At 52.0% G+C, this 115,343-nt stretch carries 92 protein-coding genes and 1 pseudogene (1 of these 93 running past the window's edge); 43 read left to right on the plus strand and 50 right to left on the minus strand.

The genetic code is table 11. The features are described 5' to 3' along the window. From PZBJ_RS24110 to PZBJ_RS02545, 4 genes are all read left to right on the plus strand, one after another. Positions 1–1,064 (plus strand): Ig-like domain-containing protein (locus tag PZBJ_RS24110; RefSeq protein ID WP_240632863.1); only part of this gene is annotated, 1,064 nt, incomplete at its 5' end. 187 nt (positions 1,065–1,251) lie between these two features. Continuing rightward, entirely contained in the window at positions 1,252–5,034 is a 3,783-nt protein-coding gene (locus PZBJ_RS02540) for an Ig-like domain-containing protein (RefSeq protein ID WP_101761042.1), read from the plus strand. A 178-nt stretch (positions 5,035–5,212) separates the two neighbouring features. Beyond that, positions 5,213–5,437, plus strand: coding sequence for a hypothetical protein (locus PZBJ_RS23975; RefSeq protein WP_146001280.1), 225 nt, complete (start codon positions 5,213–5,215; stop codon positions 5,435–5,437). 142 nt (positions 5,438–5,579) lie between these two features. After that, complete coding sequence (locus PZBJ_RS02545) at positions 5,580–6,842, plus strand: hypothetical protein (protein WP_101761043.1); 1,263 nt, start codon at positions 5,580–5,582, stop codon at positions 6,840–6,842. Positions 6,843–6,881: 39 nt separating this feature from the next. Here PZBJ_RS02545 and PZBJ_RS02550 read toward each other — a convergent pair whose 3' ends face one another. Next, on the minus strand, positions 6,882–7,583 hold the full coding sequence (locus PZBJ_RS02550) for a response regulator transcription factor (RefSeq protein ID WP_101761044.1): 702 nt from the start codon (positions 7,581–7,583) through the stop codon (positions 6,882–6,884). 325 nt (positions 7,584–7,908) lie between these two features. Here PZBJ_RS02550 and PZBJ_RS02555 point away from each other — a divergent pair, with 325 nt between their 5' ends. Both PZBJ_RS02555 and PZBJ_RS02560 read left to right on the plus strand, forming a co-directional pair. Further along, positions 7,909–11,457, plus strand: a complete 3,549-nt coding sequence (locus tag PZBJ_RS02555; RefSeq protein ID WP_101761045.1) for a response regulator — start codon at positions 7,909–7,911, stop codon at positions 11,455–11,457. Positions 11,458–11,577: 120 nt separating this feature from the next. Then, on the plus strand, positions 11,578–12,201 hold the full coding sequence (locus PZBJ_RS02560; protein WP_101761046.1) for a response regulator transcription factor: 624 nt from the start codon (positions 11,578–11,580) through the stop codon (positions 12,199–12,201). 69 nt (positions 12,202–12,270) lie between these two features. On the opposite strand, the gene PZBJ_RS02565 is transcribed toward PZBJ_RS02560, so the two are convergent. Next, positions 12,271–15,852 (minus strand): transporter substrate-binding domain-containing protein, encoded by a 3,582-nt coding sequence (locus PZBJ_RS02565; protein WP_240632864.1) that lies wholly within the window; start codon positions 15,850–15,852, stop codon positions 12,271–12,273. Further along, positions 15,845–16,480, minus strand: a complete 636-nt coding sequence (locus PZBJ_RS02570) for a response regulator transcription factor (protein ID WP_101761047.1) — start codon at positions 16,478–16,480, stop codon at positions 15,845–15,847. Before PZBJ_RS02570 ends, PZBJ_RS02565 begins: the two co-directional genes overlap by 8 nt. Before the next feature lie 137 nt (positions 16,481–16,617). Between PZBJ_RS02570 and PZBJ_RS02575 the strand changes: the two genes are divergently transcribed. Then, positions 16,618–20,856 (plus strand): Ig-like domain-containing protein, encoded by a 4,239-nt coding sequence (locus PZBJ_RS02575; RefSeq protein WP_101761048.1) that lies wholly within the window; start codon positions 16,618–16,620, stop codon positions 20,854–20,856. Between the two features lie 225 nt (positions 20,857–21,081). Here PZBJ_RS02575 and PZBJ_RS02580 read toward each other — a convergent pair whose 3' ends face one another. After that, a complete protein-coding gene (locus tag PZBJ_RS02580) occupies positions 21,082–21,807 on the minus strand; it encodes a pirin family protein (protein WP_101761049.1) in 726 nt (241 codons plus the stop codon). 123 nt (positions 21,808–21,930) lie between these two features. On the opposite strand from PZBJ_RS02580, the gene PZBJ_RS02585 reads away from it, so the two are divergent. Next, positions 21,931–22,806: a LysR family transcriptional regulator gene (locus PZBJ_RS02585; protein WP_101761050.1), complete on the plus strand. Its 876-nt coding sequence runs from the start codon at positions 21,931–21,933 to the stop codon at positions 22,804–22,806. Positions 22,807–22,909: 103 nt separating this feature from the next. Here PZBJ_RS02585 and PZBJ_RS02590 read toward each other — a convergent pair whose 3' ends face one another. The 5 genes from PZBJ_RS02590 to PZBJ_RS02610 all read right to left on the minus strand — a co-directional run bounded on the left by PZBJ_RS02590 (position 22,910) and on the right by PZBJ_RS02610 (position 28,572). Beyond that, positions 22,910–24,142, minus strand: a complete 1,233-nt coding sequence (locus tag PZBJ_RS02590) for an MFS transporter (protein WP_101761051.1) — start codon at positions 24,140–24,142, stop codon at positions 22,910–22,912. A 148-nt stretch (positions 24,143–24,290) separates the two neighbouring features. Beyond that, on the minus strand, positions 24,291–25,235 hold the full coding sequence (locus PZBJ_RS02595; RefSeq protein WP_101761052.1) for an ROK family protein: 945 nt from the start codon (positions 25,233–25,235) through the stop codon (positions 24,291–24,293). Next, positions 25,232–26,098 (minus strand): ABC transporter permease, encoded by an 867-nt coding sequence (locus PZBJ_RS02600; protein WP_101761053.1) that lies wholly within the window; start codon positions 26,096–26,098, stop codon positions 25,232–25,234. The genes PZBJ_RS02595 and PZBJ_RS02600 overlap by 4 nt, the downstream gene beginning before the upstream one ends. Continuing rightward, a complete protein-coding gene (locus PZBJ_RS02605; RefSeq protein WP_101761054.1) occupies positions 26,098–27,018 on the minus strand; it encodes an ABC transporter permease in 921 nt (306 codons plus the stop codon). The genes PZBJ_RS02600 and PZBJ_RS02605 overlap by 1 nt, the downstream gene beginning before the upstream one ends. Positions 27,019–27,036: 18 nt before the next feature. Further along, positions 27,037–28,572 (minus strand): ABC transporter substrate-binding protein, encoded by a 1,536-nt coding sequence (locus tag PZBJ_RS02610; protein ID WP_101761055.1) that lies wholly within the window; start codon positions 28,570–28,572, stop codon positions 27,037–27,039. Positions 28,573–28,773: 201 nt separating this feature from the next. Here PZBJ_RS02610 and PZBJ_RS02615 point away from each other — a divergent pair, with 201 nt between their 5' ends. The 3 genes from PZBJ_RS02615 to PZBJ_RS02625 are packed head-to-tail and all read left to right on the plus strand — an operon-like array spanning position 28,774 to position 33,160. Further along, a complete protein-coding gene (locus PZBJ_RS02615; protein WP_101761056.1) occupies positions 28,774–29,907 on the plus strand; it encodes an ROK family transcriptional regulator in 1,134 nt (377 codons plus the stop codon). An 11-nt stretch (positions 29,908–29,918) separates the two neighbouring features. Further along, a complete protein-coding gene (locus PZBJ_RS02620) occupies positions 29,919–31,361 on the plus strand; it encodes a M81 family metallopeptidase (RefSeq protein ID WP_101761057.1) in 1,443 nt (480 codons plus the stop codon). Further along, on the plus strand, positions 31,358–33,160 hold the full coding sequence (locus PZBJ_RS02625; protein ID WP_101761058.1) for an ABC transporter ATP-binding protein: 1,803 nt from the start codon (positions 31,358–31,360) through the stop codon (positions 33,158–33,160). The genes PZBJ_RS02620 and PZBJ_RS02625 overlap by 4 nt, the downstream gene beginning before the upstream one ends. A 101-nt stretch (positions 33,161–33,261) precedes the next feature. Here PZBJ_RS02625 and PZBJ_RS24285 read toward each other — a convergent pair whose 3' ends face one another. Both PZBJ_RS24285 and PZBJ_RS02635 read right to left on the minus strand, forming a co-directional pair. Beyond that, positions 33,262–33,708, minus strand: coding sequence for a tautomerase family protein (locus PZBJ_RS24285; RefSeq protein WP_240632865.1), 447 nt, complete (start codon positions 33,706–33,708; stop codon positions 33,262–33,264). 81 nt (positions 33,709–33,789) lie between these two features. Further along, the gene (locus PZBJ_RS02635) at positions 33,790–34,002 is read right to left on the minus strand and encodes a hypothetical protein (RefSeq protein ID WP_101761059.1); all 213 of its coding nucleotides are present in this window, start codon (positions 34,000–34,002) and stop codon (positions 33,790–33,792) included. Between the two features lie 362 nt (positions 34,003–34,364). Between PZBJ_RS02635 and PZBJ_RS02640 the strand changes: the two genes are divergently transcribed. Further along, the gene (locus PZBJ_RS02640; protein WP_101761060.1) at positions 34,365–34,655 is read left to right on the plus strand and encodes a hypothetical protein; all 291 of its coding nucleotides are present in this window, start codon (positions 34,365–34,367) and stop codon (positions 34,653–34,655) included. 75 nt (positions 34,656–34,730) lie between these two features. On the opposite strand, the gene PZBJ_RS02645 is transcribed toward PZBJ_RS02640, so the two are convergent. Continuing rightward, entirely contained in the window at positions 34,731–36,005 is a 1,275-nt protein-coding gene (locus tag PZBJ_RS02645; protein WP_101761061.1) for a Glu/Leu/Phe/Val family dehydrogenase, read from the minus strand. A gap of 492 nt (positions 36,006–36,497) precedes the next feature. Between PZBJ_RS02645 and PZBJ_RS02650 the strand changes: the two genes are divergently transcribed. Continuing rightward, entirely contained in the window at positions 36,498–37,925 is a 1,428-nt protein-coding gene (locus PZBJ_RS02650) for an amino acid permease (RefSeq protein ID WP_101761062.1), read from the plus strand. An 8-nt stretch (positions 37,926–37,933) separates the two neighbouring features. On the opposite strand, the gene PZBJ_RS02655 is transcribed toward PZBJ_RS02650, so the two are convergent. Both PZBJ_RS02655 and PZBJ_RS02660 read right to left on the minus strand, forming a co-directional pair. Next, on the minus strand, positions 37,934–39,103 hold the full coding sequence (locus tag PZBJ_RS02655; RefSeq protein ID WP_101761063.1) for an ROK family transcriptional regulator: 1,170 nt from the start codon (positions 39,101–39,103) through the stop codon (positions 37,934–37,936). Positions 39,104–39,566: 463 nt separating this feature from the next. Next, on the minus strand, positions 39,567–40,148 hold the full coding sequence (locus PZBJ_RS02660; protein WP_101761064.1) for a TetR/AcrR family transcriptional regulator: 582 nt from the start codon (positions 40,146–40,148) through the stop codon (positions 39,567–39,569). Between the two features lie 86 nt (positions 40,149–40,234). On the opposite strand from PZBJ_RS02660, the gene PZBJ_RS02665 reads away from it, so the two are divergent. After that, complete coding sequence (locus PZBJ_RS02665) at positions 40,235–41,125, plus strand: ABC transporter six-transmembrane domain-containing protein (RefSeq protein WP_101761065.1); 891 nt, start codon at positions 40,235–40,237, stop codon at positions 41,123–41,125. Between the two features lie 46 nt (positions 41,126–41,171). Then, positions 41,172–44,288, plus strand: coding sequence for a multidrug efflux RND transporter permease subunit (locus tag PZBJ_RS02670; protein ID WP_101761066.1), 3,117 nt, complete (start codon positions 41,172–41,174; stop codon positions 44,286–44,288). 361 nt (positions 44,289–44,649) lie between these two features. On the opposite strand, the gene PZBJ_RS02675 is transcribed toward PZBJ_RS02670, so the two are convergent. The 6 genes from PZBJ_RS02675 to PZBJ_RS02700 all read right to left on the minus strand — a co-directional run bounded on the left by PZBJ_RS02675 (position 44,650) and on the right by PZBJ_RS02700 (position 52,836). Then, complete coding sequence (locus PZBJ_RS02675) at positions 44,650–46,194, minus strand: methyl-accepting chemotaxis protein (protein WP_101761067.1); 1,545 nt, start codon at positions 46,192–46,194, stop codon at positions 44,650–44,652. Positions 46,195–46,743: 549 nt separating this feature from the next. Beyond that, the gene (locus PZBJ_RS02680; protein ID WP_101761068.1) at positions 46,744–47,997 is read right to left on the minus strand and encodes a sensor domain-containing diguanylate cyclase; all 1,254 of its coding nucleotides are present in this window, start codon (positions 47,995–47,997) and stop codon (positions 46,744–46,746) included. A gap of 477 nt (positions 47,998–48,474) precedes the next feature. Continuing rightward, the gene (locus PZBJ_RS02685) at positions 48,475–49,635 is read right to left on the minus strand and encodes an IS30 family transposase (RefSeq protein WP_101761069.1); all 1,161 of its coding nucleotides are present in this window, start codon (positions 49,633–49,635) and stop codon (positions 48,475–48,477) included. Positions 49,636–49,768: 133 nt separating this feature from the next. After that, a complete protein-coding gene (locus PZBJ_RS02690; protein ID WP_101761070.1) occupies positions 49,769–50,152 on the minus strand; it encodes a Rid family hydrolase in 384 nt (127 codons plus the stop codon). 362 nt (positions 50,153–50,514) lie between these two features. Continuing rightward, positions 50,515–51,972, minus strand: coding sequence for an MFS transporter (locus PZBJ_RS02695; RefSeq protein WP_101761071.1), 1,458 nt, complete (start codon positions 51,970–51,972; stop codon positions 50,515–50,517). A 117-nt stretch (positions 51,973–52,089) separates the two neighbouring features. Next, complete coding sequence (locus tag PZBJ_RS02700; protein ID WP_101761072.1) at positions 52,090–52,836, minus strand: SDR family NAD(P)-dependent oxidoreductase; 747 nt, start codon at positions 52,834–52,836, stop codon at positions 52,090–52,092. 129 nt (positions 52,837–52,965) lie between these two features. Between PZBJ_RS02700 and PZBJ_RS02705 the strand changes: the two genes are divergently transcribed. Next, positions 52,966–53,826 (plus strand): LysR family transcriptional regulator, encoded by an 861-nt coding sequence (locus tag PZBJ_RS02705; protein ID WP_101761073.1) that lies wholly within the window; start codon positions 52,966–52,968, stop codon positions 53,824–53,826. 89 nt (positions 53,827–53,915) lie between these two features. On the opposite strand, the gene PZBJ_RS02710 is transcribed toward PZBJ_RS02705, so the two are convergent. From PZBJ_RS02710 to PZBJ_RS02735, 6 genes are all read right to left on the minus strand, one after another. After that, positions 53,916–54,482: a DUF308 domain-containing protein gene (locus tag PZBJ_RS02710; protein WP_101761761.1), complete on the minus strand. Its 567-nt coding sequence runs from the start codon at positions 54,480–54,482 to the stop codon at positions 53,916–53,918. Between the two features lie 1,200 nt (positions 54,483–55,682). Next, positions 55,683–56,273: a TetR/AcrR family transcriptional regulator gene (locus PZBJ_RS02715; RefSeq protein ID WP_101761074.1), complete on the minus strand. Its 591-nt coding sequence runs from the start codon at positions 56,271–56,273 to the stop codon at positions 55,683–55,685. Positions 56,274–56,327: 54 nt separating this feature from the next. After that, a complete protein-coding gene (locus tag PZBJ_RS02720) occupies positions 56,328–56,909 on the minus strand; it encodes a cytochrome b (RefSeq protein WP_101761075.1) in 582 nt (193 codons plus the stop codon). Beyond that, positions 56,909–57,952 carry a catalase family peroxidase gene (locus PZBJ_RS02725; protein WP_101761076.1) on the minus strand — a complete coding sequence of 348 codons (1,044 nt, stop codon included), beginning with the start codon at positions 57,950–57,952 and terminating at the stop codon, positions 56,909–56,911. Before PZBJ_RS02725 ends, PZBJ_RS02720 begins: the two co-directional genes overlap by 1 nt. A gap of 312 nt (positions 57,953–58,264) precedes the next feature. Continuing rightward, positions 58,265–60,574, minus strand: coding sequence for an FdhF/YdeP family oxidoreductase (locus PZBJ_RS02730; protein WP_101761077.1), 2,310 nt, complete (start codon positions 60,572–60,574; stop codon positions 58,265–58,267). A 643-nt stretch (positions 60,575–61,217) separates the two neighbouring features. Then, on the minus strand, positions 61,218–61,424 hold the full coding sequence (locus tag PZBJ_RS02735; protein ID WP_101761078.1) for a DUF3606 domain-containing protein: 207 nt from the start codon (positions 61,422–61,424) through the stop codon (positions 61,218–61,220). Between the two features lie 347 nt (positions 61,425–61,771). Here PZBJ_RS02735 and PZBJ_RS02740 point away from each other — a divergent pair, with 347 nt between their 5' ends. Next, positions 61,772–62,011 (plus strand): transcriptional regulator, encoded by a 240-nt coding sequence (locus tag PZBJ_RS02740; protein ID WP_101761079.1) that lies wholly within the window; start codon positions 61,772–61,774, stop codon positions 62,009–62,011. Positions 62,012–62,137: 126 nt separating this feature from the next. Here the strand turns inward: PZBJ_RS02740 and PZBJ_RS02745 are convergent, their stop codons facing one another. After that, a complete protein-coding gene (locus PZBJ_RS02745; protein WP_101761080.1) occupies positions 62,138–63,016 on the minus strand; it encodes a LysR family transcriptional regulator in 879 nt (292 codons plus the stop codon). A 104-nt stretch (positions 63,017–63,120) separates the two neighbouring features. On the opposite strand from PZBJ_RS02745, the gene budA reads away from it, so the two are divergent. Genes budA through PZBJ_RS02760 form a run of 3 tightly spaced genes read left to right on the plus strand, consistent with a single transcriptional unit; the run spans position 63,121 to position 66,387 of the window. Next, positions 63,121–63,903 (plus strand): acetolactate decarboxylase, encoded by a 783-nt coding sequence (budA, locus tag PZBJ_RS02750; protein ID WP_101761081.1) that lies wholly within the window; start codon positions 63,121–63,123, stop codon positions 63,901–63,903. A 14-nt stretch (positions 63,904–63,917) separates the two neighbouring features. After that, positions 63,918–65,597 (plus strand): acetolactate synthase AlsS, encoded by a 1,680-nt coding sequence (gene alsS / locus PZBJ_RS02755; RefSeq protein WP_101761082.1) that lies wholly within the window; start codon positions 63,918–63,920, stop codon positions 65,595–65,597. Between the two features lie 16 nt (positions 65,598–65,613). After that, positions 65,614–66,387, plus strand: coding sequence for a (S)-acetoin forming diacetyl reductase (locus tag PZBJ_RS02760; RefSeq protein ID WP_101761083.1), 774 nt, complete (start codon positions 65,614–65,616; stop codon positions 66,385–66,387). Between the two features lie 306 nt (positions 66,388–66,693). On the opposite strand, the pseudogene PZBJ_RS24290 reads toward PZBJ_RS02760, so the two are convergent. From PZBJ_RS24290 to PZBJ_RS02790, 5 genes and pseudogenes are all read right to left on the minus strand, one after another. Further along, positions 66,694–66,885: pseudogene (locus PZBJ_RS24290) on the minus strand (barstar family protein); the annotation flags it as partial. Positions 66,886–67,184: 299 nt separating this feature from the next. After that, positions 67,185–67,718, minus strand: coding sequence for a beta/alpha barrel domain-containing protein (locus PZBJ_RS02770; RefSeq protein ID WP_101761084.1), 534 nt, complete (start codon positions 67,716–67,718; stop codon positions 67,185–67,187). Positions 67,719–68,095: 377 nt separating this feature from the next. Further along, positions 68,096–69,439: an MFS transporter gene (locus PZBJ_RS02780; RefSeq protein WP_101761086.1), complete on the minus strand. Its 1,344-nt coding sequence runs from the start codon at positions 69,437–69,439 to the stop codon at positions 68,096–68,098. 84 nt (positions 69,440–69,523) lie between these two features. After that, positions 69,524–70,369, minus strand: coding sequence for a fumarylacetoacetate hydrolase family protein (locus tag PZBJ_RS02785; protein WP_101761087.1), 846 nt, complete (start codon positions 70,367–70,369; stop codon positions 69,524–69,526). Positions 70,370–70,448: 79 nt separating this feature from the next. Next, a complete protein-coding gene (locus tag PZBJ_RS02790) occupies positions 70,449–71,612 on the minus strand; it encodes a mandelate racemase/muconate lactonizing enzyme family protein (RefSeq protein WP_101761088.1) in 1,164 nt (387 codons plus the stop codon). 182 nt (positions 71,613–71,794) lie between these two features. Here PZBJ_RS02790 and PZBJ_RS02795 point away from each other — a divergent pair, with 182 nt between their 5' ends. Further along, positions 71,795–72,721, plus strand: coding sequence for a LysR family transcriptional regulator (locus tag PZBJ_RS02795; RefSeq protein WP_101761089.1), 927 nt, complete (start codon positions 71,795–71,797; stop codon positions 72,719–72,721). A 343-nt stretch (positions 72,722–73,064) separates the two neighbouring features. On the opposite strand, the gene PZBJ_RS02800 is transcribed toward PZBJ_RS02795, so the two are convergent. Next, positions 73,065–74,000, minus strand: coding sequence for an aromatic alcohol reductase (locus PZBJ_RS02800; RefSeq protein WP_101761090.1), 936 nt, complete (start codon positions 73,998–74,000; stop codon positions 73,065–73,067). Between the two features lie 85 nt (positions 74,001–74,085). Here PZBJ_RS02800 and PZBJ_RS02805 point away from each other — a divergent pair, with 85 nt between their 5' ends. Next, on the plus strand, positions 74,086–74,487 hold the full coding sequence (locus tag PZBJ_RS02805) for a winged helix-turn-helix transcriptional regulator (RefSeq protein WP_101761091.1): 402 nt from the start codon (positions 74,086–74,088) through the stop codon (positions 74,485–74,487). A gap of 194 nt (positions 74,488–74,681) precedes the next feature. Here the strand turns inward: PZBJ_RS02805 and PZBJ_RS02810 are convergent, their stop codons facing one another. After that, entirely contained in the window at positions 74,682–75,122 is a 441-nt protein-coding gene (locus tag PZBJ_RS02810; protein ID WP_101761092.1) for a GNAT family N-acetyltransferase, read from the minus strand. 298 nt (positions 75,123–75,420) lie between these two features. Here PZBJ_RS02810 and PZBJ_RS02820 point away from each other — a divergent pair, with 298 nt between their 5' ends. Next, on the plus strand, positions 75,421–76,077 hold the full coding sequence (locus PZBJ_RS02820; protein ID WP_101761094.1) for a hypothetical protein: 657 nt from the start codon (positions 75,421–75,423) through the stop codon (positions 76,075–76,077). Between the two features lie 522 nt (positions 76,078–76,599). After that, positions 76,600–77,295, plus strand: a complete 696-nt coding sequence (locus PZBJ_RS02825) for a helix-turn-helix domain-containing protein (protein WP_101761095.1) — start codon at positions 76,600–76,602, stop codon at positions 77,293–77,295. Here PZBJ_RS02825 and PZBJ_RS02830 read toward each other — a convergent pair. From PZBJ_RS02830 to PZBJ_RS02850, 5 genes are read right to left on the minus strand one after another with little or no spacing between them, the layout of a single operon-like run. Next, positions 77,272–77,868 carry a beta/alpha barrel domain-containing protein gene (locus PZBJ_RS02830; RefSeq protein WP_101761096.1) on the minus strand — a complete coding sequence of 199 codons (597 nt, stop codon included), beginning with the start codon at positions 77,866–77,868 and terminating at the stop codon, positions 77,272–77,274. The genes PZBJ_RS02825 and PZBJ_RS02830 overlap by 24 nt on opposite strands. Further along, positions 77,858–78,754, minus strand: a complete 897-nt coding sequence (locus tag PZBJ_RS02835) for a 2-dehydro-3-deoxygalactonokinase (protein ID WP_101761097.1) — start codon at positions 78,752–78,754, stop codon at positions 77,858–77,860. Before PZBJ_RS02835 ends, PZBJ_RS02830 begins: the two co-directional genes overlap by 11 nt. Beyond that, the gene (locus PZBJ_RS02840; protein WP_101761098.1) at positions 78,751–79,647 is read right to left on the minus strand and encodes a dihydrodipicolinate synthase family protein; all 897 of its coding nucleotides are present in this window, start codon (positions 79,645–79,647) and stop codon (positions 78,751–78,753) included. Before PZBJ_RS02840 ends, PZBJ_RS02835 begins: the two co-directional genes overlap by 4 nt. Continuing rightward, positions 79,641–80,804, minus strand: a complete 1,164-nt coding sequence (locus tag PZBJ_RS02845; protein WP_101761099.1) for a mandelate racemase/muconate lactonizing enzyme family protein — start codon at positions 80,802–80,804, stop codon at positions 79,641–79,643. The genes PZBJ_RS02840 and PZBJ_RS02845 overlap by 7 nt, the downstream gene beginning before the upstream one ends. Positions 80,805–80,821: 17 nt before the next feature. Beyond that, entirely contained in the window at positions 80,822–82,063 is a 1,242-nt protein-coding gene (locus PZBJ_RS02850) for an MFS transporter (protein WP_206098200.1), read from the minus strand. 604 nt (positions 82,064–82,667) lie between these two features. Between PZBJ_RS02850 and PZBJ_RS02860 the strand changes: the two genes are divergently transcribed. Further along, on the plus strand, positions 82,668–83,684 hold the full coding sequence (locus PZBJ_RS02860) for a CitMHS family transporter (RefSeq protein WP_240632888.1): 1,017 nt from the start codon (positions 82,668–82,670) through the stop codon (positions 83,682–83,684). Positions 83,685–83,866: 182 nt separating this feature from the next. On the opposite strand, the gene PZBJ_RS02865 is transcribed toward PZBJ_RS02860, so the two are convergent. Then, positions 83,867–84,304: a VOC family protein gene (locus PZBJ_RS02865; protein ID WP_101761763.1), complete on the minus strand. Its 438-nt coding sequence runs from the start codon at positions 84,302–84,304 to the stop codon at positions 83,867–83,869. Positions 84,305–85,102: 798 nt separating this feature from the next. On the opposite strand from PZBJ_RS02865, the gene PZBJ_RS02870 reads away from it, so the two are divergent. From PZBJ_RS02870 to PZBJ_RS02890, 5 genes are read left to right on the plus strand one after another with little or no spacing between them, the layout of a single operon-like run. After that, positions 85,103–86,350 carry an extracellular solute-binding protein gene (locus PZBJ_RS02870; protein WP_101761101.1) on the plus strand — a complete coding sequence of 416 codons (1,248 nt, stop codon included), beginning with the start codon at positions 85,103–85,105 and terminating at the stop codon, positions 86,348–86,350. A 9-nt stretch (positions 86,351–86,359) separates the two neighbouring features. Then, complete coding sequence (locus PZBJ_RS02875) at positions 86,360–87,268, plus strand: carbohydrate ABC transporter permease (RefSeq protein WP_064739811.1); 909 nt, start codon at positions 86,360–86,362, stop codon at positions 87,266–87,268. Further along, the gene (locus PZBJ_RS02880; RefSeq protein WP_101761102.1) at positions 87,258–88,097 is read left to right on the plus strand and encodes a carbohydrate ABC transporter permease; all 840 of its coding nucleotides are present in this window, start codon (positions 87,258–87,260) and stop codon (positions 88,095–88,097) included. Before PZBJ_RS02875 ends, PZBJ_RS02880 begins: the two co-directional genes overlap by 11 nt. Beyond that, positions 88,097–89,041 (plus strand): carbohydrate kinase family protein, encoded by a 945-nt coding sequence (locus PZBJ_RS02885; RefSeq protein ID WP_101761764.1) that lies wholly within the window; start codon positions 88,097–88,099, stop codon positions 89,039–89,041. The genes PZBJ_RS02880 and PZBJ_RS02885 overlap by 1 nt, the downstream gene beginning before the upstream one ends. Positions 89,042–89,044: 3 nt before the next feature. After that, positions 89,045–90,130 carry an ABC transporter ATP-binding protein gene (locus tag PZBJ_RS02890; RefSeq protein ID WP_101761103.1) on the plus strand — a complete coding sequence of 362 codons (1,086 nt, stop codon included), beginning with the start codon at positions 89,045–89,047 and terminating at the stop codon, positions 90,128–90,130. 407 nt (positions 90,131–90,537) lie between these two features. Here PZBJ_RS02890 and bamA read toward each other — a convergent pair whose 3' ends face one another. Together bamA and PZBJ_RS02900 are read right to left on the minus strand one after the other, a co-directional pair. After that, a complete protein-coding gene (gene bamA / locus PZBJ_RS02895) occupies positions 90,538–92,970 on the minus strand; it encodes an outer membrane protein assembly factor BamA (RefSeq protein ID WP_101761104.1) in 2,433 nt (810 codons plus the stop codon). Positions 92,971–93,184: 214 nt separating this feature from the next. Beyond that, entirely contained in the window at positions 93,185–94,594 is a 1,410-nt protein-coding gene (locus PZBJ_RS02900) for an MFS transporter (RefSeq protein WP_101761105.1), read from the minus strand. A 115-nt stretch (positions 94,595–94,709) separates the two neighbouring features. Between PZBJ_RS02900 and PZBJ_RS02905 the strand changes: the two genes are divergently transcribed. Then, positions 94,710–95,564, plus strand: a complete 855-nt coding sequence (locus PZBJ_RS02905) for a helix-turn-helix transcriptional regulator (RefSeq protein WP_101761106.1) — start codon at positions 94,710–94,712, stop codon at positions 95,562–95,564. Positions 95,565–95,568: 4 nt separating this feature from the next. On the opposite strand, the gene PZBJ_RS02910 is transcribed toward PZBJ_RS02905, so the two are convergent. After that, positions 95,569–96,561 (minus strand): glycosyltransferase family 32 protein, encoded by a 993-nt coding sequence (locus PZBJ_RS02910; protein ID WP_101761107.1) that lies wholly within the window; start codon positions 96,559–96,561, stop codon positions 95,569–95,571. Between the two features lie 336 nt (positions 96,562–96,897). Here PZBJ_RS02910 and PZBJ_RS02915 point away from each other — a divergent pair, with 336 nt between their 5' ends. Further along, on the plus strand, positions 96,898–97,605 hold the full coding sequence (locus tag PZBJ_RS02915) for a phage antirepressor KilAC domain-containing protein (protein ID WP_192235489.1): 708 nt from the start codon (positions 96,898–96,900) through the stop codon (positions 97,603–97,605). Positions 97,606–97,707: 102 nt separating this feature from the next. Here PZBJ_RS02915 and PZBJ_RS02920 read toward each other — a convergent pair whose 3' ends face one another. After that, entirely contained in the window at positions 97,708–98,199 is a 492-nt protein-coding gene (locus tag PZBJ_RS02920; RefSeq protein ID WP_101761109.1) for a GNAT family N-acetyltransferase, read from the minus strand. 442 nt (positions 98,200–98,641) lie between these two features. On the opposite strand from PZBJ_RS02920, the gene PZBJ_RS02925 reads away from it, so the two are divergent. After that, the gene (locus tag PZBJ_RS02925) at positions 98,642–100,069 is read left to right on the plus strand and encodes an alpha,alpha-trehalose-phosphate synthase (UDP-forming) (RefSeq protein ID WP_225608264.1); all 1,428 of its coding nucleotides are present in this window, start codon (positions 98,642–98,644) and stop codon (positions 100,067–100,069) included. Positions 100,070–100,109: 40 nt separating this feature from the next. Here the strand turns inward: PZBJ_RS02925 and PZBJ_RS02930 are convergent, their stop codons facing one another. Next, positions 100,110–101,291 carry an NAD(P)/FAD-dependent oxidoreductase gene (locus PZBJ_RS02930; protein ID WP_101761110.1) on the minus strand — a complete coding sequence of 394 codons (1,182 nt, stop codon included), beginning with the start codon at positions 101,289–101,291 and terminating at the stop codon, positions 100,110–100,112. A gap of 118 nt (positions 101,292–101,409) precedes the next feature. Continuing rightward, positions 101,410–102,351, minus strand: a complete 942-nt coding sequence (locus PZBJ_RS02935) for a 2-hydroxyacid dehydrogenase (RefSeq protein WP_101761111.1) — start codon at positions 102,349–102,351, stop codon at positions 101,410–101,412. A gap of 231 nt (positions 102,352–102,582) precedes the next feature. Here PZBJ_RS02935 and PZBJ_RS02940 point away from each other — a divergent pair, with 231 nt between their 5' ends. From PZBJ_RS02940 to crtB, 5 genes are read left to right on the plus strand one after another with little or no spacing between them, the layout of a single operon-like run. Continuing rightward, positions 102,583–103,488: a polyprenyl synthetase family protein gene (locus tag PZBJ_RS02940; protein WP_101761112.1), complete on the plus strand. Its 906-nt coding sequence runs from the start codon at positions 102,583–102,585 to the stop codon at positions 103,486–103,488. 14 nt (positions 103,489–103,502) lie between these two features. Further along, positions 103,503–104,780, plus strand: coding sequence for a glycosyltransferase (locus PZBJ_RS02945; protein WP_101761113.1), 1,278 nt, complete (start codon positions 103,503–103,505; stop codon positions 104,778–104,780). Further along, positions 104,780–105,946 carry a lycopene beta-cyclase CrtY gene (crtY, locus tag PZBJ_RS02950; protein WP_101761114.1) on the plus strand — a complete coding sequence of 389 codons (1,167 nt, stop codon included), beginning with the start codon at positions 104,780–104,782 and terminating at the stop codon, positions 105,944–105,946. The genes PZBJ_RS02945 and crtY overlap by 1 nt, the downstream gene beginning before the upstream one ends. Beyond that, entirely contained in the window at positions 105,943–107,424 is a 1,482-nt protein-coding gene (locus tag PZBJ_RS02955; RefSeq protein ID WP_101761115.1) for a phytoene desaturase, read from the plus strand. Before crtY ends, PZBJ_RS02955 begins: the two co-directional genes overlap by 4 nt. After that, complete coding sequence (gene crtB, locus PZBJ_RS02960; protein ID WP_101761116.1) at positions 107,421–108,350, plus strand: 15-cis-phytoene synthase CrtB; 930 nt, start codon at positions 107,421–107,423, stop codon at positions 108,348–108,350. The genes PZBJ_RS02955 and crtB overlap by 4 nt, the downstream gene beginning before the upstream one ends. Here the strand turns inward: crtB and PZBJ_RS02965 are convergent. After that, positions 108,289–108,822 carry a sterol desaturase family protein gene (locus PZBJ_RS02965; protein ID WP_101761117.1) on the minus strand — a complete coding sequence of 178 codons (534 nt, stop codon included), beginning with the start codon at positions 108,820–108,822 and terminating at the stop codon, positions 108,289–108,291. The genes crtB and PZBJ_RS02965 overlap by 62 nt on opposite strands. Before the next feature lie 184 nt (positions 108,823–109,006). Here PZBJ_RS02965 and PZBJ_RS02970 point away from each other — a divergent pair, with 184 nt between their 5' ends. From PZBJ_RS02970 to PZBJ_RS02980, 3 genes are all read left to right on the plus strand, one after another. Then, a complete protein-coding gene (locus tag PZBJ_RS02970; RefSeq protein WP_101761118.1) occupies positions 109,007–109,246 on the plus strand; it encodes a type II toxin-antitoxin system CcdA family antitoxin in 240 nt (79 codons plus the stop codon). A gap of 2 nt (positions 109,247–109,248) precedes the next feature. Further along, positions 109,249–109,557 (plus strand): CcdB family protein, encoded by a 309-nt coding sequence (locus tag PZBJ_RS02975; RefSeq protein WP_101761119.1) that lies wholly within the window; start codon positions 109,249–109,251, stop codon positions 109,555–109,557. Between the two features lie 131 nt (positions 109,558–109,688). After that, on the plus strand, positions 109,689–110,879 hold the full coding sequence (locus PZBJ_RS02980) for an MFS transporter (RefSeq protein WP_101761120.1): 1,191 nt from the start codon (positions 109,689–109,691) through the stop codon (positions 110,877–110,879). On the opposite strand, the gene PZBJ_RS02985 is transcribed toward PZBJ_RS02980, so the two are convergent. The 3 genes from PZBJ_RS02985 to PZBJ_RS02995 form a co-directional block, all read right to left on the minus strand. After that, positions 110,872–111,216, minus strand: coding sequence for an ArsR/SmtB family transcription factor (locus tag PZBJ_RS02985; protein ID WP_101761121.1), 345 nt, complete (start codon positions 111,214–111,216; stop codon positions 110,872–110,874). The genes PZBJ_RS02980 and PZBJ_RS02985 overlap by 8 nt on opposite strands. A 96-nt stretch (positions 111,217–111,312) precedes the next feature. Beyond that, complete coding sequence (locus PZBJ_RS02990) at positions 111,313–112,254, minus strand: sugar phosphate isomerase/epimerase family protein (RefSeq protein ID WP_101761122.1); 942 nt, start codon at positions 112,252–112,254, stop codon at positions 111,313–111,315. Between the two features lie 8 nt (positions 112,255–112,262). Then, positions 112,263–113,441 carry a Gfo/Idh/MocA family protein gene (locus tag PZBJ_RS02995; RefSeq protein WP_101761123.1) on the minus strand — a complete coding sequence of 393 codons (1,179 nt, stop codon included), beginning with the start codon at positions 113,439–113,441 and terminating at the stop codon, positions 112,263–112,265. Between the two features lie 405 nt (positions 113,442–113,846). Between PZBJ_RS02995 and PZBJ_RS03000 the strand changes: the two genes are divergently transcribed. Both PZBJ_RS03000 and PZBJ_RS03005 read left to right on the plus strand, forming a co-directional pair. Further along, positions 113,847–114,860: a LacI family DNA-binding transcriptional regulator gene (locus PZBJ_RS03000; RefSeq protein ID WP_101761124.1), complete on the plus strand. Its 1,014-nt coding sequence runs from the start codon at positions 113,847–113,849 to the stop codon at positions 114,858–114,860. Between the two features lie 17 nt (positions 114,861–114,877). Continuing rightward, positions 114,878–115,343, plus strand: the 5' portion of a protein-coding gene (locus PZBJ_RS03005) for a sugar phosphate isomerase/epimerase family protein (protein WP_101761125.1). The gene runs 359 nt beyond the window's last position; the window shows 466 of its 825 coding nt (coding positions 1–466); the start codon lies at positions 114,878–114,880; the stop codon falls past the right edge of the window.

A 115,343-nucleotide genomic window follows, 5' to 3' on the forward strand; every position in this document is an offset into this window, starting at 1 on the left:
TTACGCTGGAAGGCCCAGTTCCCACACTAAGCGGCCCAGATGGCAGTGTAGAAGCCCATGCGGTGGTGCTCATCATGGATGGCACCACTCAAATTGGCTCTGCGCAGGCGGATGAAAATGGCAAGTGGACATGGAAATCTGACTCGGCGCCCGTTAGTGGCGATCGCACTTTCAGCGTAGTGGTTCAGGATGCAGCCGGAAATCTGAGCGAGAACAACCCAAGCTTTGGTCTGAAAACCAACGTCACCGACTTTACTAATGATGATATGGATGGCTGGGTATTAAGGGATCACGCAACGAATACTAAATTCAGTGTTCCAGGCCAGCTTTCGATTGATACACCGACAACCTTAGTGGATCAAAGCGGTGACTTCTTATGGAAGGACATTATTGTTAAAGCGGGAGAAACTTATCACTTTAGCTTCGATGTATATAATGCCCTGAACTTAGCCAACGGTATTCTGGGTGTCAATTTCAACGGGGATAATGTAATTCCTCCTACGTCGCTCGACACCATCGGGCAGTGGATTACGCTGTCCGGTTCATGGACTGCAACCGCGGATGGTTCGGTGCGTATTACCATGTTTAATAATCAGTCCGAAAACTGGGGCAATGATTTCAGTCTGGATAATCTGATTCTTTCTCATGAATATACCCCCGCGGCGAACCCAGTATTCATTTACGATCAGGGATCATTAAGCATCAACCTCGATGAGCAGCATCTCGATTTTTCTCAGCTAAGTATTGATACTGATGAGATCAATCATGTGGAGCTGGAAGGACACGGCAATAATACCCTCGCCCTGTCGCTGGGTGACGTTCATTCATTGGGAGGCGACGACCTGTTCCTCAACGACGGTATGACGCAGATGATGATCACCGGTAATGCTGGCGACGTGGTGAACCTTTCTGACCTGCTGCCGGATGGCTCGGACGTGGGCGACTGGAACAACGCAGGCGACATCATCGTGGGCGGCGTGACCTATCAGGTTTATCAGCACTCCGGTCTGGATGCCGACCTGCTGGTGCAGCAAAACGTCACGGTTAACCTCGATAACCACTGATAGTTAAATCCTGCTCAACCCCCTCAAAACCCGCCTTCTGGCGGGTTTTTTTGCCCTGTACTTTTCATCCCAGACCCGGCCTGGCTTTTTTTCCTCAGCTTTTTCGCACAATTCACTTCAGTTACGGCGTGGGAATTTTCCCCGCCCTCTCAGTGCATTTTATTTTCTTACTTTATTGAGGTCAGTTATGAGTACACCTATCAACGTCATCATCGTGGAAGGCAAAAACATCACCGGCAGCGCAGAGCTTGCGCAGGCCGCTAACGGCGCACCGGTGCGCATGAAAGCCGTCAAAGGCGCTAAATTCCTCTTCACCAGCGGCAAAGACGGCGCGGTGAACGAGCACATCATCGTCAAGCGCGCGGGTAAAAACCTGCAGGTGTTTCTCGATAACAACGACGACCAGCCCGCGCTGATTATTGAAGATTACTACGGCAATCAGGCTGAACTCGCCGGCATGGGCAGCGACGGCCAGTACCACACCTTCATTACCGAAGGCACCGACTCGCAGGCCTTTATGATGCTGGAAGACGGCGCGGCCACCCCGCTGCTGATGAGCAGCAGCGCCACCGCCGGCCTCAGCGGCCTGAGCCTGGCAAGCGCAGCCGCGGGCGGCATGTCCATGGGCTGGATGATTGCCGGCGCCATCGGCGGACTGCTGGCGCTTGGCGGCGTGGCTGCCGCAGCGGGCGGCGGCGGTGGCGGTAAAGGCGGTGACGATAACCCGCCTGAGCCTGCCCCTGCTCCCGCGCCGGTTGATATGAACAGCTTCACCCTCACCGACGGCGTCGGCAGCGTCGGCGGACCGGTCAGCGCCGGCGGCACCACCGACGACGCGCGCCCGGTCATGGCCGGCTGCGGCACGCCCGGCAACGTCGTGCGCATCTATGACAACGGCCAGCTGATTGGCAGCACCGTTATCGACGACAGCGGCCGCTGGCAGTGGCAGCCGGAAAGCAACCTCGCCGCCGGTCAGCACGACCTCAGTTTCTCTGAAGTGAACCATGACGGCGTCGAAGGCGAGCGCTCACCGGGCTTTGGATTTGAGCTTGACCTCACCGCCCCGGCGCGCGTCTCTGATTTGGTTATCGCCGACGGCGTAGGCGCCTCGCAGGGCGCCATTGCCGCCGGCGATACCATCAATGACCGCAGCCCGATCTTCTCCGGCAAGGCCGAGGCCGGCGCCACCGTGGAAATCCGCGACAACGGCGAGCTGATCGGCAGCGCGCTGGTCGGCGCCGACGGCAGCTGGAGCTTCACCCCTTCCCCGGCGCTGGCCAACGGCGAGCACAACTTCACCGTTATCGTGGTCGACCCGGCTGGTAACGCCGGCCTGCCGGTGGGTCTCGGCCCGGTGATCATCGACGACACGCTGGTTGACGTGCCAGCCTTCGGCGAACTCACCGACGGCAACGGCAACCCGTTGCAGCCCGGCGGCGCCTACAACACCAACCCGATGCACATGGGCGGCAACGGCAATCCCGGCGACATCGTCACCATCATCCGCAACGGCCAGCCCGCCGGCTCCGCGGTGGTCGGTGACAACGGCGAGTGGCAGTTTGAGCTGGTGATCCCCGAAACCGACCAGGGCGAGCAGGTTATTGGCCTGATTGTGACCGCGCCGTCAGGCGAAGAGCTGGGCCGCTCCGAAGACTTCAGCTTTGAATTTGACACCACGCCGCCGGCCACGCCGTCAATGGATGACGTCAGCGTCACCGACGGCAGCGGCAACCCGCTCACCGCCGACGACGTGACCAACGTCAGCGATCTGGTGTTCAGTGGCAGCGCGGAAGAAGGCGATCTGGTTAAGCTGTATGACGGCGACAAACTGATTGGTTCTGCGCTGGTGGGTGCGGATGGCAGTTGGTCGATCCCGGTCTCCGATCTGGAGGGTGGCAGCCACGACTTCCGCACCGAGATCACCGATCCGGCGGGCAACGTCAGCGAAAAATCCGACGGCTTTGGCCTCGAAGTGGACTTTACGCCGCCGGCGCAGACATCGGCTGACGTGACCGACGCGGCGGGCAATCCGGTCGCCAGCGGCAGCGCGGTGAACGGTGACCTGACCTTCCGCGGCACCGGCGAGCCGGGCGACACCGTTTACCTGCGGGACGGCGGCAATCTGGTGGGTACCGCAGTCATCGACGCCAGCGGCAACTGGAGCCTGGTGGCGAACATGACCGAAGAGCGCGACTACGCGTTCCAGACCGAAGTAAAAGATCCGGCGGGCAACAGCAGCGGCCTGTCTGAAGCAATTGAATTCAACTTTGATATCACTAAACCGACTACGCCTATCGCGCCTGGAGTCGGCCTGCAGGATGGTAGCGCCATCACCGATCCCGCTATCAATCAGTCGGATATCCGCCTGAATGGGCAGACCGAAGCGCACGCCACCGTCATCATTTATGACGGCAGCACGCCAATTGGCAGCGTGACGGCGGACGAAAACGGCGCATGGTCATTTGACTATACCCTGACGCAGGAGCGGGAATACACCTTCCGCAGCGAGGCAGTAGACAGCGCCGGCAACGTTAGCGACCGCTCAGACAGCACCACCATCAGTTATGATGTGACGCCACCGGATACAGTCAGCATCATCGGCGTTGAAAAAAATAACGGCGATGCCATCAGTGACGGCGGCTACAGCAACGACAAAAATCCGCTGTTCCGTGGAACTGGCGCGCACGGCGACCTCGTTTATCTGGTCGATGACATCAGCGGTCAGACATTGGGATCGGCGCTGGTGGATGAGAACGGCAACTGGAGTATTACACCTGATGCAGCGCTGGATGACGGGGCACTGACGCTGCGAATTGATGCTAAAGATCCGGCGGGCAATACCGCCACCGGCACCGATACATTCGCGCTGAATGTCGATAGCCAAGCTCCTGATGCTGCCAAAAATATTACGCTGGAAGGCCCAGTTCCCACACTAAGCGGCCCAGATGGCAGTGTAGAAGCCCATGCGGTGGTGCTCATCATGGATGGCACCACTCAAATTGGCTCTGCGCAGGCGGATGAAAATGGCAAGTGGACATGGAAATCTGACTCGGCGCCCGTTAGCGGCGATCGCACTTTCAGCGTGGTGGTTCAGGATGCAGCCGGAAATCTGAGCGAGAACAACCCAAGCTTTGGTCTGGAAACCAACGTCACCGACTTTACTAATGATGATATGGATGGCTGGGTATTAAGGGATCACGCAACGAATACTAAATTCAAGGTTCCAGGCCAGCTTTTGATTGATACACCGACAACCTTAGTGGATCAAAGCGGTGACTTCTTATGGAAGGACATTATTGTTAAGGCGGGAGAAACTTATCACTTCAGCTTCGATGTATATAATGCCCAGAACTTAGCCAACGGTATTCTGGGTGTCAATTTCAACGGGGATAATGTAATTCCTCCTACGTCGCTCGACACCATCGGGCAGTGGATTACGCTGTCCGGTTCTTGGACTGCAACCGTGGATGGTTCGGTGCGTATTACCATGTTTAATAATCAGTCCGAAAACTGGGGCAATGATTTCAGTCTGGATAATCTGGTTCTTTCTCATGAATACACCCCCGCGGCGGACCCCGTATTCATTTACGATCAGGGATCATTAAGCATCAACCTCGATGAGCAGCATCTCGATTTTTCTCAGCTAAGTGTTGATGCTGATGAGATCAATCATGTGGCTCTGGAAGGACACGGCAATAATACCCTGACCCTGTCGCTGGGTGACGTTCTTTCATTGGGAGGCGACGACCTGTTCCTCAACGACGGTGCTTCACAGATGATGATTACCGGCGACGCTGGCGACGTGGTGAACCTCTCTGACCTGTTGCCGGATGGCACCGATACCGGCAACTGGAACATCGCGGGCGACGTTATCGTGGGCGGCGTGACCTATCAGGTGTATCAGCATTCCGGTCTGGATGCCGACCTGCTGGTGCAGCAGAACGTTACGGTTAACCTCGATAATCACTAATGATTTCATTCTGCTGATAATTGCCAAACCCGCCTTCATGGCGGGTTTTTTTCGCCTTGAATTTAATTGATAACATAATCGCTCTAACAATTCATCCGAGACCTGGCTTGTCGTGGTAGTGCGGTATTATGGGCAAAATACACAGACTTTTCCCACTTTAATTAATTCGGAGAATCCCATGTTCTGCTGCCCTACTGCTTATGACCATTCTGCTGCCGCCCGCAAAGAGAAGTTTTTGTCTTCGGTATTGTTTATTCGATTGAAGGCGGATTCACATCTGGATACCCGCGCCTGTCTTCATCTTCCTTACGCTAAAGCGCCGAGTGACAGTCTGGTCGCGATGCCTGATAGCGATGAAGCGCCTTTTATGCTGGGTCAATTGCCCCCTATTTTTTGGATGTAAAACCCATTTCCTCTGGCTGAACATTCAAAAACCAAGACCCAACCAAGACCTGGCCTGACGGCTAACATGCTTATTTTTAGTACAATTTACGATGATTGCAGGTGTCCATTGCGCCTGTTTTATTCGTTTGTGAGGCTAAAAAATGGCACGAAATATTCAACACTCTCAGCGCTCAGCATCTCCCCTGCAACACGAGGCAGAAGAGGAGCTAATTGCATTACATTCCGATAACGAAAGTTCGCTCGACGAGCTTGAATTTAGAGAGCGTCATGGTGAACATTACACGCTTCGTCACCATCTTAGTGGCTGCGCGCAAACTTTATACACCGTCGATTTCGCTCAAGATTTTCAAGCAACCGTTATGGAACCAAACCAACCTTTATTCATTCCTAAAGGTGATAGTGCCACGATGACACTGAATGCTGGCTCACAGGCACCCGTTGTCGAGCCTGTTACTGCCGCGTCGCAGCCAATATCCGCAGAAGCATCAACTACGCCAATCGTAGGGCATTCCATCGATAATGAATCCCCAACAATTCAGCTCACCGCCGCGCATGCGGAAACGGACGTTGTGACTCAAAACCTTTCGCCTCTTTCACCCGACGATAGAACAACAATAAATTCATCTGAAGTCTCCTCCAGTAAAACCTTTGTCGAGACTAACGCGCTCCCCCTTTCACTCATCACCGATTTTAATGATGGCACGCTAGGCGGCTGGAGCCTGGGCGGCGATTTAAGTGTTGATCAAGTATTGGAAGGCGGTCAGTTGCATTTCTCTGCTGACAATCTGGCAGAGGGTCAACCGGTGTTATCGCAATCAATGGCGCTGGTTGCTGATCAAAGCTATCAATTTCAGATGTCAGTTCACACCGCAGATGGCTCCCAGCCTTCGCAGTTCATGTTGAACGTTAACGGTGAAGCACATCCTATGGATGCGGTGCGTGACGGCGACAATTACATCCTGCGTGTTGCATTTATGGCTCCCCATGTCGGAAACGCAAGCTTGTCGATCGTGCCAGTGGGTGATATGAAAGGCGGCTCTGATGTCTGGCTGGATGACGTGATAGTCATGCCGGTTGCGCCACAAGTTGGCTTGCCGATAGAGATGAGTTTAATGCTGGCAGAGCCGACCTTTGATTTCGCCCAACTCGAGAGTGAGCCATCGCCACCAACTGCTCCAGCCATCCACCCTATTGCATTGTCGATGGTGCTGCAGAATGTCGAGCCATCATTGTTCGCTGAGATAGAGCACGCTGTGATGCCAACTTCTGAATCTGTGTTATTAAATGCAGAAGCGGTGATGGATGTTTCACATAACATGGAAGCAAATTCATCAGATATGCCGATGATTTTCGCTGAGACAGCACAGATTGAGCCACTGCAATTGGGTCCAGACTTTACTTAAAAAAAAGCCTGTCTAAGACAGGCCTTTTTATCTGAAATATTAGCGGAATAAATCATCGCGATATTTAAACAATTCCAAATCTGAACTAAGTCCTAATTTTTTCATGCCGGTTTGCTTATGGCCACTAATGGTTTTACGACTGCGTTTTAGCTTGGCCGCAATTTCGATGATTTCCATACCATCCAGATAACAGCGAATCACTTCGGCTTCACGCTGGGTCAAAAGTTTACTGAGTTCAGCAATCGGCGCAGCCTCTCCAGTTGGCTCAGATCCATCGAATAGGCTTTCATCGCGTTTGCGTGTTGGCACCATGGAGAGCGCAATCGCGACGTCTGAGGGCATATAGCGCTGACCGCTTGACACCATTCGAATAGCACTGAAATAAGCTGGGGCATCTTCACGTTTACCGATATAGCCTTTAATACCGGCTAAAAAGGCGGCGCGAATCACCGCAATACTTTCAATAGACGAGGAGAGCAATATTTTCAGTTCAGGGTAGTGCGCACGTAGCTGTTTTATCAAAGATAAACCGTCAAGCTCATCTGGATTGAGAATGTAATCCAGAATCAGCACATCAACGCTGTTGTTACGGAGAAATGCTTGAAGATCACGACTGTGACCAAAACTGCCTACCACTTCCATATCTGCTTCAGAGGCAGTCACAACTTCCAGCGAGCGGCGGGTAATAGGATGGTCATCAAGCAGTGCAATACGAATCTTCTTTGTATTAAAAAGTGACATAGTTTGCCTCTGAACAGGTCAGCACGACATGGCGTGCGGTTAATTTGATGAGTTCAGTCTGACGTCGTAGCAAGACAATTCCTACCAGCCAGGTCTTGGATGGACTAAAAGTGAGAAAACTCAGCTAACCAGGACACTGCCTGGCGCACTGTTTATCTTAGTCAGAAATAATGCTTAGGCTGAAAAAATGTGAAGTAAAACTTTACTGCACCAGGAATCATCTGATCAGATATTTACCACTATGCTGTAAAAATATTGTTGTTACCATGGCAATTTGCTCATCTATTTTGACGAGATGTCAAACCTCTAGAATCAGGATAATGTTTTGAATAAGCGCGTAAGAACTATTCACGTTGTAACGTTTATCACTTCTTTTATGTTCAGTGGATGGTTACACGCTGCGGAACTGCTGCTGCATCCGCGTATTCAGGTGAATACACCGCATGTCACCCTCAGCGATGATGTACAAGCATGGCTAAAAGATAACGCGCAAATTGATGTCGGTGTTTGGGGCCCCTCTCATCCCCCCATTGGCGATGGCATGAACTATGGGCTGTATCAGGGCATCGCAGCTGATTACCTTGCCATGCTGGAAAATAGCCTCCAGGTTAAATTTGTCCTGCACTATTATCAGGACAGCAATGACGCGATGGCAGCACTGGGCCGCCATGATATTGATATGGTTGCGATGTGGAACCCGACGCGCTGGCCAAGCTCTGCCGCCAAAGCGTCCGCGCCATGGTTGCTCGATAAGTCGGTAGTCATCACACGCGATAACGATGATGCAACCACCTCATCTCTTGAAAATTTATCCTTGGGTGTCATTCCTGACGGTATGAATGCCGTCCAGTTGCGCGAAAACTATCCAGGCAGCCTGCTGCGCTATTTCAAAGATTTTGATCAAGCCATGAATGCGGTTTCCTATGGACAAATCCATTCACTTTGGCTGAATAAAAACACTGCCGACTACCTCATGCGCTATCAGCACATGACGGGACTCAAAACCACCCCCAGTACCGCCCTGCCCAATCTAAATTTAAGTTTTGGCGTGGACCGACAGCTCCCGCTGTTGCTATCAGCCATTGATAGCACCTTGCAACAGATGCCATTAGTGTCACGCATGCGTATCGCTACCGGTTGGGGGCTGAATCGCGAGGCGGTCATTACGCGCAACCCGCTGGGCCTTACCGTACAAGAAGAGCGTTGGCTGCACACCGACAAACGCATTCAAGTCATTATTGATAGCCGCCGGCCACCCATCAGCTTCCTAAAAAATGGTGTGCCTGCTGGTTTAATTGTCGACATGCTTGATACCCTGACACAACGCTACGGCCTTAATTTCAGGTTATTAGTTGCCGATGACAAAAATTCGATTATGTCATTGCAGCAATCGTATCCCGATGCGCTTCAGGCCAATAACTGGTTGTTAGCAGGATTAGCAGAACCTGAAGAGAATGCAGCATTGCGATCAACCTTAATGACCTCGCCAATGGTGGTGGTGATGCAGCAATCAAATGGCCGACCCGATTCCTTTGATAATCTCAAAGGCGAAAGAATAGCCATTAATCGCGACAATCCATTGGTATCCTGGCTGCAAACCTGGTATCCCTCGATTGAATTATCGCTCACTGATGACTTATATCAGGCGACAGAGTTGTTACGCAGCAACCGGGTACGGGGATTTATCGCGCCGCAAATCGTTGCGCGCTACCTGGTTGATTCCGAGGGTGACAATGAATGGCAGATTGCTATATCGGTACCGATCTCAACAGCGCACCTTGTGATTAATGCCGATCACTCGCCCTCTATTCCTCTACAGATTATTAATAAAGCCCTGGCTGATTTGCCGCCAGAAAATGTGATTGAGCTTACAACCTCATGGCATCAACGTAATAACTCCCTTGTACCGGGCGTAAGTGATAGGCAACTCGGCTTAACTCTGGTTTCTGGCAGCGTCGCGGCACTCACTTTATTAATTAGCACTCTGTGGATACGCCGCTTACGCGCCGCGCTTAAACGTGGAAAGCAAGCTAAGGAAGCTTTAACTGATCAATACAATTTCACTCGCGCGCTGATCGACAATGCGCCCGTGGCCTTGTATGTGCGTGATACAGAAGGCCGACTGATGGATTGCAACCAGCACTGGAGTGACACTGTCAAACTTGACGGTCAGCAACACAAAGGGATACGCATCACCGAAATTAGCAGCATGGATGCGGAAACCGCTGTAAAACTTGAAAAGCAATATCAGCAAGCACTGAAAAAAGGTGAGCCGCAACTGTGGTCCGGACCTTTTCTCTTCGATGATGAACAGCATTATCTTGAAGGGTGGACGGTGCCCTGGCGCGATAATCGCGGTGAAATTGGCGGTTTAGTCGGCGGCTGGCTGGATGTTACAGAGAAAGAGGCACTGATTGCCGGTTTAAAACAGGTTAAAGAGGATTTGGAGCAGGCTAATCGCAGTAAAGCGGCATTTATGCAAACCATGGGTCATGAAGTTCGGACCCCATTGAATGCCATGATCGGCTTACTGGAATTTGAAATACAGAATCAGCAGCAGGGTGAACCAACGGGTGAAAACTTACCGCTAATCTGGGAGTCAGCGGGAAATTTATTGTCTTTGATAGGTGATGTCTTTGATATTTTCCGCGCGGATAATCTGACGCTGCGCGGTATGGTGCGTAGCGTGAATCTGCCGCAGCTGATTGAGAGCACAGTGGCTTTATATCGTCAGCAGTTGGAAGAAAAAGGACTCACGCTGGAGGTTGAGACAGCACTCAATACACCGCGCTTTGAAGCTGATTCCCTGTTAATTATTCGTATTTTCTCAAGCCTTTTACGTAATGCCATTAAGCATAGCCAGGGAAGAATCATCTCCGTTGCGGTGTATCAGGGACGGCAGGATGACGATGAAAACGTTCCTCTGGTAATTGAAGTCTCCAATGAAGGAGAAATCAATGCGGACGATCAGCGGGTTGCAGAGCCAGAAAATGTAAAAACGGGCTGGCAAGAAACGGGTATGAATTTGTCAGCTTGCCAGGTAATGGCAAGTGCAAACGGTGCAGAATTGAGTATTGAAAGCGATGCTGATGAAGGTACAACCATCAGCTTTTATTTTAACGCCAAACCCTCTTTGGATAGTCGCCCGACCACGCAACCGCAAGCGGCGAGAGTATTGAACATCTTGATTGTCGACGATTATCCGCCAGGTCGTCGCGCATTGCAGCAGCAACTCGAAGGCTGGGGACATCATACTTTGCAAGCTAACAACGGCGAACAAGCGCTGGAATTATGGCAGCAGCAAGGCGCAACGCTGGATCTCATCATTACTGACTGCACTATGCCCGTCATTGATGGCTTTAGTCTTACAAGATTGATACGTGAAGAAGAGCAACGCCTTGAAATGCCTGCTTTGCCCATCTTTGGCCTTACCGCTATGACGGGTTTTGAAATTACCACGCGATGCCTGTCTGCCGGCATGAATGAATGTCTGATAAAACCGCTCTCTCCTGCCGCTTTACTAACGGTACTGCAACGCTATTTCAGCGAGCTCAATCCGATAAACGTTACAGCGCAGAAATCAATAACAGATGACCCTGAAACATTGCGCGAGATGATGCAGATAAATGTTGAGGATGAAGCGCAATTGCGCGATGCGCTAGCAGCACAAGATTTTGTGCACGTGGGGCGTGTAGCGCACCGCCTCAAAGGCGCAGCAACATTATTTCATGATGAACAATTTTACTCTTCTTGCGAGGCCGTGGAAAAAGCCTGTGGGCAGCATCTCACGGCAGAGGTAATTGAATCCCTTGCGGAAACACTTTTCAAGGAACTCGAACGAACAAAAGTAATACTGAACAGGAAGTTAGAATAAAAGGTTTTCAGGACTGTTTCTGCATTATATTGAAAAATTTCAACCGACCCAGGAAGGGTCCTGTATTTATTATCACTGGAATATGTTTGGCTATTAGAGAGCCAACATGAGGACAAGGCTATGACCAAAAAAATTGTTATCTATGATAACAATCCGGTATTGATCGCCGGACTTAAACATTTATTAACTCAACAAAATTTTGAGGTGGTAGGTGGCACAACTGACCCAGATGAACTGATTCGCGCGATTTTATTATTAAGTCCTGATTTTGTCATCATGGATCCGTCATTAATGAAAGAGGAGTATCTGACCAAGCTGTGTAAAGTAAAAAGCCTTTTAAAAGGTATCCAGATTGTTATCTTTGCCAGCTCCGAGAGTGTGTATCATATTCTTCGCGGACATCGTCTAATCTGGATGGCCTATCTCAGTAAAAGTCAGCCTCTGGATGAACTGTTTGATATCTTGCGCAAGCCGCCACAGCACCGCTCGCTGCTAATTGATATTCAGCATGAGAGGTCAAACGACCATTTCACATCCCAGGCTGCGTCACTGTTACGCAGCCTGACTGGACGTGAAATGCAGGTGTTACGTGAAATTGGTGCAGGAAAAACGAATAAAACCATCGCGAACGAGATGAGTCTCAGTAATAAAACCATCAGTACATACAAGCGTAATATCATGGATAAATTTAAGACTAATGATGTCCGAGAAATTATGGATATTGCACGCCGCCATGGTTTTTAAATAACAGGGCGGCGGCATCAATAAAGTGATTATTGCCAGGGAAATGCCTGTTCCGCTCTGCTAATATTTTTATTTTTCCGAAGCCACGTTAGCAAGCCAACTTTCAATCTGCTGTTGAAGTTGTTGCCATTTTTTGTAGCAAGCTGGAACATCCAGAGGAATCGCGAGACAGGCAGTCTCAACTTGCTGACAGGCTTCCGCTAATCTTGATTCACGCATAATCCGTACACTTCCCATGACGCGATGGGAAAGGTCAGCGAGTAAAACCCAATCCTGATGCGCAACAGCTTCCATCATTGAAATATAATCTTCTCGCAGGCTGGTTTCTAAGCGGTGCATGAGCTCCTGCTGTAATACGTTATCTTGTGAGGTCAATGTTGATAGATTGATTTGGTCTGCAGCGACGTTAAGTTTTCCACGTTTATTTAACGCATCAGACAAACTGTTAATAGTGCAAGGCTTGAACAAGCAACCATTCATGCCTGAAGCCAGGCAGCGCTCAATAATTTCATGCATCGCGTTTGCGGTGAAGCCAAGTATCCATACAGGCTGCATTCCTTTGATTCGCTCATTTTCACGTATAAATTGTGTGAACTGATAGCCATTCATGCGCGGCATATTACAATCAGTAATAATGACATCAAAGGTTTGTTGTCGCCATAATTCAATCGCCTCCTCACCACCTTCGGCAATATGAGCATGGTGACCTAACCAGGCGAGTTGTTTAGCTAATAACATACGGTTTGCTGCGTTATCATCAACCACCAGTACACTAAGCTGCTTACTATTTTCTTCAGTACTATCCGTATTGGTTTCAACCTTCTCCGGAACCGTATCAATGGCTTCTGCAATCGTTAACACGATTTCCGCTTGAACGCGTGTTCCCTGATATTGCACACTGTACAAAGTTAAATCGCCGCCCATCACCTTACATAAATTACGGCTGATAAACAGACCGAGACCGGTGCCTGCGCGGCGATTATCTGCCTGAGAGAATGGCTGGAATAACTTAGCCTGCTGACTTTCGTCAATGCCAATACCGCTGTCTGTAACATCAATGGTATAGCGTATAGTTTTGCCATCCTCCCTAATTTCCTGGCGAAGATCTAAAGTCACACCACCGGTGTCGGTAAATTTAATCGCATTACCCAACACATTAGACAACACTTGTTTAATACGTAGCGGATCCCCCATCACATCGGGAATTGCTTCAGAAGGGAAGTTTTTATGCAGAAGAATATTCTTATCGATGGCCAATCCGTTAAAAATAACTAACAACTGATTTATTAGCATCCCGAGATTAATTCGCTGCGGACGGAATTCTAATTCTCCTCCTTCCACTCGTGACAGATCTAAAATATCCCCTATCAATCCTACCAGCCCTTCGGCTGACTGCTGTGCAACTTCAAGCGCTTGAAGATCCTGCTCGCCTTTACGCCCTTTTTTGATCGCCATATCCAGCATGCCAATAATCGCATTCATCGGTGTGCGAATTTCATGGCTCATGGTTGAAAGGAAAGTAGATTTGGCGCGATTCGAGGCTTCAGCGCGGTCGGAAGCTTCAGATAGTTGTTGTAACAGCGTGGCCCGTTCTGACACATCCCATAAGCCTCCAACCACACCAATCACTTTTCCGGCCCCATCACGCCATGGGAGCATCCAGATATTAGCAGTAATCTTTTTTTGCTCATTGTCATGCTGATCTACAATAGAAACTTCTATATCCTCAATATACGGTAATGATGAAGCGATGACTTCGTCAGCCTTCTGTTGAAAAAATTCTGCCTGCTCATAAGTGATATTTCTTGGATGATCGGTCAGTAGCGTTCCTTTAATCTCATTAAAAGGAACGTTAACCAGAGAAAGATAATACTGATTGCAATAGGTTAAGCGGCCTTGTAAATCACGCAGACTGATGGGGAAAGGAACATCATTTAGCAATTTTTCAAGCATCTGCGCCTGAGCGGCGGCCAGCGAAACACTCTTTCGCAGCCATATGCTTCGTATAACGACAAAGATAAGAATGGCTGAAAGCAATGAAGTGAGGGTAATCAGCAAGATGCGATTGCGCCCCCAGAAATCATCTACTATTAATAAATTATTAGGCCGCCAACGGTTGGCCATTATTGAAAGCTCCTCAGGCGGCAGACTTATCAATACTTTATTGAGAATGCTTTTTAGTTCCGGCTTATCCTTGCCTAAAGCAAATGACACAAACGCAGCACCAGAGCCAATCACGTTGACTACTTTCAAACGTTCTCGATAGCCAAGGCTAATTTTATAATCCGAGGTTATCAATAAGCCTACAATAGCGTCAACGCTATTATTCGCTGCGCTACTGAACATCTTCTCATCGTTATCGAAGATCACGAATTTAATTTCAGGATAGTTTTCACTTATATAGTCTATTAACGCCGCCCCCTTAAGTATCCCAAGTTTTTTCCCGCGCAAATCAGAAAGATTTTTAACTTCATTATTTTTCTTATTAGTTATAAGAGAAAAAGCCGTACGAATGTAGGGGTAAGTGAACAGCATCTGACCAGCACGTTCGTTACTGGGTGTCATAGCAGCCACCATATCATCATCACGAGAATGAATTCGTTTTTCCAACTCACCCAATGTAGATATGGCTTTGAAATTAAATTTCAGGCCAGTCTTGATGGTAACGATATTTAAAACGTCGGTAGCAATTCCGCGCAGCGTACCATCATTATCAATAAAAGCTACTGGTGCCAAATTATCCCTTCCATAAAGGAGAACACTGACATTAGGATTATGGCTGATCCAATTTCTTTCCTCTTTAGTTAAGTCCAGTGGCTGATTGATTCGTCTCAACTCGTTAGACATCCACGCTTCTTGCATTTCCTGTTTTTTTTCAACTGGAACAGCATTCAAAGCAGAGTTAATGAGTTCTGCTAGCGGGGAGGATTTATTGAGAGAAAAACTTGTGTTGCGCGGAGGCAGAAGAGAAAATCGTTCAATGCGTAAATTATTAATGAAATTACGACTCACCAAAAAACTCGGCCCCAGATAAACTTGCGTATCTCCAAACGCTACAGCACTGAGCGCTTGCTGGTAATTATCATAAATTTTGAAAATGGCCTTAGGATATATTTTTTTCAGTTCATTAAGTGGCCAGTAGCCTGCAGCGACAGCTACTGAAAAATTATCAAGATCGGCAGGCAATCCAGCCTTCGTTCCATTGCTGACTGCCAGAATGGGATATTCGATATTATAGGGCTCACTAAATACTATTCCGGGAGAATTATACTGCGCGGTGCTGTTGGGAATAACGTCGATTTCATTATTTCTCAGCGCACGTAATCGTTCTTCCGCTTTTTGGAAAATGACTAATTGAACCTCCAACCCCAGTTTCTTACCTATGATGCTGATATAGTCCGCATTCAATCCTTCGTAATTATCAGGCAATGTAATGAGGCTATAAGGAGGCGAGTCATAAGCAAAAACGCCCATTCTCAGTACCTTTTTTTGCTGAAGCCACTGACGCTGATCAGGCGTCAACGCCAATGGCTTGATATCGTTCAAGGACGTATGCGTCAGCAAGTTAAGATGGTCCATCTGCTCTGAAAAGACGGAGACAGGCACCATCAAGAGCAAACTTAGCAGTATTGAGCAGAGACGTTTATTCAATCAGTTGATTCCTACGGGCAAAGTCAATTAAGTCAATAATGGAACGCGCATTGAGTTTCATTTTCAAGCGATGTTTATACGTGCTAATGGTTTTCTCACTCAGCGCCAACCTGATACTGATTTCCTTGTTACTCAAGCCGCTGACCAAGCCCGTTAAAACGCTCATTTCCCGATCGGAAAGTTGCGCAATTACCATGCTGTCCTGCGCCGGAGTGCGTTCATTATCCGTCCAGTTTTCCATGTAACCCGGTTGCGGATAGTAAGTATAGCCGCGTCCCACCACATTGATCGCCTCAATTAAACCTGAAAGCTCTTCAGTTTTAGTAATGAAGCCGTTCGCCCCCGCTTTTTGACAACGCTGAGCAAAGTGCGGTGATGCCTGAGACGTTAACACTAAAATCTTTGGTGAATGCGTCTGATTGCGTAAATGTTCAATCACCTGGAAACCGTCAATTTTAGGCAAACCGATATCCAGTAAAACAATATCCGGGCGTAACTCTCGCGTTAAGCGCAACGCATCGGCACCATTCTCGGTCTCGGCTAGCACCGTATTGCCGCTTTGTTCAACCAGCATCCGCACCGCGTAACGGATTACCGGATGATCGTCGACCAATAGAATTTTAAGCATATTGCCTCTATGTAATAATCAGTATGTGCAAACAAGGCATGAACAATACCTTTTTTTATGCTTTCGCTTGAGTGAAAAAACTCAAATACAGCGCTATACAAACAATCCAAGACCGGGCCGGATATTAAGACCTTTTTATGTCTAATAATCGTTCCTTATTTAACGCTCTTCGACGGATTGATCCAAGACGCGGCCTGGCGTTGTCCAATCCCATATTTATTAATCTTACCGTCAGTATTTTCTGTCAGTCCCGATTAACTTATTTATGGAATATCCTGGTGAAGACTACGTCGCAAAACTCAACCGCTTGCCCAACCTGGGCACGCCATATGATTTATCTACAAATAGCCGTACAGGCCGGAATGGCACTCACACCTTTTTACGCCGTGACGGTTAATGCCGCATCAAAGCAGCCTGCTGAAGAACATATGCTTAGCGGCACTGCACAACACGCCAGTGTCTTCGGCCAGGCTGTGCAGTCGGGTAGCCTTAATGGTTATGCCGTCCAACAAACCTCTGGCATGGCTTCGCAGGAATTGCAGCAGTGGTTAAACAATTTCGGCACTGCACGCGTTGAGTTCGGTACCGATAGTCACTTTAAACCGCGATCTGGCGCGGTAGATTTATTACTGCCGCTATACAAAAGTCCTGAGCGCTTATTATTCACACAAAACGGTGTGCGCAACGTCAATGGGCAAATCACTGGCAACTTTGGCCTCGGCCAGCGCCATTTCACTGATGACTGGATGATCGGCTATAACGCCTTTTATGATCAAAATTTCAGCCGGGACCATAAGCGTCTGGGCAGTGGCGTTGAAGCGTGGCGTGACTACCTTAAACTCTCTGGTAATGGCTATTACCGTCTCAGCGATTGGCGCAACTCAGGTGATGTGGAAGATTACGATGCGCGTCCGGCCAACGGCTTTGATTTACGTGCTGAAGCCTGGCTTCCCGCCTACGCTGCTATCGGTGGCCGCCTGATGTATGAAAAATACTACGGCAACGAGGTTGCGCTATTCGGTAAAGACAAGCGCCAAAAAAACCCTGATGCAATAACTGCTGGCCTGAGTTACACGCCCGTCCCGCTACTCTCCTTCACCGCCGACCATAAACGCGGTGGTAGCCAGAATGATACTCGTTTTGGTCTGCAGCTCACTTATCAGCTCGGTCAATCGCTGGCGAGCCACTTCGACACCTCTGCTGTAAATATGAAACGTACGCTGGCAGGCAGCGGGATGGATCTGGTTGAGCGTAACAACAACATTGTGCTCGAATACCGCAAACAACAACTGATTGATCTGGTGCTGCCGAAAGAGATTAGCGGCCAAAGTGGCAAAACCGTGCCCGTGAATTATCAACTCACCAGTAAATACGCCCTGGCGAAAATCGTCTGGAATGACGCATCTATTGTGGCTGCCGGTGGCAAAATGCAGGACCTCGGTGGCGGAAAGTATCAGTTGATGCTGCCGAAATACAGCGCGGGTGCAATAAACAGCTGGCCGCTGAGTGGTGTGGCTTATGATGCACGCAATAATGCCTCTAAAGTCGCCGCAACCATGGTTACCGTAACCCGTCCTCAGGTAAGCGCTGAAAAAAGTGTCGTCGCCGCTTCGCCTGAAACCATTCTGGCCGATGGTACAACAACCTCAATTGTCAGCTTTACACTGAATGACGAAACCGGCACTCCTGTTACCGGGATGGCAGCGGACATTGCCGTGACGTTGAAAGAGGAACAGGCCAACACTCCGCTGTTGAAAGCAAAAGCCAAATCTAAAGCGGTAACGGCAAAATCGGCCTCAATCAGTGATGTCACTGAACAGGCCAATGGTGTTTACACCGTAACGCTAACCTCAGGTACACGCCCGATGCTGGCAGTTTTAACCGCGACACTGGGTGAAATCGCTCTGCATTCCGTCGCAGTGAATCAGATCAGCGACGCCGCTTCCGCACAGGTTAAAGAGGGTGATTTAAAACTGATTGCTGACAACGCCGTGGCGAATGCCAGCGCGATTAACAGCGCTCAGGCTCGCGTGACGGATGCCACGGGTAACCCGGTGGCCGGCGTGGCAGTGACATTTGCCTTGAGCGGCTCCGCACAAGTTGCGCCAGGCAGCAGCCTGGCCGCTGTTAGCGATCAAAACGGTTACGTTACGGTGCAGTTCATCAGCAAAGTTGCGGAAACCGTTAGTGTGACCGCAAACACGGCGAACAATGGCAGTGCCAAAGTTAACGCAACATTTATAGCCGATAAGAATACCGCAACCCTGGCCGAAAACGACCTGACAGTTGACCGCATCAGTGCAGTCGCTGATGGCAGCGATAAAGTGACCTTTATAGCCGTGATTAAAGATGCCAATGGCAACCTTGTCTCCGATGTACGCGTTGACTGGTCGGCTAACGGCGGCAGCTTGTCCGGTAGCAGCAGTGTTAGCGGCACAGACGGTAAAGCGACCATTACGCTGTCGAGCACCGCTGCGCAGATGGTGCAGACTTCTGCAACACCAGAAGGCCGTGCATCAGTGAGCGCACCCGTCGTCAGTTTTGGTGCTGACGCTGCTAGTGGTGGCATTGGTCAGAACGATCTCACTGTGAATAAAGCTAGCGCTACCGCGAATGGTACAGATGGCATTATTTACACCGCCATGGTGAAGGACGCCAACGGCAATCCATTGGCTGGCCAGACGGTTAACTGGCTGACCAGCGTCGGCAATCTGAACGCAGCGTCCAGCATCACCGATGCTAACGGTCAGGCCACGATTATTCTGACATCGTTACAGGCAGCGGCGGCACAGGTTACCGCCAGCCTTACTGGCAAACCCGCTGTAAATGCACCGCAGGTTAGCTTTATTGCCGATGCCGCGAGCGCACAGATTGGCAGCGGCGACCTGACTGTGGACAAGAGCAGCATCGTCGGCAACAACGCAGATGCGGCAACCTTCACCGCCATCGTCAAAGACGCCAACGGCAACCCGTTAGCGGGCCAGAACGTCAGCTGGAGCACCGATCGCGGTAGCCTCAATGCAGCAAGCAGCACCACCAACGCTAGCGGCGCGGCGACCATTCGACTGACCGGCACAACCGCGGGCATCGCCCAGGTTAAAGCGCAAGTGAACGGCAACGCGGCGGTTAATGCTCCGCAGGTAACCGTCACCGCCGACAGCAGCAGCGCACAAATTGGCAGCGGCGACCTGACAGCAGATAAAACTACGGCGTTAGCGAACGGCACTGAAGCGGTGACTTACACAGCACAGGTTAGAGATGCAAGCGGCAATCCGGTATCTGGCATTACGGTGAGCTGGGGCAAAAACCTCGGCAACCTAAGCGCCCCGACCAGCAACACCGGCGCAGACGGTAAAGCGACCATTACGCTAACTTCACCAACAGCAGGCAGCGCTACCGTGACCGCAACACCCGGCAGCGGCAGCACAGCCTCCGCCTCAGCGGTCAGCTTTACGGCTGACGGTAGCACCGCTGTCATCAGCAGTGGCGATCTGAGCGTGGATAAAACCACGGTGGTAGCCAACAATATCGACATGGCGACCTATACCGCACTGGTGAAAGACGCCAACGGCAACCTTGTGGCGAATCACAGCGTGAGCTGGAGCACCACTAAAGGCACCTTAAGCAGTGCCAGCGCGTTGACCGGACCGGATGGTAAAGCAACTATTGAATTGCGCCACACTGTCGCCGAGCTAGCTACAGTGACAGCAACAGTGAATGCTGTTGCTACTAACGCGAATCCAGTTACGTTTGTTGCGGACGCAGCGACGGCCAGAGTGGCTGCCATCGATTCTGTAAAAGAACAGATTGTAGGTAATAACGAAGATTCTACCGAGTTGCGTGTAACGATTCGTGATGCTCACGGAAATCCAATCAACAGTACGAGTGTTACATGGGGTGCAGTCAATGGCATGCTCAGTGGAAGCAACTCAATGACGGATGACAATGGTATCGCCAATATTACACTCCAACCTGTATTACTTAATGCTCCTGCAGCGCAAACAGCTGTGATTACTGCAACGATTAATGGAACATCGCTTAACAAAAACATTGCAATAATGAATGTTTATTCTTTGAATGGTCGAATGTATTGGACCCAAAATAGTTTTGCGCTGACTAACGTTGAGTCTACAGCAATTGCTGCTTGTTCATTACGCGGAGGTACCGTTGCCAATCGCACAGATATTGAATCGTTTTTGAGCAACGGCGGTGATTTCAAAAGATTTTCAGGTTCTTCTTCACCTACCGTCGAATTTTCAAATATCCGTTACTCTCTCGGCGGAGAATGGAACTACAGCGCTGACTTAAGCGGTGTAAATACTGGACCTACAGGACCGAGAATGGAGCCCGGGGTATCATACGTATGTATAAAATGATGATATAGTCATGGTTATAAAGGAGCCTTAAAGGCTCCTTTTTTTTAATAACCTATTTCTAAAACATGTTGTTAAAATTACTTCCTTATCCAATCAAATGACTTCCTGCTTACGTTTGCGCCATTTCGAGGGAGAAACATCACACGTCTTCGGTAGCATCAGCGTAAAGTTCCCCCGCCATCACCAGCGCGATAGATCGCACTGCTCTTTACGGCATTTTAATCATTAACGCTGTGGATGATTCACTTCCAGCGGACGCAGATCAAACACCAGCACTTCCGCATCATCACCGTTAGCAAACTGCAGCGCGCTTTCGTTGCGAACGCGTGCACCGTCGCCCTCTTTGAACTTCACGCCGTTCACTTCGATGCTGCCGCGAGCCACGTGAATATAGGCGTAACGATCGGCATCCAACGCGAAGGTTTGCTGCTCGACACCGTCGAACAGTCCGGCATAAACGCGAATATCCTGACGCACGCTGAGTGAACCGTTATCCCCTGCCGGCGAAATAATCAGGCGCAGCTGACCGCGTTTGTCACGTTCCGCCACTGAAATCTGCTGATAACCGGGAGGCGAATTACGCTCGCCAGGCACGATCCAGATCTGCAGGAAGTGCACGTTGTCCGTTTTCGAGTGGTTAAACTCGCTGTGCGTGACGCCGCTGCCGGCGCTCATTAGCTGCACATCACCCGGCACAATCACCGAACCGGTGCCCATGGAATCTTTATGCTCCAGCGCGCCTTCCAGCACGTAGGAGATGATCTCCATGTTGTTGTGCGGATGCGCACCAAAACCGCGACCCGGTGCAACGCGGTCATCATTGATCACCAGCAAATCTGAGAAGCCGGTTTGTTTTGGATCCCAGTAACTGGCAAAAGAGAACGTATGATGCGAGTTCAACCAACCGTGGTCACCCACTCCGCGTTGTTCTGACAGGCGTTGTTCAATCATGGTCTGCTCCTCAAATTTGCTGTTGGGGGGCGATTGCCCTTCCCGTTGCAAACAAGTATACGTAAACTGATTTGCCTAACAATGCGTCAAAATGACAATGACTGTCACCGATAAGTGGACAATATGCAGATTGAAGATCTCCGTATTTATGTAGCCGTCATCAAAGCCGGCAACTTCACCGCTGCCGCCGAACAGCTGATGCTGTCGAAGCAGTATGTCAGCCGCCGCATCGCCGCGCTGGAGGAATCGCTTGGCGCGCGGCTGCTGAATCGCAACACGCGGAAGTTGTCGGTAACCGATAACGGCCAGCTGTTTGCGCAGCACGCGCAGCGCATTCTTGATGATGTGCAGGAAGCCGAGCTGGCGGTATCGGGGCGTCGTCAGGTGCTGCAGGGCAGCTTCCGCCTGAGCGTGCCGATGTCGTTTGGTATCAGCCATTTGTCGCCGTTTATTGCCGAGTTTCTCAGCCAGCATTCGGGTTTGCAGTTTCAGGTTGAACTGGCGGATCGGCATGTCGATATGGTGGGTGAAGGATTTGATATGGCGATTCGCATCGGTACGCTGCCAGATTCGAGTTTGATCGCCAGGCGACTGGGCGAGTTTCGCCGCGTGATCTGCGGCAGCCCTTCCTACCTGCAGGGCGCAGGCGCACCGCGAACGCCGGAGGAGCTGAGCGAACATTTGTGTCTGCGCTACGGGCGCGAAAGCCAGACCGGCTGGGAACTGTTTAACGGCGACCAGCGCAAAGTGATTAGTGTGCATGGGCCGATGGTGAGTAATAACGGGGAAATGCTGCGCGACGCAGCAGTGGCCGGATTGGGTCTGATTATGCTGCCAGAGTTTATTGTGGCACCAGCGCTGGCGAGCGGTGAGCTGGTGAAGGTGCTGGAAGAGTGGCAGCCGACCTCGCTCCATCTCAATGCGCTCTATCCGCAGCACCGTCAGCGCAGTGAGATCAATCGGGTGTTTATGACATTTTTGCAGCAGAAGTTGGCGTAATAATTAATTACCCTTGCGGCGCGATCTATTGCGCATATTAAGGGCGGCAATGTGCCCAGCCCGGCAATACGTAATATATCGCGCCGCTACGGTAGGTAGGGTGTTAATGACTTTCGTGCGCGAAGGTAATCGATTTACGGCGCGCATCGCGCATCGCCACCGCGTGGATCAGCAGACCCAACACCGCCAGAATCGCGCCCACCCAACCGGTGGATTGCCATCCCAGACCAGCGGAAATGGTCACGCCGCCCAGCCATGCACCGAGCGCGTTAGCGAGGTTAAACGCCGAATGGTTCATTGCCGCCGCCATGGTTTGTGCATCACCGGCAACATCCATCAAACGGATCTGCAACACCGCCGCCAGCGCCACCATGGTGCCCACCAGCATGACGTTGATGGCACCTGCCAGCGCATAATGCGCGGCAAATACGAAGGCGCTGAGCACCAAAAATGACCAGATCAGCAAAATGCGGATGGTCTTTTCAATGCCGCGATCGGCCAGACGACCGCCAGCGATGTTACCGATGATCATGCCTAAACCAAATAACGCCAGCACCGCCGGGATCCAGCTCACCGGCATCTGCGCCAGTTCGGTCATGGTCGGCTTCACGTAGCTAAACACCGAAAACAAACCGCCGCTGCCCACCGCGCCAATCGCCAGCGTCAGCAGTACCTGTTTGCGCGTCAGCGCCGACAATTCGCGCAGCGGGCTGGCATTTTTGTCGCCCGCTACGTTTGGCACCCACAGCCAGATCAGCAGCAAGGTCACCAGCGCCAGACCGCCGACAATGGCAAAGGCATCGCGCCAGCCAAACCATTGGCCGATAGCGGTGACGGCGGGCACGCCGAGTAAGTTGGCGATGGTCAGGCCGAACAGCACCATCGAGACCGCTTGCGCGCGTTTGCGCCGTTCAACCAAACCGGCTGCGACCAGCGCCGCCACGCCGAAGAAGGTGCCATGTGGGAAACCGGCGAGGAAACGCGCCAGCAGCATCGAGTAGTATCCCGGCGCTATGGCGCTCAGCAGGTTGCCGGCGGCAAACAGGCCCATTAGCGTCATCAGGAAATTACGACGTGAAGCGCGCGCGCCCAGCACCGCCAGCAGCGGCGCACCAATCACCACGCCCAGCGCATAGATGCTGATGAGATGCCCGGCCGAGGGGATCGATACGTTGAGACCTTTGGCTGCATCAGGCAGCAGTCCCATAATGACGAATTCGCCGGTACCAATGGCAAAGCCGCCGGTGCCGAGCGCGAACAAAGCTTTTAGCACGCTCTGACGCGGCAGCGATGCCTCATCCGGCAGCTGAGTAAGTTGGGGTTGTACTGATGACATGAGTTTTCCGAACCGCAAGTGAAGAACTCAGTCAGGATCGTGATTGCCTGAAACAATCATCGTCAGGACTGAGCAGAGTGAGCGGCTTATGATAGCGCAAAATCCCGCTTCCGTAGCGGCGCAATTCATTGCGCGATAAATCGCCCCGCTACAGAGTGTGCGTATTCTGCAGCGCCAACAGCGCTGCGCCCATCATGCCGCCGTGATGCGCGAACTCACCTGGCACCACCAGACGATGTACGGTGCGGCGCAATACGTAACCCTGCACCACCTCATCTAACGCCGCGATCAGCGGAGCCACCGATGCCAATCCGCCGCCCACCGCCACGCGCGACGCGCCGGTGATATTGATGGTGTATGCCAGCGGCTGACCGACAATTTGCAGCCATGCCTGAACGGTTTGCTGCGCCAGCGCATCCTGCTGCTGCCAGCATTCGATAATCTCAACGCTGCTCGCCGTGCGGTCATGCAACGTCTGATGCAGATTTTCCAGCCCGCGCGCACCGCCGTAGCTGTCGAGACAGCCCTTTTGCCCGCATGGACACGCCTTACGCGGCAGTCGCCGCGTGACGCCATCAATCTCCACTTCGGTTAATGTGATTGGCCCATGTCCCCATTCGCCGGTCAATCCGTTTTGCCCGGTAATGATGCGGCCATCTGCCACCAATCCGCCGCCAACGCCCGAACCCAGAATCGCGCCAAACACCACTTTGTGACCTTTTCCCGCGCCCGCCAGCGCTTCCGCCAGCGTGAAGCAGTCGGCATCGTTATGCACAATCACCTGGCGTTGCAGCAGCGCACCCAACTCGTTCGCCAAACTGCGCTGGTGAAACGCGGGAATATTGCTGGCAAATATCTCGCCAGAGTCGGGTGCCACAATGCCCGCGGTGGAGATCGCTACCGCACTGCTGGCGGTAAACTGCAGGTGATGCTGGGCTATCATGCGACTAACCAGCGCGGTGAAATCGTCCCAGCTGGTAGCCGGAATTTTATGCTGATCGAGCAGGATTAATTGATCCTGCGCATTCATCACGCCTAGCTTGATAAAAGAGCCGCCCAGATCGAGGCAAATCACCGCAGATTGTCTTCTCATAAACGTTTATCCATCACATCACGCAAACCGTCGCCCAACACATTGAAGCCCAGCACGGTAATCAAAATCGCCAATCCGGGGAAGAGTGACACATAAATATTCAGGCCGAGGAAGTTGCGCCCATCGCTCATCATGGTGCCCCACTCCGGCATCGGTGGCTGCACGCCTAAACCGAGGAAGGACAAACTGGCGGCGGACAGCACCACCGCGCCCGCCGTCAGCGTGGATTGCACAATCAGCGGTCCAATTGAGTTGCGCAGAATGTAGTGCGTAATGATGCGCGGATAGCGCACCCCGAGCATATGCGCCGCTTCGATGTACTCCATGTTCTTCAGGCCCAGCGTCAGGTTGCGGCTCAGACGCGCATACACCGGAATCGAAAACAGCGAAATGGCGATCAGCATATTGGTCAGTCCTTCGCCGAGCACGCTAACGATCAAAATCGCCAGCACGATGCCGGGAAAGGCGAAGATGATATCCATTACCCACATGATCAGCGCATCCATCTTGCATCCCGCTAAGCCGGAAATGATGCCGAGCGGAATACCGATCACCATGGAGATCGCGACGCTGAGGCTCACTTCAAACAGCGTGATACGCGCGCCGTAAATCACGCGCGAAAAAAGATCGCGGCCATAATCGTCGGTGCCAAACCAGTGCGCGGCCGATGGCGCTTGCAAGGTGTTGAGCAGATCCTGATCCACTGGATCCCAATGGGTAATCAGCGGAGCCAGCGCAGCAGCGAGCACCACCAGCAGCACTAACGCACCGCCGATGGCAATGGACGGATTTGCCAGTAAAGTGCTGATCAGGTGTCGGCTGCGCGAACGCGGCGGCAGCACGGAAGTATCAATGCTGTTCATCAGTCGAACCTTATTTTTGGATTGAGCAAGCCAATCAGGATTTCGCCCACCAGATTCATCAGCACCACGCCAGTCACGGCCACCAGCGTCACGCCCTGAATCACCGGATAATCGCGGTAGCGCACCGAGTCCACCAGCAAGCGGCCAATGCCCGGCCAATTGAACACCGATTCAGTGACCACCGCGCCGCCAATCAAGCTGCCGAAGTTGAGCGCCACAATGGTGACAATCGGGATCAGTGCATTTCGCAGCGCATGCTTCCAGTTAATGCTGGCGGAGGATAATCCCTTGGCTTTGGCGGTACGGATGTAATCCTGACTCAGCACATCCAGCATGCTGGAACGCGTCATGCGGGCGATCATCGCCATCGGCAGGATTGCCAGCGTAACCGTGGGCATGATGTAGTTTTTCCACGAATCGGCGCCCAGCAGCGGTAACCAGCCCAACTCGACCGCGAAGTAATTCATCGCCAGTAGCGCCAGCCAAAAGTTGGCAATCGACGCACCGGCAATGGTCAGCACCATCACGATTTGATCCGGAATACGCTGGCGATAAATGGCGCCGGTCATGCCCGCCGGAACACCTATCGCAATCGCCAGCAGATACGCCAGCGCCGCCAGCGATAAGGTGTACGGCAAACGCTCGCTGATCTCCGTCATCACCGGACGCTGCGACTGCAACGACAAGCCAAGGTTGCCGTGCAGCGCTTCCGCCGCGAACCTGACATATTGCAGCGGCAGCGGCTGATCGAGCCCCAGCCGCACGCGCATACTGTCCACCGCTTCCTGCGGCGCTTCCGGTCCCGCCATTAGCCGCGCCGGATCGCCCGGCAGCGCGCGGATGGCGATAAACACGATAATCGACACGCCGAAAATAATTAACGGCAGCGAAAGCACCTTTTTTGCGACGTACGCTTTCATATCACATCAGCCATGAGGTTATTGCTTCACTGCGTCGCGCACGACGATTTGTCCGCCCGGCTGCATAACCACGCCGCTGATATTTTTACGTGCGGCATAGAGATCGTCCTGATAGAACAGCAACACCTGCGGCGCTAATCCGCTGATCTGTTTTTGCGCCTGGAAATAGAGATCTTTGCGTTTGGCATCGTCGAGTGTGGATGCGGCGGTATCGATCAGATCATCGGTTTGCTTGTCGCTGAAGAAGCCCAGATTAGCCCCGCCCGGCGCAAAGCTGCTGGTGTGATACAGCGGACGCAGCTGCAGATCCGAGCCATATAAACCGGAAGACCAGGACGCCAGCACCGCATCGGTGCCCTGCGCGGCTTTCTCTTTGCCATCAGCAAATGCTGCTTTGGTCCACACGCCGCTCTCCATCTGGCGCACGTTAAGTTTCACGCCGATTTTGCTCCACATGCCCTGCAGCACTTGTGCGGTACGCGCATCCGGCGCCTGCACCGCAATCGACATCGGGAAACCGTCGGCATAGCCCGCCGCTTTCAGCAGATCTTTGGCTTTTTGCAGATCGTACGGATAGTTATGCAAGCTATTGTCGTAGTTGGGATCGACCGGTGCCAACGCGGAGTTTGCCGGTTGCGCATAACCAAACATGATGGCTTTCACCAGCGCCTGCTGGTCGGTGGCGAAATTCAGCGCCTGACGCACGCGCACATCGCTCAGCGCTTTGCTTTGGGTATTGAGATCGACCCAGAACACCGCCGCGCCCGGCGACTGTTTAAGATTTACGTTGGCGTTGTTTTTTAACATGCCGGCAAACTGCGGCGGCACCGGGTTAATAATATCAACCTGACCCGATTGCAGCGCCATATTCATCACTGAAGGCTCGCTGCTCCACGTCCATTTAATTTCATCCGGACCGGAAGATTTCCCCCAATAGTCGGGATTCTTTTGTTCAAGTACATATTCACCGGATTTGTACTGCACCAGTTTATAAGGCCCGGTGCCGTCGGCTTTATTGTTAATACTGCCCGCCTTGTCCGCTTTTGGGCTCACCATTAATCCTGGGCCGGAGGCTAAAACAGTTAAAAAAGCCGGATTAATTTTTTTCAGCTGAAACGTGACGGTAAGTTCGTCTTTTTTCTTCACGTCCTGAATAAAGGTGCGAATTTTCCCACTACCCGCTAAACCGCGCTGCGTATTTAAATGACGCTGGAAGTTTTCCACTACCGCATCGGCATTAAAGGGCGTGCCGTCGTGGAATTTCACATTGGGTCGCAGGGTAAAGGTCCAGTTAAGTCCGCTGTCATCGGATGTCCAGGATAATGCCAATGCCGGAATGATTTTGCCGTCATCACCGAGACGCGTCAGGCCTTCGTACATTGGGTCCAGCACCGTGCCGGTGAAGGTCGCGGTTTGGTTGCCAGGATCCATGCTGCGCGGTGGTTCGTTCTGCATGATCACCAGCTGGCTGGCAAAAACGGAGGCGCTCGCCATCGACGCCAGTAAACAGCCGGCCAGCGTCAGTACCTTGAAATGCTTATTTTTGCTTTCCATGAAGGCCCTCAATGAATCATTGAAACGATCGGTGAAATATCCACGCTATATAAGCCACACTCACCAAACAAAAGCCAATAGGTTGGTTCATATAATTTACTTATAATCAGATCTACATTCAGAAATTTAACTAAATAGCGTTGTATTTGTTTTCTGTCCTTATTATTGTCAGCGCATAGTGCTAACGCTGTGAGAACTTCAATGCTCAATGCCCACCAGCAACAAATTCTGCGCTTACTTATTGCGTCGCATGGCATGAGCCGCACCGTGCTTGCGGAAAAAATGAAATTAAGCAAAGCCGCAATTAGCACGCTGGTGAAAGAGATGCTGCAGGCCGGATTGCTGGAAGAGAGTATTCCGGAATCCAGCGGCCAGGGTCGCCCATCGGTGTTATTAAAAATGCGTGCCGACAGCGCCTATTTTCTCGGTGCCTCGCTGCTGGACGAACGCGTGGTATTGGTGCTGATTGATATGCACGGCCGCACGCTGGCCGCCACCCAGATGCCGTTGAATCTCGATCCGCCGCAGCTGGCCAAAACCATTGCGGCGGCGATCCCGGACCTGATTGCGCAGAAATCAATTACGCAGGATCAGCTGATTGGCCTGGGCGTGACGCTTTCCGGCTTTGTCGATGAACATCAGGCGATTTGCGTGCAGTCGGCGCTGCTGGGCTGGAAGAACGTGCCGCTGGCGGAACTGCTGAAACAGCAAACCGGGCTGGAAGTGTCGTTAGAAAACGATGCCAAAGCGCTGGCGGTGAGCGAGAAGATTTTCGGCGTGGCAAAAAAGGCGCGCAACTTCACCCTGATTTCGCACGGTGATGGCATTGGGTCGGCGCATTTCTTTCAGGGCCAACTGCATCGGGGCGCGCACGGCGCTGCCGGTGAAATCGCCCACTGCACCATCGAGCCCGGCGGACGTCCCTGCCGCTGCGGCAAACGCGGCTGCCTCGATACGCTGGCCTCGTTAACCGCCATCCGCGAAAGCGTGCGTGATAAAGCGCTGGAATGTGAATCGATTACCGAACTGGAAGCGCTGGCGGTGAAAGGTAACAGCGCGGCGATTGCCATTTTGCATCAGGCCGGTCATGCGCTGGGCTTATCCATCGCCAATATTATCCAGATGAACGATCCCGAGTTGATTGTGATTGCGCATCAGCCCAATGCGTTTGATGGATTGCTTAAAACCGTGGTGATGCAGGCCATCGACAGCCATGTGCTGCCGTCGATTATCGGCAAAACACCGATCGCCAGCATGGTGATCAACGAAGAGAGCTGGGCCAGAGCCGCAGCCAGTGTGGCGGCGTATCGTTTTATCATTCACTTACCCGACTAGCGGAGGCTGCTATGCGCATTGCTTTTGGTGGCATTCATACTGAGTGCAGTACTTATAATCCGGTGCTGAATTATGCCGACGACTTCCGCATCGTGCGCGGGGATGAACTGACCACCAATCCTTATTTCGCCTTTTTGCAGGATTATGATGCCGAGTTTCTGCCGACCTTCCACGCGCGCGCCATCGCCGGTGGTCCGGTGGCGCGCGTCACCTACGACGATTTTAAGCAGGATTTCCTGACGCGCCTCGCGGCACATTTGCCGGTGGATGGCGTTTATCTCGCGATGCACGGTGCGGTTTATGTTGAAGGCATGGAAGATGCCGAAGGCGACTGGATCAGCGCCACGCGCGAGCTGGTCGGCGCGGAGTGCCCGATCACCGTTAGCTACGATCTGCACGGCAACGTTACGCAACGCATCATTGATGCCATCGATATGTTCTCGACCTATCGCACTGCGCCGCACATCGATGTCGAAGAGACCATGCGCCGCTCGGTATCGATGCTGGTGAAAAGCCTGCAAACCGGCGTCAAACCCGGCGTGGTGTGGGCGCCGATTCCGGTGGTGTTACCCGGTGAACGCACCAGCACCGAAGATGAACCCGCCAAAAGTTTGTATGCCCGTTTGCCCGCGATAAACCAGCTGGAGCACGTCTGGGATGCGTCGCTGATGGTCGGTTACGTCTGGGCCGATGAACCGCGCGCCACCGCCGCCGCGATCATGACCGGCACCGATGCCGATGTGCTGGCGGAACAGGCGGCTAAACTGGCGCTGGCTTACTGGCAGGCGCGCGATGAATTTAGTTTTGGCTGCGTCACCGGCAGCATTGAAGAGTGCGTCAGCATGGCCATCGCCAGCGAAACCGCGCCGGTGATTCTGGCTGATTCTGGGGATAATCCCACCGGCGGCGGCGTCGGCGATCGCGCGGATGTGTTGGCGGAACTGATTCGCCAGGGTGCGCAGCAGGTGATCGTGGCTGGTATCACCGATAAACCGGCCACTGACGCGGCCTTTGCTGCTGGCGTTGGCGCAAGCTTAACGCTGAATGTTGGCGCTTCACTCGATCCGGCCGGCGGCAAAGTGCAGGCCGAATTTGTGGTGAAACATCTCAGCGATGATGCGCGTTCGCTGGCGAAACAGGCGCTGCTGCAAACCGGCGGCATTACGCTGGTGGTCGCCGACCGTCGCCGTCCTTATCACAACCTGGCGGATTTCGCCCTGCTCGGCCTCGATCCCGCAGCGGCCAAAATCGTGGTAGTGAAGTCCGGTTATCTGTCGCCGGAGCTGGCACCCCTGGCCAATCCCAACCTGATGGCGCTGTCGGAAGGCGTGGTTGATCAATATGTGGAACGCTTAACTCGCAAGCGCAAATTGCAGCCCGCCTATCCGTTCGATACCGATTTCACTTATCTGCCGGTTAGCCACTTATCGGCACGCTTTATGGCAGCGAAATGAACGCGCCCGCTTCAGCAGTCGAACCGGTGCTGCGCATCGAAAATCTGACCGTCGCCTTTCGCGTTGAGGATCACTGGCGCGAGGTGGTGAAGAACCTGTCGCTCACCGTTAATGCCGGTGAAACGCTGGCGATTGTCGGTGAATCCGGTTCGGGGAAAAGCGTCACCTCGATGGCGATCATGCGCTTACTCAACATGCGCCACGCGCGCGTCAGCGGCAAAGTGCTGCTGAACGGCGTCGATCTGCTGACGCTGAGCGAATCCGCCATGCGTGACATTCGCGGCAATGCGGTGGCGATGATTTTTCAGGAGCCGATGACCAGCCTGAATCCGTCGTTCACCATCGGCAATCAAATTGCTGAGGCGCTGATCAATCACCGCAAAATCAGTAAACGCGTCGCGCGTGAAGAGACCATTCGGCTGCTGGAGAAAGTGCGTATTCCCAACGCGGCGAAACGCTTCAATGATTATCCGCACCACTTTTCCGGTGGCATGCGCCAGCGCGTGATGATTGCGATGGCGCTGGCGCTGCGGCCAAAACTGCTGATTGCCGATGAACCGACCACCGCGCTGGACGTCACCATTCAGGGGCAGATTCTTGACCTGATTAAGACGTTGCAGGAAGAGGAAGGCACGGCGGTGCTGTTTATCACCCACGATATGGGCGTGGTGGCAGAGGTGTCGGATCGCACGCTGGTGATGTATCAAGGCGATGTGATGGAAACCGGCACCACCGCCGCGATTTTTTCCGCGCCCGCTGCGGATTACACCCGCACGCTGATTGCGACCGTGCCGCAGCTTGGTGCGATGCGCGGCATTACTGGACCGCGTAAGTTTTCCTTTGACCAGCGCGACGCATCTGAGACCAACGCTGTATCGACATCGCAGCAGCCGCTGCTGTCGGTTAAAAATCTCAGCACCCGCTTCAGCATCCACGAAGGCGTATTCAGCCGCAAAACCGGCGCGGTACATGCGGTGGAGAACATCTCGTTTGATCTAATGCCGGGCGAAACCTTGTCGCTGGTTGGTGAATCGGGCTGTGGAAAATCCACCACCGGACGTTCACTGACGCGCCTCGTCACACCCGACGCGGGTGAAGTGGCCTTTGATGGTTACGACGTACTGAATCTTTCTGTTCATGAGCTGCGCACTTTGCGCCGCGCCATGCAGATGATTTTTCAGGATCCGTTTGCCAGCCTCAATCCGCGCATGTCGGTGCTGGAAGCGCTGACCGAGCCTTTTCTGCAACATCGTTTAGGCAGCAAAACCGAGGCGCGCACGAAAGCCGCCTCGCTGATGGAGCGCGTCGGGTTATCCGCTGACATGATGAAACGCTATCCGCACGAATTTTCCGGCGGCCAGCGCCAGCGTATCTGCATCGCTCGCGCGCTGATGCTCGATCCGAAAATGATCATCGCCGATGAATCGGTGTCGGCGCTGGATGTCACGGTGAAAGCGCAAATCATCAATCTGCTGCTCGACCTGCAACAAAGCCTTGGCTTGTCGTATCTGTTTATTTCCCACGATATGGCGGTGGTTGAGCGCATCAGTCATCGCGTGGCGGTGATGCTGCTGGGTGAAATCGTCGAGATCGGCCCGCGCGCGGCAATATTTGAAAATCCGCAGCATGATTACACGCGCAAATTATTGTCGTCGGTGCCGGTGCCCGATCCGGCGCGACGTCATGTGAAGCGCCAGATTGACATCAGCGAGCTGAAAAGCCCGGTGCGTGCATTGGGATTTGTGCCCGAAGCGCGACGTTATCGTGAGGTGAGTGAGGGGCATTGGGTAATGGAATAAGCGCTTTTTACAAAGCGTACACGCTGTAGCGGCGCGATTTATTGCGCATGAAGCTTATGCACCAATGCGCGATACATCGCGCCGCTACGATTTGTGCGGTTTTAAACTATCATCCCCAAATCAAACATCTTCCCGCCGCTAAAACTCCAGTCTTCGGGCTGGGTTTGCTGGATGATGATCATTAAATCATTGGGATCGAGATTGAGCCGCTGTTGCAGCCGTTCATTCAACACCCAATAGGTTGCCCGCTTCTGCTCCGCGCTGCGCGGTTTCCCTGCCACGATGTTCAGCAACACATAGCGATCGCTACGACCACCGCTGAGATAGTGGCGATCGTAGATAAAGCGCGGCGCCGCCAGCGATTCAATCACCTGAATGCGTTGCGGCCCGCGGCGGGAAATATGGGCATCGCACTGTGTCAGCACAATGCAGCAGATGGTGCGCAGCAGATGCTGGCGCAGCTTACGCGGCGTGCGGTGGCAGGCTATATTCATCACAGTGAGGTTGGAACGGCTTAGATGCGTTGTGCTAGCGGGTAAAACATCCATTGCTGGCCAGTTTCTGTCCTGCTCGTTAAAGTTAAATACAACCTTCTGCCGCTATTTTTCAGGCAGAAGGTTTTTCACACATTATTCTTTCATGCATAACAAGCAAAATACCGCTCGGCTGTTGGGATAATGCGTGTGGAAATATTGCCAGGCATGGTCAGGAGAATAAAATGATCCCATGAACACACGATTATCATAGGCAGGAGCCAGGCGGCAACTATCGCGGTGTAGATTGCAGCACCCTTCTGTATCTGCCTGACTAAAGACATAAAAATCCGTGATGCTTAAGTTCATCCGCTACTCCTCATGGGCAGAGATAAATACTAATTAATAAAAATCTTTAAAATCGCCCGTTGCGGATACTATTTGTACACTTTTTAGTAATCAGCCCAAAGTGAGCCATAAAATAATTATAGTCTGCGTGGAGTCGGCTGTCTTTAATTAAAAATAAACTTATTTAAGCCGAACGTAATAAAAGAGTAATTTAATAACTATTATTTAACCCTTTTTGTCGCTGCGCTTAATAGGGCCAGTATTTACTGTTAACGGCGGTCATCACTTATAAATTCGCGCTAAGATTTATCTTAAAAAAATGAAATTCATTTCTGGTCAATTAAACTTAAGTAAACTTAAATTAAGCCACCGGAGATAATATCATGCTCAGTTATACTATCCGTATCGAATTGAAAGAACCCACCGCTGGCGCGCAAATTGAATTGCTCTATGCGATGCTTGAGAATGGTTTCGCGCGTAGCTTGGTGTGCGAGAAAGGCTACACTTATGTGTTACCCACCAATGAATACGTTTATGTAGGCAGCGAGAATATAAGGAGTTTAACCGACCGGGTGGTGACTTTGGTGAGCGAGTTCAGTGAGGATCCTTCGGTGATGATTACTCAATCCGCCGCAAGGTGCTGGTCAGGTTTACGCGGCGTAAACCTCGCTTAATAGCGAAGATAAACGCCCTCTGCCCACTACGAAGGCGTTTATCCTTTAATTTAAATAAACTTAAAATATAATTAATTAGCCCGGATAAATACCGCGATCTTTACGTGCCAGTAAAATACGTTCGCAGGCAACGATATAAGCGGCAGTGCGCAGCGAGCAGCGCTTTTCGGCGGCCTTGTCCCAAACGTGAACCATGGCTTCGGTCATGATGCGGTCCATACGCTGGTTAATCTCATCTTCGCTCCAGAAGAAACTCGCCATATCCTGCACCCATTCGAAGTAACTCACCGTTACCCCGCCAGCGTTACAGATTACGTCTGGCACCACCTGCACGCCGCGACTCGCGAGCATATCATCTGCATCCGGATAAGTTGGGCCGTTTGCCCCTTCCAGTACCAGTTTGGCACTAATAACTTCTGCGCGCTCGCGGGTAATTTGTCCTTCCAGCGCAGCCGGGATCAGAATATCCATGGCGGTGGTCCAGAACTGCTCTCTGTCGATCTCACGCGCGCCAGGGAAACCGGCAATCTGTTTATGTTCGATCTGCCATGCAGTCAACGCGGCTAAATCAATACCGCCTTCGTTGAATAAGGTTGCGGTGTGATCCTGAATCACCACCACACGCGCACCGGCTTCGGCGAACAGACGCGCGGCTTCGCTACCGACATTACCAAAGCCCTGCAGCGCCACGCGTGCGCCTTCAATGGTGATATTGGAGCGTTGTGCCACTTCCCGACCGGTAATAAATACGCCACGCCCCGTCGCTTTCTCACGCCCTAACGAGCCGCCAAGATGGATCGGTTTACCGGTGACCACACCGGTGATGGTGGTGCCGTGGTTCATGGAGTAGGTATCCATCATCCACGCCATCACTTTGCCATTGGTGCCGACATCGGGTGCGGGAATATCTTTCTGCGGGCCAATAATCAGGCCGATTTCACTGGTGTAGCGGCGGGTTAATCGCTCCAGTTCACCTTCAGACAGCGAGTGCGGATCGACACGGATGCCGCCTTTGGCACCGCCATAAGGCAGGTTAACCGCCGCACACTTGATGGTCATCCAGGCGGATAGCGCCATCACTTCATTCAAATCGACAGCAGGATGGTAACGCACGCCCCCTTTGCCCGGCCCGCGTGAGAGATTGTGCTGTACGCGATAGCCTTCGAAGTGGCGAATCGAGCCGTCATCCATCTGCACCGGGATGTCGACAATCAGTGCTCTTTTGGGGTGACGCAGGGTTTCTATCCAGCGAGACAATTCACCAAGATGAGGCGCAACACGGTCAATTTGGCTCAGGTAGGTAGTCCAGGGAGATGTACTGCTTTCAGAAGCGTAAGATAACTTTTCCATGAGAAGCCTGTAGGTTCAGAGTTATTTATATTGAAAAGACGTGGAAAGGTAATGCATTGCACTAGACGGAAAGTAATTTAACACCTTTTCAGACAAGCGGGTCAGGCCAAATAAGAGGGGTTTAACTTTTTCGACACAAAAATGCCTGAATAAATGAATAACTAAGCATTAAAAAAGAGCCACATATGGCGCATATCCATGCATTGATTATGCACTTAATTGCATAAATTTTGATTTTATCCCTATTTTTCAGTTCTTTGATGGTCATCAAAAAGTGAATAAACTGTTATTTTTCCGCATTGACTTTGTTAACACACGCCACCACGATGAGTAAAACCCAGCTGGAAACCTCCATCATGAATTAGCGTTTTATTAATTTCGTTTTTCTTTCATCTATTTAAACGTGCCTCTTTAAGGTTTAACCCATATTTGCCATTGATGCTTGCGGGCAGGCATCGTCATGCGTCTTTTCGCCAGACTGAAGGAATCATTGTGTCTAACAAACCTACACAAGGGCAGATTCAGCCTGCTCGGGCTCACGACGCCCCGCAAAAACTGCAGCGAGGGCTGAGCGAACGCCATATTCAGATGATCGCGCTGGGCGGATCGATCGGTACCGGGCTGTTTATGGGCGCGGGACGCAATATTGCGGTAGCCGGAACCTCGATATTAATCATCTACCTATTGGTGGGTTTTTTTAGCTATATGGTGATGCGGGCAATGGGGGAAGTGCTGCTTAGTCGGCTCGACTATCGCTCGTTTGCCGATTTTGTCAGTGATTATCTCGGCCCCAAAGCCAGCTTCTTTCTCGGTTGGTCGTACTGGCTAAGTTGGGTGGTGACCTGCATCGCCGATGTGGTGGTATGCGGCGCGTATATGCAGTATTGGTTCCCGGAAATGTCGGCGTGGATACCCGCGCTGTTCACCCTCGGTATTTTGTGTCTGTTTAACATGTTGTCGGTGAAGGCTTTTGGTGAAGCTGAATTCTGGTTTGCGCTGATCAAAGTGATCACCATCATCGCGCTGATCATCACCGGCGGATGGATGATATTTACCGGCTGGACCTCGCCGGATGGCGTTAAAGCCTCGGTGCACAACCTCACCGATCCTGCGGTGTTCATGCCGCATGGCATCACCGGTTTTCTGGCTGGTTTCCAGATCGCGATTTTCTCTTACACCGGCATTGAGCTGCTCGGCACCATGACGGCAGAAACGCGCGATCCCGAGAAAATTTTGCCGCGCGCGATCAACTCTCTGCCGCTGCGGATTGTGATTTTCTACTTGCTCTCGATGATGGTGATCATCGCGGTGACGTCCTGGCAAGGGGTATCGCCGGATACCAGCCCGTTCGTGACGCTGTTTGCCAAAGCCGGCTTGCCTGCGGCGGCAGCGATCATTAATTTCGTCGCACTCACCTCGGCGATGTCTTCCGCCAATAGCGGCGTCTACTCCAGCACCCGCATGCTATACGGCTTGTCCGTCGAGAAGCATGCCCACTGGCAGTTTCGTATTCTTTCACGTACCACGCGTATCCCGCTGCGCAGCCTGCTGTTCTCCTGCTTCTGCATGCTGAGCGGCACCTTGCTGCTGTTCCTGGTGCCGAATGTGACAACACTGTTCACCATCGTTTCGACGCTGGCCGCCATTCTGGTGATCTATTGCTGGGGTATGATTCTGGTCTCTTATCTGGTGTACCGCCGGCAGCGTCCGGATCTGCATCAAAAATCCAAATTCAAGATGCCCGGCGGCAGGATGATGGCGTGGGCGACGCTGATGTTCTTCCTGTTTTCAGTAGTGATCATGATATTTGATTCCGACACGCTCGCCGCGCTAGCCGCTTCGCCGGTGTGGTTCATTGCGCTGTGGCTGTGCTGGAAGATGAAGGAGAAGCGGAAAACGGCAGTGAAGGTCGCGGCATGATCAGGCCGCTACTTCATCAACACGTTAAACTGTGGATTGAACTCGTCGAAAATCGGCAGCGCGGCGGCACCCAGCGCGGCGGTATCGCTGCCGGTCATACCGATCTTTACGCGTGTTCTGGTGAGGTAGCGACCGCGCACCGACTGATAGAGCGGCGGCAGTCGACGCATGATTTTATCCAGCAGCACCGCAGGCATCATGCCGCCGATTATCACGCTTTCGGCATCGAAGATGCATTCCAGCAGGTTAATCGCCTGACGCAGCGGCGTTAACACGGTATCGATCCATTTATCGAACAGCGCCGGATCGACTTCCAGCAAATCTTCCGGCAAAGCGGTCATCGGATCGAGCCCGCAAAACTCGTACGCCGCCTGCAGTGAAACATAGCGTTCTAAACAGCCGTGATTGCCGCAGTAACATTCGCGTCCGCCCGGCTCCACCACCACATGCCCGACTTCGCCGGCATTATGCGCATGGCCGCTATAGACGTGGCCATCCATGATGATGCCAGCGCCCAAACCGGTGCCGATGTAGAGATAGACAAACGAATTGAGCTGACGCGCGACGCCATGAAAGCGCTCACCAATTGCTGCCACCGTGGCATCGTTTTCCAACGTCACCGGCACGCCGCTCATCGCGGCGAGTTTGGCTTCGATATCCACCTGTTCCCAGCCGTGCAGCGTGGTCGGCCCCATCGACGAGATGCCCTCAACACCAAACGGACCGGGCATCACCACGCCAATGCCCAGCACTTTCTGCCAGCGATCGCCCAGCTGCGTTTTAATTTCGCTGAGCACATCGGCGATGCGCGCTAATGTGGCATCCGGCTGGGGTTTTTGTACCAGAATCAGGCGGCGAAAATGAATTTCGCCGGTGAGATCCACCAGCACAATCAGCAGCGTTTGGTGATCAAGATGGATGCCGATCGAAAAGGCGCTGGCGGGATTAAGCGTCACCGGAATTGCCGGTTGCCCGCGTCCTTGTTTGCGCGGCGCGCGGCTGGTGAGCAGTTCGGCCTGCTCCAGCTCCGCCACAATATTCGACACGGTTTGCGGCGTCAGCGCGGTGAGACGAGCCAGCTCGGCGCGGGTCAATTCGCCGTGCAGGCGAATAGCTTCAATGATCACGCGGCGATTGTGCGCCCGTGCGTGTTCCAGATTGGTTCCCGACGTTTTCACCTTGATCCCTTCCCTTTCGTCACCTGCGCTGCGAATAGCCGCATCAATATCCCTGATCGTACACACATTTTACAACCCTTTCAGGCAGGTGAATGGTTGAGGCGGGGATGTCGATAATTTTAACCCTTGGTGACCATCCCAACGCTTATTTGATAAAAAACCAACCTGACACGGCTACCAGGCCAATTAACAACGATGCGAAAACCGCGCCTGTTACGAATGAATGAGTTGTCGTCTGAAATAATTGATGAACGGGCATGGCGCTGTATTTGTATTTGGTTAATCCCAGCAGTGGATGTTGCTGGTACAGCTAATTTTCCGTTTAATAGCCCACTTCATAATTTAAACATATCCATCCGGGGGCTTGCAGGAGACAGAGTTGAAGCAAAACGCTTCTGCCGCCCCTAAGTCTTGACCGCTCCACCCTTGCAGTTCAGAGCCGTCACGCTAAATTAATGTTTTATCAGCATGTCAGTATGTTTCTATGGATAAAATCGTCGATATCTTCCTTCGCCTGCTCTACTAAGCCTTTAGATGGCAGGGTTAAGATCTGCTCACTATAACCAAACAGCATTGCATCCAACTGGCGCGCTACGCGGTGCACATCAACAATTCGGAACGACTGCTCGTCCATGCCTGTCTGGATAATGTTTGCCAGAACCTCATGCCACTCATCCAGAAAGGTTTGCATCAGACTCGCGTAAGCTTCGTCATGAGTAGAGAGTAACCATAAGGAACCATATAATTTACGGGTCGGGTCGGGGGCATCGGTAATCATCCCGTTAATAAATTCCTGCAATTTTTGCCTGGCGGATAAAGGCTGAATGATGAAACGAAATTCCTTGATTTCTGCATTGATAAAACTTGTTACTGCCGCGAGACTCAGCGACTGCCAGTCTTTAAAATAATGGTAAATATGGCTTCGTGACAGGCCCAGATACTCTGTCACATCTCGCGTTTTAACCTTATCAATACCCTTCTCTGTAAATAACTCAATAACCGCATTTAGAATTTTCTCTTTCATTAGCTCAGATTTAGCGTTCATCTCTTACCTCAGTTGACTTTGAGCAATTGCTCAAATAACATATAACATTATTGAGCACTTGCTCTATTTTAACAGAAGTACCACTCATGAACACTGAAAATATAAAGGCTATCTCCCCGACCACAAGCGCCTCCGGCACGCTGAAATCACTGGCTAACCGCTACCGCAAAAAGCTGTTCTTTACTTTTTTATTGGTCGTTGCCGAAAACGTCACTTATCTGTTGTATCCGATCCTGGCTGGCGTCTCCATTAACGCCATCATGTCCGGGCAGACGATAAATGCGATGCTCTATGGCGTATTGATCTTATTTATCTGGTGTCTGGGTGCAGCGCGCAGAAGCGTTGATACCCGCACTTTTGCCAGGATTTATGCGGCCCTGGCCGTATCCGTGATTAAGACTCAACGTAAAAATAACTTTAATCATTCAACCGTTGCAGCACGGGTAGTGTTGTCGAGAGAGTTTGTTGATTTTTTTGAACTGCACTTTCCTATGCTCATCACTTCGCTGTTTTCGATGATGGGTGCCGCAGTAATGTTGCTGATTATCGAATTCTGGGCGGGTATTGCCTGTTTGGTCATCCTGGCTTTACTGGCCTGTTTCCTGCCTGGTTTTGCCCGTAAAAATGAAGTGCTCTATAACAAACTCAATAATCGGCTGGAAAAAGAGGTTGATTTTGTTAGCAGGGCGACATCGTTATCTTTACAGCGACATTACTCCACGCTAGCCAGATTACGCATACGCCTCTCCGATCGCGAGGCAATGGGATATCTGTCAATCGGCGTGCTTGTCGCCATGCTATTTAGTCTGACCATTATCTGGATGACGCATACAACGGGGATCAGTGCCGGGCACATTTATTCGGTCATGACCTATATGTGGATGTTCGCTACCAGCCTGGATAATGGCCCTCAACTGCTGGAGAAATACTCCCAGCTGAGTGATATCGGCCGCCGCGTCCATACGGAACAAATCTGATCCTAACGCACACTGCAAATTTTACTGCTTATTCCCGGATATTCCGATGCCGCAATTTTTTATTGAAAGGCCTGTTTTTGCATGGGTTATCGCCCTGTTTATTGTACTGGCAGGCATAATTGCCATTCCGCGGTTGCCCGTGGCGCAGTACCCCGCTGTGGCTCCTCCGAGCGTCAGCATTACGGTGACCTATCCCGGCGCCACGCCAGCAACGATGAATGAGTCGGTCATTTCGTTGATCGAGAGAGAAATCTCCAGCGTTGACGACATCCTCTACTTCGAGTCTTCAAGTGATACGTCAGGCACTGCCAGCATTACAGTGACCTTTAAACCCGGAACGGACATCAAGCTCGCTCAGGTTGATGTGCAGAACAAAATCAAGGTGGTTGAATCCCGGCTGCCGCTGACCGTACGTCAGAACGGTCTGAACGTGGAGGCGGCCAACGCGGGATTTCTGATGATCGTCGGGTTGCGCTCGCCCTCGGGTCGATTCAGCGAACAGGACCTGAGCGACTATTTTGCGCGTAACGTTTTTGAGGAACTACGCCGCGTGCCAGGCGTTGGCAAAGTACAGCTGTTCGGCGCTGAGAAAGCAATGCGCGTATGGCTGGACCCGGTCAAACTATTTAACTATAAGCTCTCGGTCAGCGACGTTACCACCGCGCTAAGCCAGCAGAACGCCCAGGTCTCGCCGGGCAGAATCGGCGATGAACCGGCGCAGCCCGGACAAGCTGTGACCTACCCGCTTAACGTACGAGGGCAGCTCAGTTCTGAGGAAGAGTTCCGCAACATTACGCTTAAGGCGCTAAGTAACGGTTCGCGCGTCCGGCTGGCTGACGTGGCGCGCGTGGAACAGGGTCTACAGAGCTACGCGTACGCGATTCGTGAAAACGGCCATGCGGCTACTGCCGCAGCGATCCAGCTGATGCCGGGTGCCAATGCCGTCAGCACAGCGGAGGGCGTGCGTTCTCGGCTAAATGAACTCTCAACGGTGCTGCCGCAGGGCATGGCGTTCTCGGTGCCGTTTGATACCGCGCCGTTTGTGAAGCTGTCGATTGAGAAAGTCATCCACACTTTTATTGAAGCCATGGTGCTGGTATTCCTGGTGATGCTGCTATTTCTGCAGAATCTGCGCTACACCTTTATTCCGGCAATTGTCGCGCCGGTGGCGCTGCTCGGCACTTTTACCGTAATGCTGATGAGCGGATTTTCCATTAATGTGCTGACCATGTTTGGCATGGTGCTGGCTATCGGCATCATTGTTGACGATGCGATTGTGGTAGTGGAGAGCGTTGAGCGCCTGATGGCTGAAAAAGGCCTGTCGCCAAAAGAAGCAACACGTGAGTCGATGCGCGAGATTACACCAGCGATTATCGGTATTACGCTGGTGCTTACCGCCGTATTTATTCCCATGGGATTCGCCACCGGCTCGGTTGGCGTCATCTATCGGCAGTTCACACTTTCGATGGCTGTTTCCATTTTGGTCTCGGCTTTTCTTGCGCTGACGATGACCCCTGCACTGTGTGCTTCCCTGCTGAAGCCGATTGCGCAGCACGGCGTAGAAAAGAAAGGCTTTGCAGGCGTGTTTAACCGCCGCTTCAGTGCCCTAACGACAAGCTATGAGCGGGCATTGCACGCCACGCTGCGCCGTGGCGGCCGCGTCATGCTGATTTATGCCATGCTGAGTGCGGTGATTTTTGCTGCCTATCTGGCGCTGCCTTCATCCTTTATCCCTGAAGACGATCAGGGCTACTTTATGACGTCGATCCAGTTGCCGTCAGATGCCACACAAGAAAGAACCCGTCATGTGGTTGATCGGCTTGAAAAAACGATCATGGAAAGGCCCGGCATTGCCAGTAATATCTCCATCTTTGGCTTTGGTTTTTCCGGATCCGGTCCGAACACCGCGATGGCCTTTACCACCCTGAAAGAATGGGGCGAACGGCAAGGCGCAACCGCTGATGGTGAAGCAAAATTTGTCCAGACGAAGATGAATGACGATCCCGCCGCCACGGTAATGAGCCTGATGCCGCCCGCGATTTCTGATATGGGGACTTCATCGGGTTTTGATCTCTACCTCGAAGATCGTGCCGGCCGCGGTTTTGCAGCATTGTTGCAGACAGCCTCAGAGCTAACGGAGAAAGCCAATAACAGTGGCGTGGTCAGTGATGTCTACATTGAGGGTTTACCTGCGGGTGTAAGTGCCACTCTTGAGGTAGATAGAGAAAAAGCGCAGGCAATGGGCGTCAGCTTTGACGACATTAATCAGATGCTGTCAGTCGCGATTGGCTCAAACTACGTCAATGACTACGTAGATAACGGGCGAGTACAACAGGTTATTGTGCAGGCGGACTCCCGTTACCGTATGCAGCTGGCAGATTTACTCAAGCTTTACGTCAGGAATGCCTCGGGTGAGATGGTGCCGCTGTCGGCCTTTATCTCGACGGACTGGACCCAGTCGCCGCAGCAGCTCAGTCGTTATCAGGGCTATCCGGCGATTAAAATCACTGGCAGCGCCGCTGCTGGTTACTCCAGCGGGGCAGCGATGGCTGAAATGGACCGACTTGCCGCTTCTCTTCCAGCAGGCTATTACGCCGAGTGGACTGGCACCTCGCTGCAGGAACGTAGCTCAGCGGCTCAAATGCCGCTGCTGATCGCCTTATCCGTTCTTATTGTTTTCCTGGTGCTTGCCGCGCTGTATGAGAGCTGGTCAGTACCGCTTTCAGTAATACTTGTCGTTCCGCTGGGTATGGCTGGCGCTCTACTGGCGGTATTTCTCGCAGGTATGTCCAACGATGTTTTTTTCAAGGTCGGTATGATCACACTAATCGGGCTTTCAACCAAAAACGCCATCCTCATTGTAGAGTTTGCGCGACAACTTTATGCGCAGGGTGAACCGCTGCTTGAGGCAACGAAGCAAGCAGCCCGACTACGCCTGCGGCCAATTATCATGACGTCACTGGCTTTTACTCTTGGTGTGGTTCCCCTGATGATGGCAAACGGTGCCAGTAAGAGCACCCAGAATGCGATTGGCACAGGCGTGTTCGGCGGGATGCTTAGCGGTACGCTGCTGGCCATCTTCTTTGTGCCCGTATTTTTTGTGATTATCACATCGGCTGTGCAAAAACTTAGCGGCTTGCTGAAAAGGGTAAATAAAGGCTGAATGCTAAGCCCAGGCAATCCTGAGTTGATTGCATTGCCATTCATCGACAATGTTAATAAACCCTGCTTTAAACGCGACGACCCACTTTTCGCTCATAGTGGACGCTGTCATGCACAGCGTCCACTATGGCAGGAGCGGACATTGTTGGCATCGTGATTATTGTTCACTGAGCAGTTCATATTTCGGTAATACCCGGCCATCGTCACTGACAAGGTATTTAGCGCCATCTCAGCGACCCATCCTTAACAGGAAGAGCCACAGAGTAAGCTTGCCTAAGGCTGTTTTCACACGGAGTCGAACGAAAAGAATTCAAACAATGCGGGGCCCAGATTAAATAAGAGCCCCAATGTAAATGAAAATATTAAACCTGGAACGCTTCAACCATGCCTCGTAACGCATGTGCCTGAGCAGAAAGCTCTTGCGACGCAGAGGAGGACTCTTCAACCAATGCAGCATTGTTCTGTGTTACGCCATCCATTTGGCTGACGGCAATGCTGACCTGTGAAATTCCCTGCATTTGTTCAGAAGAAGCCAGAGATATCTCGTCCATCGCATCCGCAAGCTCACCTACCATGCTGACGATTTTCATGATGCTCTGCCCGGTTCCTGTCGCCACGTTCACACCACTTTCCACCTGCCCTACGGCCTGCTCAATGAGTTGTTTGATATCCCGTGCAGCAGTCGCACTTCGTTGTGCTAACGTTCTGACTTCACCGGCAACCACGGCAAATCCCCTTCCTTCTTCACCGGCGCGAGCAGCTTCAACGGCGGCATTGAGTGCAAGAATATTGGTCTGGAAGGCAATGCTTTCAATGACGGAAGTAATATCCCTCACTTTTGTCGCGCTGAGAGAAATCTCGTTCATCGTATCCGACATTTTCTGCACATCCGCCTCACCAGCTCGCGCCAGCTCTGCTGTCCCACGTGCAACTTGTGCCGTCTGCTGTGCACCTGCAGTATTACTTTTCACCGTTGCCGTGAGTTGCTCCATACTCGCGGCCGTTTCCTGAAGCGCAGCGGCCTGCTGTTCAGTACGCGATGAAAGTTCAGTGTTGCCTTTTGATATCTCATCAGCGGCTAAAGCAACGGATCCAGCCGAGTCTTTAATTTGTGATACCAGTCCACGTAAACTCTCCTGCATACGATCTAACGATGCCAGTAGGCTGTGTTTATCGTTACGGCGCAAGGTTATTGAGGTTGTCAGATTCCCCGCGGCGATGGCTGCCGCCAGTGCCTGTGCCTGGGCGGGCTCGCCGCCTAGCTGACGCATCAGTACACGTACGATTAAATAACCGGTCACCACAGAAATAATCACCGAGAGCGCCGCCATTATTAATAAAATAAACGCTGTACGTGTCGTGGATGCACTGTTCTCAGCCATCGTATCCTTGCTGAGTGTCATTTCGATGTTCGTTAGCGCATCCAGCGATCCCATTAATGCCTGTTGCGCCGGTCGCGCAGTTTTCATGAGGTAAACCGTTGCTTCTTGCTGACGGTTATCGAGGCCCATTTGACCTGCGATCATTAACGTCTCCATCGCGGCGCTCTCAGAGGCAACGACTTTTTCAAGAGCCTCCTTCCCGTGAGAGGAAACATTGATCCTCATGCTATCCACCAGCTCACGGCGCTTCTCGATATAATTTTTCTGCTGCGAGATTAATCTTTGCCATTCAGGCTGCATTTCTACGGGATCGCTCAGTAAAGCCAGGTTGCGAACGGCAATGGCCATATCTCGAGCAATTCCCCGCATATCCTGAACCAGCGTAAAGCGCTTCATCTTGTTATTGACCGTATCTTCCATCCCATCCCGCGCCTGCCATAATGCGTTCAGAGCAACCCCCGTGCACAATACGAAAAGAATAATGAGCAGACTGAAACCCGCAGCCAGACGTGTAGATATTTTCATTTATAATTCTCTTAAAGTTCAAGATGCTTTGCCGAAGAAGAGGAATTATAGACAGTGAAATTAACCCTGCCTGCGCGACAAATTAATAAGGGCTTCACTCAAATTCATCACGCACGGAAAATATAAGAACTGCTTGAGTTATCACGGATTACTTAAGTTAAATTTGGCATTTTTAAATGCTTTGGATTAATTTAACTCCGTAAATAACTCAATTTAAATTAACCTTTATTTTAGGGAAAATATTTTATATTTTTTTAGTTACATTATTTTAAAAACGAAGCGTGTTTTAAAAACACGCTTACTTCGAGAAAATTTAACTTATGTTACGCTCTTACCATTACTCAGATTGGATTGAAAAGGAAACGACAGCTTCCTGTAATACCAGCAAACGCCATAATCATACTGAAAGTCTGGTCTATTTTGCCCTAACCGTGGTAACGGCGACCGGCATGCCCTCCTCTGGCCAACTTCATCACATACTTGAAGATCATGCTAAATGGAAAAGAAGTTGAGCGCCGAAGAGAGCATGTGAAACGGGCTGGCTTAATCTCACATTGGCAGCGTATCAGGTTGGAAAAATTGATATGACCCATCACGTCGTGCTTTAGCCTGATACATCGCTGTATCGGCATTTTCAAATAAGGTTTTTACCGTTTTTGTCCCAAATCGTGCCAGGCTGATGCCAATCGATGCGCCGATCTTTACTTCTACGCCATTGATAGCAAAAGGATCTTTCAGGCCGTCTATGAGGCGCAGTGCAATAGCGGCTGCAGCATCATGACTACTGCACGTTGCTGCCACGACAAACTCGTCTCCTCCCTGGCGTGCTAACGAGTCGCCCTGGCGCATGCAACTTTGTAGCCGTTCGCTTACCTGCTGCAGCAACATATCCCCTATTGCGTGCCCCATCGAATCGTTAACTGCTTTGAATCCATTCAGATCGATAAACAGGACAGTCGTATACGCAGGATCTTCTACGTGCGTAAGCATGGATTGCACTTTGTCGTTGATCCAGGCTCGGTTTGGCAGTCCGGTTAAGGTGTCGCGGGTCGCTAGCAGCTCAAGCATCAACATCTTTTCTTTATCCCGGGTGATGTCACGCGAAACCAGCACTGCTCCGATATTTTTACCTGTAGAGGGATCGCTTACGCCGCAGGCCTTAGTGCCAAGTGTAATGTAGTGACCGTTACGATGCCTTTTACGCACCTCGACGACGTCTGGTAACTCAGCACCGTTGAAGATATTTGCCAGAACTGCCGCAGCAGGCTTTTGATCGTCGATATGCAGGAAGTCCACCACCAGCTGGCCCACCATTTCATCGGCTGACCAGCCTATCATTTCGCTATACGAAGGAGAGATCGAAACGTACCGACCATCCGCATCACAGTGGGCGATCAGATCAGTGCTGTTTTCTATCAACAGACGATATTCTGTCGCCGTACGCAGCGCGTCCTGAAGGGCTTTGCGCTGTCCGGTAACATCTAAAACGAAGCCGCTAAACTGTGTATGAGAATCACTTGGTTGGCATGCCGGCAGACCTGAAACAATCACATGGCGCATCGTTCCATCCAGACACTTGATCGGCACCTCTATATTAAATGGCGTCTTAAGCTCTAATGCCGCTGTCAGCTGCATCGCAATTTTTGCATCTTCCTCTACCAGCGCAAGGCTAAGCCACTCACCAAGCGTTATGCCTTTAAGTAGTGGCAATAAGCCTTCAGGGCTTTCCTGGCTGGCAATGCAAATGCCCCGTGCATCCGTCGACCAAACGGCAGAAAGTGTGGGTTTGATCGCGATATTCATGCTGGTGATTCCGTTGTTTGCCGATGATGCTGAACACATTTATTTCTGCTGCTAAAACCCATCAGGTGCTAAAAAAGTGCCTGATAATGATAACGTCATGCTTTTCATCGCAGCACTGCCAGAGCCTGTTATCAGGCATCTTAGGGCCGCAAAAGCTGATCTCTATTTATCGGCTGATGAGTTCAGGATCTTTAGTGACCCGCATTAAACATCGCCGACCTCGACACGGCGTTTCGCTTCGTGCTTTTTATCGAGCAGGTATTATCCAGCGACATATGATGCTCATGCCATACGCGTGGGCGCGACTGAAAATGCATAGGCAATATTCAACGCTCCGTCTTCAGTCGGGCAAATATAGGTGAGTATTGAGTCATCATACTTTGCTTTCTTCTCATCGCTCTCCGAGCTGTTAACACGTGACCCGCTTCGCGGTTAAAGTGGATCGTGCAGTGTGCATGTCGGCTTTGTGCTGTGAGTTCAACTGATGGATGCAACACATTGGTTAAAACGCTCTGCGGGTGATTCATAGTCTAGCGTTTTTCTCGGTCTTTCGTTGAGCTGTCTGGCAACGCTGTTTAGTCTTTCTTGGCTGTGAACCGATAGGTCAGTTCCTTTTGGAAAATACTGCCTAAGCAATCTGTTTGTATTTTCATTGGAGCCGCGTTGCCAGGGGGATTGGGGATCGCAGAAGTAAACCTGGATATCTGTGGCTACAGTAAACCGGGTGTGGTTAGTCATTTCAGCACCCCGGTCCCATGTTAATGTTTTATAAAGCTCAGCAGGTAATTCCCGGGCTTGTTTGATGAGTGCAGATATAACCGTTATGGTCTTGTTGTCCCTGATCCTGGCCAGCATAACAAAACGGGAATGACGTTCTACGAGGGTGACGATATAGGAGTTTTTAGAGCCCTGGATCAGGTCACCTTCCCAGTGACCTGGTATGGCTCTGTCGGCGGCTTCAGGTGGCCTTTCGCTGATAGAGATCGTATTCGGGATTGACCCTAATCCTTTCCCTTTAAGCGATGATGTTCTGGATCTACGCACGACTCTTCCGCTTCTGAGGCATTGCTGCAGTTCTTTTTTTAATGCACCTCGGGTTTGTATAAAAAGCGTTTTATATATCGTTTCGTGTGACACATGCATTTCCTGATTATCCGGATAACAGCGTTTCAGCCAACCGGTGATTTGTTCCGGCGACCAGTCCTGATGCATCTTCTCTGCGATGATTTTACACAGTGTGGGTCTTTCAATTAGCTTGCAAGGTTTTGGTCTCAGAGCATTTTCCCACGCAGCAGTATCCGCTTTTGATGCACGGTATTGATTTGCACCACCGTGCCTCTTTATCTCCCGGCTAATCGTTGGGGGGGCTCTCGATAGTTTGTTTGCGATCGCCCTGATGCTGATTTTTGCTACCAGCGCTCTGGATATTTCCTCTCTTTCATCAAGTGAAAGCGCTAACGGATGCCGCTTTCGGACAGGGGGGCGGTATCCACCAGTCTGGTGGATAGTGGGCATAATAGAAGAATGATATCTGTCGAACATTCTGGCGATATCATGCAGGGAATCACCTTGCTTATATCTGTCCCAGATAATCGTCTTCTGCTCTGGCGTGTAGTTAATCCGAGTTCTTCGTTTCATGGCAACGCCCCCCCTTGATTAAGGATAGCGTTGCATCGACCCGTTGAACTCACAGCTCATAGCGGACCTGACATACCGGTCCGCTTAATGCCAGAAACCGACACAACTATTATTTTAGTGCCCACGCCTAAAACTATCTTTTGGCCACAATCCGCATTTCCACAAGGGCATTCTCAGGAATGAACTCTGACACGCCTATAGCTGACCAAGCTGGATATGGCGCCTTTACATACTCATCTTTTACTCTGGAAAAAACGTCGATATGTTTTTTGAGGTCAATGTGGAAAGTGGTCATCTCAAGTATGTGTTCATAGTTTAAACCAGCGGCATTTAAATAAACGCCAAGCTTATAAAAGGCATCATGAAATTGTTCTTCAGGATGCTTACTTATAGGTTTATCTCTTCGTGCTGCGGTAACACCGGAAAGATATACTGTGCCATCTGCTTCGATAACGGGGGAAAAGTGCCAATCATCGAAATAGTGTTGAAATTCTTCAGGGACGATAGATTTTTTCATAATTTCATCACCAGTTGATGAGTTAATAAATGTCAGCATTTACAACATTAAATGCTCTCAGCGCTCAGGATGTTCAACCTATCCACCCATTGCTCATTGAGCATAGAAGATATTGCCATGCGCGCATATCCTTATTGTGCCAGTAGCGGACGACTCTTATGTCACGATTCATTCATGAATACCGAATGAATCCCTGATACGATAAAATAAATAATCTGCCTGAAGTACGTGCAAAACGAAGAATTATCGTTGTGCATATTAACTGCAGAAACTGAACAGCCTGTCAGGAAACTAAAAATAAAAAAAGTTCTCAGCTTGCTGCCTAATTATATGGCGCTTACCGTCAGCTGAGAACTGTCGCGTTACCTTTGAGATAAGCCATCCGGAGTCATGGAGCGATCAAAGGAGCGCCGAATTAGCCTGATACTTAACCCTGCCCCTACAGCCAGGCAGATAGCCATCGTCAGAAGCGCGACGATAAAAGCATGGGTAATTATTGCGACGCTGTTACCGTTCCCCAGCATGCTGTAAAAAATGCCGCCGATAACCGCGACACTTAACGCAGTGCTAATTTGTAATGTCGAGCTGGTTACGCCAGCAATCATACCTGAAAACTGTGGCGCGACCCGGCCTGTCACCATCCGCACCAGAGTTGGCATCGCCAGCCCCTGCCCCAGCCCAGTCAGGAAAAGCAGCATGGCGAGCGGCAGCATCGCGGGAGAGTGACCGGGCATCGTCGTAGCGATCAATCCTGCCATACCTGCCAAACCTGCGGTTTCACATCCCATTCCGATGGCGCTAAGGTAATTTCCGGCATACTGCCTCAGATACGGTGTCAGTAACGGACCAATGAGAAATCCGACACCAAAGGGTAGAAAAAGCGTGCCTGCAACCAAGGCATTTAAATGTAAGGCACTCTGCAGATAGACAGAAAACAGAAGAAAGAACGCGCCGATTGAATAAAACAATAAAACAATCATAAGTCCCTGGCCCAGCCCTGGCGCACGTAACACCTTCGGGTTGAGCAGTGGCGATCCCCCTTTGCGACTGAGGTGGTGCTCATATCGCCATAACAGTGAGGCCAGCAGCGGGAAAGCAGAAAATAACAGCCACGTCCACCAAGGCCACCCCGCCTCACGCCCTTCTATTAGCGGCACAATCAGTGTACTCAGCGTTAATGTGGCCAGCAGTGTGCCAACGGGGTCAAGTCGCTGAGCAGCTCGCGGCCGTTTTTCTTGCAGCAGTGGCAGGCCAAAGAGAATCACCAGCAGCGTCACAGGCAGATTAACAAGAAAAATCGTCCGCCATCCAAGGTGGAAGAGATCGGCTGATATCAGAATGCCGCCCAGAACCTGTCCAATAACGGAGGCCAGACCAAACACGGCTCCATATATGCTGAGCGCTAAGGGTCGCTCCGCTTCGGGGAAAATGACCTGCACGGCGGCGAGCGCCTGAGGAGCCATAATGGCGGCCGTGGCGCCCTGTAATATGCGTCCAGCAATCAGTATCCATGATGACCAGGCAAATCCACACAGCAATGATGCCGCGGTAAAACCGATCAACCCAAGAAAGAACATTTTTCCCCGACCATAAATATCGCCCAGACGACCTCCGGTGATTAATGTCACGGCATACACAGCGGCGTACGATGAAATGACCAGCTGTTCTGCTGAGGAAGATGTGCTCAATTCATTATGAATAGCAGGCAGTGCCACATTAACGATAAAAAAATCGAGCGGTGGCAAAAATGCACCTACCAATAAAATGACAAACATAGCCCAACGGCGTGGCTCGGCTTGCAGGATGCTATGTGCCGACATAGATCACTCCTTATGGAACGGTACGGTCCCTGTTAGGGATGTGTGGTCATCGCAGAATGCGCAGTTGACCAATCAGTGCAGGTGACGCCGCCTCGGGGAAGCGCAACACCGATCCGATCAGCGCATGCCGCCGGAAGCCAGAATAATCTCCCCAGTAATCCACCTGGCCTCATCGGAGGCGAGAAATGAGACGATTGGGGCGACGTCCTCCACCTGACCTATACGGCCAAGCGGCGTTTGCTCTTCATTCCAGGTTTGGAAGTCCGAGCCTATTGCGCCTGCGCTATGGCTTCCTTCCGTTTCGATCAGGCCCGGGTTGACCGCATTCACGCGAATTCCCCTGGGACCGAGCTCAAGTGAAAGCACACCGGTAATGGCATCAATCGCCCCCTTAGCACCGCTGTAGATGGCACTTTCAGCAATAAAGACTCGGGTGACGAATGAACTGATATTGATGATGCTGCTGCCGTGACCCAGGTGCGGTGCGGCCGCGGCGCTTACTAACAAGGGTCCAAGCACATTGATATCAAATTGCCTGCGGTACAGCGCTTCAGTGCTCTCTTCAATTTTGGCGAACTGGTAAACACCGGCGTTGTTCACCACGATGTCGAGCCGCCCGAAAAGAGCAATGCTGGTATTAATTAGTGCCTCGACCTCAGTCTGACTGGTGACATCCGCTGCGACTGCCACAGCCTCACCCTTGGTGGCTTTAATATCGACAACAACCTTTTCAGCAGCGTCTCTATCTGAGACGTAATTGACGATAACCCTGGCGCCATCAGCTGCCAGCTGACGGGCTATACCTGCTCCGATACCTTTTGAACCTCCGGTAACCAGAGCAACTTTGTCTTTTAATTTATGCATAATCTCAGCTTCCTGTTCGTGTCGCCTGAGGCGACGAATTTAAAGAAGCCATGGTGATGCCTGCAAAGTTGTTTGAGAACTGACACTTTTGTATATTGGATGTTCATTTTTGAACGGTGGGATCGAAGCATGGATTGGGGGGATGTTCAGGTATTGCTTGCGGTCATGCGTAACGGCTCTTTCGGGAAAGCAGCCCTGAGTCTGGGCGTAAGTCATCCTACAGTAGGACGCCGTATCAAGGCGCTTGAGGATGAAGCGCAGCAGGCGCTGTTTCGCCGGACAACGGAGGGATTGGTGCTGACAGATGCCGGAGACGGGATCATGAAGCTAGCAGAAGCGATGGAAAATTCCGCGCTTGCCATGGAACGTCGTCTGGCAGGCAATCACGATCGCCTTGAAGGAATACTGAGAATATCATCAGCAGAATGGTTCACTAACTATGTGCTGGCCCCCGTGCTGAGTGAATTGACACGTCGTCATCCGGCGATTGTGCCGGAAATTATTGCAGGTTACCGCCTGCTCGATCTGTCGCGCCGTGATGCCGACATCGCGTTTCGCATCGTACCCTTTACCGATCCGAATATTGTTCAGCGCCGTTTGATGCGTGTGCCCTACGCACTTTATGGCACGCCACAGAATGCACAGGCACTGCTCACAGCCCCCTCTTCGGTGGGGCTGATCCTGATGAATACTGGGCAGTCACATTTTCCTGACGTCTCATGGCTTCTTGATCATTTCCCGCAGTCAAAACCTGCCTTTAAAAGCACAAGCCGTGCGGTTCAGGCGCAGATGTGTCTGCGGGGGATTGGCGTAGCCGTGCTGCCACGGCCTTTGGGTGATGCCACCACCGGGCTGCAGCGTATTGAAATGCCTGACATTCCCCCTTCAAGAGACATCTGGGTCGGCTACCATCAGGATCTTCGTCATATGGATCGCCTGCGCGCATTGCTGGATATCGCAGATATTATGTTAGCTTCAGAACAGGAATAGCCTGATGTGCCGGGTTATCAAGTTCGCCCTAAGCCGCCCATTAAATACTAATAGTCACACCATTTTTCCTGAACGCTCAGCAGGCAGCTTTATTTTTTACGCCCATTCTTTATGGTCAGTGTGATGGCTGAAATCAGGAAATAGAGAACACCAAAAGCGGCGTAAGGTGCAACCGTGGTGACATCCAGAGCAGCATTACTACTCGCCTGTTTAAACATAAACACACCCGCCAATGCAGATTGTGCTCCACTCAAGACCATAGCCCATTGTCCATTTGAATTTTTCCAGCGACGGATGGAAGCAGAAAGCTGCAATACACCAGAAAAAATCGCCCATATTCCAAAGACTTTAATGGTTGTATTCATGCTGATAGAAAGAGCCCAGATAATAGCCGCTGCGACCACCAGGCTAACGATAAAGTTAAATTTTTGGGGTGGGTTTAGTGCTAAGCCCCCTGACTGTCTTGCATCAAGATAATTGGCGAATGCGTCCCATGTAGGATACAAAACAAGCAGAATGGCACCAACTATGGGATTGTGTTTGCCAATGAATAGCGCAAGTGCAATCCAGACAATTGAACCTGCAGCACGGATATAATAATAAGCTTGAAGCCATTGATTTTGAATGTAGGTAGATGTAGCGAAATTGGATTTCATTATGATTCTCCGAAATAGGTTGGACTTCACAGAATATTCCAGACGATTGATGGCCGAATTAGAGTCGGCAATTAATCAGTCGTAGGATTAACAAAATGTGTAAAGCTTATAAAAACACGCTTTTTAAGGAAAAACAGAGCGTATAAAAATGTTGCTCGATAAAAAAACGACACTGTGTCAAAAAATTAATCTTAATTTTTTATACAGTCTTGGATTAACGATATAGGTTTAGGTCGCAAGCATTCTGGCGGTAACCTGTTCTGTCTAACCTACGTAGTCTGCGTAAACGCAAGGGCTGCCTTATGTAACCTGACACAGAGCTCCGGACTAAGTCAGGAAAAATCCCGATAAAAAAGTAGGTTAAAGGCGCCATCACAGCAACCGGAATCGTTTGCTGACATTCATATTTGAAATCGGTATTAAGTGAATAACTGCAGGGATCTCTGCGTACTTCAGGATGTTTTTTGTTCATTATCACACACGAATCAGAAAAGGATTCAGGAACATATTCCGCCTTACTGACGTCAGCTATCTCCCTGCAAAAACCGCCAGTTACGCTACGTTGTCTAAGGTGTTCACAATACTGTTTTCCTGAAAAAGAAACTGACCTGAATGGCTGTAATAACATCTTCCTGCTAGCGAGTAGTTGAGCAACCAGCGAGTCGATGTCTGCCAGGTGAGGTGGCATACTGATCGATTGCTTTAATACTGCTGACTCATTCAATCCAGAATTTCCGGAGAGTTTGAGCTGAGTCTGTAAAAAGGGCTGAAAACCTGACGCAGTGGTAACAGAAGATCGGGAATTCATTCTTTCTATGTTTAATGCTGCCAGGTCCGGCATTGAATGCAAAGCGCGGATAGTGTTCATTAATAATTTCTCCATCAAAGTAAAGTCACATTGAAATAGCCTCAATCAAAGTCTTCGCTGGCTATATCACTTCCTCCAAATCATGCTTACATTAGTACGGACAAACACTGCATTACATACCTACTAGAAGATAGGCTGAGTTACTACAATGCCACTTGCAGTTATTCTTTGTATGATCCGGATATTTCATTCAACATCACGAAATCCAGTCAACTAAATCGCTCTAATGTTTAAATATCTAACCGGTACAAAGACTGCCCATCAACTATTTCAGCCCGAGTAGCCGAACACTTGAAGAGTTCGGCTAGTAACGTTTTATTGTCTGAGTTACTTCAGCTGGTTTTCGTTAATCTTTTAATCACTGGCTCGACAATTTGCTGAAATACATCAGCGTTATTAAAGGCACGCGAAGATATAATTGCACCATGCACCGTAGCCATTAGCGATTTGGCCTCTGTAGCTGCACTTTCCCGTAGAATAAAAACGCCATTTTTTTCACCTCTGCTCAGTACATCAGTGAGCCAGTTAGTGAGATCGTTGAAATGCCCACTGACTTCCTTAGCCACTTCTTTAGGTAAAATCGTTAATTCAACAGCCAGCATCACGCAAATGCAGAAAGGAGAATTGTTCTCACGTATGCAGGTCGCCCAGAAATTCACGTAGCTGTTAATTTCACCTAATGCATCACCAGAGAAATGCTGGCTGGTTGCCGCCATTCCTGCTTGTGCCTGCTGTCGATAATCACTCACGACTGCCTGAACCAGATCCGCTTTGCCAGGGAAATGGTGGTGAATACTCGACTTACGAATCTGCACCCGCTCGGCTAAATCAGCATAACTGAAGCTGTTATAACCGCCTGCTGTCAGCAGAATTCTGGTGTGGTGCATAATCTCTTCGGCTTTCTGTGAACGTTCTGTACTCATGCTTGCTCCAGCAGCAACGGTAAAATAACTGCAAATCGATAAACGGCCACGAACCTACTCAGCGTCAGCCGGATTGTCAAGCGCACCGCGCGTCAAGCGTTTGCGTTTATATGCACCCGCCATACTGCTAAATACGCCGTCGCGCAGAATCAAAGCGTGGTACAGAGCTGCGGCAAGATGCAACATAACAGTGATGAAAAGCGCCATTGCTACCAGGCTGTGAAGCGGACGTAAAATGGCATAAGCGTTGTTGCTGATCGGAACAATGGGCGGCAGCACAACATGACCCAGTGTGACGGGATACCCCGCCGCTGACAGCATCGCCCAACCGATCAGGGGCTGAGACAGCATCATGGCATACAGTGCCCAATGAGACAGATGCGCTAAGAATTTCTGCCAGGCAGACAGCGTGGCTGGAAGTGCTGGCTTAGCAGTGCTGAATCGCAGCCAAAGCCGCACAATGACCAGCATTAAAATCATCAAACCCAGCGGCTTATGAATCGCAACCAGCAGGCCGTGCAATGATGAAACCGTGGATACCATTGCGACACCAATAAATAACATGGCCATAATAGCCGCAGCCATCACCCAGTGAAGTACGCGCAGTGCCGGGTGAAAAGTGTTGTTATGTTTCATCAGTGGGCTCCGGCCTGTTCATGAGTGCGTGCATTATAGGATTTAGCGTAAGCGGATGAGCGGGCATTAAGAAGCGGGTCATCCGAAGCCGTAATACCATCAGGTAAAATCAGCGGGTCATAGTTAATGTCGTTACAAACGCCCTGCTGTTGTGCCGTTGTCTTATTAATTGTCAGCGTTCCGGCATTAATCACCTGACGATCGGCAGGCCAGCCAATCGATGCGTCATTGCCTTTATCACCAGAGCCCGCCACTGTAACCATCAGATCCCATTTCTGCGGCCCGTTCGCTAGCCGCTGCTGTAAATCACGCTGCAAGAAATTGGCGTCGTTTTTCTCATTTTCATCCATCGCCTGATAGTCAGCGTGCGGCACCATACTCCAGCGCACCAGGTGGGAATGGCCCTCTTTATCAATGAAATTAAAGGCGTTCAAACTGTTAAATTGATCGCGGACCCAGCTGGAAGAGGGAACATATTGCTTTGCCCAGGCAAAGAAAGGTTTGATCTCTGGATGCTGACGTACAAAAGCCTGCATTCTGGCCGGATCAGGTTTACCGGTTTTTGCATCCGGCAGCGTGGCGGTCTGCAGGTCATAGAAGCCCTGCACGCTTTGTACCGGAAAAAAAGGCATTGCATTCATGCCTGTGCGCCACTGTTCACCATTTTTCTGATAGAAAGCCAGCGCCATACTGCGTATCGGTACTGCATAATCAGGCGCATTGGGATTTCCGCCTGCGATAGCTAAACGGCCCACCACAGGCGTAACGCCTGAGGCAAACAGTGCAGCTCGTGACAGGGCGCTGGCGTTACCGTTGGCAGAAAAATCCCCCAGAATACAAACGCCCTTTGCATGATTACGGCGATAACCCGGGTGATTGCCATTAGATTTTTCTAAGGCAGTAATCAGCTTATCCGATGTCAGCCTGCCAGTATTCAGCCACCCGCCCGCCCACACGAACAAGGCGATCAGCAGTAATGGGATCACAATTATTATCGCCAAGCGCACTATTTTATGACCGACAGAAAGAAAAGGTTTATTCATGAAAACACTCAACATTGCAGAATTTAGTTCACTGTTCATCCGGGCGTAATCATTAAGATTTTGCTTTTAATAACTGGATGACATTCAGAAGTCATGTAAGACGCTCGATAAATCTACTAGTAGGTAGGCTGCGCTGTCAAATAATTATTCCTCCTTTTATAAGTTGCTGTCCCCTCCATGTCATACCGGCTTGTTCACATTCTGGAGTGGCCCCGTTCCCGCAAACAATTGCTGTCCTTACGATGAGGGCTCTGCTCCTCGCTCATAGCAGACCTCAAGACATTGCAAACTGGCGCCTGCCTTATTTTCACTTTAATGGGATTCAACAGCCTGCGGAGTGACAACGTCGCGTGACCGCAGTGTGATACGTACCGGCGCAGATTTATACGATGGCGTACCGCTCTCCTTGTCGATGTAGTCCAGTGGAATCAGAACGTTAGCCTCCGGATAATAGGCTCCAATCGATCCCTGTGAGATGGCATAGCGAATTACCGTCATGGATTCCAGACGCATACGGTAGCCCGGCACTGCTGACTCCAGATCCACAACATCCCCGTGCTCAAGCCCCAGACGTTCCAGATCAAAGTCACACATAAACAGGACATCACGGCGACCAAATACTCCGCGGTAGCGATCATCCATGGCGTAAATCGTCGTGTTGTATTGATCGTGACTGCGAAGCGTAATCAGACGTAGCACGTCGTCGCCCGGCACCGTCAGGTCCTCATGCGTGCCCTGATAAAGCGAAAACATCGCTTTACCGCTCGGGGTCGGCCAGATGCGATCCCGCGGCGGCAGTGGCATCTGAAAACCACCGGGTTGGCGAATGCGGGCATTGTAATCATCGAATCCGGGTATGGTTTTTTCGATCAGGTCGCGGATGAGATCGTAATCGGCTATCAACTCATTCCAGTTAACCCGCGTTCTCGGCAGAGCCGCGATGGCCATCCCGGCAACAATGGCCGGTTCAGAACGCAGCAGCGGCGACGCTGGCTTCAACTTTCCGGAAGAGGCGTGCACCATCGACATGGAATCTTCAACAGTGACCGACTGGCGATTGCCAGACTGCTCATCCAGTTCGGTACGGCCAAGGCACGGCAGCAGTAGTGTCTCTTTCCCGGTCAGAAGATGAGTACGGTTCAACTTGGTCGCGATGTGAACACTGAGTTCAAGTTCACGCATCGCCGGAAAGGTCACGTCTGAATCGGGCAGCGCCACGGCAAAATTTCCTCCGAGGCAAATGAGCGCCTTCGACTGCTTATCGACTATCGCTTTCATCGCCTGCACCGCATCATGACCATGATGCGACGGTGGTGTAAATCCAAACACGTTTTCCAGCTTATTGAGAAAATCGGACGACGGTTTCTCAGTTATCCCCACGGTACGGTTACCCTGCACGTTGGAGTGGCCTCGTAACGGACAAACGCCTGCGCCGGGTTTACCTATATTGCCTCGCATTAGCAGCAGATTGACCAACAGGCGCACATTATCCGTACCGCGGTTGTGCTGTGTAATGCCCATACCATACGTCAGGATAGTGGCATTCGATTTGACGTAAGCTTCAGCGACGCGCCTGAGATCTGCCTGCTTCAGGCCAGAGTCTTGCTCGATTAATGCCCAGGATGTGGCTTCGATGTCCGCCGCGAAGCGCTCAAACCCTTCTGTGTGCTCGCGGATAAAGTCATGATCCAGTGCCGTACCGGTTTCAGCCTCAATCGCCAGCACCGCTTTGGCGATACCTTTAAGCGCAGCCGAATCGCCACCGGCACGGACCAAATAATACGTTGACGCGATATCGGTTGAGCTGTTGGTTGCCATCTCCATGACATTCTGCGGGTCGGCAAAACGCTCAAGCGCGCGTTCGCGCAGCGGATTAAACACGATAATCGGTACGTTACGGCGCGCCAGCTCGTGCAGCGTTCCCATCATGCGCGGATGATTGGTTCCTGGATTATGACCCATTGAGAGAATAAGCTCTGCGCTATCGAAATCGTCCAGTGATACGGTGCCCTTACCGATCCCAATCGACTGAGGCAAACCTACGCTGGTTGCCTCGTGGCACATATTTGAACAATCAGGAAAATTGTTAGTACCATACTCCCGGGCAAAAAGCTGGAACAAATAGGCCGCCTCGTTTGATGCGCGACCGGAGGTATAGAACTCAACCTCATCTGGCGGCAGTGCAGCTAACTTATTGGCAATACGCGTAAAAGCCTCTTCCCAGCTCACTTCGATGAAGGTGTCGCTTGCTGCATCATAGCGCAGCGGCGTGGTTAACCTGCCGTATCCCTCCAGCTCATAATCGGAACGCTGTAGCAGCGACGTAATAGTGTTTTCGGCAAGAAATGCCGGCGTAACGCGCTTGGTGGTCGCTTCCCATGTGACCGCCTTAGCGCCATTTTCACAGAACTGGAAGGTTGAGCCATGATCCTTATCCGGCCAGGCACATCCGGGGCAATCAAACCCATCGGGCTGATTAGTGCGCATCAGCGTAGGCGGCGCTTTTAAGGTATCCATTTGGTTTTTAACGGCTATTGCGGTTGCCTTAAGTGCTCCCCAACCGCCCGCCGGGCCATCATAGGGGTGTACGCCTGGTACTGTGCGATGATTTTTTTTGCTCATACAAATTCGGCTCACGTGAATGTAATTTATGATGCTGCAGCCCCTGTGGAGGTTGCTTAACGTAACAGCGATATGTGCAGGTGTTACCTGAGCCTGAATATCCCTTCATCCACTGATGTTATGGATAGTTTCAAGGTAGCAAAAAAAACAGATCTCCCACGCTGGTTATCAATTGGTTACTTTTTTAATTCATTCCTCTGACTGGCTAGCCAAGAGCAACGACCGGAATTTCAATTTATCTACTCAGTGGAAGTGTATTGCCGCTTAGGGAAGGCGTGCCTGAATGATTATTCTGGAACGTAAAGAGTGTCCCGTCGGGAAAGCCGTCATTTGTACTTTCTTTAACGAAATAATTATCTAATGACGATACATTTATTTCATCGTGCAAACGTTTTACTTTTTCCAGCTAACTGTCACAATAAAAAAGCTACATAAATAGCGCGCTATTATAAAGCACGCGACATATATAAATGATAAAAATTCTTATTTATAGTGACAACACCGGGGAAAACCTTATGCACACACGCTTTTGTTGGGCAGGTTTACGACGCACCGCAGGTTATCGCGGGCGTTTATAAGCAGCACTTCGCTACCACAAGGTCCGTTCGCCACCCTCACGGGGGTGGTTAACGGTTGACCGGCACTAACGTTTTGGGCGAGAAGTGGGGGTTGTCTCAAGCCACGCGCGCACGTTCTCCAGGTCCGGCCCGACTTCGCGCAGGGCCTGACTCAGTCGGTCTTGTGTGGTGCTTAACTTCAGAGTCCAGAACGTGATTTGCCACTGCTCGCGTATCTCTACCTGACTGAGGTCTGCGGGAATACGCCGCTGAATGTATTGACGGTTTTTCATTATTTTTATCCTTTTCTGTTTTATGTAGGAACGCCCGGCATGAGGCTTGCCAGCGCAATAAATTCCCTATATTGAACAATCACCCTGGATAAAATAGAGGAATATTCCTGCTGTTGAGGTGGGGATAAAAAAGGAGAGTAATCCTGGCGAGGCCAGCGATTTATTCTGACATGTGTTAACAATATCTATTTCATTAAACTAAAAAATAATTATTTTCATTTCTTCTTAATAAGCCTCTGATAAATGAGAAAATTAAAACACTGCATCCAGGTCAAGTTAACGTGATGTTTAGAGGCGGGTGAGCGATACACCCAAATTCACTCCATCCCGTATTTAAGGAGTTTTCTTTGAGAAATCAACTTTTAGAGCGGCCCGTGGCCATACAGCATAATATCCGTGATCTCAGGCTTGCCGCTGGCCTTTCACAACAGAGTGCCGCTGAGCGTTTCGATCTTAGCCTGCGTGTTTGGCAGTCGAAAGAGTCTGCGAAGAATCCAGGGCAGCTCAGCCAGGGCGAATATGAATTGTTATTGTTGCTGGCTGGGCAACATCCATATTTTGCACTGGTGTCGCAACAAAAAAAGTAAGCTGCCTTGTCCGTATCATTCGATAAAGATCAAGCACTGCGATGGCCTCACGCGTTTTGCACAAAAGAGACTGAGCATTTCAATTCAATGGTCAGGCACTGCATCAATGTCACAGAGTTAGCCGTATCACTGGCTAATCAAACTGAGTAGATGCATCACCGTCCTGGAGGGATTGTTGCGCCGCCAGGCAAAGGCGATATCGGTAAACAGGGTGTTATTCTCTATTTCGCAAAACGTAACGTGCGGGTTGCTCACACAGCACATGGACTCTGGTACCAACGCGATGCCGCAACCTGCTCCGACCATGCCGAGAGACGAGGTGATTTGGGGAGCCTGAATAAATCGTGTTGTGGTGAACCCCGCGCGCAGACAGGTGCTGACGATGAGCTCATACAGGCTGGGTGCGACTTCACGCGGAAACATAATCAATGTTTCGTCCACCAACTGCGCTAATGCAATGGTGCCAGAGGAGCTACATGCATGGCCCGCAGGTAACGCAATCATCATTCTTTCGGTAGCGATGACTTTCAAATTGAACGCTTTGCTGCTTTCACACGGCAAACGAATAAACGCCGCATCAAGCAACCCATCCCGCAGATCCTGCATCAGCAAAGCCATATTCTCCTCCCTGGCAATGAGTTCCATTGCCGGATAACGCGTTCTAAAACGCTGAAGAAGGTCAAACACGGGTGCCCCGAAAGCGACAGAACTGGCAAACCCGAGCGACATCTGTCCGCTTATGCCCCGCGCCATACCACGGGCTTTCTCAAGCGCATGGTCGGCCAGCTGCACAATCTCATTGGCGTCATTTAGGAATGCCCTTCCCGCATCGGTGAGTTCAACGCCGCGCGTCAGGCGTTTCAGTAATGGTGTCCCAATCTCATGTTCCAGCCGCTGTATTTGCTGGCTCAGCGGTGGCTGAGAAATGCCAAGCATTTCTGCAGCACGAGTGAAATGTAGCGTCTCGGCGACAGCAACAAAATAACGCAGATGGCGAAGTTCCATATCAAAAACGTCTCAAAGTTAACAGGTTTCGCTATTGGATTCGGTAAGCCAAAAAGCCCACCATGATATTAACACGGCTTAACTATTGGTTTGCGAGGTGGCAAATGTGTAATTTTGTATCTGCCTGTTCATGCGAGGAACAGCTGAAAGAAACCGTCTTTAAACTCCATGATGATTCACCAGAAAAGGTTATCTATCAGACTTCACTGATGAGCGCGCTGCTGAGCGGTGTTTATGAAGGATCCACCACGGTGTCCGAGCTGTTAAAGAAAGGCGATTTTGGCCTGGGTACGTTCAACCAGCTGGATGGAGAACTCATTGCCTTCGACAGCAAGGTCTATCAGTTACGCTCCGATGGCAGCGCCAATCCTGCCCAGCCCGAGCAACAAACGCCGTTTGCTGTGATGACTTTTTTCAAACCTGAACATCGCCACCGCTTTACCGAAACCGCCACGCGAGAAGAGGTTCATCAGGTTATCGACAGCAAAATCACTTCAGATAACCAATTCTGTGCCATGCGTATCAGTGGTCGCTTTCATGCCGTACGGACTCGAACCGTTCCCTGCCAATGTCGCCCTTATCGCTCGATGCCGGAAGTGCTGGGCGATCAGCCAACCTTCGCATTTAAAGAGACGCAGGGTGAACTGATTGGCTTCCGTACGCCGCAGTACATGCAGGGAATCAACGTGGCGGGTTATCACGAGCACTTTATTACGGATGACCGGCAAGGCGGTGGGCACATCCTCGATTATGTGCTGAAGGAGGGAATGCTGACCTTTGGCTCCATTAACAAGCTTGTCATTGATCTTCCCCGGGATACCGAATTTCTTCAGGCAGAGCTCACGCCGCACAATCTTGATGAAGCCATTCGCGCCGTCGAAAGCTAACAATAGGGGGCAATATGAAAACGTTAAAAACCCACACCCACTGGAACAGCGGCGCCGATCTCGTGGTCGCGCAGCTTGAAGCACAAGGCGTAAACCACGTGTTTGGCATCCCCGGAGCCAAAATCGACAAAGTGTTTGATTCATTATTGGATTCTCCCATTCAGCTCATTCCTGTCAGGCATGAGGCAAATGCTGCCTTTATGGCCGCAGCGGTAGGCCGACTTACGGGACATGCCGGTGTTGCACTTGTGACCTCCGGACCAGGCTGCTCGAATCTGGTTACCGGCATGGCAACCGCCACCAGCGAAGGCGATCCGGTGGTGGCCATTGGCGGAGCGGTAAAACGATCGGATAGCGCCAAACAGGTTCACCAGAGCCTGGATACCGTGTCGATGTTTCGTCCGGTAACGAAATATGCTGTTGAGGTCACCGCCCCCTCCGCGCTGACCGAATGTGTCTCTAACGCATTTCGTTATGCAGAAAACGGACGCGGTGGAGGTGCCTTTATCAGCCTGCCGCAGGATATTGTTGATCAGCCGGTTTCCGGCAGCCCTTTGCAAAATAGTGGACACGTTAAGTTGGGCGCGGCCCCCGATGCCCTAATTGAGGCTGTCAGCCAGGAAATTAGCCGGGCGAAAAATCCGGTCATCCTGCTGGGCCTGATGGCCAGCCAACCAGAAAATAGCGCCGCAATCCATGAACTGCTGTCAAAAAGCCAGATCCCCGTGACCAGTACTTACCAGGCTGCAGGCGCAGTCAGACAGGAGCACTTCTCAAGGTTTGCCGGACGGGTTGGATTATTTAACAACCAGGCTGGAGACCGGCTATTACAGCAGGCGGACCTGATCATCACTATCGGTTATAGCCCGGTTGAGTATGAGCCGGCAATGTGGAACAGCGGCAAAGCCATCCTGGTACATATTGATGTGCTACCGGCTGATACGGATAACCGCTACCAGCCCGACGCAGAACTGGTAGGCGACATTGCGCAGACCGTATGCAAGATTGCCGCCCGTATCCTCTCACCATTAACGCTAAGTCACGCTGCGGCCACAGTACTGGAAGACCGCCAGCAGCAACGGCGATTACTGGCGATGCAAGGTGCCAGCTTAAATCAATTTGCGCTGCATCCCCTGCGCATCGTGCATGCGATGCAAGACATCATTAACTCTGACATCAGCCTTACCGTTGATATGGGAAGCTTTCATATCTGGATAGCGCGCTATCTGTATAGCTTCCGTGCGCGCCAAATCATGATCTCTAATGGTCAACAGACCATGGGTGTCGCCCTACCCTGGGCTATTGGTGCCTGGCTGGTTGATCCTTCACGCAAGGTGGTATCGGTGTCCGGGGACGGCGGATTTTTGCAATCAAGCATGGAACTGGAAACTGCCGTCAGGCTGAAGGCCAATATCCTGCACATCATATGGGTTGATAACGCCTACAACATGGTCGCCATGCAGGAAGAGAAAAAGTATCAGCGCATTTCAGGCGTCAGTTTCGGTCCGGTGGATTTTAAAGCCTATGCCGAAGCCTTTGGCGCAGCCGGCTTCTCCGTTAACAGTGCGGCAGAACTTGAGCCAACATTGCGCAAAGCAATGGATGTCAGCGGCCCCGCTGTGGTCGCAATTCCGGTCGACTACAGCGATAACCCGCTACTGATGAGTCAGTTACACCTGAGTCAAATTCTCTAATTGAAAGGATATGATTATGAAAAACAGAGTTGCGTTTGTAACCGGCGCCGGACAGGGCATTGGCGCAGCCATTGCCTTACGCCTGGCAAAAGACGGCTTTTCCGTAGCCATCGCGGACTTCAATCTTGAAACGGCGCAGCATGTCGCTGATGAGATTGTCACATCAGGAGGAAAGGCCATCGCGCTGCAGGTTGATGTCACCCAACGCGATAACGTTTTTCACGCCGTTGAAGAAGCGCGCCATGCGCTGGGTGATTTCAACGTCATCGTGAACAACGCCGGTATTGCGCCATCAACACCGATTACCGATATCACCGAGGAGATCGTTGATAAGGTTTATAACGTCAACGTTAAGGGTGTGATTTGGGGGATGCAGGCGGCGATCAGCGCTTTTTCCGCGGAGAAGCACGGTGGCAAAATCATTAATGCCTGCTCTCAGGCAGGACATGTTGGCAATCCGGAGCTGGCAGTTTATAGCTCCAGCAAATTTGCCGTTCGCGGGCTGACGCAGACAGCGGCTAAAGATCTTGCGTCGAAAGGCATTACGGTCAATGCCTACTGTCCGGGTATTGTCAAAACCCCCATGTGGGAATCGATAGACAGGCAAATTTCACAAGCGGCAGGTAAACCGGCTGGCTTTGGGACGCAGGAATTTGCAAAACGTATTACTTTGGGCCGGCTATCTGAACCGGAAGATGTAGCCGCATGCGTCGCATTTCTGGCGGGACCGGATTCCGACTACATGACCGGCCAATCACTACTGATCGACGGCGGAATGGTATTCAACTGATTCGCGGATCGTGCTTACCCATACTGCCGTGTGGGTAAGCTATTAATCATGCACTTTTGCCCGCCTGTCTCCGCCCAGCGCCTACCTTCCTGGGATTTTTCAGGACTGATGCAGCCGGATACCGTGATTGGTGCAGTCCGAAAGTAGCCACCTAAACAAGGTTGGTCAAATAGCAACCCACATATATCGGGTTTCGCCCATAGTGGACATGCATTCTCCAAAGGCAGCTTTGTGCCAGAAGCGGACATTGTGAAGCCCGTATTGCATTGGCTAATGCGGAGCAGACCAAAGCCCTGCTAGCACGGGCTATTTCAATTCATAATCGAATTTTTCTTCCCAATTGAAATTCAGATCTTGCAGTTTTACCCTTTCAAAAACCTCGATTATTTTGTCGAAATAATTGCCAAGCCCCCCTCTGGATAGATCAGAATTCAGCCATATTATTTTTACTGGCCTTTCAATATCAGTGCTAAGGCGGTCCCACAATGCATCAAGATTTTTGCCATAGTAGGGTCAAAAGTTTAAAGATAAAGAAATAATAGAATGAAATTCTTTTTCATATAGGACGCATGCTCCATCCAAATAAAATTCATTAACTCTCATTTTCTGTTCACTCACTTTAACTTTCTACCTGCAAATCAACTCACGAAAATACAAAAGATGTCAACCTTGACCGTTTTTACAATTGTCAACTTCCGCAATTCGCTCTAAGCGGACCTTGTCTAAGACGGTCTTCTGCTTTGTGCCAAAAGCGGACATATTTTTTTATAAACCTAAACGGGCTCTGATGAAACTCATTAGATATTTACTGATCCAAATTGCATAATCTGGCTAAGATTCTCAGCACTAATTCCGGTGTTGAAACCATAGCTTTCAACTTCAGCTTTGTACCGTAAAGATGTACCGATGTGCAGGTCCATATTCATATTTCCGGGCAAAGCCAGTTCCCTTCCGGTGAGGCCAAAACGCACTATTCCCTCATCAGCAGCAGCACGCCTGATCTGCGCGGCAAGGCCAGTCGCATCATTAAGATGAAGTGTGACCGTCAAATGGGGATAAAGTTGAACAATGCGGCGGCAGAGCGCAGCCGTCTCAGCGGGAGAGGCTGCCCCCGAAGAATCCCGAAGTGTTACGCCTTCAATTCCCAGCAGACAAAAATAATCAACAAGCTGAAGAACCATGGCGTCGTTTGCTCTTCCCTCAAATGGACTGCCGAATACTGCAGACAGCTGCAAATCCGATACCACCCCACCACTTTTAAGTACGCCAATGGCCGGAATAAGCTGACGGAAGGTCTCTATGCGGCTTAGACCAAAAAGGTGAGCATTCATAGTTCACTGACCGATATGACCAGAGAGGCGCTGTTCAGACCATTTATAACCGCAAATTGAGCCCCTTCCTCATCATTTATGGTAATGCCGTGTTCAGTCAGGAGGTCTCTCCGGGTTCCATGAACGGCTAACGTAGTCGCACATTTACTGTCGTTACCGTCTCCGTGGAGATAGGGTCCCAGATGGAGCATTGAATATCCGCAGGAATTTATGACCTGATTGATTTTGAGCCGGTTTTGCTGGCTAAGTGTGCGCCCTGTCCCTGAATAACATGCTAGAGATTCCCTGAAATAAAGCCTCATTCCCTTCTCATGTCGCAAAAATCAAATCCAGAAAATGCCAGCCTGTTTACCGCAGAGGTCACAGGCTGGCATGCGTTAATCTCCGGCGGGAAGGTGCCGGCGTGACGAAACCCGGAACGCCTGTCTGATATTCCAGACGCTCTCTGTGTTCCCTACGGCCAGAGCAAACAGTATTCCGCCCACAATGGAGAAAAGTCCCAGCACACTCCATGCCAGCGTCATATCCGTTCCGCCACCCAGATGTTTGAGGTACCCGGCGACAAGTGGCCCGCCAAACTGTCCGATGAAGTTACTGCAAGCGCCAACAAAAGCCACTGCGGGTACCGCTTTACGGGTGGGCAGAATTTCCGTGAGCCGCACATAAACCAGCGGAACAAGCATCTTCATCGTCAGGCCGACGAACATAAACAGGGCAATCTGCACCCAGTAATAAGAGAGAGGGACAAACGCCGCAGCCGACAGCGCAATACCACACAAAACTGTTGGGATCGCTGCGTGCAGACGTCGTTCCTGGTTGTATTTATCGGAGCGTCGGGTGATGTACCAGATGCCGACCATAGTCATCAGGAACGGCAAGCCGCTAATCAGTCCGACCATAAATTCACTGAGCGTGCCGTAACCTTTAAGCGCCGTCGGCAGCCACAACGTGAAGCCGTAAGCCAGCATGCTATGCAGTGAGTAACCAATAAGCATCAGCCAGAGCGCGGGTATCTTCAGAATGGTCCACCACGGGTCTGATTTCTCTTTCACATAGTTTGACTGTTCGGCAGCCAGGTCTTTCTGGATGTGGTCACGGTCACCTGCGCTGAGCCAGCTTGCAGCCTGAATGCTTTTGGGAACCAGATAAAACCAGATGATGCAAAATAGCCACGCCGGCGCGCCCTCAATGACCATCATCAAACGCCAGTCATGATGTGCCAGAATCCAGCCGGAAATCGGACCTGCCAGAAACGCGCCGGCGCCCAGGCTCAGGTTCCAGATACCAAAAGCCCGTCCTCGCTCCGGTTTCATAAACCATTGCGCTAAAAACATCGCCGTGGCGGCCTGAATGGGACCTTCGGCCAGCCCCAGGAAGAAACGGATAGCAACCAGCTCGCTGAAGTTCCGCGTCAGACCGGTCAGCATGGCGCAGGCACCAAACAGAAACAGGCTGATGCCAATGATCCTTCGCGAACCAAAGCGGAGCGCCAGCCATCCCGCGGTAAACTGCGTAGCCACATAGCCCCATGCAAATGCGCCGCCAAGCCAGCCAGCTTCAACCGGACTGAGCCCCATTTCAGCCGTGATGTGCGGCAGCGCCATACCGATATTGACCCGGTCAAAGAATGATATGGTGTACATAATAAAGACGGCGGGTAATATTATCGTCCAGCGTTTTCTGCCGATAATGGTATTACCGCGGAGAGCATTGTCACTCATGATAACTTCCTCATTTGGTACTTATGTAGGGGGAGGAAATGCTGATTTCAGCTCCTTTTAAATATCAGCCAGTTCAGATTTTTATTATTTTGATGGTGAGACGACATAGTTAGTAAGTCGCCCGATAGATTCTATTTCGACCTCAATGACATCACCGTCATTAAGAAAAAGCGGTGGATTACGCGAGCGCCCCACGCCGCCTGGCGATCCCGTAAGAATGACATCCCCAGGAGAAAGTTGAGTAAATGTGCTCATATAGCTGATAATTTTATTTATCTTATGAACCATATTCGCGGTGCTGTCCTGCTGGACAATTTCGCCATTCAGCCAGGTTTTAAGCAGGAGATTTTGCGGATCAGTAACATCATCACTGGTCACCAGCCACGGACCGAAGCCACCCGTCTTGCTCCAGTTTTTACCGGCGGTGAACCAGGTATGTTGCCAGTCGCGTACAGAACCGTCCATGTAGCAGGAGTAGCCGGCAATATAGTCCGCCGCTTCTGCTTCAGAGATATTAAGACCGGACTTCCCGATGATAATGACAAGCTCACCCTCGTAATCTAGTTGATCGCTCTGGGCTGGCTTAACGATTTCTCCGAGGTGGGCGGTCTGAGAATCTGAAAAACGAATGAATATTGTCGGTGCATCAGTAGTAATGCTGAATTCCGTTCGCTTATCCTGATAGTTCATCCCCACACACAGTATTTTCCCCGGATTTTCAATCACCGGTAAAAAAGTAATCTCAGACAACTGATAATCAACGTCTGCATTGATATAGTTATCGGCAGTGGCTACTCCTTTCTCCCGGATAAAGCTTTTCAGGTCAGGAGTGTCTATATCGGTCCGGCTTCTTAAATCTATAATCCCTTCAAACTTCAGGATGCCGTAACTTCTATATCCATCAGGCGTCAGGTAATTTAAAAGTTTCATAGGAAGTTTCCGCGGTGCCTCCGGTTCTGCACCGGGAGGCACAATAAGTGATTAAGGAAATCGATATACCCGGCTGAAATTATTCCGCTAGCGCACGCATTTCTTTAATAAGGTCGGATTTGCCTTCGAAACCGATGCCCGGCAGTTCCGGCATGATGATGTGGCCATCCTCAACCTTCACAGAATCCGGGAAGCCACCGTATGGCTGGAACAGGTCTGGATAGCTTTCGTTCCCGCCCAGACCGAGACCCGCAGCAATGTTCAGGGACATCTGATGGCCGCCGTGCGGAACGCAGCGTGACGGTGACCAGCCGAACTGTTCCAGCACGTCCAGCGTGCGCAGATACTCAACCAAGCCGTAAGAGAGCGCGCAGTCAAATTGCAGGTAATCACGATCCGGGCGCATACCGCCATAACGCAGCAGATTGCGCGCATCCTGATGTGAAAAAAGGTTTTCACCAGTTGCCATTGAGCCCGGGTAAAATTCTGACAGCGCAGCCTGAAGGGAATAATCAAGTGGATCGCCAACCTCTTCGTACCAGAAGAGCGGGTATTCGCGCAGCATCTTAGCGTAGGCAATCCCGGTTTCCAGATCGAAGCGGCCGTTAGCATCCACTGCCAGGCGGGCTTCACTGCCGATTTCGTCAAGAACCGCCTCAATGCGGCGACGATCTTCTTCAAGCGATGCGCCACCAATTTTCATTTTTACAACGTTATAACCACGGTTAAGATAGCCGCGCATTTCCTGGCGCAGTGCGCTCAGGTCTTTACCAGGATAATAATAACCACCGGCCGCATAGACGAAGACACGTGGATTGGCTTCAACCCCTTTCATTTCTGCCAGCAGGCGAAACAGCGGTTTATTGGCGATTTTTGCCGTGGCATCCCAGATGGCCATGTCCAGCGTGCCTACGGCGACCGAACGTTCACCGTGACCGCCCGGCTTTTCATTGCTCATCATTACGTCCCAGATTTTATGCGGATCCAGGTTGTCACCTTTGCCATTCAGCAGGCTATCGGGTTCAGCTTGCAGGATACGATCGCGGAAGCGTTCGCGGATAAGGCCGCCCTGACCATAACGGCCGTTAGAGTTAAACCCGTATCCCACCACGCGGCGTCCATCTACCTCAACGTCAGTCACAACGGCCACCAGGCTCGCCGTCATTTTACTGAAATCGATGTACGCATTACGGATAGGGGAAGCAATCGGTTTGGTAATTTCAACAACGTCAAGGATACGCATGTTCTCTCCGGAAGTTCTCAGTCGGGATCGGTCAGATATGTTTGCCAAAAAATGTGTTATGTCATGCCACATACTTATTGGCATAATGCATTTTCGTCGTACCTAAGGACCATTTCGTCCTTTCTGATACCCATCCTAAGCAGTTCTCACATGCTGTTCTAATGCCAAAGAGGCAGGTTGTAATGCAAAATCGGCATCACTTAGAGTTAACATGGCTTGAGGACTGCGTTGCGCTGGCGCAGTCACTTAATTTTTCACGTGCAGCAGCTTCACGATATGTGACACAGCCTGCATTCAGCCGGAGGATTGTTTCCCTTGAGGAGTGGCTGGGAACGCCATTGTTCGAAAGAAACCGACGTGGCGTCAGTCTGACGCGGGCGGGGGAAATTTTCGTTACGCAAATACCTGATCTCATTCGTGCGCTTTACACCCTGAGAAGTGAAGCTATCGAGGCAGCAGGAGAAACCCGGCCTGACGTTATTTTTTCGGCAACGCACTCCCTTTCATTTTCTTTTTTTCCTGCACTGATGCGTAACAACGAGAAAATTGCACGTTTCGGCTCATTCCGCCTGCTGTCTGACACGCTAAGCGCATGTGAACGGATGATTGAAAAAGGTGATGCCCAGTTTCTTCTCTGCTATTACCACCCTCACATGCACATTAACTTGGACCAGTCCAAATACCTCAGCGTCCGACTTGGGCAGGAAACATTACTGCCTTACTCACGTTGTGATACTGCAACCCGTGAGCCTATCTGGCAGGCAACAGGAGGGCGGAAATTTCCGTTTCTTTCGTTTTCTGCTGAGTCCGGACTTGGCCGGATCCTATCAAATACGTCACAGGTCAACCGTGCCAGGCGAGGTATGGATATAGCCTTCACCGCCGATCTTGCTGCAACGCTTCTGGCTATGGTCAGGGCGGGTGACGGCATCGCATGGCTACCGGAAACGCTGGCTGCACCGGATGTTGATGCTGGCGAGATTGCCGTTGCTGCGGGTAAAGACAGCGGCCTCTGGGTGCCCATTGATATCCGGCTTTTCCGCCCTGCGGCAAGAATGTCTCGTGCAGTTGAAGAGCTGTGGGAAATTTTCGTAGACGGTCAGATTTAGTCGGGGAAAAGGCGGCTCACAACACTAAGTGCGATACGAATAAATTTTTTCCGGCTTTGACTTCTTAAATGTCCGTTATTCGCTCATAGCGGACCTTGCATCCAAGTCAGTCCGCTTTGTGCCAAAAGCAGACGTTGAAGAATTGATTTAGGGCGAAGGCGGGCCCTAAATATATTAGGGCTTTCATTTTAAGCTCTGGCTCTATGGATAGGTGGGTAAACCGCAATTTCAGCAAAATTGCAGTGGCTTTTTTTCTCTGAAGACAAGAGCAATAGATATTCACAACGTCGGCATCTGATTTTGTTCTGCACTGCTTAAAATAGAGCTTAACAGTACCGGAGTGCTACATGCCGTGCTGTTTTGCCAGCCATTGACTGGCCGTTGTAGTTGAAATTCTCTGACGGTGATTGTAAGTATTGCGCTTACTCCAGGCTACGCCGTCTGGCCGTGCGAAAGCAATTCGGTAATTTGCACCAATATCTTGCGGATTGTGCTGCGCATCACCCTGAAGCTGTTGCCTGTCCAGTAATTTTCTGTTTAATTTGATGCCCCAGTAAGCACTCATTAAATCCGCAAGCTCGCTGTAAGTCAGCGTATCACCTGCAATATAGACAATCTCGTTTTTGAAAGTGGGCTGATGGAAGAAAATGTCCGCAGTCAGCTTGCCAATGTCTTCTGGTGTGGTTAGCGTTACCGCGTGCTTCCAGTCTCCTAGAGCACAGACGGTTTTACTTTGCGCGTCAATCACACCAAAACCGGGCTCAAACAAATAGCTGGTAAAAATGCCTGTGGATACGATGACCCACGATGTTGCGTTTTGCTGGCGTAAAAGGTGGCGAACTTCGAGCTGTTCATCCCAAACTTGTTGACCGCTGCCTTTACCCACTACGTCATAATCAACGCCAAATTGCCATGGGAAGTAGCGGGCTACAGCCGCTTTGAATACCGCCTGCGTAATTTTTATCTGTGTTCCTGGCCCGCCGACAAAACCACTGCAGTTGATGACGGCGTCGAAAGCAGCAAATAGTTCACTCAGTTCATCAATACTGTTTTCCTGCAGATCGCCCTCTACTACAGCGATTCCAAGTTTCGTCAGTTCATCCAGCCGTGCCTTGCGCGAGCCAGAAATGGCATAAGCGGCTTCGCTTCTGAGTAACACGCTAATTTTTACATCGGTATGTTCCTGCACTTTATTGCTCATCGCTCTCAATACCTGAATACCAAGCTCGCCTGCACCGAGTACTAAAACAGTATCTTTAGGTTTCTTTTCAGTATTCATTGTTGCTTCCTGTTGTATTAAAACGTCATCCTGACAGCTGACATGACCTGGTTCAATTAGGCACACGCATGATACCGGAGGTGATATGGAGTCTGAGCGGGAAGCACTGTTGCAATTTTCCAGGGAATTTTGTGAGGAATTAAGCAACGATGATGAGGGCCTAAAACGTGAGATCCTGGCTCATGCAGGTAATCGCTGGTCGCTAGGCGTGCTGCATATTCTTGGTACTAACGGACCTCTTCGTTACGGAGAGTTACGCCGCTACCTTACGAGTGTCACTCAAAGAATGCTGACGCGAACACTGCGACATCTGGAGCGGGACGGGCTTATATCTCGCTATGATTATGAGGAAAAGTTGCCCCGGGTGGTTTATGCAATTACAGATATGGGAAAAGAAATGCTTCTGCGGATGCTACCTTTATGGTCTTGGATTATTACATCCGCAAGCTATTTCCGGGAAACAAGAGCACAGTATGACGATGATTGAATCTTTTGGTGACAACATGGCAAAAAGAGACTTGAGGAATTTTTGCATGTTAAAACTCTCTTCAAGAAAGCTGCAACGTGATATTGCAGCCTACATTGAGAGCCGATAGGTCTGCTTCTCGCTCATAGTAGACCTTGCCACGCGAGCATGTCCGCTTTGTGCCAGAAGCGGGCATCGATTAAAATTGCTGTGAATTAAACGCCACGAGATTTCTCTAATTTGATGTCAGTGCCATTGAGATCTGTTTCATTACCCCAACCGAGCTGCATATAAAATTTCGCCGCTCGACTATTTTTATCGGTTTCCAACCAGGCAATCTCATGATGTTGGAATAACTCCTGCTCAGCTAGCCTAACAAGCCTGCGACCTATTCCTTTGCCTTCATATTCAGGCAGAACAAAGGCTGCAAATAGACAGCCTTCATCCGGCAAAATCATGGAGAAGCCAATAATTTTGTTATTTTCAGTCGCAACCCATGCGCAAAGACTTTTTTCAATCATATCGCCTACGACGCCTTCGGTAATACCCATCTGCCGCATCTCTTCACGACTCAGGTGATTCTCCATTACCGATGTTCTGACGTCGAACATACCCTCGATATCAGAGAGTTGAGCTGTTCTTACGTAGATACTCATTAGTCTAACTCCATGTATGACAAAATAATTTTCATAATAATGTCAAAATAAAATCAACGGAATATAAAGTTTAAGGTAGCTAATTATGTCCGCTGTTCGCTCATAGCGGATTTCCCGAGGTTGCAGCGACCTATGCGCAGCCGATACTTTGTCTAACTGCATGCGGATGAAGGGATTACCGTGGTGGTGCACAGTTAAATTTTCTTTCCGTGACGACTGTTCCTCAACCTCGCCTTTTGCTAGCCTATGCGGCTGGACTGCTTCCAGCCGCATTAGCGTTACCGGTTAAGGAGTTTCCATGTCGCCTTTCAACAAACACCGCCCCTTCATTTCCCTTTCTCGTCGTCAGCGTCGTAAAAAAGTCATCGAGCTTAAAAACCGTATCTATCGTGAACGTCAGCGTTGTGGCGGGTTGTTCTATGATGATTGCGATATTCAATACTACAAAGATAACCCTGACCATACTTGGGCATGGAGTGATATCTATTTTGTCGGCCGCGATCCCGCCGATCTCTGGAACGCTGAAATCATTACAGCTAAGTTGGCATTTCAAGATGCGGTACATGATCGCGCATTCAATGAAACCTGGGCGATGCTCAGTCAGCAGGAACAAGAAGAAGAGGCGCGATATGAAACAACTCCCAATGTGAATAGCAAAGGCAAAATCGTTAGCCGTACCTTTCTACACCGAGAAAAACAGGCTTATGCGATTTTTGGTGGGCTGACATTTTGGCAGTTTGTTGAGAAGCGTGAGCAGGAAATAGGACAAGATGAACAGCAGGATGTATGTTGTAGTTATCAATTTCTGCCGGGGTTCGCTTATGGGCATGGGCTACGGATGGTTGTTGATGCTGAGGCGCTTAGTGTGCCAGTTATTGAGGCTTCGATTGGAGATTTTTTGAAAAGAGTGAGTGATGTGCCTAGGGGACAGCGATTTATAAGTGGGAGGATTTAAGATGCGAGTGTCCATTAATTAGGGAATAGGAGGGAGTTAACCTTTATCACCCTCCCATATTATTATTTCCCAGTGGATTTACTAGGTTTTAATCCTGGAGTATTTCCGGGAGTATCTTTGTTGTCACGCCGACGCTGATCAGGCTTTCCTGTCGATTTAGCTATTGGTTTTGGACCAGGTTTAAGACCCATGATATTTATCCTTCTAATTTAAGAGGGGCTGCCCTCCTATTCGGTTTTATGGCATAGCTCAAAAAATAACAAGTGGATTAATACGTCACATGCCAGTTAAATTATTATTTTTGATCAGTGTCATTTTATGGCATGTAGCGGGCTTTCGAATGGAGCATTATTCACCATTTGCTATGCGGTTCTAACTAATATTGATGAGCCGGGGTTGTTAAGCTGGTTATCCCTCTTAATGCTTTCTTCTTACGTGCATCACAATCTCTTTCTGAATTCATATCACGCTGAAACAATAGGATTTATCATTTTCAAACCATAGTTATCAATGAGGCCATCTATGAATAGCACAGTATACGATGCTTTCCGCTGCCTGAACTTACTTGCGACAGCGACTCGTCCGCATGGAATTCGTGAAATGGGACGGGAGCTTGGACTGGATTCAGCTAAGGTTACGCGATTGATACAGACCTTGCTGACATTGGATATGGTACAGCGCGATGCCAACCGCAAATACAGTTTAGGTATCGGTATCCACCGCTTGTCGGCTCACGCGATTCACAATTCAGCATTTTACAATGCGGTAATGGACTTACTTGAAGAGAGCGGGAATCACGCCATCTCCATCGTGATCGGTGTTCTAAGTGGAAATAAGGTGGTCTATTTGATTCATACCCGCGGCGGAAAGAGTATTGCGCGTGCCATAGGCAATTATGAGTCCTATCCGGTCCATGATTCGGTGATCGGCATTAAGCTTCTATCAGCGATGAGCGACGAAGAGATTATCAGCCAGATTGGTATCCACGATTATCAACTGCTGAGAAATGATATTGACGAGTCGCGTCGGCATCAGGTGTTTGCCAAAAATTTTGGTGCGGGAGATTACCGTCTGGCATGTAATATTCCCGGCATGCAGGCAGCGATCGCACTATCGAATATCAGCAGTGAAAAAATGGATATTGAGAGCTTACGTTTGTACCTTACGTCGGCAGCGAAGAAAATTAGCGGAGAATCACTGCCGATGCTGCAGCAGTAACTCGCAACGAGCAGCTGTCTCAGACACGAGCTGCCCGGTTTTATATAGCGTAGAACCCAGTCCCACACTGTCGTAATAACGCAGGAACTCAGCTGCATTCTCCACCCCTACCCCGCCCACGGCTGAAAAGCTTACGGGCTGAGAGAGTGGACCTTTCACCAGTTGAGGGTAATTTTTCGGTAGCGAACAGGCCGGAAAAACTTTCATCACATCCACTCCCAGATCGATAGCAGTGAATATTTCACTCGGCGAAAACACCCCCGCGTACACTACAAGTCCATATAGTTTAGCCTGCGCAATCACAGCCGGGTTTAAATTAGGAGTCAGAATAAAATCCGCAGCGGCTGCAAAACTGCGCTGCACCTGATCTTCTGTGGTGACAGTTCCCACGCCAAGCTGGATATCATTCCCAAAGCGATGGCGGACTTGTCGCAGGCTGATTTCCCAGTTAGGTGAATTGGTAGTGATTTCTATACGATGAATGCCCTGCTCAACCAGGCAGGCAATATGCGGCACTGCGTCTTCTGGCGTTATCCCGCGGAGGATAGCGATGATTTGCTGATTATCCACCATAACTAAATACCCCATTTAATCCGGCAATGATTGCGTCTTCAGCAGCTAAGAGTTCATAACGACGATGCAAAACCTCACATGCCAACTGGTAATGTGGCAAAAGCATTTCACTACCAATAAAGCATACCGTTTTATTGCCGCCAGGGTGTCCGCATGCAACTTCGTATCCAATGAGCAATCCGGAAAGCCAGGAAGCGGCCTGTTCCTCAGCCAAAGCACCAAGAATATAACGGCCCCGGCAGCGAAACAGTTCCGTCACCAGTTCAACTTTATCATGCACCACTGATAGCGCGGTTTCGACACCCGCCTGAAAAGCGGCCGGTGAGTGAACTTGCTCCGGCAACCCTTTACCCACCACGGATTGATTGAGTAACAAATGATAAAGTTCGCCAGTCATCAAGGTCTGCATCTCAGTGACCTGCTGCTGCGAGCGTTCAACCCACAGCCATTTGCTGTGGGTGCCGACGGCGGCGAATGTGGAGGCATCAGAAAGCGTGAGCGCACCCGCCAGTTGCATCTCTTCACCACGGCAGATCTCATTCACTCGTTTATCGCAAATACCGGGCCGTATGGTCAGCGGATTTGGCAGGATACCCGGCAGTTCCAGGCCTTTACCCAGTAGTTGCGAAAAACTAAGTGGCATATTGAGGTAACCGGCGTCAGCAATACCGATATTGCTGCCAATCATGCCGCAGAGCAGCACGGGTATTTGTTCATCGTAAGCATCCTCTAGCCGATGCAGCTGCTGCTTTAAAATCTCAGGCAACGCTGAGCGCTGGCACTTGCCGACGCCGCAGCTGTCTTGCACAGATTTAATCACTACGCCATCGCGCACGCTGAGGGCGCGAAAGTTGCTGGTACCCCAATCCACCGCGATATAGTTCATGGACGTCCTCCTAACACGGCGAGAGGCAGGAAATCCGTGATCTCTTTCAATTCCCGACGCGTGGCGTCATCCAGACTTTTCGCCGGCTCACGTACATAATCGCTGGCAAAAATCCCTGCCTGATGCAGCACTGTTTTATGTATGGCTACCCCGATCCCCGGTTGCACTCCATAGCGCAGGAAAGGTAGATAGCGATAAAACAGCGCTTGCGCTTCCTGACGATCTTGCTGCCATGCCGCCAGGATGGCATTAATCACGTCCGGGAATTCGCAAGCAGGCATGGTGCCCGTTACACCACGGCATAACTCCTCAAAGAGGAAACCTGCGTTCAAGCCGCCAAACAGGCCTACGCTATCTCCAAGCGCCTGTTTTAACGCAGTGATTTTCAACGTCGTCGGCGGTTGTTCCACTTTGATATACCTGATGGCGGGAAAGTCCTGACACAAACGCACCAGCGTCGAAACGGGAATGTTAACGCCCGTCATCAGAGGTGCGTCCTGGATCATGATATCGATTTCGCAGGCCTGACATATGTCTCGCCAGAAGTGATAGATCTCCTCCGGACCGGGCTTAACCACCGAAGGCGGATTGACCATCGCCACCTGAGCTCCCCAGCGATGCACCCGGTTGATCTCTTCAATGGCAACAGCGGATGAAGCACCGCCAGCAGCAGCCACCAGCGGTAAATCCCCCATCAGCCTTTTGACGCAAAAGAACAGGATCTGCTTTTCATCCTGCGTTAAGGCGTAGCCTTCGGAAGCATTGCCAAACAATGCAAGACCATCAATGCCTTGTTGCAGCAGAAATTTCACCAGACGTTCAATGGATGCCAAATCCAGCTGGCCCTGCTCATCAAATGCCGTGGCGAGAATGGGTATGTTACCTTTTAACATGCAGCCTCCATCATCACGTCGCGCACGCGATCTTCATCAATTTCAATGCCTAACCCTGCGCCCTGCGGCAGGTGATACTCACCGCGTTCGCAAATCAGTGGCTGCTTGAGCAGTTGATTAGCGATGGCAAAAACTGGCGGCTGATATTCGAGCATAAACAGGTTGGGTATGGCGGCGGCAACATGGATCGATGCGGCGATGCAAGGACCTAGACCCACGCTTAAATGCGGTGCCACACGTAAATTCCATGTTTCGGCCAGCGACGCGATATGCATCAGCTCGCTAATGCCGGTTCTGCCGACATCGGGCTGAAGGATATCTGCAGCGCGCTGCTCAATCACCGCTTTGAATTGATAACGCGTGCGCTCGGTTTCACCTAACGCAATGCTGACCGCACTTTTGGCACGTAATTCGCGATGGCCGGCGATATCTTCTGGCAGCAGTGGTGCTTCGAGAAAGCCGACGCCCAGCGCGTGCAGTTGCGCTGCTAAATCAGTAGCGTCTGCCACACCGTAATTCCAGTGCGCATCAATGAAGACTTGCGCCTCATCGCCGAGCGTTTCACGAATGGCTCGAATATTTTTAATGTCTTCTCGCACGCCGTAGCCCAGAGCTAACTTAACGGCATTAAAGCCTTTCTCCTGCCATTGCCTGGCGAGGCGGCTGCGGCTTTCAATATCAGGCTCAGGTAAACCCGAGACATAGCAAGGGATCACATCGCGAAAGGCACCGCCGAGTAGTTGATGGACCGGAAGACCAAGAATTTTTCCCTTGAGATCCCACAATGCGATATCCACACCTGCAATAGCGTCGATATGATAACCACCGGTATGTCCACGATCGCGCATGGAGTCATACATCCTTGAGTTGAGCACGCCGCCAGAGAATGGCGATTCCCCTATCAACAATGGCGCGAACAGCTGCTTAATCAGTTCTGCGATCACCTGAGGCACCACCGGCGCCAGGGCTTCTCCCCATCCTACATGCCCTTCGCTACTGGTAATTTTCACCAGGCAGGTTTCCATCTTGCGTGAGTAGACGCAGCGGTATTCTGGACGATAGTAATAATCCGGACCGGTTCCGTCCGGCTTACCGCCGAGGTAGGCATGTTCCGGGGTGATTTTGAGTGGGAAACACTCCACTTTCGTTATGTGCATAAAGGCTCCAGTTTCCATTAATCCAACACTTTTCCGGCAGTTTCTTTTGCAAACCACACTGCAATGAATGAAATTAGTGCGGTGATCATCACGTACCAGGCGGGTGACAGCGGATCTCCCGTTAAGGAGATCAGGCTGGCGGATGCCAGGGGTGTTACACCGCCAAACACCGCCACAGTCAGGTTGTAGGACATCGCGATGCCGCCATAGCGAATCGCTGTGGGGAACAGTTCGACCATTGCTGCGCCACAGCCACCGTTAAACAACGCAACACACACACCCAATACACTCATTGCCGCGATAGAGCTGCCCACCGATCCCTGTGTCATTAGCAGCATGGCGGGATAGGTCAACAGGATGAAACCAGCGCATGCCACCAGCATCAGCGGCCGTCGTCCCCATCTATCAGACAAGTAGCCCGTGATTGGCATGCAAATAGCGACGCTCAGTAAGCCCAGCGTGGTGATGAGATAAGAATCAGTACGGCTGTAGTGCAGATGCGTAGACAAATAGCCGGGCATAAAGGATTGCAGCACCCAGCTGCTGACCGCTTTGATCACGACGAAACCGGTACAAAACAGCAACGCCGACAATGAGGTTTTCAAGGCAGTGCGCAGTGGCGATTTTTCGATTTTGCCGGTGGCTTTTAACTTGTGAAATTCAGCCGAATCTTCCATGTTGCGGCGCATATATAACCCACCCAATCCGAGCGGTGCTGCGAGCAGGAAAGGAATGCGCCATCCCCAGTCATTCATTGCCGTCTCACCCAACCAATAGGTCAACAGCAGCACCAGTCCAGAGCCGCAAACAAACGCCATGAAACTGAAGTTCTCACTCCAGCAGGTAAGCGTGGCGCGACGATGCGGCTCAGCGCTTTCTGCCAGATAGGTAATTACGCCGGAACTCTCACCACCTGCGGCGAATCCTTGTACTAATCGAGTCATCACCAACAGCACCGGTGCGACAATTCCCACCTGATGCCAGGTCGGCAGAATGCCCATCACAAATGTAGATATTGAGGTGATGACAATTACCGTCACCAACACTTTGCGTCGTCCCAGACGATCGCCCATGGAACCGAAAAAGAAGCCGCCCAGCGGACGCATTAAAAAGCCGGATCCAAATACAGCAAAAGATTTCAGAAGTGCGGTAGCAGGGTCAGAACTGACAAAGAAGTTGCTGGCAATAATCGCCGCCAGGGTGCCGTATAAGCCAAAATCGAACCACTCGATAAAATGACCAATCCCGGCTGCCATCATGATTTTGGCAGTACGCTTTGGCGGATTATTGGTTTTTGTCGCCACGTACTCACCGCCATACTGACGGGTTGAATTTTCCATACGACCTCCAGAGGGTTAATGTCGCGCCATAGGAAGGCGCGTCATGTCTTGGAAGTTAGCGTATGAATTTTGATGAGATATTGCGCCGGCGATGAGAGATAGCGTGAAGCCAATCAAAGAACAAATCCGGCAATTGCTTCACATAGTGAAGCAGAGAAGAGATCCCTTACAAAGCGCCTAATGTAAGCCGGGTTTATAGTTATCAGACCAAGCCATTACCTATAATCCCAAAGCTTTGCCTATGCTGCCGGTAGTTTTATTCAATGCGTATATTTCATGTCAGTCCACCAAAAAACCGAATCGAAACATATGGTGTCAGCACATATCTCCTCGTCATTGAAACAGCGCTAAACGAGCTATCCTTCCATAAGGAGGAACAACCTATGTGCGGAAGATTCACACAGTTCCAGAACAGAGATACCTATTTTGATGCCCTTAGTGTAGCTGATGGTGACTACATCCATGATCCTGAACCTATCGGGAGGCCGGGCTTTTTGATCCTTTTATCCGTCTCATTGTTCGTATTGTAAAAGGCGATCCGCTTAAAGTGATGATCGGCACTGCTATCCTTGGTATCAGCGTGGCGCTCGACGGCGATGGTGCCACCACCTATCTCATCTGTACGGCAGCACTTCTTCCACTGTATCGTCGGCTGGGAATAAAGCTTCAGTACATGGCCACCGTACTGCTGCTTTCAATCGGCGTAATGAACATGCTCCCGTGGGGAGGACCAACAGCGCGCGCTGCCAGCGCCATGAAGGTAGACGTTGGAGAGCTCTTTATGCTGCTTCTGCCCATTATGATCTGTGGCCTTGCCTGGGTAGTGCTGGTTGCCGTTATTTTTGTACTGCGCGAACGTCGCCGGCTTGGGGTGATTAAAATCGATCTGAGTGAAGAGACCGGGCAGCTTACATCTGTAACTAATTATCGTTATCTCTTTAATTCAGCGCTGACCATTGCCCTACTGGTTATGTTAATTCTGGGCATGCTTCCTATGGCAACACTGTTTATGATCGCCTTTGCAGTGGCGATGCTAGTGAATTTCCCTAACCTGAAGCATCAGAAGGAGCTCCTTGCCAAACATGCAGAGAACGCGCTTGCCATTGTTTCTCTCATTTTTGCAGCAGGAATTTTTACCGGCATCCTGTCCGGAACAGGTATGGTAGATGCCATGTCTAACAGTCTTGTAAATTCACTGCCAGCCTCAGCCGGCCCCTGGCTCGGCATCCTCACGGCGCTGATCAGCATGCCGTTCACCTTCTTCATGACAAACGATGCGTTCTATTTTGGCGTTTTACCCATTCTTGCGCAGACAGCGACAAGCTACGGAATCTCGCCTATGCAGATGGCCGTTGCTTCACTGATTGGACAACCTGTTCATCTGCTCAGCCCGCTTGTTGCGTCAACTTACCTTCTTGTCGGCATTCTTAATCTGGATTACGGGCTGAATCAGCGCGCAAGCCTTAAATGGGCGGTGGGAACAGTATTGTGCATGCTGTCAGGCGCCATCGTGCTTGGCACATTACCGCTACACAACTGATCTATACACGTTAATTAATTCGCTGTGATTTAACGCTGCCCTTATTATTTATAAGGGCAGCGTTAATGTACGCTTTTCGCTAAAAACAGAAATTGGCCTGGCGTCGTCCGCTCTTTTCACTAAGAGGGCTTTGCAAACATCACGGTTTTAATTAAAGGATAACAGCTAATAATATGTGGGTCTCATTGGCTGCGTTCCATCAATTCAAGCGTCTGACCATCTGGACTTTGTAAATATATTACTCTGGTACCCTGCATGGGTCCTGACGACACTGTTTGAGGTTTACCCGGCGTCTTCCAACCGTAGTCCGATACTTTGCCTAAGAGCGTATCAAGATCCTCAACCATAAAAGCAAGGTGAGCGTAGCCTGGGATATAGGGCGCTGAAGGTTCTTCTGGCTGCTCAATGTTATTGTATTGGAGTAATTCAATTTGGATATCAGCCAGTTCAAGCAAAGCCATCCGTACATCAGCTCCCCTTGCACCTGTAACCTCATCGATTATAGGCCCAGACATTTTTCCTTCACGTAATAATTTACCGCCAAGAATCTGAGTCCAGAATAATAATGAGTCTTCAATATTTTTAACTGAAAAACCAACGTGATTGACACTTAAGATCATGTGATTACCTACTGAGTTTTGAAAGTCCATCAGCCAACTATATAAAAAGAATGCTTTATTTCTACACCATAAATGCGCGAACGTTTTACAAGTCTGCATCCTTTATCGATAAATTGCGAATATCCTCTTTCGTCTAAAGCTGTCTCTAATTTCCAATCGCGCAAAGGGGCTGCAGCGATTCAGTGAAGCACTATTATGTTAGAAGAGAGCATACGGTAGGATCACTTGAGGATAAGCAGAATGCTTCTGGAAAAGCTCAGGTTGCTTTAAGTTCGGAGGAAGGAACGTGGACTCTGGTTTTTCACCAGGGAACGCCAGCAGCACATGGTGCTTAGGTTCAAGATGCGGTGTTATGTTTGATGTGACAGAACTAACTAGGCCGTCATCATTTTGACGTCCGCTTTTGGCTGTATTATCAGCCGAAAATCTCATCCTAACCAGCTACTGATAACGGCATTTCGCCGTTAAGAGATGCGCTTTCATGCAGCAAGCCCCAACGCAACTGCACCTAAACAATGCATTCGGCAAAAAGCTGATCGGCACTTTTCACAACTGTCCTCCTTTTTAAAACCACATGAATATCTATGATCGGCCACACATTTTACAATCTGTTTACCTGACAGCGGCGAAAATCTGTGCAAAGTAATGTCCAGCGGCAAACGAGATTTATGCCCTGGCATGTCAATTGCTTTAGCTAACCGATGTCAGCCGCAGCAACCTGACAACCTGTGCGCGTTATTAAATCCATCAAATTGATTTAATAAAACACCCTCTTTTTGCATCAAGGCGGAAAACACCATGAAAATCCGATTCAACCCAGTCATAAAAGGTTGTTTTGCAGCAGTTCTGTTAGCCAGCGTAGGCAGCGCGGCAGCGGCAACCACATTGAATGCATTGTTTATGACGCAGGCGGCGTATAGCGAAAATGATATCCGCGCCATGACGCAGGCGTTTCAGAAAACGCACCCAGACGTGCAGGTTAATCTTGAGTTTGTGCCGTATGAAGCGCTGCATGACAAAATTGTTGCGGCGCGTGGCGCGGGCGGTAACGGCTACGATGTGGTGCTGTTCGATGCCATCTGGCCGGCAGAATTCACTAAGTTCGATCTGTTGCAGGACGTCAGCAGCCGCATCAGCGCTGATGAAAAAGGGCAGATTTTCCCCGGCGCAATGAACACCGTTGAGTTCAAAGGCAAAACCCTCGGCATGCCGTGGATCCTGGATACCAAATATCTCTATTACAACAAAGCGATGCTGGAAAAAGCCGGTATCACCACGCCGCCGCAAACCTGGCAGCAGGTGATGGATGACGCGCGCATCATCAAGCAGAAAAACATCGTGAAATATCCGCTGGTGTGGAGCTGGTCGCAGGCGGAAGCGCTGGTGTGCGATTACACCACGCTGGTATCAGGTTTCGGCGGCAAGTTCTATAACAACGACAAACTCGATTTCTCCTCCCCGGCCTCGCTGCAAGCGGTGAAGCTGATGAAAAGCTCGCTGGATGAAGGCTTGAGCAATCCGGCTTCACGCGAATATCTGGAAGAGGATGTGCGTAAAGCCTTCTCCAATGGCGATGCGGCTTTCGCGCTCAACTGGACCTACATGTACAACATGGCCAACGATCCTAAACAAAGTAAGGTCGCCGGCCAGGTGGGCATCGTTCCCGCGCCAGGCGATGCGCCGGGCAAATTCGGTGCCGTTAATGGTTCGATGGGCCTTGGCATCACTAAAGGCAGCACGCATGCGGATCAGGCATGGCAATACATCCGCTACATGACTTCACAGCCGGTACAGAACCAATACGCCACGCTGAGTCTGCCGATCTGGAAAAGCTCGTATCAGGATCCGGCGGTGCTGAAAAACCAGGAAAGCCTGATCGCGGCGGCGGATAAGTCGCTTAACGTGATGCTGTCGCGTCCGGAAACGGCTGACTATTCGCGTCTCTCCAACACGCTGCAGCAGCAGTTGCAGCAGGTGCTGGTGGGCAGCGCAACGCCAGATGCCGCGCTGCAAGCGGTAGATAAGAGTGCGGCGCGTCTGCGCTAAGGGGCAACAATGCTGAGTTTGCGTCAACGCGAACAACGGCAGGCATGGGTGCTGCTGGCACCCATGTTGTTGGTGATGCTATTGCTCACCGCATGGCCGCTGTTACGCACCATCTGGCTGAGTTTCACCGATGCCGCCCTGATCGGCAGCGGTGAAGCGCCGGGCTGGATTGGCTTTGAAAATTATCTGTTCGCCATCACCGATGCGGATTTCCGCAGTTCGCTGTGGCGCACGCTCTATTTCACCGTGGTGTCGGTGGCGATTGAAGGCGTGATCGGCGTGCTGGTGGCGCTGTTGCTGAACCAGAAATTCGCCGGTCGCAACGTGCTGCGCGTGCTGGTGATTTTGCCGTGGGCGCTGCCGACCATCGTTAACGCCATGATGTGGCGTCTGAATTTCAACCCGGATTACGGCAGCATCAACGCCCTGCTGACGCAGTTAGGGATCATTGATGGCTATCGCAGCTGGCTGGGTTCGCCGGATTCGGCGCTCAACGCGGTGATGTTCGCCGATATCTGGAAAAACTATCCGCTGGTGACCTTACTGGTGCTGGCGGCGCTGCAATCGATCCCCGACGATCTGTTCGAAGCCGCACGGCTGGATGGCGCATCGGCCTGGCGGCGTTTTCGTGCCATCACCTTCCCGGCGATTGTTGGCCCGCTCAGCGTGGCGCTGGTGCTGCGCACCATCGACGCCTTCAAAATTTTCGACATCATCTACGTAATGACGCGCGGCGGTCCGGTCGATAGCACCAAAACCCTGAGTTTTTACGTGTATCAGGAGTCGTTTAGCTACTTGCGTGCTGGCAGCGGCGCGGCCTACGCGATGTTGATGACCTTGCTGTGCGCGGTGCTGATCACGCTTTACATGTTGTTACTGTGGCGGCAGCGCCGCAAAGGAAGCGCTCATGAAGGTTAAATTGCGCCATGTCGGTAAATACGCCGCCGCGCTGCTGGTGGCGTTCTCGGTGTTAGCGCCGATGGGTTGGCTGTTTTTGATGAGCGTCAGCGCCGCCAGCGATCTCACCCGCGTACCGCTGGAGTGGCTGCCGCGCCAGTGGGATTTCACCCGCTACGGCAAGCTGCTGTCGCTGGAGCCGGGCCAGCCGGGCGTACTGTTTCTGCATGCACTCGGCAACAGCCTTTTAGTCGCCACCGGCGCGACAATCATCTGCTTACTGCTGGCCATTCCGGCAGCGTTCAGCTTCTCGCGCTACCGCGGGCGCGACGGCTGGCTGTTTGCCTCACTTGCCATCTATATGGTGCCGCCGGTGGCATTCGTGTTGCCGCTCTACTTCCTGTTGCAGCAGTTCGATCTGCTCAACACGCGGCCCGGATTGATCATTGTTTACTGCTCGCTGATTCTGCCGTTCCTTACCTGGATGCTGAAAAACCAGTTCGATACGCTGCCGCAGGATATTGAGCAGGCGGCGCGGCTCGACGGCCTGCGCGTCTGGCAAGTGCTGTTACGCATTACGCTGCCGCTGGCGAAGCCGGTGTTGGGGGCCGCCGCACTGTTTGGCTGGCTGCTGGCGTGGGACGAATTTTTCTATGCGCTGCTGTTTATCAGCAATATCGCCGCACAAACCTTACCGGTCACCATTGCCGGATTTACCGCCGGACGCGCCACCGATGATGGCTTGATCGCTGCCGTTGGCATTCTGGCGTCGGTGCCACCGCTGTTTATTGCCATCTGGCTGCAGAAGACGCTGGTTAGCGGCCTTGCCAGTGGCGGGAGCAAAGGATGATGGAGCAGAAACTCACCGCCACGCTGTATGTGGTGGGCAACATTAATGTCGATTTGATCATGGGCACGCTGGATAACTGGCCGCAGCGCGGTACTGAAGTGATGCTGAATCACAGCGAACTGCGTCCTGGCGGCTCGGCGGGCAACTGCGCGCTGGCGCTAGAAGCGATGCAGGTGCGCCATCGCGCGGTCGCCAATCAGGGCAATGATGGCCTGAGCGCCTGGCTGGCGAGTCATTTTCCGCACAGCGCTGCGCACTGGACGCGCTACAGCTGCGAAACCTCGCTTACCGTTGGCGTGACGCATTCGGATCACGAACGCTCTTTCCTGAGTAATCTCGGCCATATCGTGCAACTCACCGCGCAGGATGTGCTGGATCAGCTGCCGGCTACCGCATCTGACGGCGATATCGTGCTGCTGTGCGGCACCTTTTTGTGTCTGCATCTGTATGACGATTATCCGGCGCTGCTCGCCGAGCTACAGCAGCGCGGCTTTGTCACCGCCGTCGATACCGGCTGGCCGCCGCAGGGCTGGACAAACGAAGTGCGTCAGCAGATCACGCATTGGCTGCCGCTGTGCGACTGGCTGCTGCTCAATGAAGTGGAAACGCTGGGATTGGCGGCGTCAGACGACTTGCCCGCCAGCGCGCAAATGCTGGCGCAACAGCTGAGCGGACGCGGCGGCTGCGTGGTGAAATGTGGCCCGCATGGCGCGCGCTGCTGGCAGGCAGATAACTCAGTAAGTCAGCCTGCACGTCCTGTCACGGTGGTGGATACCATCGGCGCGGGCGACAGTTTCAACGCCGGATTTCTCACCGCCCTGCTGCATCAGCAAGATCTCACCACGGCTTTGCAATGGGGGATTTCGGTGGCGTCACTGGCTATCAGCACCTTGCCGCGTCGTTACCCCGACTGGCATCAACTGCAACTTTCCCAGGAGTTTTAAATTATGGCCAGTGTTGAACTCGTAAAAGTGGCCAAACGCTACGCAAAACAGTCGGTGCTGCATCCGCTCGATCTCACCATTCCTGACGGCAGTTTTACCGTGCTGGTTGGCCCATCCGGCTGCGGAAAATCGACGCTGTTGCGCTTGCTGGCCGGGTTGGAGAGCTTGTCAGATGGCGCGATCCTGATGGATAAAGTGCAAATCAACGACCGCGATCCAGCCGATCGCGATATCGCCATGGTGTTTCAGAGCTATGCGCTCTATCCGCACTTAACCGTGGCGGAGAATCTGGCGTTCCACATGCAGGTGAAGAAGGTGAAGCGCGAGGAGCAGCACACTAAAATTGCGCGTATCGCCGGAATTCTTGGCATCGATAAGCTGCTGCAACGCTATCCGCGTGCACTGTCAGGCGGACAGCGTCAACGCGTGGCGATGGGCCGCGCGATGGTGCGAAATCCCAAAGTGTTCCTGTTCGATGAGCCGCTGTCGAACCTCGATGCGCAGCTGCGTATGGAGCTACGCGCCGAGATCAAATCGCTGCATCAGCGTTTCAAAACCACCATGGTTTATGTGACGCACGATCAGGTTGAGGCGATGACGCTGGCCGATCAAATTGTGGTGATGAAGGATGGCCGCATCGTGCAGCAAGGCGCGCCGCTGGCGATTTACGACCGTCCGGCGGATACCTTTGTCGCACGCTTTATCGGCTCACCGCCGATGAACCTGTTACCGGCACAGCTGATCGCCCGCGATGGCGTGCCCGGCGTGCAGTGCCAGGATCTGTGGCAGCCGTTGCCCGCGCGTTGGCAAGCGGCGGCGCGCGAACGTGCTGGCGCAGCCGTGACGCTCGGCGTGCGCCCGCACGATCTGCTGGAAGCTAGCAACAACGCCGCAGCGTTGGTGAGAGTGGTGGAGATCACCGGCGAATCCACATTGTTGCATCTCGAATGGCACGGTCAGCCGTTGCATATGCAGATTGCCGGTCGCCACACGGCGGTGAGCGGCGAGAGCATTATGCTGGGCTTCAACCCCGAGAAAATTCATCTGTTTGATGCCGAGACGGGGCTGAGGTTGGCTGAGTCGCTCTAGGTTGGTGCTCAGGCCTGAAAAGGCCAACCCGTTGAGATGAACATCGCTGTTGATGGTGCGATTTGGAAAACCGCAATTAATCGCCATCAAGGAGGAAAAGGTGGACAGTGGAGTAAAGCGTCCGCCGCAAGGATGCGGCGGCCGAGGCTACAGGGATGTATTCACGCCGTCTTTACGCAACGCCCGCCTTTTCCGACTGAAACGCACGTTCTTACCTAACAAATAAAAAAGCCACCCAAACCTGGGTGGCGAAATACAATTTATCACATGCATAACAACGATATTGGCGAACACTCATTCCTTAAGCATTTCACAACGGCTATTGTACTCTGCTGGCTATTTTATTCCGTCTTCACCGTTTAAAGATAATGTAAAACCCCTCTCAACCTTTAACGAATTAAATACATTTACCAGGTTTTTCCGATATTAAACTGGAACTGCTCCGACTTATCTCCCTCATATTTTTTAATCGGCAACGCATACGAAAACACCAGCGGACCCAGCGGTGACTGCCATTGCAAGGCCACGCCGCTCGACACGCGAATCTGGCTGGGATCGCCATAATCGGGAATCCCCGCCGCTTTAGTGGCAGCGGTATTCTGCCAGCCGGTATCCCACACGGTGCCGGCATCAACAAACAATGAAGTGCGCAGCGCATCGGCATAGCGCTCGCTGATAAACGGCGTAGGGACAATCAGCTCCGCGCTTACCACCGCCATCGCATTGCCGCCCACCGCATCATCCGATTTCTCCACCGGGCAAGCACCGTAACTGCTTTCGCTGCCGCTGCAGCGGTAATAGGCGGCTTTTGGCCCGATGGTATTGGAGGAGAATCCGCGTACCGAACTCGAACCGCCGGCATAGAAATTATCGTAGAACGGCACTTCTTTGCCGCCTAAACCGTCAGCGTAACCGGCCTTACTACGGCCCATTAGCACCCAGCGATGGTCGCTGCTCAGCGGCAAATAGCCGTTGGCGGTCAGCGTGCTTTTGTAATAACTGTTGGTGGAACCTGGAATGGTCACTTTGGTGTTGAAACCGGCGCTCACGCCCGAGGTGGGGAAGAAGCCACGATCCAGCGAGTTGTAACTCCAGCCTATGTTCCAGAAGAAATCGTTGGCGGTAAATTTGTCCGCCACGGTGGCATCGTCATCGTCGTCATTGCTGGTGATGACTTTTGGATGAATGCCCTGCGAACCCAGATAGCGCCACATTGCTACCTGCGGCGCCATATTGCTGACGCGGTTATAGACGTAATCCAGCCCGCTGTTCACGCTGCTGTTTTCGCCGATTGGGAAGCTTAACGTGCTACTCGCGCCGAAGCTCTTCAGTGTGTATTCGGAAAGATCGTTATCTTCCGCGCTGTAATCGTTGTAGAACAGTTTGCCGCCAAGACTCACGCCATCCACGGTGAAATAGGGATCGGTAGCGGCGATTTCGACATAGGTTTGATAGCTGTTTTTCGTGCCGCTGAAACTCACAGTATTGCCGGTGCCCATCCAGTTATCCTGGCTAACACCAAGCTGATAACTGATGCCGCTGTCGGTGCCGTAACCCAGTCCAACGTTGAAGGTGCCGGTATTGCGCTCCTTCACTTTGTACACCACGTCCACCAGATCCGGGCTGCCCGGCACGCGCTGCGTATCAACATCTACGCTTTCGAAATAACCGGTACGATTAAGGCGCGCCTTGCCCTGCTCCACCTGATTGCTCGCCAGCCACGCGCCTTCCATCTGGCGCATTTCACGACGCAGCACCGCATCTTTCGAGGTGTCATTGCCCGAGAAACGCACCTGTCGCACTGAGAAGCGCCGCCCGGCATCGACATTCACGTGTAGCTGCACGGTTTTATCGCTGTCGTCTATTTCCGATTGCGTATTCACCTGCGGGAACGCATAGCCGTAACGACCGAGCAGGCTTTTAATCGCCTCTTCGTTTTGGCTGATTTTTGCCCCGCTGTATAAGCTGCCCGCCGGCATGTGCGCCAGTTTTTCAATTTCGGCGGAATAGCCGGCCATATTTCCGCTCAGCGTTACGCCGCTAACATGATAAACATCGCCTTCATGAATATTTATCGTGACGTAAATATGCTTTTTATCCGGCGTTAAACTGACTTGTGTGGAATCGAGGTTAAAGCGTGCGTAACCGCGATCGAGATAATAACTGCGTAGCGTCTCTAAATCGCCTGAGAGTTTCTGTTTCTGGTATTTCTGATCGGCGATCAAATTCCACCACGGCACATCGTCGCGCAGCTGGAAATGCGAGATCAGTTCATCAGCGGAAAAAGCGTGGTTGCCGACAATGTTGATCTGCTGAATTTTCGCCGACACGCCTTCGGTGAAAATGAACTTCAGATCGACACGGTTGCGCGGCAACGGCGTGACGACCGCTTTGACGCTGGCGGTATATTTCCCGGCGCTGAAGTAGAAATCTTCCAGCCCTTTTTCCATATCCGATAGCGTGGTGCGGTCCAGCGCTTCACCCACGCGCACGCCCGAGGCATCAAGGTTTTGCTTGAGCTGATCCTCTTTAATCGCTTTGTTACCAGAGAATGAGATGCTGGCAATCGCCGGGCGCTCTTTGACTTTGACAAGCAGCGCATCCCCGTCACGCAGCACCTGCACATCGTCAAAATTGCCGGTGGCGAACAGCGCGCGGATGCTGTTGCGAATATCATCATCATTGACGCGATCGCCAACACGCAGCGGCATATGCAGCAACGCCGCGCCGGGTGCGACGCGCTGAAGCCCAGCAAAGTGAATATCCTTTAGAGTGAAATCATCTGCACCAAAGGCAGTGGTGGTTACCATTAAAAGTAACCCGGTTAACATCTTCTTCATCTGTTGTGAGCCTGCCGTTTTTCCTGTGCCTGATTCAAGCGCCTTGCTTCCGCACCACATAAAAACGGGCTGAACACGCGGTTCAGCCCGTTAACTGCGGCGATATGTTCCGGAAAAAAGACCGCTGAGCCAAAGGTAAATTCAGCGCGACTCGCGGATTTTCGGTTGTTTTACAATAAGCTGCATCGCTCCTGCCAAAATCTCCGCATAAGAATTACCCTTCTGCCGTTACCGGCTGAAACGTACGGCGATTGAGGCTGGTGAAGATCACCAGTAATGCCATCATTACAAGCTCAACGCCGAGCGTACCGGTGATCGCCGCCAGATGATTGCCGTGCGTATAAATCTGCGTGAATACACCGCCCAGCAGCATCGGGCCTAAACCTAACGCCGATTGCTGCACCGTCGACAGCACCGCGCTGCCCGCGCCCGCCTGATGATGCGGCACGCCGCTCATGCCAATGCGGTAGAAGGTGCTGACGATAAACGACTGACCAAAGCCAATCAGCACCGTGGCGGGAATTAGGGTGAAAATACCGACCTGCGGCCAGGCGAGTTGCAGCGTGGCGATAAGGGCCACCAATCCAACCATCTGAATACCGCAGCCCATCAATAAGGCGCCGCGCTTACCTAAACGCTCGACGATGCGCGTGGATTGCATCGCCCCGATAAAATAGGCCACGCCCAGCGCGATAAACGCATTCCCGGATTGAAACGCCGTCAGCCCTAAACCGGCCTGCAGCGTCAGCGCGACGGAAAACATAAAGCCGCTCCAGCAGGAGAAGAACAGCACCGCTAACGTCAGGCCAAAACGCACGCTCGGCAGACGCAGCAGTGAAGGCGGCAGCAGCGGCGCGCCGTTGGCCGCTTCCAAACGCAGCGAACTCTGGCGCAAACGATGCAGAAACAGCGGGAACAGCACCAGCAGCAAAATGCACGGCCACGACCAATGCAGCAGCGGACCGAGCGCCAGTGCCAGCATCAGGCAACCAATCGCGCCCGCCAGCAGCAAGGTTCCGCTAACATCCACCGGTACGCGCTGCGTGTTTTGCGTCTCCGGCACAAAGCGGCGCGCGGTGATCAGCACAAACAGGCAAATTGGCAGGTTAATCAGGAACACGCTGCGCCAGCCGTAGCCGCCGATATCCGCTTTGATGAGGAATCCGCCCAACACCTGACCGATGATAAAGGCCAGCCCGCCAATGCCGCCGTACAAACCGATGGCGCGCGCATGCGCTCTGCCCTTCAGCGTGATGTGCAGCGTGGCGAGGATTTGCGGCACGATAAAGGCCGCGCCCACGCCTTGAAGCGCGCGGGCAAACATCAACAGGCCAACGCTATTGGCGATGCCGCATAATAAAGATGCAATACCGAAGATCCCTACTCCGGCAAGGAACACGCGACGGCGGCCGTAGTTATCCCCGAGCCGTCCGCCCATCGCCAGGCAGATGGCAAAGGCAATGCCGTAGACCGCGACGATCAGCGCCAGCTCAATCGCCGTGGCCTGCAGCGTGTGGGCCATCGCGTCTAACGCTACGTTAACGATAGAAAAATCAATCATGGGCAGCAGCTGCCCGGCAAGCAGGACCATCAATCCTGTGCGTTGAAGTTGCGATGTCTGCATCGGTTTTACCTTGTTTTTGCTGTCAGTACGGCATAGCATCACCTAACCATTAAACGGGTACCAGTTCTTAATTATCATGGTATAAATACTACCCGTCTTGTCGAAGGATCTGCTTATGAACCTGGCATCCGCGCCTGTTACCACCGAACAAAACAACCGTAAATTACTCGGCACCTTTCTGCGCACGCGCCGGGAAAATCTCGATCCCAATCGACTCGGTTTACCCCGCATGCGCCATCGCCGCACGCCGGGTTTACGCCGCGAAGAAGTCGCGCAGTTAGCGGATGTTGGCGTGACCTGGTATACGTGGCTGGAACAGGGACGCGATATCAAAGCCTCGCCGAAAACCCTGACGGCGATCGCTAGCGCGTTGCAGTGCAACGATGTGGAAACGCAGCACCTGTTTTCGCTCGCCGGGCACGCATTGCCCTCGGTGCGCGTGGTGGCCGCCTGCTGCAAAATTGCCGCGCACAATCAGCAGATGCTCGACGCGATCCAGTTACCGGCGATTATTGAGACGCCGCGCTTTGATATTATCGGTTACAACGCCGCGTGGTGTGCCTTGATGGGCGTGGATTTAGCCGAAATCGCGCCTGAAGATCGCAACTGCATCTGGCTGGCCTTCAACCACCCAACCTGGCGCAAAGCGCTGAATGACTGGGATGAAGTGATGCCGCAGATGGTGGCGATGTTTCGCGGGCAGATGGGCGAGCACCTTGGCGATCCGCACTGGGAAAGCTTTCTTGCTCGTTTGCTGAACAGTTCAGATGAGTTTGCTCACACCTGGCAGCGCTATGAATTGGGCCAGGTGGAGAATCGCGTTAAACGTTTTTACCGCGACGAAGTGGGTGAAATGACGCTGCGGCAAAATAACTGGTGGTCCGCGTCACGCAACGGCGATCGCCTGCTGGTATATGTGCCGGACGATGAAATCAGCGCCGCAGCACTCCAGCAGTTGATCAATCCGTGATGCGTTATGCCTTGCTCGTCAGTGCCGGAACCGGTGTTTGCGGGTGGGCGCCCTTCTGGCTGTTTAACAGAATCTGACCCAATAAGCTGTCTTTGTTCACCACGCCATATTTCAGGTTGGTGTCGAGATATTTACGATCAAATCCCGTCAGTTTGGTCAGCGGCGGCAAGACGGCCGGCAGACGATCGACCATCAGCATGCGGCTCAGCTTCACCGGACGCCACTCCACCAGGCTTTGATATAGCAACGCGCTGGCTTCGCATTTACGCAGATAGAAGTTGTACTGATTGTTCTCACGCAGCGCCTGCTGCTGCGCGATATACACCACCAAATAATCTGGTGGCGTGATGCCCTGAACAATAGTTTCGTAATTGGGCAGCGCGAGCAAACGACGGAAAAACTCGTCGGCGCCCACTTCAACAATCGGGCGGAAAAAGTGCAACCAGCGCGCAATAAAGGCGTTATTTTTTGGCGCGGCCAGGAACCAGGATTCAATCACCGGATAGGCTTTATCCAGCGTCGAACTGTCGCGATAAAAGGCGATCAAGTCATAACCATCGTCAACATTCACCGCTAACAATTCGTCCATCGTGCGGTTGAGAATGATGGTGGCATCCATCCAGATTCCGCCATAGCGATACAGCAGTTCCAGCCGAATTACGTCACTTTTATGTGAAGGGCGCATATCCTGATGCACGAAGTGCAGATCGGGCAGATAGTGCTGAATATTCAGGTTATTGATGACGGTTACCTGATAGCCGGGGTTTTCGCGCACGATTTTATCGACAAAAATCTGCACCTCTTCCGGTAGCGTTTCACTTTCCCAGTACATCCAAATCTGACGCGGAATGGCCGCGGGCGCGGTCTGGCGTGCAACTAAATTGATATCCTGCTCTGCGGCAGGATTGTAATCGGGCAGCGTTCTGCGTTTGGTCAGCTTTTTTTCCGCCAGTAAACCTAGTGAAACCAAATGGGTTTTAATTTTATTCTTTTTCATCGTTTCTCCAGCAGCACAGCCGCCAGTTAACTACTTATTGCTGTTAAAAAAGGCACACATCAGCCCTGCACCTAATGCTGCAAAAGCCGACAAAAGCCCGGAAAATTGGCTCAAAATTATCAAACAGCACTCAGCGCGACAATTTAATAAACCGCTAAAACCTCACTTTAAGAGAATACGTAGAGCGCAGGGTTTGCGAAATCTGGCTTTGTGAAACGTTACGCAAAGCCGAACATCTTAGGTGAACGGTTAAAAATAATACTGGATATATAAACAGTGTTGCGTATACTTATTCAACAGCCACGAGGCTGAGTAAGTCTTCAAGAGGTGATAATGATGATGATCTCAACGGAAAGTCTGTCTGCTTTGAATGCATCAATGATGATGAGCAGCCGCGAAATTGCCCATGTCACGGGCATTACGCACGGCGAAGTGAAGCGCCTGGTGAAAAGCCTGGAAACTGCACAGCGTCTTTCCCAGCCTTTGACGGTGAATCTCTATGAGCATCAGGGTGAAGTGCGTCAGGAGTTTCATCTTAACAAGCGCGATTCATTACTCGCCGTTGCCCGGCTTTCGCCTGGCTTCACTGCGGAATTACTCGATCTCTGGCAGCAGCGTGAACAGTTTACCCATCTGCCTGATTTCACCAATCCGGCGGAAGCGGCCCGCGCCTGGGCGGAGCAATTTGAGCAGCGCCGTGCGGCTGAGCAGCAACTTGCGTTGTCGGCACCTAAGGCTGAATTTTTTGATCGCTTTGTCGAGATCGAAGATTCGCTCGGCTTTCGTCAGCTGTGCAAGATGTTGAAGGTAAAGGAAACTGAATTTCGTGAGTTTTTGTTAGAACGCAACATTATGTATCGCGAAAAAGGCACGCTGGCACCGCAGCAGCACCATATACAGGCGGGATATTTCACCCTGCGCTCCGGACGTGGCGAGAATCAGCATGCTTTCTCCCAAGCGCGTTTCACCGCCAAAGGCGTGAAATGGGTGGCCAGTTTATGGGCGGGACATCTGTCGGCTCAGCCGAAAGGTGTGGCTGCATAAAGTGTGCGCAGGTGTCGTAGCGGCGTAATTTATTGCGCGATAAATCGCGCCGCCAGGGAATGTGCGATCATTGAATGCTTAGCGTTATATTTACCTGTTGAATTACAGTTTCATCAGCATCTCATGCCACGCCATGCCACCGTGGTCTGACTCAGACGGTTTGATGTACTGATAGCCCCATTTTTTATACAACTCAACGTGCTGGGTTTTGCACATCAGATGAATGGTTCGCTTGTCCATTTTCTTCATCAGCTCGATAAACTGGCGCATCAGCAGCGACGCATAACCTTTGCCCTGATAAGCGGGATCAAGCACCACTGACATAATCACGGCGTTGGATGCTGCCGGATCGTGGCCGATTAACTCTTTGAACGCTTCATCCGACATCACCACCTCCCACGCACAACCGGCGTTGATAAAACCAATCACCTTGCCATCGGTTTCCAGACATAAAAATCCCTGTGGATACTGCGCAATGCGGGTAGCAATTTTTTCACGCGTGGCGGCTTCATCACCTTCGTAAGCCTCAATTTCAATCGCGTAACAGCGATCCACATCTGCCAGCCTGGCTTCTCTAAATACTAACGTTGACACGATTAAACCTCTTAGATTCCTCTATGAACGGCGGTCATTCTAACAGGCCGAATGTGTCTTTGCGCATAAGTGCCCTCCTCAAACGATTAAAGTCGCCATGTAAAGTGATCAAAAAAAATTAACGAAAACATTTATCTGGGTTCTAAATAAAATCTATTAAATTTTTATAACTCTCAGCGTCTTTTTTACGACATTTTTACGGGTTGGTCGGTTAGATTAATTTCATCGACAGCCCTGAAGGATTCGGAGAGGTAGCGCGAGATGAAAAGTATCGAACTCACTAATAGCGGTTCATCCGCATAACGTCAGCGGTCAACACGCACCGGTCCATTAACGCCTGTGAGCGTAAATCATGAGCGGCATGCTGCAATTTTTACTGCGCCAACCTTTTTTAAATTCTCTGCCAACGATTCATGGGCAGATTAAGCAACGGGTCAAAACTATGTCAGGCTTGATTTTGGTATCACACAATCAAAATAATCACTCAACGCTTTCTAACATTTATGAAAGCATATTGACGCGTCGCGGTGGCATGTGGGTGAAATGGAGTGGCGAGTTTGAATCATTTACCACTGAACCTCATCGTGAGCTGAATTTTACTAGCGGCAAAGCATTCGATACGCTGACATTTCGCTTAACCAAAGCAGAATATGAAGAAGGTTATCATCAATATATTCATCAGGGATTGTGGCCGGTATTTCATCAGCGCCCCGACATGGCGCGTTTTTCCACCAGCAGCCAAATCGGTTATATGAAACTGAATGAAACCTATACGCGCGCCATCAGTGAATATGCCATGCCCGATGATGATATTTGGTTGCAGGATTATCACCTGATTCCCAGCATTAAAATGCTGCGCGATGCCGGCCTGATAAATCGTATCGGCTTCTTTTTCCATCAGCCTTTCCCAGCAGGACAATCTTTTGAATCGGTGCCGAACTGGCGCTATCTGGCCGATGCATTATTGTGCGCCGACTTAATTGGCTTTCAGACCACCCAAGACATGAACAATTTCACCGCCTGGATTGAATCCCGCTTCCGTTGCGAGCGTCTAACGCCTTACACGCTGCGTATCCACGGCCGTCAGATTCGCGTAGGCGTATTCCCGGTAGGCATTGATACCGTGGAAACCAGCGCGCTAGCTGAAAGCAACAGCTGCCAGTATATGGAGCAGCAATGTCGCGCAACCTTACCGGAGAATCTCATCCTCAGCGGTGGCCATTTTGACGACAGCACCGGCACGCCCTACCGCATCAGCGCCATAGAAGTTTTACTGCGTCAACACGAGGAGTATCACCACAAGTTTTCCATGGTGCAACTGGCTTCAGCGGCGTCAGGTTACAGCCATCGCATTAAAGAGTTATCGCGCGATTTGGAAACCCGCTGCGGCGAAATGAACGGCGTGCATGGCGAGCTGAACTGGTATCCGGTGCGTTATTTGAGCAACCATTATTCACATGAAGAACTGTGCGGATTTTACCGTGCAGCGCGTGTGGCGTTGGTCACACCGCTGATAGCCGGAATGAGTTTAATGGCGAAAACCTATGTGGCGGTGCAAGATCATGCTAATCCCGGCGTGCTGATTCTGTCGCAGTTTGCCGGCGCCGCCGAACAGATGCAGGGCGCACTGTTGGTCAATCCCTACGATCCCGATGCCATCGCCGATGCCATTCATACCGCGCTTATCATGCCGCTTTCGGTGCGTCGCGAACGTCACGCCAGCCTGCTAAAAAACCTGCATCTGCATGATTGCCACAAATGGGCCGATAGCTTCATCAACGCGCTGCAGCCGCGAGAACAGGAATGCGATTTAACCCTGAAATCAGGTGCGATAATTTCGAATGGTTTCAGTGGGCGACTGCGTTATTGATGCAAATGGATGAGGCCGCCTGCGAACGGCAATCATCGCGTTACTGCGCCGCCGGGAAATTACGCTTAATGGGCGCAAACGCTTCCACGCTTTTGCCCAGCAGACGCTGCGGACGGAAATCGCTCAGCAGCTCACTTGCCACATCACCGATCAGCTCTTCAGCCACCAGCTTGCCAATCAATGGCGAAAGGGTGATACCGCTGTGTGTCACCGCCACATAGACGCGATGATGCGCGGTGACATAGCCCAGCGCCGGTAAACCATCGGCAGGTCGTGCGCGTTGCCCCACCACAATCTGTTCAATCTGCAACTCGCCCGCATCCGCAAACAGCGCGTGATAACGCTCGCGGAACTGCGCGGCGATATCGCTGGTGATTGAGGGTGGCGCAGCAGAATCGGCCAGGTGATCCAACTCTAAGGCTTGCAGCAGCAAACGTCCGCCGCCGTCCGGGCGTACGTTAAGTTGCGGAGAGATGAGATTGGCATTGAGCGATAACGGCTGCGGCGCGGTGCGCACCAGGAAACTACAAGCCACCGCGTTCGGTTTGCTGGTATCCAGCAACGCCAGATTGAGTCCCAGTGAATTTAGCAGCTGATTGGCCCAGCGTCCGGTGGCTAACACAATACGATCGCCCTGCCACTGCTCGCCATTTTCCAGCTGCAGCGTAACCCGATCGGCACTTTCACTGATGCTATTGATGCGCTGATGCTGGTACAGCACCGCACCGCGCGCTTTGGCTTCTGACCATAAGCGCGCCAGATAGAGCGCCGGATGCAGCACCGATTCTGTCGGGAAATGCCACACACTGCCGCTGATGGCCTGCACCCGCAGCTCCGGAATATCGCGCAGCACATCTGCTGGCGACACTTCACGCGCCGCATAACCCGCCGATTGCAACGACGTGGCACGCTGCAGCAAACGTTGCTGCGCATCGCCCTCGGCGGCCCACTCCCATGTACCGCCAGTTTCCAGCCAGCGCAATCCGTTCGGCTGCGCTTGCTGCAGTTTGAGGTGCTCTTCCATCGAGAGCGCATTAAGCAGGTGATAACTGCGCGGCTGTTTGCCATTGGAGTTTACCCAGGCAAACGTCGTGCTGCTGGTGCCCGCGCCAATGTGCTGTTGTTCGAAAACGGTGACTTCAACGCCCTGCAACGCTAAGGCGCGCGCCACCGCTAATCCGATAACGCCGCCGCCAATAATTGCAATTTTCTGTGCTGTCATAATGGGCTCCTGAATTAAGTGCCGATATCATAACAGCCTGGCTGAACGAAAATTGCTATCGCTAAATAGGGATTATTACGCAGGATATAAGAATTTCGTCTTAATCCGGATGCTTAAATTATACCGATGTCAGAATCTTCCCATCGGCAAAATAGGCCCGTAAATTCTCCAGCACATTATTGGTCATTTGCGCACGCGTTTCGTGAGTTGCGCTGGCAATATGCGGCGTTAACAGCACATTATTTAGTTCACGCAGCGCGGGATTAATTTTTGGCTCATCCGGATACACATCCAGCGCCGCCCCTTTAATGATTCCCTGCTGCAGTGCAGCGATCAAGTCGGGTTCATTGATTACTGTGCCACGCGCAATGTTGATCACCACGCCCTCTTGGCCGAGCGCCGCCAGCACCTTCGCGTTGACCAGTTGCACATTCTCTTTGCTGCCCGGCAGTGCCAGCACCAGAAAATCGCTAAAGGCGGCGAGCTGTTCGATCGTATCGCAGCGCTTATAGCTGACGTCTTTCGCCGAACGCGCGGTATACGCCACTTCCATACCAAAGGCTTCGGCACGGCGCGCGATGGCTAAGCCAATCGCGCCTAACCCGGCGATGCCAATTCTTTTTCCGCTGGCGCGGCTGGAGAGTTCGACGCCGTTATTTTCCCATGCCCCGGATTTCGCAAACTGATGGTAAGCGACCAAATTACGCGAGAACGCCAGCGTCATTGTCATTGCCAAATCGGCAACATCGTCAGTCAAAATGTCGCGGGTGATGCTGACCTGAATATCGTTATCGGCAGTGTATTTCAGGTCAATACGATCGGTGCCGACACCGAATACAGCAATGACTTTACACTCCGGCAGTTGCTCCAGCAGTGCCGTTTCCACCCCGACATCGCCGCGCGTAACAATGGCGTTGATCGCTTTACCATGCTGCTGGATAAATAGCATTGCGTCATGCTGCTCATATAAACGATGGCAATGGAAATGTTGCGTGAGCTTTTCATCTAACTGCGGCATTAGCGGCTGAATAATCAGCACGGCAGGTTTGGTATTCGTCATTTTATTTCCGTAAGCGGTATTTATTGACCACCAGCCTAACGGAGTTATTTATGTTACGGCGTTGCTGTTACTTTTTTCGCTGATAAGATCACGCATAGTATTATTACGATGTTTACCTGGTGCGTATGAAGGCGCACGCTACAAAGTCAAGGCCCTCGCTGGCAAACTCACCTTCCGCAGTCTACGGTTAATCAAAAAGCATAATAATTTCATCAACCATGGATAGCCATTATGACCACCCATGTCGATAGCACAGCGCATCAGACAAGCGAACTGCTTCAGCTGCAGCAAATTTTACAGGCGCATCTCGAACATTTACTGCCTGCAGGACAGCAAAGCGATCGCGTGCGTGCCGCGATGCGTGCCGGTACGCTGGCGCAGGGCAAGCGCATCCGTCCTTTATTACTGATGCTGGCAGCGCGCGATATGGGTTGCGAGCTGACGCAAAATGGCATTCTCGATCTCGCCTGTGCCGTGGAAATGGTGCACGCGGCATCGCTGATTTTGGATGACATCCCGTCAATGGATAACGCGCAAATGCGCCGTGGTCGTCCCACCGTGCATCGCGAGTTTGGTGAAAACGTGGCGATTCTCGCCGCCGTCGCGCTGCTGAGCCGCGCATTTGAAGTGATTGCCATCGCACCCGATTTGCCTGCGGTGCACAAATCTGAAGCGATTGCCGAACTCTCCGCCGCCGTCGGCCTGCAGGGATTAGTGCAAGGGCAGTTTCAGGATCTGCACGACGGCACGCAGAGCCGCAGTCCGGAAGCGATCGCCTTGACCAATGAACTGAAAACCAGCGTGCTGTTTCGCGCCACGCTGCAAATGGCGGCGATTGCCGCTGACGCTTCACCGCAGGTGCGGCAACGTCTTAGCTTCTTTGCTCAGGATCTGGGCCAGGCGTTTCAGCTGCTCGACGACCTCGCAGACGGCTGCAAACACACCGGCAAAGATGTGCATCAGGATCAGGGTAAATCCACGCTGGTACAGATGCTCGGGGCTGACGGCGCAGAACGTCGTCTGCGCGATCATCTGCGCAGTGCCGATGCACACCTTGCCTGCGCCTGCCATCGCGGCATCGCCACTCGCCAATACATGCACGCGCTGTTTAATCAACAGCTAGCGATGTTCAACTGAGCGCGGCTAAGCCGTTGGGCCACTTTGCGGTGATCGCGCCGCCGCTTTACAGCCACTTTCACGCGTTGCAGGCGTTAGCACAAACGCTGCTGGCGCGTGGCCATCGCATCACCTTCATCCAGCAAGCCGACGCCCGCACTTTGCTCAGCGACGAACGCATTAATTTCGTTGCAGTAGGCCAGCAAACGCATCCGGCCGGTTCGCTGGCGCCCGTGCTGCATCGGCTGGCTTCGCCGGGCGGCCTGTCGCTGTTTCGCGTAATCAACGATCTCGCCTCTTGCACCGATATGCTGTGCCGAGAACTACCAGCGGTACTGAAATCGTTGAACATTGATGGTGTGATCGCTGATGAAATGGAAGCAGCAGGCGGATTAGTCGCTGAAGCGCTGCATCTGCCGTTTGTTTCGGTGGCCTGCGCCCTACCGGTCAACCGTGAAGCCGGCATTCCGCTGGCGGTGATGCCCTTCCGTTATGCTCAGGATGAAAAAGCGCTGAAACGTTTTCAGGCCAGCAGCGATATCTATGATCGCATCATGCGTCGTCACGGCGACGTCATCCTCAAACACGCGCGGGCGTTCAATTTGACGGAGCGGCGCGGATTGCATCAGTGCCTTTCACCGCTGGCACAAATCAGCCAGATGGTGCCCGCCTTTGATTTTCCGCGTCAGCAACTGCCCGCCTGCTATCACGCCGTCGGACAACTGCGCCCGCCGGTTGCGGCAGCGCCGCTCAATGCGCCCTGGCCGGCGCTGCGCCAGCCGGTGGTTTACGCCTCGCTGGGTACGCTGCAAGGCCATCGCTTCCGCCTGTTTTTGCATCTGGCACAGGCGTGCCGCCGCCAGCAACTTTCGCTGGTGATCGCTCATTGTGGGGGATTGAACGCCGATCAGGTGCACAAGTTGCAACTGGCTGGTGCAGCGTGGGTGACGGATTTTGTCGATCAACGTGCCGCCCTGCAACACGCGCAGCTTTTTATTACTCATGCCGGATTAAACAGCGCGCTGGAAGCACTGGAATGCGGTACGCCAATGCTGGCGCTGCCCATTGCCTTTGATCAACCCGGCGTGGCCGCGCGCATTGAGTGGCATGGCGTTGGACGGCGCGCATCGCGCTTTAACCGCGTTCATCAACTGGAGCAGCATCTGCGACAATTACTTACCGACGATCGCTACGCGTTACGGATGTCAGCGATACAGGCACAGTTGCAGCGCGCAGGCGGTTGCCAGCGTGCGGCCGACATCGTCGAACAAGCGCTGTGCCAACAACAAGTTGTGCTGGCGGAGGCCACCTGATGCGTGCGCACTACGATGTGATTCTGGTCGGTGCCGGACTGGCAAACGGTTTGATTGCGCTGCGTCTGCGGCAACTGCAGCCGCAGCTCAAATGCCTGTTGCTGGAGAGCGACGCACATCCGGCAGGCAATCATACCTGGTCATTTCATCAGAGCGATCTTAGCGCCGATCAGCTGCGCTGGCTGCAGCCGCTGATCACGGCGCGTTGGCCTGGCTATCAGGTGCGTTTTCCCGCGTTGCGCCGCAACCTGGACGGGGATTATTGTTCCATCGCGTCAGGCGATTTTGCCCGGCATCTACTCGCGGCGATGGGTGACGATCTGTGGACAAATGCTGCCGTTAAACAGGTAAAACCCACACAGGTGACGCTGGCGGATGGCCGTGAACTTGATGCGCAGGTGGTGATTGATGGCCGCGGCCTGCAGCCAACGCCGCATCTGCAGCTGGGTTATCAGGTGTTTCTTGGACAAGAGTGGCAGCTGGCGCAGCCGCACGGCCTGCAGCAGCCGATCCTGATGGATGCCACCGTCGATCAGCAAGCGGGCTATCGTTTTGTTTACACGCTGCCGCTCAGCGCCGATCGGTTACTGATTGAAGATACGCATTACGTTAATCAACCTACGCTGGCGGAGAACTCCGCTCGTCAGCACATCGCTGACTATGCCAAACAGCAAGGTTGGCGGCCTGGCACGCTGCTGCGTGAAGAGCATGGCATATTACCGATTACCCTGAGCGGCGATATTGATCGATTCTGGCAACAGCAGCGCGGCCAGCCATGCAGCGGCCTGCGCGCCGGACTGTTTCACGCGACAACCGGTTATTCTTTACCGTCCGCCGTGGCGCTGGCGGAGTTGATAGCCACGCTGTTGCCCACCGATGCCCGCACGCTCAGTCAACACATCGAACGCTTTGCCCGTCAGCAGTGGCGCGAGCAGCGATTTTTCCGCCTGCTGAACCGCATGCTGTTTTTGGCCGGTAAGCCGCAGCAGCGCTGGCGTGTAATGCAACGTTTTTACCGGCTCAATGCCGGGTTAATTAGCCGTTTTTACGCCGGACAACTTCGTCTGCATGATAAAGCGCGGATTCTGTGCGGCAAGCCGCCGGTGCCCATCGGTGAAGCGCTGCACGCGCTGTTGAATTCTGTCGAACCAGGGAAGAAAAAATGAAACGCACTTATGTGATTGGCGCAGGCTTTGGCGGCCTGGCGCTGGCGATTCGCCTGCAAGCGGCGGGCATACCAACCACCTTACTCGAGCAGCGCGACAAACCGGGCGGACGCGCCTATGTGTTTGAAGATAGCGGCTTTACCTTTGATGCCGGGCCCACGGTGATCACCGATCCCAGCGCTATCGAAGAGTTGTTCATGCTGGCGGGAAAATCGCTCAGCGATTACGTCGAGCTGATGCCGGTCACGCCCTTCTATCGCCTGTGTTGGGAAGATGGCAAACAGCTCGACTATGACAACAATCAGCCGTTGCTGGAGCAGCAGATCGCTACCTTCAATCCACAGGATGTCGCCGGTTATCGTCAGTTCCTCGCCTATTCGCGCGAGGTATTCAAAGAGGGTTATCTGAAACTCGGCACGGTGCCGTTTCTGCAGGTGCGTGACATGCTGCGTGTTGCACCGCAGCTGGGACGTTTGCAGGCGTGGCGCAGCGTCTACAGCATGGTGGCGAAATTTATTCAGGACGATCACCTGCGGCAGGCGTTTTCCTTCCACTCATTGCTGGTGGGCGGTAATCCTTTTGCAACGTCATCAATCTATACCTTAATTCATGCGCTGGAACGTGAATGGGGCGTATGGTTTCCGCGCGGCGGCACCGGCGCGCTGGTGAAGGGCATGGCGCGACTGTTTGAGGATCTGGGTGGCGAGCTGTTACTGAATGCCGAAGTGAGCCAGCTGGAAACCAATGAAAATCGTATTAGCGGCGTCCAGTTAAAGGATGGACGACGCTTCGATGCTGCAGCCGTAGCCTCCAATGCCGACGTGGTGCATACCTACGACAAGCTGCTACGCCATCATCCGAAGGCTAAGAAACGTGCGACATCGCTGAAGCGTAAGCGCATGAGCAACTCGCTGTTTGTGCTCTATTTTGGCCTCAATCAGCCGCATGAACAGCTCGCGCATCACACCGTCTGTTTTGGTCCGCGCTATCGCGAGTTGATTGATGAGATTTTTAATAGCAGCCAACTGGCAGAGGATTTTTCACTCTACCTGCACGCGCCCTGCAGCAGCGATTCGTCGCTGGCACCACCCGGCTGCGGCAGCTTTTATGTGTTAGCGCCGGTGCCGCATCTCGGCACCGCTGACATCGACTGGCAACAGGAAGGACCGCGCTTGCGCGATCGAATTTTTGCTTATCTGGAGCAGCACTACATGCCGGGATTACGTCAGCAATTAGTGACACACAGAATGTTTACGCCGTTTGATTTTCGCGACACGCTGCATGCCCATCACGGCTCGGCGTTTTCGCTGGAGCCAATTTTGACGCAAAGCGCCTGGTTCCGACCGCATAACCGCGATGCCGATATCAGCAATCTCTATCTGGTGGGTGCGGGTACGCATCCGGGCGCGGGTGTGCCCGGCGTAATTGGTTCTGCCAAGGCCACCGCTCAGCTGATGCTGGAGGATCGCACTGAATGAATCGACAGCCTTTACTCGAGCAAGTGACACAAACCATGGCGGTGGGCTCGAAGAGTTTCGCCACCGCCGCCAAGCTGTTTGATGCACCGACACGCCGCAGCACGCTGATGCTGTATGCATGGTGTCGTCATTGCGACGATGTGATTGATGGGCAAACGCTGGGTGAAGGCGGCACGCAGCATGCCGTCGAAGATGCACAGGCACGCATGCAGCATCTGCAGATTGAAACCCGCCGCGCCTACAGCGGCGCACACATGGATGAACCGGCGTTTAGGGCGTTTCAGGAAGTGGCGCTTATCCATCAACTGCCGCAACAGCTGGCGTTTGACCATCTGGAAGGCTTCGCTATGGATGCGCGCGACGAACACTATACGAGTTTCGACGATACGCTGCGTTACTGCTATCACGTCGCGGGCGTAGTCGGTTTGATGATGGCGCGCGTAATGGGCGTGCGCGACGAAGCGGTGCTCGATCACGCCTGCGATTTAGGGCTGGCGTTCCAGCTTACTAACATTGCGCGCGATATCGTCGAAGATGCCGAAAATGGTCGCTGCTATCTGCCGCAAGCCTGGCTCGATCAGGCGGGATTACGCGGCGATATGCTGACAGCACCGCAACATCGTGCGGCGCTGGCCACGCTGGCAGCGCGTTTAGTGACGGAAGCGGAACCCTATTATCACTCGGCGCGGTCCGGCTTGCCGGGTTTGCCGCTGCGCTCGGCGTGGGCCATCGCGACGGCACGCGGTGTTTATCGCGAAATCGGGGTGAAAGTTCAGCACGCCGGTGTTCACGCCTGGGATTCACGACAGCGCACCAGCCGCGGCGAAAAACTGGCGCTGCTGGTGAAAGGGGCCGGCCTGGCGATCACTTCGCGTGTGGCTCGTCCGGCGCCACGTCCGGCTGGTCTGTGGCAGCGTCCTCGTTGATTTTTCTCCCGTGGCGCTGACGCAGCGTGGCTTGCAGCTTATTGAGCGGTGGCGCGTAGAGGAAACCAAACGACACGCAGCCTTCACGCCCGCGCACTGCATGATGCATGCGGTGCGCCATGTATAAGCGCTTGAGATAGCCTTTGCGCGGGATATAGCGAAACGGCCAGCGTTGATGCACCAGGCCATCGTGCACCATGAAGTAAAGCGCGCCGTAGGTCGTCATCCCGGCACCAATCCACTGCAGCGGCCACATGCCTTGCACGCCGACATAGATCAGCACGATCGCCAGCACCGCAAACACCACCGCATACAAATCGTTAAGTTCAAACTTGCCGCTGTGCGGTTCGTGATGCGACAAATGCCAGCCCCAACCCCAACCGTGCATGATGTATTTATGCGACAGCGCCGCGACGATTTCCATCACCACCACGGTTGCCAGCAAGATAAGCACGTTCCATAACCAGATCATTGTTCGTCCATTTGTGGAAAAGGGAAATACTAAAGGTGGACGCGGATGAGCGATGGCGCAAGGTTTACCATGTTTAGAAATTTTAAAAGTCCACAACACGTTAGAAAGCTGCATTGCAGAAAGCGCAGATTTCACCCATACTCACCACACTGATTTATACACGTGTTAACTACACGGGGGATTTATGCCTTCTACAGCCGTAAGACAAAAAAAAACTGTCAGTGTGACACTTGAACCTGCATTACTCGAGCAGGCTAGAGAAGCAGGGCTCAATTTATCCGCCATCCTATCTAAAGCTTTGCAACATGAAATTCGCATAACCGAAGCGGAAAGATGGAAGCGTGAAAACAGTGAAGGTTTGCAGGAACTCAATCGCATAACCGAAGAACACGGTTTATTGTCGGATGAATACAGGACGTTTTAGACATGCAATATTTTATTTATCGCAATACCAATAGGAACAGCGAGTACCCTTATCTGGTAGACGTTCAAAGTGAGATTATCGGCGAACTGGCGTCACGAATCGTTATCCCGCTCTACCCTCTAAAGCAGTTTAAAAAAAAGCAAGTTGAACGACTTAATCCGGTAATCAAGGTTGAAGGCGAGGAATTTCTGGTCATGACTCACGAAATGGCCAGTGTGCGCGTGTCGCTTCTAGGCGATCAGGTGATGGATGCACGTGTGTATCGCCAGCGGATTAAAGACTCGGTTGATTTTGTCTTTGATGGGTTTTGATACTTTACATCCTAAAAGCCCCTCGTTAGTATTGCCCTCCTTTCAGCAGTTAATCGCCGCTGCGTAAGCGTTAACGTCAACCAACGCACCATAAGCAGACTCGCTCTGCCTCATTGCTATGGTGCGAAAATATGACCCATACCGTTTTATCTGCGAATCCTGCTCTGCGTCGTTCTGGTTTTTTCCTGTTCTTACTGCTGCTGACAGCGGCCAACTTGCGCACGCCTATTACCGCGGTTGGCCCGGTGCTGGAAAACATCCGTCTGACGTTTGGCTTGAGCGCCAGTGCGGCGGGCGTGATCAACTTCTTGCCGCTATTGATGTTCGCTACCTTAGCGCCACCCGCAGCATGGTTCGGCAACCGTTTTGGTCTTGAGCGCAGTTTATGGGGCGCATTGCTGCTCATCACGCTGGGATCGATTCTGCGTATCAGCGGCAGTGAAAATGCGTTGTGGGTGGGAACGATCATCCTGAGCTCGGGGATTGCGGCGGCCAACGTGCTGCTGCCGCCGCTGATTAAGCGTGATTTCACCGAACACACCGCGCGATATGTTGGCTTGTACGCGATGACCATGGCGATCACCGCCAGCATTGCATCGGGCGTGGTGGTGCCGCTGGCAGAGCTGAGTCGCGCGGGTTGGCGACTCTCATTAGCGGTGTGGCTGATTCCGGCGATTATCGCTCTGTTGGCCTGGCTGCCGTACCTGAAAAAACCTGCGCCTCAGACCAAAAACAGCGCCAACGGCGCATCAACGCGCTCACCGTGGCGCGCGGCCTTAGGCTGGCAGGTTTCGCTGTTTATGGCCTGCCAGTCGTTGGTGTTCTACACCTTGATCGGCTGGTTTACGCCTTTTGCGCAAGACAGCGGCATTAGCCAGCTGGAAGCGGGTGGCATGCTGTTTGTCTATCAGATTGTGGCCATCGTTTCGAACCTGGCCTGCATGAGCGCACTGAAAAAAATGCACGACCAGCGGATGATTGGTTTTCTCGCATCGCTATCGATTTTTATCGCCGTCGCGGGACTGTTAATGGCACCGCAATACGCACTGCCGTGGCTGATTCTGGCGGGACTGGGCGCCGGTGCATCAATGGTGATTTGCCTGTCGCTGTTTAATCTGCGCACCCATGATCATTTGCAGGCTTCGAAATTGTCGGGCATGGCACAGTGCGTCGGTTACGGATTAGCGGCGCTGGGCCCGCTCTGTTTTGGCCTGCTGCATGATGTCAGCGGCAACTGGCAGTGGCCGCTGATGCTGCTGTTGGTGATTGCGGGGTTGCAGATGATTGTGGCTACGCTGGCTGGGCGTGCGCGGGTTATTTAATCTGGAAATCATCCAGCGTGGTGCGGGTCAGGGGATCTTGCTGGGTGGCGCTTAACAGCGAATCGAGCAGACCCGGAAAACGGGCATCGAGATCGTCGCGTCGCAACGACAGCAGGTTTTCACGTCCAGAGGGTTTCTGCCAGATAATGCCGCCCTCGCGCAGTACGCGCCAGTGATGGGTCAACGTGGATTTGGAGACGCCTTTCAGCAGCGATCCGCAAGTATGTTCGCCGCCGTCCGCCAGAATGCTGATTACCGTCATGCGCATCGGGTTGCCCAACGCCGCCAGCACATTCTCCAGCCTGATTTCGTCGCGCTGTGGATGGTTTTCCAGCATGGCGTGCCTCTTAATAGTGGGTGAACCACGGATTATCAGGCAGGCAAGGCTCGATGTACAGAACACGGCGAGCGGTTGCCCGCCGTGAATTTGACATTACTGGCTAAGGGTTTGCTTGAGTGCCGCAATTGAGGAGGTTACGCCCGCTTCCACCGACATGGTGAGATCTTCCATTTCCAGCGATACCCAGTCGTTGTAGCCCATCATGCGTACCACCGAGAAGAACTCTTTCCACCACTGCAGATCCTGGCCGCAACCAACGGCAACATAGTTCCAGGCGCGATTGGCGACATCTTCTACCGGTTTGGTTTCCAACAGACCATTGATATCCACCAGCCCGCGCTCCAGACGCACATCTTTGCCGTGACAGTGATGAATTGCCGGGCCGAGCGCGCGTGCTGCTGCAATCGGGTCCGCGCCCATCCACAGCAGATGGCTGGGATCGAGGTTGAGTCCCACCATCTCACCCACCGCGTCGCGCAGACGGAACAAGGTTTCCGGATTCCACACCAGCATCGAACTGAAATTCTCCAGCGCGAATTTCTCCACACCGCTCTCTTTAGCGCGTTGCACCAGCCCTAGCCAGTAAGGGATCGCCACTTCATTCCACTGATAATCGAGGCAGTTTTTCAGCGTCGGCGGCCAGCTTACGGTGTAAGTGATCCAGTTTGGAATGGTGTCGTGCGGGCTGGCGGGCGGCAAGCCGCTCATCATGACGATTTTCTTCACCCCCAGTTCTCCGGCCAGCGCCAGCGCGTTTTCCGTATCGCGCTTATGTTTGTTGCCTAATTCGCCTGGATCGAGCGGATTACCCGACACATTCAGCGCCGCAATCGACATGCCGCGGCTCTCCAGCGCCTGCAACAACTGTTGACGCTGCGTGGCGCTGCCAAGCAACGCTTCGGTACGCAGATGCGGCGCTGGTGACCAGCCGCCGGTCGTCATCTCAACGCCGTAAACACCTAGCTCCAGCAACTTATCCAGCATCTGTTCAAACGGCAGATGACCCAGGCTATCGGTACAAAACGAAAGTTTCATGGCAATCCTTATTCGTAGTTAACCCAGCTCGCGCCGTTGTCCGCAGAACGCACGCAGTTTTCAATCCAGCGCACACCTTCAATTCCGGCGTTAATATCGGGATAGATCAGGTTATCAAGCGTGGTTTGGTCGCCCTGTTGGGTGGCGTGGATGGCGATAGCAAATTTCAGATAGATATTGGCCCAGGATTCCGCCAGGCCTTCAGTGTGCAGCGCGCCCAGGCGTTCATCGGCCAGGGCGCTTTCATGCAGGTACGGCATGCCGTGATGCATAATCTGATTCGGCTGGCCTTGCACTTCATATTTCAGCTCGCCTGGGTTGTAGTCGCTCCACTCCAGGCTTGCGCGCGAACCAATCACGCGAATACTTTGGCTGTCCATCGAACCGGCATTAATTGATGAGGCCCACATGCGTCCTACCGCGCCGTTGTCGTAATGCATCAGCACCATGGCGTTATCTTCCAACGGCGCGCGCGACGGAATGAAGCTTTGGCGATCGCACAGCAGCGATTTCACTTTCAGTTCTGGCAACACCAGCTGGGAGATGTAGAAGGTGTGCGTCGAGATATCGCCGAGCACAAAAGACGGACCGGCAATCTTAGGATCGACGCGCCATTTTTGCGCTTCGCTAAATTTGTCGGCGCTGTCATTGGCGCTGAAGCCGTGGGTGTATTGCAGCTCCACCATGCGCACATCACCAATTTCGCCGTTGGCGATCATCGCCCGCATCTGCATCAGCAGCGGATGGCCGGAGAAACCGTAGGTCACGCCAACGATCAGCCCTTTTTTCGCCGCTAATGCTTTAATTTCCAGCGCTTCGGCGGTAGTGAAGAACAGCGGCTTTTCACAAATGACGTGAATACCGGCATTTAATGCCGCTTTGGTGATCTCAAAATGGGTGCCGTTTGGCGTGGCAATGGACACCACTTCAACGCCATCTTCACGCTTCGCCTCTTCGGCCAGCAGCTGCTGATAAGTGGCGTAGCAGCGATCCGCATCGAGCCCTAAGTTGACACCGAAATCGCGGCCACGCTCGGCATCGATATCAAAGGCGCTGGCCACCATCTGATACGCCGTGTTATCACGCAGCGCACCGCAACGGTGTTTATAACCCACCTGGCTGAGACGGCCGCCACCGATCATGGCCCAGCGCAGTGGGCGTGGAATACTCTTTTCACCGATGAGCATAACAACTCCTGTTTATTTTGCACTCGGGTGCAAAATGGTTTGAGGTAAGAGGTCAGAGATTAAATTTTAGCTGTTTTACTATTTGCTACCGGGTGCAAATTAAGCGACACACGTTAGATAAAAATGAGATTTGCTTTGTAGTGGTGAGCAAAATGTCAGCTAAGACGACTTTTTAGTCAATCTGGCAAAGTGCAAATCAGCGAAATCGATCACAAAAAGTTAATGAAATGCACCCGATTGCAAAAAACGTTGCAATCGGGTGCAAAGATCAAACATAATCGCAACATCCTAAAAATAGGGTTATTTGTCGCGCTTTACGCCAATTGCGTGCGCTTAGGTGTTTATTTTCCGTTGGGTTTCACGTTCAATGCTGGGGGTCTCCGCTTTTTCCCCTATGCAGGTGCTATGAGTAAACCAACCGCAAAATCTCACAAAGCCACCGCCAGCGATGTGGCAAGACTGGCTGGCGTCTCGAAATGGACGGTATCGCGTGCCTTTACGCCCGGCGCGTCAATTTCCGAGAAAGCGCGCGAACGCGTAATCGCGATTGCCACCGAGCTGGGTTATCGCCCTAACCTGCTGGCCCGCAGCCTGTCGCAGAAGAAGACACAGATTATTGGCGTGGTGATCGACGAGCTGAAAAATCCGCACTCGATGCTGATGCTCGACACCGTCACCCGCCAGCTACAGCAGCGCGGCTACATGGCGCTGCTGCTGAATATTGGTAGCGGTGAAAACTACCGCGCGGTGCTGTCGCTGGCCGATCAGCTGCAGGTCGATGGCATGCTGTTTCTCGGCACGGTGCTGAGTGATGAGCTGGTCGCCGTGGCGCGTGAAATGCACCACATTCCGCTGGTGCAGGTGTGCCGTAACAATGACGAGCCGGATATTGAAGTGGTCAATATCGATGGCTTGCAGGCGGGCAAACAGCTGGGCGAACTGCTGCTGGCGCAAGGTTATACGCGCATCGGGTACATGATGGGCCCGGCCACCAGCAGCCATCACACGTTGCGTTTGGAAGGTCTGCAACTTGCGCTGAACCAAGCTGGCCTGGCGCTGGAAGTGCTGCTCACCGCCGGTGAATACGCCCGCGAACGCAGCTACGCGGCGTTGACTGAGTATCTCAACGCGCACGCGCCCGACCAGCGGGTTGAAGCGCTGTTTTGCGAAAACGATGTGCTGGCGCTCGGCGCGCTGGCGGCCTTGCGCGAAGGTGCAGGCAACAAATTCATGGCGGTGGTGGGTTTCGATGACATCGATGAAGCCAGCTTGCCCAACTGGCAGCTCACCACCTTCAGCCAGCGTATTGATTTGATCATCACTGAAGCCCTGAACCGGCTGATTGATGAACGTGCCACTCCGGGTGGCGTTTGGTCTCAGGGAGAATTGCGTATTCGACGCTCTCACCTGAAGCCGTAAGGTAACAAGGAGGAGAGATGAAGTTGTCGTTGCATGGCGTGTCTGTTTGGTACAGCAATGCCGTCACTCAGTTACGCATCGCCCATGAGACTGGCTTTAGCGGGCTGGAGATCCTGCCAGAACATCTGTATCGCTATCTGGATAACGGTGGCAGCTATGCTGCCTACCGCGATCTGATGGCGAAATACAGCGTCGATATTACCTGCATCAATGCGCTGAAACGTATTGGCCGCCATGAGCCGGAAGCGCGAGCTGAGCTGCTGCGCGAAGCGGAAAAAATCTGCCAGGCCGCGGTGGAACTGCGTTGTCCGGTGGTGCAAATCATGGCGCTGACCGAACTCGATCATCTTTCCGCCGCCGAGCGTGATGCCATCCTGCTGGAGAATATCTCCGCCATCGCCGATATCGGCGCACCACACGGCATTAAATTCCAGATTGAAGTCGTCGCCTTCACCGCGTTCAATTCGCTGCAACACGCGCTGG

This window comes from Pantoea endophytica, assembly GCF_002858935.1.
Classification (GTDB): domain Bacteria; phylum Pseudomonadota; class Gammaproteobacteria; order Enterobacterales; family Enterobacteriaceae; genus Pantoea; species Pantoea leporis.

Excerpts from the sequence above, each read along its gene's own strand:
- PZBJ_RS02730 (WP_101761077.1), bottom strand. The coding sequence starts at position 60,574 with ATGAGCAAAAAAAATCATCGCACAGTACCAGGCGTACACCCCTATGAT.
- PZBJ_RS02900 (WP_101761105.1), bottom strand. The coding sequence starts at position 94,594 with ATGCAGACATCGCAACTTCAACGCACAGGATTGATGGTCCTGCTTGCC.
- PZBJ_RS02690 (WP_101761070.1), bottom strand. The coding sequence starts at position 50,152 with ATGAAAAAATCTATCGTCCCTGAAGAATTTCAACACTATTTCGATGAT.
- PZBJ_RS02670 (WP_101761066.1), top strand. The coding sequence starts at position 41,172 with ATGCCGCAATTTTTTATTGAAAGGCCTGTTTTTGCATGGGTTATCGCC.
- crtY (WP_101761114.1), top strand. The coding sequence starts at position 104,780 with ATGCGTGCGCACTACGATGTGATTCTGGTCGGTGCCGGACTGGCAAAC.
- PZBJ_RS02550 (WP_101761044.1), bottom strand. The coding sequence starts at position 7,583 with ATGTCACTTTTTAATACAAAGAAGATTCGTATTGCACTGCTTGATGAC.
- PZBJ_RS02820 (WP_101761094.1), top strand. The coding sequence starts at position 75,421 with ATGTCGCCTTTCAACAAACACCGCCCCTTCATTTCCCTTTCTCGTCGT.
- PZBJ_RS02610 (WP_101761055.1), bottom strand. The coding sequence starts at position 28,572 with ATGGAAAGCAAAAATAAGCATTTCAAGGTACTGACGCTGGCCGGCTGT.
- PZBJ_RS02870 (WP_101761101.1), top strand. The coding sequence starts at position 85,103 with ATGAAAATCCGATTCAACCCAGTCATAAAAGGTTGTTTTGCAGCAGTT.
- PZBJ_RS02880 (WP_101761102.1), top strand. The coding sequence starts at position 87,258 with ATGAAGGTTAAATTGCGCCATGTCGGTAAATACGCCGCCGCGCTGCTG.
- PZBJ_RS02995 (WP_101761123.1), bottom strand. The coding sequence starts at position 113,441 with ATGCTCATCGGTGAAAAGAGTATTCCACGCCCACTGCGCTGGGCCATG.
- PZBJ_RS02605 (WP_101761054.1), bottom strand. The coding sequence starts at position 27,018 with ATGAAAGCGTACGTCGCAAAAAAGGTGCTTTCGCTGCCGTTAATTATT.
- PZBJ_RS02640 (WP_101761060.1), top strand. The coding sequence starts at position 34,365 with ATGCTCAGTTATACTATCCGTATCGAATTGAAAGAACCCACCGCTGGC.
- PZBJ_RS02930 (WP_101761110.1), bottom strand. The coding sequence starts at position 101,291 with ATGACAGCACAGAAAATTGCAATTATTGGCGGCGGCGTTATCGGATTA.
- PZBJ_RS02795 (WP_101761089.1), top strand. The coding sequence starts at position 71,795 with ATGCAAAATCGGCATCACTTAGAGTTAACATGGCTTGAGGACTGCGTT.
- PZBJ_RS02645 (WP_101761061.1), bottom strand. The coding sequence starts at position 36,005 with ATGGAAAAGTTATCTTACGCTTCTGAAAGCAGTACATCTCCCTGGACT.
- PZBJ_RS02595 (WP_101761052.1), bottom strand. The coding sequence starts at position 25,235 with ATGAGAAGACAATCTGCGGTGATTTGCCTCGATCTGGGCGGCTCTTTT.
- PZBJ_RS02715 (WP_101761074.1), bottom strand. The coding sequence starts at position 56,273 with ATGAGTACAGAACGTTCACAGAAAGCCGAAGAGATTATGCACCACACC.
- PZBJ_RS02905 (WP_101761106.1), top strand. The coding sequence starts at position 94,710 with ATGAACCTGGCATCCGCGCCTGTTACCACCGAACAAAACAACCGTAAA.
- PZBJ_RS02790 (WP_101761088.1), bottom strand. The coding sequence starts at position 71,612 with ATGCGTATCCTTGACGTTGTTGAAATTACCAAACCGATTGCTTCCCCT.
- PZBJ_RS23975 (WP_146001280.1), top strand. The coding sequence starts at position 5,213 with ATGTTCTGCTGCCCTACTGCTTATGACCATTCTGCTGCCGCCCGCAAA.
- bamA (WP_101761104.1), bottom strand. The coding sequence starts at position 92,970 with ATGAAGAAGATGTTAACCGGGTTACTTTTAATGGTAACCACCACTGCC.
- PZBJ_RS02560 (WP_101761046.1), top strand. The coding sequence starts at position 11,578 with ATGACCAAAAAAATTGTTATCTATGATAACAATCCGGTATTGATCGCC.
- PZBJ_RS02685 (WP_101761069.1), bottom strand. The coding sequence starts at position 49,635 with ATGAAACGAAGAACTCGGATTAACTACACGCCAGAGCAGAAGACGATT.
- alsS (WP_101761082.1), top strand. The coding sequence starts at position 63,918 with ATGAAAACGTTAAAAACCCACACCCACTGGAACAGCGGCGCCGATCTC.
- PZBJ_RS02785 (WP_101761087.1), bottom strand. The coding sequence starts at position 70,369 with ATGAAACTTTTAAATTACCTGACGCCTGATGGATATAGAAGTTACGGC.
- PZBJ_RS02975 (WP_101761119.1), top strand. The coding sequence starts at position 109,249 with ATGCAATATTTTATTTATCGCAATACCAATAGGAACAGCGAGTACCCT.
- PZBJ_RS02735 (WP_101761078.1), bottom strand. The coding sequence starts at position 61,424 with ATGAAAAACCGTCAATACATTCAGCGGCGTATTCCCGCAGACCTCAGT.
- PZBJ_RS02840 (WP_101761098.1), bottom strand. The coding sequence starts at position 79,647 with ATGTTAAAAGGTAACATACCCATTCTCGCCACGGCATTTGATGAGCAG.
- PZBJ_RS02705 (WP_101761073.1), top strand. The coding sequence starts at position 52,966 with ATGGATTGGGGGGATGTTCAGGTATTGCTTGCGGTCATGCGTAACGGC.
- PZBJ_RS02590 (WP_101761051.1), bottom strand. The coding sequence starts at position 24,142 with ATGTCATCAGTACAACCCCAACTTACTCAGCTGCCGGATGAGGCATCG.
- PZBJ_RS02570 (WP_101761047.1), bottom strand. The coding sequence starts at position 16,480 with ATGCTTAAAATTCTATTGGTCGACGATCATCCGGTAATCCGTTACGCG.
- PZBJ_RS02830 (WP_101761096.1), bottom strand. The coding sequence starts at position 77,868 with ATGGTGGATAATCAGCAAATCATCGCTATCCTCCGCGGGATAACGCCA.
- PZBJ_RS02915 (WP_192235489.1), top strand. The coding sequence starts at position 96,898 with ATGATGATCTCAACGGAAAGTCTGTCTGCTTTGAATGCATCAATGATG.
- PZBJ_RS02675 (WP_101761067.1), bottom strand. The coding sequence starts at position 46,194 with ATGAAAATATCTACACGTCTGGCTGCGGGTTTCAGTCTGCTCATTATT.
- PZBJ_RS02955 (WP_101761115.1), top strand. The coding sequence starts at position 105,943 with ATGAAACGCACTTATGTGATTGGCGCAGGCTTTGGCGGCCTGGCGCTG.
- PZBJ_RS02710 (WP_101761761.1), bottom strand. The coding sequence starts at position 54,482 with ATGAAATCCAATTTCGCTACATCTACCTACATTCAAAATCAATGGCTT.
- PZBJ_RS02885 (WP_101761764.1), top strand. The coding sequence starts at position 88,097 with ATGGAGCAGAAACTCACCGCCACGCTGTATGTGGTGGGCAACATTAAT.
- PZBJ_RS02940 (WP_101761112.1), top strand. The coding sequence starts at position 102,583 with ATGACCACCCATGTCGATAGCACAGCGCATCAGACAAGCGAACTGCTT.
- PZBJ_RS02980 (WP_101761120.1), top strand. The coding sequence starts at position 109,689 with ATGACCCATACCGTTTTATCTGCGAATCCTGCTCTGCGTCGTTCTGGT.
- PZBJ_RS02575 (WP_101761048.1), top strand. The coding sequence starts at position 16,618 with ATGTCTAATAATCGTTCCTTATTTAACGCTCTTCGACGGATTGATCCA.
- PZBJ_RS02805 (WP_101761091.1), top strand. The coding sequence starts at position 74,086 with ATGGAGTCTGAGCGGGAAGCACTGTTGCAATTTTCCAGGGAATTTTGT.
- PZBJ_RS02770 (WP_101761084.1), bottom strand. The coding sequence starts at position 67,718 with ATGAATGCTCACCTTTTTGGTCTAAGCCGCATAGAGACCTTCCGTCAG.
- PZBJ_RS02970 (WP_101761118.1), top strand. The coding sequence starts at position 109,007 with ATGCCTTCTACAGCCGTAAGACAAAAAAAAACTGTCAGTGTGACACTT.
- PZBJ_RS02780 (WP_101761086.1), bottom strand. The coding sequence starts at position 69,439 with ATGAGTGACAATGCTCTCCGCGGTAATACCATTATCGGCAGAAAACGC.
- PZBJ_RS02910 (WP_101761107.1), bottom strand. The coding sequence starts at position 96,561 with ATGAAAAAGAATAAAATTAAAACCCATTTGGTTTCACTAGGTTTACTG.
- PZBJ_RS02680 (WP_101761068.1), bottom strand. The coding sequence starts at position 47,997 with ATGAATATCGCGATCAAACCCACACTTTCTGCCGTTTGGTCGACGGAT.
- crtB (WP_101761116.1), top strand. The coding sequence starts at position 107,421 with ATGAATCGACAGCCTTTACTCGAGCAAGTGACACAAACCATGGCGGTG.
- PZBJ_RS24285 (WP_240632865.1), bottom strand. The coding sequence starts at position 33,708 with ATGGATGTTTTACCCGCTAGCACAACGCATCTAAGCCGTTCCAACCTC.
- PZBJ_RS02700 (WP_101761072.1), bottom strand. The coding sequence starts at position 52,836 with ATGCATAAATTAAAAGACAAAGTTGCTCTGGTTACCGGAGGTTCAAAA.
- PZBJ_RS02760 (WP_101761083.1), top strand. The coding sequence starts at position 65,614 with ATGAAAAACAGAGTTGCGTTTGTAACCGGCGCCGGACAGGGCATTGGC.
- PZBJ_RS02665 (WP_101761065.1), top strand. The coding sequence starts at position 40,235 with ATGAACACTGAAAATATAAAGGCTATCTCCCCGACCACAAGCGCCTCC.
- PZBJ_RS03000 (WP_101761124.1), top strand. The coding sequence starts at position 113,847 with ATGAGTAAACCAACCGCAAAATCTCACAAAGCCACCGCCAGCGATGTG.
- PZBJ_RS02865 (WP_101761763.1), bottom strand. The coding sequence starts at position 84,304 with ATGATCTTAAGTGTCAATCACGTTGGTTTTTCAGTTAAAAATATTGAA.
- PZBJ_RS02800 (WP_101761090.1), bottom strand. The coding sequence starts at position 74,000 with ATGAATACTGAAAAGAAACCTAAAGATACTGTTTTAGTACTCGGTGCA.
- budA (WP_101761081.1), top strand. The coding sequence starts at position 63,121 with ATGTGTAATTTTGTATCTGCCTGTTCATGCGAGGAACAGCTGAAAGAA.
- PZBJ_RS02635 (WP_101761059.1), bottom strand. The coding sequence starts at position 34,002 with ATGAACTTAAGCATCACGGATTTTTATGTCTTTAGTCAGGCAGATACA.
- PZBJ_RS02695 (WP_101761071.1), bottom strand. The coding sequence starts at position 51,972 with ATGTCGGCACATAGCATCCTGCAAGCCGAGCCACGCCGTTGGGCTATG.
- PZBJ_RS02935 (WP_101761111.1), bottom strand. The coding sequence starts at position 102,351 with ATGACGAATACCAAACCTGCCGTGCTGATTATTCAGCCGCTAATGCCG.
- PZBJ_RS02745 (WP_101761080.1), bottom strand. The coding sequence starts at position 63,016 with ATGGAACTTCGCCATCTGCGTTATTTTGTTGCTGTCGCCGAGACGCTA.
- PZBJ_RS02845 (WP_101761099.1), bottom strand. The coding sequence starts at position 80,804 with ATGCACATAACGAAAGTGGAGTGTTTCCCACTCAAAATCACCCCGGAA.
- PZBJ_RS02835 (WP_101761097.1), bottom strand. The coding sequence starts at position 78,754 with ATGAACTATATCGCGGTGGATTGGGGTACCAGCAACTTTCGCGCCCTC.
- PZBJ_RS02825 (WP_101761095.1), top strand. The coding sequence starts at position 76,600 with ATGAATAGCACAGTATACGATGCTTTCCGCTGCCTGAACTTACTTGCG.
- PZBJ_RS02890 (WP_101761103.1), top strand. The coding sequence starts at position 89,045 with ATGGCCAGTGTTGAACTCGTAAAAGTGGCCAAACGCTACGCAAAACAG.
- PZBJ_RS02545 (WP_101761043.1), top strand. The coding sequence starts at position 5,580 with ATGGCACGAAATATTCAACACTCTCAGCGCTCAGCATCTCCCCTGCAA.
- PZBJ_RS02725 (WP_101761076.1), bottom strand. The coding sequence starts at position 57,952 with ATGAATAAACCTTTTCTTTCTGTCGGTCATAAAATAGTGCGCTTGGCG.
- PZBJ_RS02615 (WP_101761056.1), top strand. The coding sequence starts at position 28,774 with ATGCTCAATGCCCACCAGCAACAAATTCTGCGCTTACTTATTGCGTCG.
- PZBJ_RS02810 (WP_101761092.1), bottom strand. The coding sequence starts at position 75,122 with ATGAGTATCTACGTAAGAACAGCTCAACTCTCTGATATCGAGGGTATG.
- PZBJ_RS02965 (WP_101761117.1), bottom strand. The coding sequence starts at position 108,822 with ATGATCTGGTTATGGAACGTGCTTATCTTGCTGGCAACCGTGGTGGTG.
- PZBJ_RS02625 (WP_101761058.1), top strand. The coding sequence starts at position 31,358 with ATGAACGCGCCCGCTTCAGCAGTCGAACCGGTGCTGCGCATCGAAAAT.
- PZBJ_RS02660 (WP_101761064.1), bottom strand. The coding sequence starts at position 40,148 with ATGAACGCTAAATCTGAGCTAATGAAAGAGAAAATTCTAAATGCGGTT.
- PZBJ_RS02925 (WP_225608264.1), top strand. The coding sequence starts at position 98,642 with ATGTCAGGCTTGATTTTGGTATCACACAATCAAAATAATCACTCAACG.
- PZBJ_RS02600 (WP_101761053.1), bottom strand. The coding sequence starts at position 26,098 with ATGAACAGCATTGATACTTCCGTGCTGCCGCCGCGTTCGCGCAGCCGA.
- PZBJ_RS02720 (WP_101761075.1), bottom strand. The coding sequence starts at position 56,909 with ATGAAACATAACAACACTTTTCACCCGGCACTGCGCGTACTTCACTGG.
- PZBJ_RS02540 (WP_101761042.1), top strand. The coding sequence starts at position 1,252 with ATGAGTACACCTATCAACGTCATCATCGTGGAAGGCAAAAACATCACC.
- PZBJ_RS02850 (WP_206098200.1), bottom strand. The coding sequence starts at position 82,063 with ATGATGGCAGCCGGGATTGGTCATTTTATCGAGTGGTTCGATTTTGGC.
- PZBJ_RS02985 (WP_101761121.1), bottom strand. The coding sequence starts at position 111,216 with ATGCTGGAAAACCATCCACAGCGCGACGAAATCAGGCTGGAGAATGTG.
- PZBJ_RS02580 (WP_101761049.1), bottom strand. The coding sequence starts at position 21,807 with ATGATTGAACAACGCCTGTCAGAACAACGCGGAGTGGGTGACCACGGT.
- PZBJ_RS02620 (WP_101761057.1), top strand. The coding sequence starts at position 29,919 with ATGCGCATTGCTTTTGGTGGCATTCATACTGAGTGCAGTACTTATAAT.
- PZBJ_RS02875 (WP_064739811.1), top strand. The coding sequence starts at position 86,360 with ATGCTGAGTTTGCGTCAACGCGAACAACGGCAGGCATGGGTGCTGCTG.
- PZBJ_RS02990 (WP_101761122.1), bottom strand. The coding sequence starts at position 112,254 with ATGAAACTTTCGTTTTGTACCGATAGCCTGGGTCATCTGCCGTTTGAA.
- PZBJ_RS02585 (WP_101761050.1), top strand. The coding sequence starts at position 21,931 with ATGCAGATTGAAGATCTCCGTATTTATGTAGCCGTCATCAAAGCCGGC.